Annotated in this window: 104 protein-coding genes and 2 pseudogenes (1 of these 106 running past the window's edge); 65 read left to right on the top strand and 41 right to left on the bottom strand. The window is 69.3% G+C overall.

Translation table 11 applies throughout. The annotated features are described in order from the left end of the window. A protein-coding gene (locus IG08_RS0116765; RefSeq protein ID WP_052424730.1) for a WcaF family extracellular polysaccharide biosynthesis acetyltransferase crosses the window boundary here: on the top strand, window positions 1–493 show its 3' portion. The gene continues 80 nt to the left of window position 1, outside the view; the window shows 493 of its 573 coding nt (coding positions 81–573); its start codon lies beyond the left edge, outside the window; its stop codon occupies window positions 491–493. After that, window positions 490–1611: a glycosyltransferase gene (locus tag IG08_RS0116760; RefSeq protein WP_030602230.1), complete on the top strand. Its 1122-nt coding sequence runs from the start codon at window positions 490–492 to the stop codon at window positions 1609–1611. Before IG08_RS0116765 ends, IG08_RS0116760 begins: the two co-directional genes overlap by 4 nt. On the opposite strand, the gene IG08_RS0116755 is transcribed toward IG08_RS0116760, so the two are convergent. The 4 genes from IG08_RS0116755 to gmd form a co-directional block, all read right to left on the bottom strand. Next, a complete protein-coding gene (locus IG08_RS0116755; protein WP_030602228.1) occupies window positions 1587–2246 on the bottom strand; it encodes a hypothetical protein in 660 nt (219 codons plus the stop codon). The two genes, IG08_RS0116760 and IG08_RS0116755, sit on opposite strands and share 25 nt — an antisense overlap. Next, window positions 2243–4507 carry a LamG-like jellyroll fold domain-containing protein gene (locus IG08_RS0116750; RefSeq protein WP_030602226.1) on the bottom strand — a complete coding sequence of 755 codons (2265 nt, stop codon included), beginning with the start codon at window positions 4505–4507 and terminating at the stop codon, window positions 2243–2245. Before IG08_RS0116750 ends, IG08_RS0116755 begins: the two co-directional genes overlap by 4 nt. Before the next feature lie 108 nt (window positions 4508–4615). Next, window positions 4616–7387: a CBM96 family carbohydrate-binding protein gene (locus IG08_RS0116745; RefSeq protein WP_078655623.1), complete on the bottom strand. Its 2772-nt coding sequence runs from the start codon at window positions 7385–7387 to the stop codon at window positions 4616–4618. After that, the gene (gene gmd / locus IG08_RS0116740; RefSeq protein ID WP_030602219.1) at window positions 7384–8397 is read right to left on the bottom strand and encodes a GDP-mannose 4,6-dehydratase; all 1014 of its coding nucleotides are present in this window, start codon (window positions 8395–8397) and stop codon (window positions 7384–7386) included. Before gmd ends, IG08_RS0116745 begins: the two co-directional genes overlap by 4 nt. 106 nt (window positions 8398–8503) lie before the next feature. Here gmd and IG08_RS0116735 point away from each other — a divergent pair, with 106 nt between their 5' ends. Beyond that, entirely contained in the window at window positions 8504–9502 is a 999-nt protein-coding gene (locus IG08_RS0116735; protein ID WP_030602216.1) for a GDP-L-fucose synthase family protein, read from the top strand. Window positions 9503–9599: 97 nt separating this feature from the next. On the opposite strand, the gene IG08_RS0116730 is transcribed toward IG08_RS0116735, so the two are convergent. Continuing rightward, entirely contained in the window at window positions 9600–11135 is a 1536-nt protein-coding gene (locus IG08_RS0116730) for a sugar transferase (protein WP_078655622.1), read from the bottom strand. Window positions 11136–11476: 341 nt separating this feature from the next. Between IG08_RS0116730 and IG08_RS0116725 the strand changes: the two genes are divergently transcribed. The 8 genes and pseudogenes from IG08_RS0116725 to IG08_RS0116695 all read left to right on the top strand — a co-directional run bounded on the left by IG08_RS0116725 (window position 11477) and on the right by IG08_RS0116695 (window position 21572). After that, window positions 11477–13408, top strand: coding sequence for an acyl-CoA dehydrogenase family protein (locus IG08_RS0116725; RefSeq protein ID WP_030602211.1), 1932 nt, complete (start codon window positions 11477–11479; stop codon window positions 13406–13408). An 87-nt stretch (window positions 13409–13495) separates the two neighbouring features. Further along, window positions 13496–14752 carry a 1-deoxy-D-xylulose-5-phosphate reductoisomerase gene (dxr, locus tag IG08_RS0116720; protein ID WP_030602207.1) on the top strand — a complete coding sequence of 419 codons (1257 nt, stop codon included), beginning with the start codon at window positions 13496–13498 and terminating at the stop codon, window positions 14750–14752. 8 nt (window positions 14753–14760) lie between these two features. After that, complete coding sequence (locus IG08_RS0116715) at window positions 14761–16053, top strand: M50 family metallopeptidase (RefSeq protein ID WP_106980956.1); 1293 nt, start codon at window positions 14761–14763, stop codon at window positions 16051–16053. Window positions 16054–16222: 169 nt separating this feature from the next. Beyond that, a complete protein-coding gene (gene ispG, locus IG08_RS0116710) occupies window positions 16223–17380 on the top strand; it encodes a flavodoxin-dependent (E)-4-hydroxy-3-methylbut-2-enyl-diphosphate synthase (protein ID WP_030602201.1) in 1158 nt (385 codons plus the stop codon). A 289-nt stretch (window positions 17381–17669) separates the two neighbouring features. Further along, window positions 17670–17914, top strand: a pseudogene (locus IG08_RS61330) (GNAT family N-acetyltransferase); the annotation flags it as partial. A gap of 472 nt (window positions 17915–18386) precedes the next feature. Next, window positions 18387–19235, top strand: a complete 849-nt coding sequence (locus tag IG08_RS0116705; protein WP_030602198.1) for a GNAT family N-acetyltransferase — start codon at window positions 18387–18389, stop codon at window positions 19233–19235. 29 nt (window positions 19236–19264) lie between these two features. Continuing rightward, window positions 19265–19795 carry a GNAT family N-acetyltransferase gene (locus IG08_RS62810; protein ID WP_030602195.1) on the top strand — a complete coding sequence of 177 codons (531 nt, stop codon included), beginning with the start codon at window positions 19265–19267 and terminating at the stop codon, window positions 19793–19795. A gap of 73 nt (window positions 19796–19868) precedes the next feature. Next, a complete protein-coding gene (locus IG08_RS0116695) occupies window positions 19869–21572 on the top strand; it encodes a proline--tRNA ligase (protein WP_030602193.1) in 1704 nt (567 codons plus the stop codon). A 45-nt stretch (window positions 21573–21617) separates the two neighbouring features. Here IG08_RS0116695 and IG08_RS0116690 read toward each other — a convergent pair whose 3' ends face one another. Further along, the gene (locus IG08_RS0116690) at window positions 21618–22046 is read right to left on the bottom strand and encodes a hypothetical protein (RefSeq protein ID WP_234342896.1); all 429 of its coding nucleotides are present in this window, start codon (window positions 22044–22046) and stop codon (window positions 21618–21620) included. A gap of 24 nt (window positions 22047–22070) precedes the next feature. Here IG08_RS0116690 and IG08_RS0116685 point away from each other — a divergent pair, with 24 nt between their 5' ends. Genes IG08_RS0116685 through IG08_RS0116670 form a run of 4 tightly spaced genes read left to right on the top strand, consistent with a single transcriptional unit; the run spans window position 22071 to window position 25096 of the window. Next, entirely contained in the window at window positions 22071–23096 is a 1026-nt protein-coding gene (locus tag IG08_RS0116685) for an FAD:protein FMN transferase (RefSeq protein WP_078655621.1), read from the top strand. Then, window positions 23093–23674 carry a ferric reductase-like transmembrane domain-containing protein gene (locus IG08_RS0116680; protein WP_030602184.1) on the top strand — a complete coding sequence of 194 codons (582 nt, stop codon included), beginning with the start codon at window positions 23093–23095 and terminating at the stop codon, window positions 23672–23674. The genes IG08_RS0116685 and IG08_RS0116680 overlap by 4 nt, the downstream gene beginning before the upstream one ends. Before the next feature lie 2 nt (window positions 23675–23676). After that, on the top strand, window positions 23677–24885 hold the full coding sequence (locus IG08_RS0116675; RefSeq protein WP_078655620.1) for an NADH-ubiquinone oxidoreductase-F iron-sulfur binding region domain-containing protein: 1209 nt from the start codon (window positions 23677–23679) through the stop codon (window positions 24883–24885). 1 nt (window position 24886) lies between these two features. Beyond that, window positions 24887–25096, top strand: a complete 210-nt coding sequence (locus IG08_RS0116670) for a ferredoxin (RefSeq protein ID WP_030602179.1) — start codon at window positions 24887–24889, stop codon at window positions 25094–25096. Between the two features lie 77 nt (window positions 25097–25173). On the opposite strand, the gene IG08_RS0116665 is transcribed toward IG08_RS0116670, so the two are convergent. The 3 genes from IG08_RS0116665 to IG08_RS0116655 are packed head-to-tail and all read right to left on the bottom strand — an operon-like array spanning window position 25174 to window position 27083. Further along, window positions 25174–26064, bottom strand: coding sequence for an aminoglycoside phosphotransferase family protein (locus IG08_RS0116665; RefSeq protein ID WP_030602175.1), 891 nt, complete (start codon window positions 26062–26064; stop codon window positions 25174–25176). A gap of 27 nt (window positions 26065–26091) precedes the next feature. Further along, complete coding sequence (locus tag IG08_RS0116660) at window positions 26092–26562, bottom strand: ferritin-like domain-containing protein (protein ID WP_030602173.1); 471 nt, start codon at window positions 26560–26562, stop codon at window positions 26092–26094. Then, window positions 26559–27083, bottom strand: coding sequence for a hypothetical protein (locus IG08_RS0116655; RefSeq protein ID WP_030602170.1), 525 nt, complete (start codon window positions 27081–27083; stop codon window positions 26559–26561). Before IG08_RS0116655 ends, IG08_RS0116660 begins: the two co-directional genes overlap by 4 nt. A 320-nt stretch (window positions 27084–27403) precedes the next feature. Here IG08_RS0116655 and rimP point away from each other — a divergent pair, with 320 nt between their 5' ends. From rimP to truB, 7 genes are all read left to right on the top strand, one after another. Next, the gene (gene rimP / locus IG08_RS0116650; protein ID WP_030602168.1) at window positions 27404–27928 is read left to right on the top strand and encodes a ribosome maturation factor RimP; all 525 of its coding nucleotides are present in this window, start codon (window positions 27404–27406) and stop codon (window positions 27926–27928) included. Between the two features lie 2 nt (window positions 27929–27930). Continuing rightward, on the top strand, window positions 27931–28929 hold the full coding sequence (nusA, locus tag IG08_RS0116645) for a transcription termination factor NusA (RefSeq protein ID WP_030602165.1): 999 nt from the start codon (window positions 27931–27933) through the stop codon (window positions 28927–28929). Between the two features lie 90 nt (window positions 28930–29019). Beyond that, window positions 29020–29316, top strand: coding sequence for a YlxR family protein (locus IG08_RS57150; RefSeq protein WP_078655619.1), 297 nt, complete (start codon window positions 29020–29022; stop codon window positions 29314–29316). 145 nt (window positions 29317–29461) lie between these two features. Further along, entirely contained in the window at window positions 29462–32617 is a 3156-nt protein-coding gene (gene infB / locus IG08_RS57145; protein WP_078655618.1) for a translation initiation factor IF-2, read from the top strand. A 138-nt stretch (window positions 32618–32755) separates the two neighbouring features. Next, complete coding sequence (locus IG08_RS0116630) at window positions 32756–33049, top strand: DUF503 domain-containing protein (RefSeq protein ID WP_030602156.1); 294 nt, start codon at window positions 32756–32758, stop codon at window positions 33047–33049. Window positions 33050–33082: 33 nt separating this feature from the next. Next, a complete protein-coding gene (gene rbfA / locus IG08_RS0116625; protein ID WP_030602153.1) occupies window positions 33083–33535 on the top strand; it encodes a 30S ribosome-binding factor RbfA in 453 nt (150 codons plus the stop codon). After that, window positions 33532–34437, top strand: a complete 906-nt coding sequence (gene truB, locus IG08_RS0116620) for a tRNA pseudouridine(55) synthase TruB (protein ID WP_030602150.1) — start codon at window positions 33532–33534, stop codon at window positions 34435–34437. The genes rbfA and truB overlap by 4 nt, the downstream gene beginning before the upstream one ends. Before the next feature lie 191 nt (window positions 34438–34628). Here truB and IG08_RS60145 read toward each other — a convergent pair whose 3' ends face one another. Further along, the gene (locus tag IG08_RS60145) at window positions 34629–35438 is read right to left on the bottom strand and encodes a hypothetical protein (protein WP_158812254.1); all 810 of its coding nucleotides are present in this window, start codon (window positions 35436–35438) and stop codon (window positions 34629–34631) included. Between IG08_RS60145 and IG08_RS0116610 the strand changes: the two genes are divergently transcribed. Then, window positions 35382–38816: a trypsin-like peptidase domain-containing protein gene (locus IG08_RS0116610; protein WP_030602143.1), complete on the top strand. Its 3435-nt coding sequence runs from the start codon at window positions 35382–35384 to the stop codon at window positions 38814–38816. The genes IG08_RS60145 and IG08_RS0116610 overlap by 57 nt on opposite strands. Window positions 38817–38946: 130 nt before the next feature. Further along, a complete protein-coding gene (locus tag IG08_RS0116605; protein ID WP_030602138.1) occupies window positions 38947–39891 on the top strand; it encodes a bifunctional riboflavin kinase/FAD synthetase in 945 nt (314 codons plus the stop codon). 63 nt (window positions 39892–39954) lie between these two features. Here the strand turns inward: IG08_RS0116605 and IG08_RS0116600 are convergent, their stop codons facing one another. From IG08_RS0116600 to eccE, 3 genes are all read right to left on the bottom strand, one after another. Then, window positions 39955–42642 carry an SCO5717 family growth-regulating ATPase gene (locus tag IG08_RS0116600; RefSeq protein ID WP_052424728.1) on the bottom strand — a complete coding sequence of 896 codons (2688 nt, stop codon included), beginning with the start codon at window positions 42640–42642 and terminating at the stop codon, window positions 39955–39957. A 223-nt stretch (window positions 42643–42865) separates the two neighbouring features. Further along, complete coding sequence (locus IG08_RS0116595) at window positions 42866–43711, bottom strand: hypothetical protein (protein WP_030602133.1); 846 nt, start codon at window positions 43709–43711, stop codon at window positions 42866–42868. Further along, window positions 43711–45033 (bottom strand): type VII secretion protein EccE, encoded by a 1323-nt coding sequence (gene eccE / locus IG08_RS0116590; RefSeq protein ID WP_030602130.1) that lies wholly within the window; start codon window positions 45031–45033, stop codon window positions 43711–43713. The genes IG08_RS0116595 and eccE overlap by 1 nt, the downstream gene beginning before the upstream one ends. 360 nt (window positions 45034–45393) lie before the next feature. Between eccE and eccB the strand changes: the two genes are divergently transcribed. From eccB to IG08_RS0116525, 15 genes are all read left to right on the top strand, one after another. Next, the gene (gene eccB / locus IG08_RS0116585; RefSeq protein WP_030602127.1) at window positions 45394–46977 is read left to right on the top strand and encodes a type VII secretion protein EccB; all 1584 of its coding nucleotides are present in this window, start codon (window positions 45394–45396) and stop codon (window positions 46975–46977) included. Between the two features lie 228 nt (window positions 46978–47205). Further along, entirely contained in the window at window positions 47206–47517 is a 312-nt protein-coding gene (locus IG08_RS0116580) for a WXG100 family type VII secretion target (RefSeq protein ID WP_030602125.1), read from the top strand. Window positions 47518–47643: 126 nt separating this feature from the next. Continuing rightward, window positions 47644–47928: a WXG100 family type VII secretion target gene (locus IG08_RS0116575; RefSeq protein WP_030602122.1), complete on the top strand. Its 285-nt coding sequence runs from the start codon at window positions 47644–47646 to the stop codon at window positions 47926–47928. A 264-nt stretch (window positions 47929–48192) separates the two neighbouring features. After that, window positions 48193–49440, top strand: coding sequence for a type VII secretion-associated serine protease mycosin (mycP, locus tag IG08_RS0116570; protein ID WP_043454444.1), 1248 nt, complete (start codon window positions 48193–48195; stop codon window positions 49438–49440). Between the two features lie 64 nt (window positions 49441–49504). Beyond that, complete coding sequence (locus IG08_RS0116565; protein WP_158812253.1) at window positions 49505–49855, top strand: hypothetical protein; 351 nt, start codon at window positions 49505–49507, stop codon at window positions 49853–49855. 42 nt (window positions 49856–49897) lie between these two features. Then, the gene (locus tag IG08_RS60140; protein WP_158812252.1) at window positions 49898–51424 is read left to right on the top strand and encodes a WXG100 family type VII secretion target; all 1527 of its coding nucleotides are present in this window, start codon (window positions 49898–49900) and stop codon (window positions 51422–51424) included. An 87-nt stretch (window positions 51425–51511) separates the two neighbouring features. After that, window positions 51512–52861, top strand: coding sequence for a S8 family serine peptidase (locus IG08_RS0116555; protein ID WP_030602113.1), 1350 nt, complete (start codon window positions 51512–51514; stop codon window positions 52859–52861). 494 nt (window positions 52862–53355) lie between these two features. Beyond that, window positions 53356–53646 carry a hypothetical protein gene (locus IG08_RS60135; protein WP_158812251.1) on the top strand — a complete coding sequence of 97 codons (291 nt, stop codon included), beginning with the start codon at window positions 53356–53358 and terminating at the stop codon, window positions 53644–53646. Window positions 53647–53901: 255 nt separating this feature from the next. Next, the gene (locus IG08_RS0116545) at window positions 53902–54207 is read left to right on the top strand and encodes a hypothetical protein (protein WP_030602109.1); all 306 of its coding nucleotides are present in this window, start codon (window positions 53902–53904) and stop codon (window positions 54205–54207) included. Window positions 54208–54251: 44 nt separating this feature from the next. Beyond that, the gene (locus IG08_RS54225; protein ID WP_158812250.1) at window positions 54252–55514 is read left to right on the top strand and encodes a PspA/IM30 family protein; all 1263 of its coding nucleotides are present in this window, start codon (window positions 54252–54254) and stop codon (window positions 55512–55514) included. Further along, complete coding sequence (locus tag IG08_RS0116535; protein ID WP_030602103.1) at window positions 55511–56284, top strand: hypothetical protein; 774 nt, start codon at window positions 55511–55513, stop codon at window positions 56282–56284. The genes IG08_RS54225 and IG08_RS0116535 overlap by 4 nt, the downstream gene beginning before the upstream one ends. A gap of 16 nt (window positions 56285–56300) precedes the next feature. Further along, window positions 56301–56924: a hypothetical protein gene (locus IG08_RS0116530; RefSeq protein WP_158812249.1), complete on the top strand. Its 624-nt coding sequence runs from the start codon at window positions 56301–56303 to the stop codon at window positions 56922–56924. A 103-nt stretch (window positions 56925–57027) separates the two neighbouring features. Beyond that, a complete protein-coding gene (locus IG08_RS57140; protein WP_390898581.1) occupies window positions 57028–57159 on the top strand; it encodes a DUF397 domain-containing protein in 132 nt (43 codons plus the stop codon). Then, window positions 57137–57229: a DUF397 domain-containing protein gene (locus tag IG08_RS63020; protein ID WP_390898582.1), complete on the top strand. Its 93-nt coding sequence runs from the start codon at window positions 57137–57139 to the stop codon at window positions 57227–57229. Before IG08_RS57140 ends, IG08_RS63020 begins: the two co-directional genes overlap by 23 nt. A gap of 99 nt (window positions 57230–57328) precedes the next feature. Then, entirely contained in the window at window positions 57329–57610 is a 282-nt protein-coding gene (locus IG08_RS0116525) for a ribosomal protein L7/L12 (RefSeq protein WP_030602097.1), read from the top strand. Between the two features lie 194 nt (window positions 57611–57804). On the opposite strand, the gene IG08_RS0116520 is transcribed toward IG08_RS0116525, so the two are convergent. From IG08_RS0116520 to IG08_RS0116500, 5 genes are read right to left on the bottom strand one after another with little or no spacing between them, the layout of a single operon-like run. Next, on the bottom strand, window positions 57805–58338 hold the full coding sequence (locus tag IG08_RS0116520; RefSeq protein WP_030602094.1) for a hypothetical protein: 534 nt from the start codon (window positions 58336–58338) through the stop codon (window positions 57805–57807). Then, window positions 58338–58949: a hypothetical protein gene (locus IG08_RS0116515; protein WP_158812248.1), complete on the bottom strand. Its 612-nt coding sequence runs from the start codon at window positions 58947–58949 to the stop codon at window positions 58338–58340. The genes IG08_RS0116520 and IG08_RS0116515 overlap by 1 nt, the downstream gene beginning before the upstream one ends. A gap of 30 nt (window positions 58950–58979) precedes the next feature. Beyond that, window positions 58980–59693: a hypothetical protein gene (locus tag IG08_RS0116510; RefSeq protein WP_052424723.1), complete on the bottom strand. Its 714-nt coding sequence runs from the start codon at window positions 59691–59693 to the stop codon at window positions 58980–58982. A gap of 23 nt (window positions 59694–59716) precedes the next feature. Continuing rightward, window positions 59717–60979 carry a coiled-coil domain-containing protein gene (locus tag IG08_RS0116505; RefSeq protein WP_030602085.1) on the bottom strand — a complete coding sequence of 421 codons (1263 nt, stop codon included), beginning with the start codon at window positions 60977–60979 and terminating at the stop codon, window positions 59717–59719. Continuing rightward, a complete protein-coding gene (locus IG08_RS0116500; RefSeq protein ID WP_030602082.1) occupies window positions 60979–61308 on the bottom strand; it encodes a hypothetical protein in 330 nt (109 codons plus the stop codon). The genes IG08_RS0116505 and IG08_RS0116500 overlap by 1 nt, the downstream gene beginning before the upstream one ends. Before the next feature lie 434 nt (window positions 61309–61742). Between IG08_RS0116500 and IG08_RS57135 the strand changes: the two genes are divergently transcribed. Further along, window positions 61743–62542, top strand: a protein-coding gene (locus IG08_RS57135; RefSeq protein WP_199820873.1) for an IS5 family transposase whose coding sequence is annotated in 2 segments (ribosomal slippage) — window positions 61743–62082 and window positions 62082–62542 — 801 coding nt in all. Because the reading frame shifts where the segments join, the coding sequence is not laid out codon by codon here. On the opposite strand, the gene IG08_RS0116490 is transcribed toward IG08_RS57135, so the two are convergent. Continuing rightward, entirely contained in the window at window positions 62514–62849 is a 336-nt protein-coding gene (locus tag IG08_RS0116490; protein ID WP_030602077.1) for an ankyrin repeat domain-containing protein, read from the bottom strand. The genes IG08_RS57135 and IG08_RS0116490 overlap by 29 nt on opposite strands. A gap of 225 nt (window positions 62850–63074) precedes the next feature. On the opposite strand from IG08_RS0116490, the gene IG08_RS0116485 reads away from it, so the two are divergent. The 6 genes and pseudogenes from IG08_RS0116485 (at window position 63075) to IG08_RS0116460 (ending at window position 68432) form a co-directional block, all read left to right on the top strand. Then, entirely contained in the window at window positions 63075–64559 is a 1485-nt protein-coding gene (locus IG08_RS0116485; RefSeq protein WP_158812247.1) for a hypothetical protein, read from the top strand. Further along, entirely contained in the window at window positions 64559–66109 is a 1551-nt protein-coding gene (locus IG08_RS0116480) for an outer membrane protein assembly factor BamB family protein (protein ID WP_158812246.1), read from the top strand. Before IG08_RS0116485 ends, IG08_RS0116480 begins: the two co-directional genes overlap by 1 nt. A gap of 383 nt (window positions 66110–66492) precedes the next feature. Further along, entirely contained in the window at window positions 66493–66957 is a 465-nt protein-coding gene (locus IG08_RS55840; RefSeq protein ID WP_030602070.1) for a hypothetical protein, read from the top strand. Next, window positions 66953–67039, top strand: a pseudogene (locus IG08_RS61315) (carboxymuconolactone decarboxylase family protein); the annotation flags it as partial. The gene IG08_RS55840 and the pseudogene IG08_RS61315, both read left to right, overlap by 5 nt. 206 nt (window positions 67040–67245) lie before the next feature. Further along, window positions 67246–67758, top strand: a complete 513-nt coding sequence (locus IG08_RS0116465; RefSeq protein WP_030602064.1) for a hypothetical protein — start codon at window positions 67246–67248, stop codon at window positions 67756–67758. A 320-nt stretch (window positions 67759–68078) separates the two neighbouring features. Next, window positions 68079–68432 (top strand): DUF4333 domain-containing protein, encoded by a 354-nt coding sequence (locus IG08_RS0116460; protein ID WP_030602060.1) that lies wholly within the window; start codon window positions 68079–68081, stop codon window positions 68430–68432. A gap of 81 nt (window positions 68433–68513) precedes the next feature. Here IG08_RS0116460 and IG08_RS0116455 read toward each other — a convergent pair whose 3' ends face one another. Both IG08_RS0116455 and IG08_RS0116450 read right to left on the bottom strand, forming a co-directional pair. Next, window positions 68514–69101, bottom strand: a complete 588-nt coding sequence (locus IG08_RS0116455) for a hypothetical protein (RefSeq protein WP_030602057.1) — start codon at window positions 69099–69101, stop codon at window positions 68514–68516. A gap of 66 nt (window positions 69102–69167) precedes the next feature. After that, a complete protein-coding gene (locus tag IG08_RS0116450) occupies window positions 69168–69671 on the bottom strand; it encodes a hypothetical protein (protein WP_158812245.1) in 504 nt (167 codons plus the stop codon). Window positions 69672–69886: 215 nt separating this feature from the next. Between IG08_RS0116450 and IG08_RS0116445 the strand changes: the two genes are divergently transcribed. From IG08_RS0116445 to IG08_RS0116435, 3 genes are all read left to right on the top strand, one after another. Beyond that, window positions 69887–70213: a WXG100 family type VII secretion target gene (locus IG08_RS0116445; RefSeq protein ID WP_030602052.1), complete on the top strand. Its 327-nt coding sequence runs from the start codon at window positions 69887–69889 to the stop codon at window positions 70211–70213. Between the two features lie 31 nt (window positions 70214–70244). After that, window positions 70245–71387, top strand: coding sequence for a WXG100-like domain-containing protein (locus IG08_RS0116440; protein WP_158812244.1), 1143 nt, complete (start codon window positions 70245–70247; stop codon window positions 71385–71387). Between the two features lie 121 nt (window positions 71388–71508). Further along, the gene (locus IG08_RS0116435) at window positions 71509–71898 is read left to right on the top strand and encodes a hypothetical protein (RefSeq protein ID WP_052424722.1); all 390 of its coding nucleotides are present in this window, start codon (window positions 71509–71511) and stop codon (window positions 71896–71898) included. Window positions 71899–71964: 66 nt separating this feature from the next. Here the strand turns inward: IG08_RS0116435 and IG08_RS0116430 are convergent, their stop codons facing one another. From IG08_RS0116430 to IG08_RS60130, 3 genes are read right to left on the bottom strand one after another with little or no spacing between them, the layout of a single operon-like run. After that, on the bottom strand, window positions 71965–72405 hold the full coding sequence (locus IG08_RS0116430) for a hypothetical protein (protein ID WP_158812243.1): 441 nt from the start codon (window positions 72403–72405) through the stop codon (window positions 71965–71967). Then, window positions 72405–73667 carry an amidase domain-containing protein gene (locus tag IG08_RS0116425; RefSeq protein WP_030602039.1) on the bottom strand — a complete coding sequence of 421 codons (1263 nt, stop codon included), beginning with the start codon at window positions 73665–73667 and terminating at the stop codon, window positions 72405–72407. The genes IG08_RS0116430 and IG08_RS0116425 overlap by 1 nt, the downstream gene beginning before the upstream one ends. Before the next feature lie 2 nt (window positions 73668–73669). Then, window positions 73670–73993, bottom strand: coding sequence for a type VII secretion target (locus tag IG08_RS60130; protein WP_030602036.1), 324 nt, complete (start codon window positions 73991–73993; stop codon window positions 73670–73672). A 361-nt stretch (window positions 73994–74354) separates the two neighbouring features. On the opposite strand from IG08_RS60130, the gene IG08_RS0116415 reads away from it, so the two are divergent. From IG08_RS0116415 to IG08_RS0116390, 6 genes are all read left to right on the top strand, one after another. Next, window positions 74355–76007 carry an alpha/beta hydrolase gene (locus tag IG08_RS0116415; protein WP_052424721.1) on the top strand — a complete coding sequence of 551 codons (1653 nt, stop codon included), beginning with the start codon at window positions 74355–74357 and terminating at the stop codon, window positions 76005–76007. 58 nt (window positions 76008–76065) lie between these two features. Then, the gene (locus IG08_RS0116410; protein WP_030602030.1) at window positions 76066–76539 is read left to right on the top strand and encodes a hypothetical protein; all 474 of its coding nucleotides are present in this window, start codon (window positions 76066–76068) and stop codon (window positions 76537–76539) included. Window positions 76540–76567: 28 nt separating this feature from the next. Next, window positions 76568–77101: a WXG100 family type VII secretion target gene (locus tag IG08_RS55835; protein WP_052424720.1), complete on the top strand. Its 534-nt coding sequence runs from the start codon at window positions 76568–76570 to the stop codon at window positions 77099–77101. Window positions 77102–77317: 216 nt separating this feature from the next. Continuing rightward, window positions 77318–77743: a hypothetical protein gene (locus tag IG08_RS0116400; RefSeq protein WP_234342895.1), complete on the top strand. Its 426-nt coding sequence runs from the start codon at window positions 77318–77320 to the stop codon at window positions 77741–77743. 43 nt (window positions 77744–77786) lie between these two features. Beyond that, window positions 77787–78920: a hypothetical protein gene (locus tag IG08_RS0116395; RefSeq protein WP_030602023.1), complete on the top strand. Its 1134-nt coding sequence runs from the start codon at window positions 77787–77789 to the stop codon at window positions 78918–78920. Between the two features lie 20 nt (window positions 78921–78940). Continuing rightward, window positions 78941–79225, top strand: a complete 285-nt coding sequence (locus IG08_RS0116390; protein ID WP_030602020.1) for a hypothetical protein — start codon at window positions 78941–78943, stop codon at window positions 79223–79225. A 42-nt stretch (window positions 79226–79267) separates the two neighbouring features. Here the strand turns inward: IG08_RS0116390 and IG08_RS60125 are convergent, their stop codons facing one another. From IG08_RS60125 to IG08_RS0116345, 9 genes are all read right to left on the bottom strand, one after another. Continuing rightward, the gene (locus IG08_RS60125) at window positions 79268–79573 is read right to left on the bottom strand and encodes a hypothetical protein (RefSeq protein ID WP_158812242.1); all 306 of its coding nucleotides are present in this window, start codon (window positions 79571–79573) and stop codon (window positions 79268–79270) included. A 67-nt stretch (window positions 79574–79640) separates the two neighbouring features. Next, complete coding sequence (locus IG08_RS0116380; protein WP_030602014.1) at window positions 79641–80366, bottom strand: hypothetical protein; 726 nt, start codon at window positions 80364–80366, stop codon at window positions 79641–79643. 113 nt (window positions 80367–80479) lie between these two features. Further along, window positions 80480–81409, bottom strand: a complete 930-nt coding sequence (locus IG08_RS0116375) for a hypothetical protein (protein WP_234342894.1) — start codon at window positions 81407–81409, stop codon at window positions 80480–80482. A 241-nt stretch (window positions 81410–81650) separates the two neighbouring features. Beyond that, on the bottom strand, window positions 81651–81830 hold the full coding sequence (locus tag IG08_RS60120) for a hypothetical protein (protein ID WP_158812241.1): 180 nt from the start codon (window positions 81828–81830) through the stop codon (window positions 81651–81653). A 26-nt stretch (window positions 81831–81856) separates the two neighbouring features. Then, a complete protein-coding gene (locus IG08_RS59030; protein ID WP_158812240.1) occupies window positions 81857–83923 on the bottom strand; it encodes an SUKH-4 family immunity protein in 2067 nt (688 codons plus the stop codon). A 438-nt stretch (window positions 83924–84361) separates the two neighbouring features. After that, window positions 84362–86557 (bottom strand): SUKH-4 family immunity protein, encoded by a 2196-nt coding sequence (locus tag IG08_RS0116360; protein ID WP_030602007.1) that lies wholly within the window; start codon window positions 86555–86557, stop codon window positions 84362–84364. A 29-nt stretch (window positions 86558–86586) separates the two neighbouring features. Continuing rightward, a complete protein-coding gene (locus IG08_RS55830) occupies window positions 86587–91875 on the bottom strand; it encodes a toxin glutamine deamidase domain-containing protein (protein ID WP_158812239.1) in 5289 nt (1762 codons plus the stop codon). A 182-nt stretch (window positions 91876–92057) separates the two neighbouring features. Continuing rightward, complete coding sequence (locus IG08_RS0116350) at window positions 92058–92714, bottom strand: hypothetical protein (protein WP_030602001.1); 657 nt, start codon at window positions 92712–92714, stop codon at window positions 92058–92060. Window positions 92715–92748: 34 nt separating this feature from the next. After that, complete coding sequence (locus IG08_RS0116345; RefSeq protein ID WP_158812238.1) at window positions 92749–93393, bottom strand: hypothetical protein; 645 nt, start codon at window positions 93391–93393, stop codon at window positions 92749–92751. Between the two features lie 141 nt (window positions 93394–93534). On the opposite strand from IG08_RS0116345, the gene IG08_RS0116340 reads away from it, so the two are divergent. Next, window positions 93535–93951, top strand: a complete 417-nt coding sequence (locus IG08_RS0116340) for a hypothetical protein (protein ID WP_030601994.1) — start codon at window positions 93535–93537, stop codon at window positions 93949–93951. 26 nt (window positions 93952–93977) lie between these two features. Here the strand turns inward: IG08_RS0116340 and IG08_RS0116335 are convergent, their stop codons facing one another. From IG08_RS0116335 to IG08_RS0116310, 6 genes are all read right to left on the bottom strand, one after another. Beyond that, window positions 93978–94283, bottom strand: a complete 306-nt coding sequence (locus IG08_RS0116335; protein WP_030601990.1) for a hypothetical protein — start codon at window positions 94281–94283, stop codon at window positions 93978–93980. A gap of 55 nt (window positions 94284–94338) precedes the next feature. Next, a complete protein-coding gene (locus tag IG08_RS0116330; RefSeq protein ID WP_030601987.1) occupies window positions 94339–95655 on the bottom strand; it encodes an SUKH-4 family immunity protein in 1317 nt (438 codons plus the stop codon). Window positions 95656–95705: 50 nt separating this feature from the next. After that, window positions 95706–97709 (bottom strand): hypothetical protein, encoded by a 2004-nt coding sequence (locus IG08_RS0116325; RefSeq protein WP_043454438.1) that lies wholly within the window; start codon window positions 97707–97709, stop codon window positions 95706–95708. A gap of 80 nt (window positions 97710–97789) precedes the next feature. Beyond that, window positions 97790–98083: a DUF397 domain-containing protein gene (locus tag IG08_RS0116320; protein WP_030601984.1), complete on the bottom strand. Its 294-nt coding sequence runs from the start codon at window positions 98081–98083 to the stop codon at window positions 97790–97792. Window positions 98084–98169: 86 nt separating this feature from the next. Further along, window positions 98170–98544 (bottom strand): hypothetical protein, encoded by a 375-nt coding sequence (locus tag IG08_RS0116315; protein ID WP_052424735.1) that lies wholly within the window; start codon window positions 98542–98544, stop codon window positions 98170–98172. Window positions 98545–98685: 141 nt separating this feature from the next. Continuing rightward, on the bottom strand, window positions 98686–102630 hold the full coding sequence (locus IG08_RS0116310) for a type VII secretion protein EccC (RefSeq protein ID WP_030601980.1): 3945 nt from the start codon (window positions 102628–102630) through the stop codon (window positions 98686–98688). A gap of 278 nt (window positions 102631–102908) precedes the next feature. Between IG08_RS0116310 and eccD the strand changes: the two genes are divergently transcribed. From eccD to IG08_RS0116280, 6 genes are all read left to right on the top strand, one after another. Continuing rightward, window positions 102909–104366, top strand: coding sequence for a type VII secretion integral membrane protein EccD (gene eccD, locus IG08_RS0116305; protein ID WP_030601978.1), 1458 nt, complete (start codon window positions 102909–102911; stop codon window positions 104364–104366). 365 nt (window positions 104367–104731) lie between these two features. Further along, window positions 104732–105019 carry a 30S ribosomal protein S15 gene (gene rpsO / locus IG08_RS0116300; protein ID WP_019064787.1) on the top strand — a complete coding sequence of 96 codons (288 nt, stop codon included), beginning with the start codon at window positions 104732–104734 and terminating at the stop codon, window positions 105017–105019. A 303-nt stretch (window positions 105020–105322) separates the two neighbouring features. After that, a complete protein-coding gene (locus tag IG08_RS0116295) occupies window positions 105323–107539 on the top strand; it encodes a polyribonucleotide nucleotidyltransferase (RefSeq protein ID WP_030601972.1) in 2217 nt (738 codons plus the stop codon). Next, window positions 107536–108915 (top strand): M16 family metallopeptidase, encoded by a 1380-nt coding sequence (locus IG08_RS0116290; RefSeq protein WP_030601970.1) that lies wholly within the window; start codon window positions 107536–107538, stop codon window positions 108913–108915. Before IG08_RS0116295 ends, IG08_RS0116290 begins: the two co-directional genes overlap by 4 nt. Window positions 108916–108955: 40 nt before the next feature. After that, entirely contained in the window at window positions 108956–109708 is a 753-nt protein-coding gene (dapB, locus tag IG08_RS0116285; protein ID WP_030601968.1) for a 4-hydroxy-tetrahydrodipicolinate reductase, read from the top strand. Next, complete coding sequence (locus IG08_RS0116280) at window positions 109708–110160, top strand: tetratricopeptide repeat protein (RefSeq protein WP_030601965.1); 453 nt, start codon at window positions 109708–109710, stop codon at window positions 110158–110160. Before dapB ends, IG08_RS0116280 begins: the two co-directional genes overlap by 1 nt. 65 nt (window positions 110161–110225) lie before the next feature. Here IG08_RS0116280 and IG08_RS0116275 read toward each other — a convergent pair whose 3' ends face one another. Continuing rightward, on the bottom strand, window positions 110226–110780 hold the full coding sequence (locus tag IG08_RS0116275) for a hypothetical protein (protein ID WP_030601962.1): 555 nt from the start codon (window positions 110778–110780) through the stop codon (window positions 110226–110228). Window positions 110781–110870: 90 nt separating this feature from the next. After that, complete coding sequence (locus tag IG08_RS0116270; RefSeq protein WP_030601959.1) at window positions 110871–111110, bottom strand: hypothetical protein; 240 nt, start codon at window positions 111108–111110, stop codon at window positions 110871–110873. Window positions 111111–111334: 224 nt separating this feature from the next. Here IG08_RS0116270 and thyX point away from each other — a divergent pair, with 224 nt between their 5' ends. The 3 genes from thyX (at window position 111335) to IG08_RS0116255 (ending at window position 115025) form a co-directional block, all read left to right on the top strand. Beyond that, a complete protein-coding gene (thyX, locus tag IG08_RS0116265) occupies window positions 111335–112075 on the top strand; it encodes an FAD-dependent thymidylate synthase (protein ID WP_030601955.1) in 741 nt (246 codons plus the stop codon). A gap of 211 nt (window positions 112076–112286) precedes the next feature. Then, window positions 112287–113186 carry a 4-hydroxy-tetrahydrodipicolinate synthase gene (dapA, locus tag IG08_RS0116260; RefSeq protein ID WP_030601952.1) on the top strand — a complete coding sequence of 300 codons (900 nt, stop codon included), beginning with the start codon at window positions 112287–112289 and terminating at the stop codon, window positions 113184–113186. Window positions 113187–113339: 153 nt separating this feature from the next. Next, window positions 113340–115025: a ribonuclease J gene (locus IG08_RS0116255; RefSeq protein WP_030601949.1), complete on the top strand. Its 1686-nt coding sequence runs from the start codon at window positions 113340–113342 to the stop codon at window positions 115023–115025. The last annotated feature ends 318 nt before the right edge of the window (window positions 115026–115343 follow it).

Raw genomic sequence — 115343 nt, 5'->3', positions numbered from 1 at the left:
GATGAACACGCTGTTCATGGCGTGGTTCTGCCCGGCACGCGTGCGTGTGGCGCTGCTGCGGGCCTTCGGGGCGCACATAGGGGAGGGCGTGCTCATACGCCACCGCGTCCGTGTCCTGTGGCCCTGGAAACTGACCATCGGCGACCACACCTGGATCGGCGAGGGCGCCTGGCTGCTCAACCTCGAACCGCTCACCATCGGCTCCCACGTCTGCGTCTCCCAGGAGGCGCTCCTGTGCACCGGCAGCCACGACCACCGCAGCACCGACTTCCGGTACCGCAACGCGCCCATCCGCGTCGAGGACGGCGCCTGGATCGCGACCCGCGCGACCGTGCTGGCGGGAGTGACCGTCGGGCGGCACGCCGTGGTGGCCGCGGGCACCGTACTCAAGCACGACCTGCCGGAACTCACCCTGCACACGGCCGTGGGCACCCGTGCGCTGAAGGAGCCCACGACGGAGTCGACGGAGCCCACGAAGGAGCCCACCCCGTGAGAGCCCTGCACGCCGTCACCCTGCACACGCCCACCCAGGCCTTCGGCGGCCCGGTCCGCGTGGCCGTCAACCTCACCGGAGGCCTCGCCGCGCGGGGCGTGGAGAGCCGTATCGTCGCCCTCGGCTCCGGCTTCGACGGCCCGCTCCCGGACGACGTCGACGGCCGGCCCGCCCGGCTCTACCCGGCCCGCCGTGTCGTGCCCGGTGCCGGCTTCAGCGGCATCACCTCGCCCGCCCTGCTCGCCGGCGCCCGCCGCCTGGTCAAGGGCGCCGACGTGGTCCACGTCCACCTCGCCCGCGACCTGGTCACCCTGCCGATCGCGCTGGCCGCCCTGAGCGCGCGCCGCCCGCTGGTCGTCCAGACGCACGGCATGGTCGACCCCAGCGACAAGGTCCTCGCCAAGGTGCTGGACGCCGTCGCCGTACGCCGGGTGCTGCGGCGCGCGGACGCCGTCCTGCACCTCACCTCGTACGAACGCAAGGGCCTGGACGCGGTGTTGGGGGGCAAGGACCCCGGAAACGGAGTCCGGCTCGTCAACGGCGTGCCCGCACAAGAGAAGCGGCCGCGTCCCGAGGGGCCGCCCCGGGTGCTCTACCTGGCCCGGATGCAGGCCCGCAAACGCCCCGCGGACTTCGTGGCCGCCGTACCCGAGGTGCTGCGCCGGCATCCCGACGCCCGCTTCGTGATGGCCGGGGCCGACGAGGGCGAGCTCGGGGCCGCGCTGAAGCTGGCCGACGCCCTGGGGGTGTCCGACTCCGTCGACTACCTGGGCAGCCTCGCCCCCGGTGCCGTACTCGGCGAGCTGCGCCGTACGCATGTGCATGTCCTGCCCTCCGTGGACGAGCCGTTCCCGATGTCCGTCCTGGAGGCTCTGTCGGTGGGCGTCCCGTCGGTGGTCACTCCCACCAACGGTCTCGCCGAGGACCTCGCCCGCTCCGGCGCGGGGCGGGTGGCGAGGACCCCGGAGGCGCTGGCCGCCGAGATCCTCGCTCTCCTGGAACCCGCCGCCCATGACACCGCCTCCGAGGCGGCCTGGCAGCTGTCCCGTACGTCCTTCTCGCTGGAGGCGGTCACCGACCGCCTCCACACGATCTACGAGTCCTTCGCCCAGGCGTAACAGCCGTTGGACGTAAAGGACTTGGTGCCCTTCTTGATGGTGATCCGGTGCTTGCCGCCCGAGGTCCCGTCGAGGGACCACGAGCAGTCCTTCGTCGGGGTGAGCGCGCGGTAGGTACCGGGGACGGGATCGTCGTGGGAGCCGTCGGCGTACCCGCCCTCGGCGTCCTCGATCAGGGACTTCAGCTCGGGGCACAGGCCCTTCACCGCGTCCTTCGCCCCCTTGATCTCGCCCGCGATGATCGCCCCGACGACCGCGTCCCGGTCGATCTTCGCGGTGGACGCGAGCTTGTCGCAGGTCTCCTGACCGGCCTGCAGGATCGCCGCCGGGTCGGTCCCCTCGGGGACGCGCCCGGACAGGTACTTCTTCTCCTTCTTGGTGAACGACCCGGTGACCGGGGTGAGTTCGTCGTCCGGGACGGTGTTCTCGGGACCCTGGGACGACGCGGGTGCCTTGCTGGAAGGCGTACTCGAAGGCGTGCTCGAAGGGGTGTCCGACGGCGCCGCCGAAGAAGCCGGACGGGAAGTGCTCCCCGGACTCCCGGCCGCCTCGGTCCGCTGCTCCCCACCCCCACCCCCGCCGCACGCGGCGAGCAGGGGCAGGAGCAGCAGTGCCGCAAGGGTGGAGCGCCTCATGAACCCGTCCCGGTCGAGTAGTGCGAGGCGATCTGACTTGACGTCAGCACACCGCCGTACACGGCGACTTCGTCGATCTGTCCGGTGAAGTACCGGCTCGACGGCCGGCTCGTCCAGTTGTCCAGGTTGTCGCCGCCGACCCGCCAGAACCCGCTGGACTGCTGGCTGGTGGTGACGGTGAAGTTGGACGCGCGCAGCGTTCCGTCGACGTACAGCTTGATGCCGTCACTGCCCTGTGTGGCGACCACGTGGTGCCAGTTGCCGTCGTTGAAGGCCTGGAGCGTGGTGATGGTACGGATCGACCCCGGGTAGACGCCGAAGATCAGCCGCCCGGCGTTGGTCATGTAGATCTGCTTGTCGTAGGTCGTGGACGCCAGCTGCACCTTGTTGGCGAAGCCGATGAGCTTGCCGCCGGTGCTCGTGGTGGTCTTGAACCACAGTTCCAGGGAATACGCCGACGGCGTCGAGCGCCGCTTGTCGGTGTACGTCCACTCGCTCTGTGATCCCGTGTAGCCGACCGACGAGCCGGAACCGGCGGCCCCGTCCGCGACGGCCTGCGTCGGCGCGTTCCAGTGGACGCCGCTGTCGTCGCCGCTGGAGCTGTCCGCCGCGTACGGGTTAGAGGTCTCGCCGAACCGCCAGTACAGGTTGGCCCCGTCGGACCGCACCTTCGCGGCGTAGGCGTCCGCCGCGCTCGCCACGGTCACCGACTGAGCGGTGGACTTGGAGGTGGTGTTCGTGCCGTCCGAGGCGCTGATCCGGTACGAGTGCGACTCGCCCGCCGCCACGGCCGTGTCCGTCCAGGTGAGCTGGGGCCGCGACCAGGGCAGCGAGTCGGCCGCCACCTCGTACACGGGTGTGCTCGCCCCGTCCTTGTAGACCCGGTAGGTGAGGTGGCTGTCGTCGGTGTCGTAGCTGGAGCGCCAGTGCACGGCGACCTTGCCGGCCTCGACGCTCTCCACCTTCACCTGCGGCACGGTCGGCGCGGCGGTGTCGGGGCCGGAGGCGACCCGGGTCAGGGCCTGCTGGGCGGTGCCGTCGACGGCGGTGAACTCGCCGCCGATCCACAGGTAGTCGGTGCCGTCCTTGGGCGCGAGGGCGAAGACGCGCGGGCCGATGCCCTCGCCGATGCCGTCGTTGGTGTCGGGGGCCCAGCCCAGCAGCGCCGGGTCGGCCGTGGTCTGGGCAAGGAGGTGGCGGCGCTGTCCGTCGGGGAACTCGCCCATCGAGGAACAGTCGTGGGCGTGCGAGGCGCTGTACACCACGCCCTGGTACAGCTGCAGGGCCTGGGTCGCGCCGAGGCAGGTGTCCCGCCAGCGCTGCGCGAAGGTGTCCGGCTCGAAGGCCGCACGACCGTCGAAGACCCCGCCGCCGCTGCCCTCGCTGGCCGTGTAGACGCCCGAGGCGTCGGCGGTGATGTCCTTGACGACGGAGGTGTCCGGGAAGAATCCGCGCGGGTACGCCCTCGTCACCGCGCCGGTCGTGGCGTCGGTGACGGCCAGTGCGTGCGAGTCGCTGCCGTTGACGGAGAAGAAGTCCCCGCCGATCGCCACGTGCTGCCCGTCCGCGGTGACCGCGACGGCCCGCCCCGGCTCGTCGGCGTTCGCCGTCCAGGACGTCAGCGCCCCGGCCGTGTCCACGGCGGCGAACCGCTGCCGCGTCTCGCCGTTGACCGTGCCGAAGTCCCCTCCCAGGTACACGGTCGAGTCCGTCACGTCCAGCGCCCGTACGGTGGCCGCGACCGCCGGATGGAAGTCGGGGCTCGGGGTGCAGGTGGCGATGTCGATGGCGGCCAGGCTGTTCACGCCGACGCCGTTCACGGCCCCGAAGTAGCCGCCCGCGTACAGGGTTTGGCCGTCCGGCGAGACGGCGAGCGCGCGGACCGTCGCGGTGCCGTCCCCGACCGTGAACGACAGGGTGCAGCCGGTGGGTGCGCCGGTCGCGGCGTCGAACGCGGCGAAGTTCACGGCCGGTTGCTCGGTGGCGTCCCCGGCGGCCGCTCCGGCCGGGCGGATCGCCGAGAAGGTGCCGCCGGCGAAGACGACACCGTCGGCCTGGGCGAGGGCGTACACGACGCCGTTGGTCTGCCAGGTCGACAGGTCGTCGGCGGTCAGGGCCACCGGGCTGGTGAGCGCGGCGGCGTCGGTGGCGGTGAGCGGGACGGTGAGCAGGGGAGCGGTGAGGGCGAGCGCCAGCGCCGTGATGCTTCTTCGGGAACCAGGTCGTCCGGTTCTGCGACTCTGCGGTGATCTGTCGTGCATGTCGTTCTCCTTGTGCGACGAGCGGTGCTGCGAGCGGTGGTGGTGCGAGAGAGGCCGGGCGGCCCGGGGGAGGGGTGATCCGGACCGCCCGGCTGTCTGTGACCGGCGTCAGGACGGGCTGAAGGTGAGCACCAGCTCGGGCCGGTAGTCCTCGGTGCCGACCTCGCTGGACCACAGCCACAGCGCGTCGGTACCGGTACTGGTCAGCGCCACGGACGACGTCGACCCCAGCAGGCTGCTCAACCCGCTTGTACTCAGGGCCACTTCGTAGTCCGTGGACACCGCGTTCGGCGCGGCCAGCGTGCCCAGCACGGTTGAGGACAGAGCGGGACGGTTCGCGTACGTGACACCCGTCTCGGTCCAGTCCCCGGTCACGGGCACCACGTCGTACGAGTCCGCCGAACCCGCCGACGCCAGCGACGTCGTCCGCAGCCGCAGCGTCGCGCCCGTCAGCTCCGTACCGCTGGGTGCGGCGGGCAGCTCGAAGCGCAGATAGCTGAGGTACGCGGCGCTGCCGCGCACCGCGAGCGAGGTCGAGGTGCCGTAGTTCGTCGTGGTCGCCGAGCCGTTGACGTACGAGTCCTCGGCGGCGGCGACCGTCACCGACGACTCCTCGCCGCCGCCGGACCCCGTACCGAGGGTGTGGTGCTCGGCGACCTGTGCGGCGCTCAGTGCGCTCGGATATACGGCCGTCTCGTCCACCGTGCCCGAGAAGAACGCGCTCGTCGGGTTGGACGGCCACCCGGTGAGGGTGTCCGCGCCGACCCGCCAGAACCCGGTGGTGTTCAGCGCGGTGGTCACCGTGTTGGAGCCGACCAGTGCCCCGTCCACGTACAGCGCCATGCCGTCCGCGCCCTGCGTCGCGGCCACATGGTGCCAGGCACCGTCGTTGTACGCCGCCTCGGTGAGCAGCGTCGCCTGGGTCCCGGCCCGCACACTGCCCGTGCCGAAGCCGAGCAGACCCGCGTCCGTCATGTAGACGAGCCGGTCGGAGTTGCGGCTGAAGTACCCCTGCCCGGAACCGAAGTTGTCGCCGAACCCGACGAGCCGCCCGCCCGTCGTGGTCGTCGTCCGGAACCAGGTCTCCACGGTGTACGTGTCCGGCCTGGCGTGCCGGTTCTCGCTGTACACGTACTCCGAGGTGCCGTTGAGCCCGAGCGCCGTACTCGACCCGGGCACCGCGGCCGGGGTCTGCCGGTACGACGGCGTGCTCACATAGGCGCCGCCGTCGTCGGCCCCGCTGCTGTCGGAGGCGAAGGTGCCGGAGGACTCGTCGTAGCGCCAGTAGAGGGAGGCGCCATCGTCTCGCACGGCAGACGCGTACGCGTCCGACGAGCTTGCCGCCGTAGCAGTGCGCGCGGTCGACAGCGCGCTGGTGTTCGTCCCGTCGCTCGCCGTGATCCGGTACGAGTACGTCGTCCCGGCGGTCACCGAGGTGTCCGTCCACGACAGCTGCGGCCGCTCCCACGGCAGCGAGTACGCGGTCGTGGTGTGGATCGGCGTGCTCGACCCGTTGCGGTAGATGCTGTAGGTGATGTCGCCGTCATCGAGGTCCTGGCTCGCCTGCCAGCGCACGCTCACGCTGCCCGGGGTGTCACTGGAGGCCCAGGCGGCCGGGGTGCTGGGCGCACCCGTGTCGGGGCCGGTGCCGAACCGGCTCAGGCTCTGCTGGGCCGACCCGTTGACGGTCGTGAACTCGCCCGCGAGCCACAGGAATTCGGAGCCACCGCTGTTCGCCAGGGTCAGCGCCCGCGGGCCGAGCTGCTCACCGGTGCCCTCGTTGGTGTCCGGCGCCCAGGCCAGCAGCGCCGGGTCGTCCACGCTCTGCGCCAGCAGGTGCTTGCGCTCGACGTTCGGGAACTCGCCCATGGAGGAGCAGTCGTGCGAGTGGTGCCCGCTGTAGAGCACCTCCTGGTACACGGCGAGGGCCTGGTTGGCGCCCTGGCAGGTGTCCCGCCACCGTTGTTCCCAGTCACTGGTGTTGATCGCGATGCGCCCGTCGAAGGACGCGCCGCCCATGCCCTCGCCGGCCGCGTACATACCGGTGCCGTCGGTCACCAGGTCCTTGATGACGGCGCTGGCGGGGATGAACCCGGTCGGATACGCGTGCTCCAGTGCGCCCGTGGAGCTGTCCACGACGGCCAGGGAGTGCGAGTCCGTGCCCGCGACGGTGGTGAAGTCACCGGCGAGCATGACGTGTTCGCCGTCCTCGGTGACCTCGACCGCGCGCCCCGACAGGTCCGCGTCCGCGGTCCACGAGGTGAGCGCCCCGGCCGGGGTGAGCGCGGCGAACCGTGCCCGTGCGGTTCCCCGTACGGTGGTGAAGTCGCCGCCCGCGTAGACCGTGCCGTCGGGCGCCACGTCCAGGGCGCGCACGGTCGAGTTGAAGGCCGGGTTGAACGCGGAGCGGGCCGCGCAGGTGTCGATGTCGATGGCCGCGAGCCCGTTGACCGCGACCCCGCTCACCGCGGTGAAGTAGCCGCCCGCGTACAGGGTTTCACCGTCGGGGGAGACCGCCAGGGCCCGTACGGTCGCCGTTCCGGAGGTCCGGGTGAAGGACAGGGAGCAGCTCGTCGGCGCCCCGGTCGCCGCGTTGAAGGCGGCGAAGTTCACGGCCGACTGCGTGCCGGTGCCGCCGGAGGCGACCCCGGGCGGCCGGATCGTGGAGAAGGTGCCGCCCGCGAAGACCGTGCCGCCGCTCTCCGCGAGCGCCCACACGATCCCGTTGGTCTGCCAGGTGTCCAGGTCCTCCGCGGTGAACGCGACCGGTGCGGTGACCGCGGCGGACGGGGGAGCGGTGACGACGGTGCCACCCAACAGCCCTGCGGTGAGGGCCAGTACGGAGATGAGCGTGCGTCTGGCACGTCCGGGGCGTCTCATCTGTCCACCCTGACCGTGGTGCCGGCGAGCTCCTGCTCCAGGCGGGCCACATCGGCGTCCACCATGATCCGGGCCAGCTCGTGGACCCTCACCGAGGGCTTCCAGTCCAGGAGTTCCTCCGCCTTGGAGGCGTCCCCGATCAGCGCGTCGACCTCGCTGGGCCGCTCGTACTTGGGGTCGTAGCGCACGAACTCCCCCCACTCCAGGCCGGCATGGGCGAAGGCGACCTCCAGGAACTGCCGTACGCTCGCGGCCTCGCCCGTGGCCACCACGTAGTCGTCCGGCACGTCCCGCTGGAGCATCCGCCACATCGCCTCGACGTACTCCGGCGCGTATCCCCAGTCGCGCACCGCGTCGAGGTTGCCGAGATAGAGGCGGTCCTGCAGACCGGCCCTGATCCGGGCCACCGCCCGGGTGATCTTGCGGGTCACGAAGGTCTCGCCGCGGCGCGGGGACTCGTGGTTGAAGAGGATGCCGTTGACCGCGAACATGTCGTACGCCTCGCGGTAGTTGACGGTCGTCCAGTAGCCGAAGACCTTGGCGCAGCCGTAGGGGCTGCGCGGGTGGAACGGCGTCCCCTCGTTCTGCGGCGGCGGTGTCGAGCCGTACATCTCCGAGGACGAGGCCTGGTACAGCCGCGTCTCGATACCGCTCGCCCGCACCGCCTCCAGCAGCCTGATCGCGCTCAGGCCGGTCACGTCGCCCGTGTACAGCGGCGCGTCGAAGGAGACCCGGACATGGGACTGCGCGCCCAGGTTGTAGACCTCGTCGGGTCTGATGTCCCGCAGCAGGTTCACCAGCGCCACCCCGTCCGAGAGGTCGGCGTGGTGCAGGATGAAGGACCGCTCCGGCTGGTCCGGGCCCTGGTAGATGTGGTCGATCCGCTCGGTGTTGAAGCTCGACGAGCGGCGTATCAGGCCGTGCACGGTGTAGCCCTTGCCCAGCAACAGCTCCGCCAGATACGAGCCGTCCTGACCGGTCACCCCGGTGATGAGTGCCGACTTGCCCATCCGTACCCCCCTCATATACGGCCGAACTGGCCGCGTTTTTCTATGAATTGACCGTAATTCTGGTGGAACGTCCCCCAGGTGGGCCCGTCGCTGGCACAATCCGCGCATGACAGCTGACGCTTCGCCCAAGCCCAAGCCCAAGCCCACACCCGAGCCCGAGCTCGCGCCGGGGCCCTCCCTGCTTCCGCGCCCGGCCCGGGTCTTCGTCGCGGGCCACCGCGGTCTGGTCGGCTCCGCGGTGGCCCGCCGGCTCACGGCCGACGGACACGAGGTGCTCACCCGCGGCAGGGACCAGCTCGATCTGCGCGACGCCGCGCGGACCGAATCCTTTCTGCGCGACGTCCGCCCGGACGCCGTCGTGCTGGCCGCCGCCAAGGTGGGCGGGATCATGGCCAACAGCACCTATCCGGTGCAGTTCCTGGAGGACAACCTCCGGATACAGCTGAGCGTCATCGCCGGCGCGCACACCGCCGACGTCCCGCGTCTGCTGTTCCTCGGCTCCTCCTGCATCTACCCGAAGCTCGCCGAGCAGCCGATCCGCGAGGACTCCCTGCTCACCGGCCCGCTGGAGCCGACCAACGAGGCGTACGCCATCGCCAAGATCGCCGGCATCACCCAGGTCAACGCGTACCGCCACCAGTACGGCGCCGCGTACATCAGCGCCATGCCGACCAACCTCTACGGCCCCGGCGACAACTTCGACCTGGCCACCTCGCACGTGCTGCCCGCCCTGATCCGCCGCTTCCACGAGGCCCGCGAGACCGGCGCCCCCGAGGTCGCCCTCTGGGGCACCGGAACCCCGCGCCGCGAGTTCCTCCACGTCGACGACGTCGCCGCCGCCTGCGCCCTCCTCCTGGACCGCTACGACGACGAGGGCCCCGTCAACATCGGCTGCGGCGAGGACCTCCCGATCAGCGAACTGGCCGGAATCATCAAGGAGGTGACGGACTATCAGGGCGAAATCGTCTGGGACAGGACCAAGCCCGACGGCACCCCCCGCAAACTCCTGGACGTCTCGAGGCTCACAGCACTCGGCTTCAAGCCGTCGGTCAACCTGAGCGACGGCATAGCGAAGACGTACGAGTGGTGGCTCGCCCAGCACTGAATGAGAAACGGTTCGGCCGCGCCCCTCAGGGGCGCGGGGAACTGCGCGACCAGCCACAACGAACCCGCAGACAAAACACGACCTCATCCGCGGGCCCTCAATACGCCCCGCGCCCGTCAACGACGGCACGCAGCGTCCGAGTCATGATCTCCATGTCGGCAGACACCGACCAGTTGTCCACGTACCAGAGATCCAACGCCACCGTCTCGTCCCACGACAGATCAGACCGCCCACTCACCTGCCACAACCCGGTCATCCCCGGCTTGACGGCAAGCCGCCGATGCTCGGTACGGCTGTACCGAGCGACCTCGTCCGGCAACGGCGGACGCGGACCAATCAGGGACATGTCACCCCGAATGACATTGAAGAGCTGCGGCAACTCGTCCAGGGACAGCCGACGCAACACGGACCCGAGCCGCGTCACACGCGGATCCCGCCGCATCTTGAACATGTGCCCGTCGTGCTGGTTCGCCCCGGCCCGCGCGAGCTCCGCCCGGCGCGCCTCCGCGTCGACGACCATCGTGCGGAACTTCCACATCGTGAACGGCCGTCCGCCCCGCCCGCAGCGCGTCTGCCGGTGGAAGACCGGCCCCGGTGAGGAGAAGCGCACGGCCAGCGCGAGCCCTCCGAACAGCGGTGCCAGCGCGAGGAGTCCGAGCGCGGCGCCCGTCCGGTCGAGCAGCGACTTCAGCCACGGCTGCCCGAACTCCTGGGCGGGCGGCGCCACTTGAAGCACCGTCAGCCCGGCCGCCGAACTGGGCCGCACCCGCGCCTGCGCGACCTCCGTGAGGCCCGGCACCACGCCCAGCTGCAGTCCCGCGCCGTGCAGCGCCCAGGAGACGTGTCGCAGCCGTTCGCCGGCCATTCGCAGCCCAGGCGCCACCAGGGTGACGTCCGCCCCCGAGTCCTCCACGGCCCGCAGGACGACATCGGCGTCCTGGTGCGGGTCCGAGGCCAGCAGCGACAGCCGGTCCAGCACCGGCATCCCGCACCCCAGGACCTGGGCCCCGACAGGTACGACCCCCACCACCACGTACGGATGGTCCGTACGGGAGGCCAGCCGCCCCACCACATGGTCCACGGCGGTCGGCTCACCGACCACCAGCGCCCGCCGCACCGCCCGCGCCTGCCGCCGCTGCCGGTTGAGATGCAGCCGGGTCAGCGGAGTGACCGCGGCCGTTAACAGCAGCCCCGGTGTCAACGCGGCCAGCGCCACCGTCGGCCGGGGCCCGTTCTCCACGTCGGACAGGACCAGCGCCAGCGCCAGGATCCCGGCCAGCAGCACCCAGTCCCGGGTGGCCGCCAGCACGCCCCACGACTCGCCGATGCGCTGGGCCGCGTACCGGCGCCGTATCGCCCGGATCCCGGCCCACACGCCCGCGCCGACCAGCCCGCCGAGGACGGGCAGGTCCTGCCCCTCCGCCTCCAGGGCCGCCGCCAGCGGAAAACCGATTCCGCAGGTGTCGGTCACGACCGCGAGCGGTCGGTACCAGCGCGCCTTTCCGTCTCCTGTCCGGCTCTTCGTCCCCCTCGGCCTCGGCCTCCCCGGTCGTGGTCTGGCCGGACCGTCCTCCTCGACGACCGCCCGGCCCCCCGGTTCCCCGGCCGATTCCGACACGCCGACATCCGCCATGTGCTGCCCCCCAGCCACACGTCGCCACCGCAGGCCTCATCCGTCCCTTCGGTTCCCCACCGAACGGATGTGCCCAAGTGATCGATGAACCTAGAACACAACTGTGTTGGTTGGTTGGAGTTTTCGAGGAATTCACAGAAATCTGGTGAAGATGTTGCCGAAGGGCCTTCACGTCACCGGCACGTGATGTGACAGGAAATCGTACGGAAACCGAGTGCGGCTCACAGGCGAACGGCGCACGAGGGGTGGTGGGGTCGCCCGGCATCGGGTACATACGATCCAGTAGCACCGGTCAGTAACGAAACAGCCCCAAGATCCCGATTCGCGGCGAGGTGAGCCTCATGTCCGCAGCACCCTCGAAACCCACTGTCACCGAACGCGAGGCCCGTCAGGTGGCGGAGGCCGCCCGGGAACAGGAGTGGCGCAAGCCCAGTTTCGCCAAGGAACTCTTCCTCGGCCGCTTCCGCCTCGATCTCATCCACCCCCACCCGCTTCCCGCCGACGAGGACGCCCAGCGCGGCGAGGAGTTCCTCGCCAAGCTCCGCGACTTCTGCGAGACCAAGGTCGACGGCGCGCTCATCGAGCGCGAGGCCCGGATCCCCGACGAGGTCATCAACGGGCTCAAGGAGCTCGGCGCCCTCGGTATGAAGATCGACACCAAGTACGGCGGCCTCGGTCTCACCCAGGTGTACTACAACAAGGCGCTGGCCCTCGCGGGCTCGGCCTGCCCGGCGATCGGTGTGCTCCTGTCGGCGCACCAGTCGATCGGCGTACCGCAGCCGCTGAAGCTGTTCGGCACCGCGGAACAGAAGGAGGCGTTCCTCCCGCGCTGCGCCCGCACCGACATCAGCGCCTTCCTCCTGACGGAACCGGACGTGGGCTCCGACCCGGCGCGCCTGGCCACGAGTGCCGTTCCCGACGGGGACGACTACGTCCTCGACGGGGTCAAGCTGTGGACCACCAACGGCGTGGTCGCCGACCTGCTCGTCGTGATGGCCCGGGTGCCCAGGAGCGAGGGCCACAAGGGCGGCATCACCGCCTTCGTCGTGGAGACCAACTCGCCCGGCGTCACCGTCGAGAACCGCAACGCCTTCATGGGCCTGCGCGGCATCGAGAACGGCGTCACCCGCTTCCACCAGGTCCGGGTCCCCGCCGCGAACCGGATCGGCCCGGAGGGCTCGGGCCTGAAGATCGCACTGACCACGCTGAACACCGGCCGGCTGTCCCTCCCCGCCTCCTGTGTCGCGGCCGGAAAGTGGTGCCTGAAGATCGCCCGCGAGTGGTCGGTGGTCCGTGAGCAGTGGGGCAAGCCCATCGCCCACCACGAGGCGGTCGGTTCGAAGATCAGCTTCATCGCGGCGACGACCTTCGCTCTGGAGGCCGTACTGGACCTTTCGAGCCAGATGGCCGACGAGGACCGCAACGACATCCGCATCGAGGGCGCCCTGGCCAAGCTCTTCGCCTCCGAGATGGGCTGGCTGATCGCCGACGAACTGGTCCAGATCCGCGGCGGCCGGGGCTTCGAGACCGCGGAGTCCCTGGCGGCCCGCGGCGAACGCGCGGTCCCCGCCGAACAGGTCCTGAGGGACCTCCGCATCAACCGCATCTTCGAGGGCTCGACGGAGATCATGCATCTCCTCATCGCCCGCGAGGCGGTGGACGCCCACCTGTCGGTGGCGGGCGACCTGATCGACCCGGAGAAGTCCCTGCCGGACAAGGCGAAGGCGGGCGCGAGCGCGGGCGTCTTCTACGCCAAGTGGCTGCCGAAGCTGGTCGCGGGCCAGGGGCAACTCCCGTACTCGTACGGCGAGTTCAAGCGCGAGGTAGACCTCTCCGCGCACCTCCGCTACGTCGAACGAACGGCCCGCAAGCTCGCCCGCTCCACCTTCTACGCCATGTCCCGCTGGCAGGGCCGGATGGAGACCAAGCAGGGCTTCCTCGGCCGGATCGTCGACATCGGCGCGGAACTGTTCGCGATGAGTGCGGTCTGCGTACGCGCCGAACTCCTGCGCACCACCGAGGACCACGGCCGCGAGGCCTACCAGCTCGCCGACGTCTTCTGCCGCCAGTCCCGCATCCGCGTCGAGGAACTCTTCGGCCGCCTGTGGACCAACACCGACGACCTCGACCGCAAGGTCGTCAAGGGAGTCCTGTCCGGCACCTACGAGTGGCTGGAGGAAGGCATCGTCGACCCGTCGGGCGAGGGCCCCTGGATCGCGGATGCGACCCCCGGTCCGAGCGAACGGGAGAACGTCCACCGCCCGATCCGCTGACCGGCCCATGACAGCGCGTCCCCCTCCTCACCCCCGAGAAGGGGACGCGCTGTCCTCACACACCGTCCTTACGGCAACAATGGAAGGATGAGTGACAGTCCAGCCCCTCTCGCCGACCCGCACCTCGTCTACGACCCGGTCGCGGGCGACGGGCCGAAGGACGTGGTGATCCTCGGCTCCACCGGGTCGATCGGCACCCAGGCCATCGACCTCGTGCTGCGCAACCCCGACCGGTTCAAGGTCAGCGCGCTCTCCGCCAACGGCGGCCGGGTCGCCCTCCTCGCCGAGCAGGCGTACCAGCTCAAGGCACGGACCGTCGCGGTCGCCCGTGAGGACGCGGTACCGGCCCTGCGCGAGGCGCTGAGCAGCCTCTACGGCCCTGGCGAACCGCTCCCCGAGATCCTCGCGGGGCCGAGCGCGGCCACCCAGGTAGCCGCCTCCGACTGCCACACCGTCCTCAACGGCATCACCGGCTCCATCGGCCTCGCCCCGACCCTCGCCGCCCTGGAGGCGGGCCGCACCCTCGCGCTCGCCAACAAGGAGTCGCTCATCGTGGGCGGCCCGCTGGTCAAGTCCCTCGCCAAGCCCGGGCAGATCATTCCGGTCGACTCCGAGCACGCGGCGCTGTTCCAGGCGCTGGCCTCCGGCACGCGGGCGGACGTACGCAAGCTCGTCGTCACCGCCTCCGGCGGTCCGTTCCGGGGCCGTACGAAGGCCGACCTGGCTCAGGTGAGCGTCGAGGAAGCCCTCGCGCACCCCACCTGGGCCATGGGCCCGGTGATCACGATCAACTCCGCGACCCTGGTCAACAAGGGACTGGAGGTGATCGAGGCTCACCTCCTCTACGACATTCCCTTCGACCGCATTGAGGTGGTCGTACACCCGCAGTCGTATGTCCACTCGATGGTTGAGTTCACGGACGGATCCACGATCGCCCAGGCGACGCCCCCCGACATGCGGGGGCCGATCGCCATCGGCCTGGGCTGGCCCGAACGCGTCCCCGACGCGGCCCCCGCCTTCGACTGGAGCGAGGCGTCGACGTGGGAGTTCTTCCCGCTGGACAATGACGCGTTCCCTTCGGTCAACCTTGCGAGGCACGTCGGACAGCTCGCGGGCACGGCCCCGGCAGTGTTCAATGCGGCCAACGAGGAGTGCGTGGAGGCCTTCCGGGCCGGCGCGCTGCCGTTCAACGGGATCATGGAGACCGTGACCAGGGTGGTGGACGAGCACGGCACCCCGCGCACGGGAACCTCACTCACCGTCGCGGACGTCCTCGAAGCGGAGACCTGGGCGCGGACCCGGGCCCGGGAACTGACGGCACAGACGGCGGAGGCCCGTGCATGATGACCCTGATGTTCATCCTCGGCATAGTGCTCTTCGCCGTCGGCCTGCTGGTGTCGATCGCGTGGCACGAGCTGGGCCACCTGTCCTTCGCCAAGATCTTCGGCATCCGCGTGCCGCAGTACATGGTCGGCTTCGGCCCTACGATCTTCTCGCGCAAGAAGGGCGACACCGAGTACGGCATCAAGGCCATCCCGTTCGGCGGCTACATCCGCATGATCGGCATGTTCCCGCCCGGCCCGGACGGCCGCCTGGAGGCCCGCTCCACCTCGCCCTGGCGCGGCATGATCGAGGACGCCCGCTCGGCCGCCTTCGAGGAACTGAAGCCCGGCGACGAGAACCGCCTCTTCTACACGCGCAAGCCGTGGAAGAGGGTCATCGTGATGTTCGCGGGGCCTTTCGCGAACCTCATCCTCGCCGTCGCCCTGTTCCTCACCGTCCTCATGGGCTTCGGCATCTCCCAGCAGACCACCACCGTCAGCTCGGTCTCCAAGTGCGTCATCGCCCAGAGCGAGAACCGCGACGACTGCAAGGCGAGTGACAAGGCCTCCCCGGCCGCGGCCGCCGGCCTCAAGGCGGGCGACAAGATCGTCTCCTTCGACGGCGTCAGCACCGGCGACTGGAACGCCCTCTCCGACCTCATCCGCGCCAACCCCGACAAGACGGTGCCGATCGTCGTCGAGCGGGACGGCAAGGACGTCACCCTGAGCGCGAAGATCGCCAGCAACCAGGTCGCCAAGAAGGACTCCAGCGGCCAGTACGTCCAGGGTGAGTACGTCACCGCCGGCTTCCTGGGCTTCAGCGCCGCCACCGGCATCGTCAAGCAGGACTTCGGCGACTCCGTGGTGTGGATGGGCGACCGCGTCGGCGACGCCGTCGACTCCCTCGCCGCCCTGCCCGGCAAGATCCCGGCCCTGTGGGACGCGGCCTTCGGTGACGGCCCGCGCGAGCCGGACTCCCCGATGGGCGTGGTCGGCGCGGCCCGCGTCGGCGGCGAGATCTTCACCCTGGACATCCCGCCGACCCAACAGCTGGCCATGGCGTTGATGCTGGTGGCGGGCTTCAACCTCTCCCTGTTCCTGTTCAACATGCTCCCGCTGCTGCCGTTGGACGGCGGCCACGTGGCGGGTGCCCTGTGGGAGTCGTTGCGACGGAACGTGGCGAAGGTGCTGAAGCGCCCGGACCCGGGCCCGTTCGACGTGGCGAAGCTGATGCCGGTCGCCTATGTGGTGGCAGGGATCTTCATCTGCTTCACGATCCTCGTCCTGATCGCCGACGTGGTTAACCCGGTGAGAATCTCCTAGTCATACGGCGTTCGCGGCGGCCTGGAATGCTCGGTTCCAGGCCGCCTTCCTTTGAGTGTGTTCACGGCCGTGATGTGCTCGCGCCGCCGCACGTGCCGTAATCTCGAAGCCTGGAGCCCGCCGCTGACGGGACCTGGGCCTTGATCCACGACTTGGGGTTGCACAGCAGATGACTGCGATTTCTCTCGGCATGCCGTCCGTTCCGACCAGGGTTGCCGAGCGCCGGCAGAGCCGGCAGATCCAGGTCGGGTCCGTGGCGGTCGGTGGCGACGCCCCCGTGTCCGTGCAGTCGATGACCACGACCCGTACGTCCGACATCGGCGCGACCCTGCAGCAGATCGCCGAGCTGACGGCCACCGGCTGCCAGATCGTGCGTGTGGCGTGCCCCACGCAGGACGACGCGGACGCCCTCGCGACCATCGCGCGCAAGTCGCAGCTCCCGGTGATCGCGGACATCCACTTCCAGCCCAAGTACGTCTTCTCGGCCATCGAGGCCGGCTGCGCCGCGGTCCGCGTGAACCCGGGCAACATCAAGCAGTTCGACGACAAGGTCAAGGAGATCGCGCGGGCCGCCAAGGACCACGGCACCCCGATCCGGATCGGCGTCAACGCGGGCTCGCTGGACCGCCGCCTGCTGCAGAAGTACGGCAAGGCGACCCCCGAGGCCCTCGTCGAGTCCGCCCTCTGGGAGGCGTCCCTCTTCGAGGAGCACGACTTCCGGGACATCAAGATCTCCGTGAAGCACAACGACCCGGTCGTGATGATCGAGGCCTACAAGCAGCTCGCCGCCCAGTGCGACTACCCGCTGCACCTCGGCGTCACGGAGGCGGGCCCCGCCTTCCAGGGCACGATCAAGTCGGCGGTGGCCTTCGGCGCGCTCCTCTCCCAGGGCATCGGCGACACGATCCGGGTGTCGTTGAGCGCTCCTCCGGTCGAGGAGGTCAAGGTCGGCAACCAGATCCTGGAGTCCCTGAACCTCAAGCAGCGCGGCCTGGAGATCGTCTCCTGCCCGTCCTGCGGCCGCGCCCAGGTCGACGTCTACAAGCTGGCCGAAGAGGTCACGGCGGGCCTGACCGGCATGGAGGTCCCGCTGCGGGTAGCCGTCATGGGCTGCGTGGTGAACGGCCCCGGCGAGGCCCGCGAGGCCGACCTCGGCGTCGCCTCCGGCAACGGCAAGGGCCAGATCTTCGTCAAGGGCGAGGTCATCAAGACCGTCCCCGAGTCGAAGATCGTGGAGACCCTCATCGAGGAGGCCATGAAGCTCGCCGAGCAGATGGAGGCGGAGGGCATCGCCTCCGGCGAGCCGTCGGTGTCGGTCGCGGGCTGACGGCCTAGTCCCCACCAGGGGGCACCGCCCCCTGGACCCCCGTCGGCCCTGAAGGGGCCGCAGGCCCCACGAAAGGGCGCGGGGCTGTGTCGATTTGCGGCTCCGCCGCGTGGGCGCGACCAGCCACGACGAACCCGCAGTCGCCAACTCCTCACACCCCCGAGCTCGTAGGCACCCAGCCCCGACACCGCGGCTGGGGCCGGCGGGCGGTGGAAGCGACGGCACCGGTGTCGAGGCCCACCGGCGCTTGGCCCATCGGCGCCTGGCTCATCGGCGCCTGGCCCACCAGCGCTTGGCCCGCCGGGCCTGGGGCCACGGCCACGCAACGGAAGCCGCTCGCGCCGCCCTGGCTTCGGTTTCGAGAACCTCGCTCTCCCGGAGATCCTCGCGATCACGACCACCGCCAACCTCCGCCCCCAGGGCGTGATGCGCCGCCTCGGCATGCCATACAACCCGGCCGACGACTTCGACGACCCGAGCGTGTCCGAGGGGCCCCTGCGCCGGAACGTGCTGTACCGGCTGAGCGCCGGTAGCCGAACCGGTCAGGGGAGGGGCGGCCCTTCTGCTCGAACACGACTCTCACCGTCCCGAGCCCCCCACCCGCCGGCGCGGCACTCCTCGGCGTCGGTCGGCAATCCAGCCTGTCCGGCGTTTGAGGAGTCTCGCCGTCCCTGATACCCACCCGCCCGCTGGGGCGCTGCGTCCCGGCGTCGGTCGGCACAATTCCAGCCTGTCCGGCGTTTGAGGACGAGGCGGCGACCATCCCGAACCCCCACCCACCCGGTGGGGGCTTGGCCTCCAGGTGCCGGCCGGTGTATTTCAGCCCGTCCGGCGTTTGAGGACGAGGCCCCTTCAGGGCCGAAGCGGGGCTGGGGGCGGCAGCCCCCAGGGACGGGACGCCGAGCCGACGGTCGCTGACCAGCGAGCGGTGCCACAGGGGGCGGCACGGCCCAGCTTCCGCAGGTACAGTGCGGAGATCAGCAGACCTTAGTGTGAGGCCCCGCCCGTGTTGACCCAGACGACCTCCCGGGTCCTCGAACCGAGCGACCTGGACGCCGCGCTCGCCGTTCTCGACCGCGAGCCGGTCGCCAACGCCTTCGTGACGTCACGGGTGCAGGTCGCCGGTCTCGACCCGTGGCGGCTGGGCGGCGAGATGTGGGGCTGGTACGAGGGCGGCATGCTGACGTCCCTCTGCTACGCCGGTGCCAACCTGGTCCCGATCTGCGCCACCCCGCGAGCCGTCCGCGCCTTCGCCGACCGGGCGCGCAGGGCCGGCCGCCGCTGCTCCTCCATCGTCGGCCCCGCCGAACCCACCTCCCTGCTCTGGCAGTTGCTGGAACCCAGCTGGGGTCCGGCCCGCGAGGTCCGCTCCCGCCAGCCCCTCATGGTCACCGACCGCATGCCCACCGACATCGCCGCCGATCCGTACGTCCGCCGCATCCGCAAGGACGAGATGGAATCGATCATGCCGGCCTGCGTGGCGATGTTCACCGAGGAGGTGGGTGTCTCCCCGCTGGCCGGCGACGGCGGCCTCCTCTACCAGGCCCGCGTCGCCGAACTCGTCGGCTCCGGCCGCTCCTTCGCCCGCCTCGACGACCAGGGCAAGGTCGCCTTCAAGGCCGAGATCGGCGCCGCGACCGACCGGGCCTGCCAGATCCAGGGCGTGTGGGTGGCCCCGGAGTACCGGGGGAGGGGCTTGGCGGCCCCCGGCATGGCAGCGGTCCTGCGCTACGCCCTGGCGGACGTGGCCCCGGTCGTGAGCCTCTACGTGAACGACTTCAACACCCCGGCGAGAAGGACGTACAGGCGAGTGGGCTTCCAGGAGGTCGGCGCCTTCATGAGTGTGCTGTTCTGAAGCCACCCACCCCCCTGTACGCTCCCGCCATGGACCTCGTCATCGGCCCCCTGGACCTGTCTGCGCACGTCGACGAGGCCCTAGCCGTCCAGGCCGTCGCTTTCGGACTGGGCTCGGACGAGGTGGCCGTACGGCGCCAGATCGTCCTGCGCCACATGACCCACCCCGGTGCGAGAGCGCTCGGCGCGACCGCCGGAGGCCGCCTCGTCGGCTTCGTCTACGGCATGCCGAACGACCGCGCCCACTGGTGGTCCACCGTCGTGGAGCCCTACCTCCGCGCCCGGGGCCACGACGCCTGGCTCGACGACTCCTTCGTGATCACCGAGCTGCACGTCCACCCCGGCTACCAGAACCGCGGTATCGGCCGCGCTTTGATCACCACCATCACCGACGGCGCCGCCGAACCCCGCTCGATCCTGTCCGCGATCGACACCGACAGCCCGGCCCGCGGCCTGTACCACTCCCTCGGCTACGAGGACCTGGCCCGCCAGGTCCTCTTCCCCAGCGCCCCGAAGCCGTACGCCGTGATGGGCGCCCTCCTCCCGCTCCGCCGCCGATAACGGATTTCCACCGGCGCAGCACGCACGGCTAACCTCCTAGCCATCACCCTTTCCCGGCAGGAGTACGAGAACCATGGCGAACGCACCGGTCCAGCGCATGTCCCAGTTGATGGCGAAGACGCTGCGCGACGACCCGGCGGACGCCGAGGTCCTCAGCCACAAGCTCCTCGTCCGCGCGGGCTACGTCCGCCGCACCGCCGCCGGCATCTGGTCCTGGCTGCCCCTCGGCAAGAAGGTCCTCTCCAACGTGGAGCGGATCGTCCGTGAGGAGATGGACGCGATCGGCGCCCAGGAAGTCAGCCTCCCCGCCCTGCTGCCCCGCGAGCCCTACGAGGCGACCGGCCGCTGGGACGAGTACGGCCCCGAGCTGTTCCGCCTCCAGGACCGCAAGGGCGGCGACTACCTCCTCGGCCCGACCCACGAGGAGATCTTCACGCTGATCGTGAAGGACCAGACGTCCTCCTACAAGGACCTGCCGGTCATCCTCTACCAGATCCAGACGAAGTTCCGTGACGAGGCCCGTCCCCGCGCGGGCATCCTGCGCGGCCGCGAGTTCCTGATGAAGGACTCGTACTCCTTCGACACCGAGGACGAGGGCCTCGCCCAGTCCTACGCCCTGCACCGCCAGGCGTACCAGAAGGTGTTCGAGCGCCTGGGCCTCGACTACCGCATCTGCGCCGCCACCGCCGGCGCGATGGGCGGCTCCAAGTCGGAGGAGTTCCTCGCTCCCGCCGAGGCCGGCGAGGACACCTTCGCCGACTGCCCGAACTGCGACTTCGCGGCCAACACCGAGGCGATCACGTACGAGCTGAAGTCGGTGGACGCCGAGGGCGTGCCCGCTCTCGAGGAGATCCCCACCCCCGACACCCCGACCATCGAGACCCTCGCCGCCCACCTCGGCGTCCAGGGCTCCGACACGCTGAAGAACCTCCTCGTGAAGGTCGACGGCGAGATCGTCGCGGTGGGCGTGCCCGGTGACCGTGAGGTCGACCTGGGCAAGGTCGAGGCGCACTTCGCCCCGGCCGTCGTCGAGATGGTCACCGAGGCGGACTTCGCGGGCCGCCCGGACCTGGTCCGCGGCTACGTCGGCCCGCAGGGCCGGGGCGAGAAGGTGAAGTACATCGCCGACCCGCGCGTGGCCCCCGGCACCTCGTGGATCACCGGCGCCAACAAGGAGCACACGCACGCGAAGAACGTCGTCGCGGGCCGTGACTTCGAGGTCGACGAGTACGTCGACGTCGTGGTCGTCCAGGAGGGCGACCCCTGCCCGAAGTGCGGCACCGGCCTCAAGCTGGACCGCGCCATCGAGATCGGCCACATCTTCCAGTTGGGCCGCAAGTACGCCGACGCCCTCAAGCTCGACGTCCTCGGCCAGAACGGCAAGCCGGTCCGCGTGACCATGGGCTCCTACGGCATCGGCGTCTCCCGCGCGGTCGCCGCCCTCGCCGAGCAGTCCGCCGACGACAAGGGCCTGTGCTGGCCCAAGGAGGTCGCCCCGGCCGACGTGCACGTCGTCGCCGCGGGCAAGGCCCTGCAGACCGAGCTCGCCCTCGACATCTCCGGGAAGCTGGCGGCGGCCGGTGTCCGCGTCCTGGTGGACGACCGGGCGGGCGTGTCCCCGGGCGTGAAGTTCACGGACTCCGAGCTGATGGGCGTACCGCAGATCCTGGTGGCGGGCCGTCGCGCGGGCGAGGGCGTGGTCGAGCTCAAGGACCGCAGGACCGGCGAGCGCGAGGAGCTGACGGTGGACGAGGCGATCGCCCGCCTGACGGCGTGATTTAGAGGCACCTCTCAGGGAGTTCTGTGGAGGCGTACAAACGCCTCACAGACTTCTCTCAGGGCCGTACCCGACCGTAGTGCGTGACACAGCGTCACTACGGCTACGGAGGGGTACGGCCATGGAGAGCAGGGGCAGAGGCAGGGAGCGGGGCGCCGCCGCGTTGGTCCGCAGAGGAACACGGCGCACGGCGGCGGCCGCGGCGGCGATCACGCTCGCTGCGGCGGCGGGGGTGTTCGCGCTCGTCGGCACGATGCAGGCGGACGCGGAGACGACGGCGAGCAGCAGCACGTCGTCGAGTTCCAGCAGCTCCACGAGCTCCACGAGTTCCACCGACAAGAGCAGCAGCACGGACTCCTCGGACAGCTCGGACTCCTCGTCCTCCTCGGGCAGCTCGTCGTCGAGCAGCAGCTCGACCGACAGCTCCTCCACGGACTCCTCCTCCGGCCTCACCTCCTCCTCCGGCGGTTCCACCGACTCCACCTCGGGGGCGTCGTGATGACCACCGCCACCACACCCCCGCGCACGACGGCCGCCGCCGACTGGCGTGCCCTCGGCACGACCGTCCGGCTGGTCGTCACCGACCCGGCCCTGCTGGACTCCTGCAATCTGCTCCTGGCCCGGCACCTGGCCGAGGTCGACGCGGCCTGCAGCCGCTTCCGCACGGACTCCGAACTCGTCGCACTCGACGCGGCGGAGGGCCGCCCGGTCCGCGTCAGCCCGCTCCTCGCGGAAGCGCTCGCCGTGGCGCTGCACGCCGCCGAGGCCACGGACGGCACGGTCGACCCGACGGTCGGCTCGGCGATGGAGGCGATCGGCTACGACCGCGACTTCACCCTCGTCCGGGAGGACGACCGCCCGGTACGGCTGACGGTGAAACGCGCCCCGGGCTGGCGGCGCGTCCGGCTGGACCGCGAGACCGGCACGGTCACCGTCCCGGTCGGCGTCCGCCTCGACCTCGGCGCCACCGCCAAGGCCTGGGCCGCCGACAGGGTCGCGACCATGCTGGCCCGGGCCGCGGGCTGCGGCGTCCTGGTGAGCCTCGGCGGCGACACGGCCGTCGCGGGCGAGCCCCCGGCGGGCGGCTGGCAGATCCGCGTCCAGGACGTCACCGGTTCGGTCGGGGAGACGCCCGCGCAGGGCCCGTACGCCACGGTCGGCCTGTACAGCGGAGGCCTCGCCACATCCGGTACGGCCGCCCGCAACTGGCGCCGCGGCGGCCACGACCTCCACCACATCGTCGACCCCCGCACCGGCCTGCCCGTCCGTTCCCCGTGGCGCACGGTCTCGGTCGCGGCCAGTAGCTGCGCGGAAGCCAACGCGGCGACCACGGCGGCCCTGGTGAAGGGCGCGGGAGCGGAACGCTGGCTGACGAGGCAGGGGCTGCCGGCACGCTTGGTGAGCCAGGAAGGCCTGATCGTCACAACGCCGGGCTGGCCGACCGACCTGAGAGGCGCGGGGCTGTGTCGATCAGCGGCTCCGCCGCGGGGCGCGCCCAGCCCCCACCGGGGGACCGCCGAATGACCTCCGAAACCCTTTGGTACGCCAACCGGGCAACGGGTGCCGTCTGCCTCGTCCTCTTCACCGTTGTGGTCCTGCTCGGCACAGCCGTAAGGCTCCGCGGCAAGATCCCGGGCCTGCCCCGTTTCGGCACCGTCTCCCTCCACCGCACCCTCTCCCTCTCCGCCACCGCCTTCCTGGCCCTCCACATCACCACGGCGATCGTCGACGGCTACGTCAACATCACCGTCCTCGACGCGATCGTCCCCTTCGCCTCCGACTATCAGCCCCTGTGGCTCGGCCTCGGCACGGTCGCCTTCGACCTGATGCTCGCGGTCGTGATCACCAGCCTCCTGCGGGAACGCATCGGTCACCGCGCCTGGCGAGCCGTGCACTGGCTGGCGTACGCCTCCTGGCCGGTCGCCCTGGTCCACGGCATCGGCATCGGCACGGACACCGGCACCGACTGGATGACCTGGCTGACTGTCGCCTGCGTGGCCGCGGTGGTCGCCGCCTTCGGCATCCGGATCGCGCACTCCGCCCGCGCCGCCCGCCACACCCCCGCCGCCCTCCTCCGCACGGCCGAAGGAGCCCGACCGTGACCATGACCTTCCCGGACGTCTACATGTCCCCCCGGCTGCTCGCCCCCGGCGGCGCCCCGGCCGACCTCCCCACCCACGAGCAGCGCTACGGCGCTCTGCCGTACGGCGATCCGGACGCCCTGCTCCGTACGGTCGCCGAATCCGGCCTCACCGGCCGCGGCGGGGCCGCGTTCCCCGTCTACCGCAAGCTGGTCTCGGTCGCCGAGGCGGGCCGCCGTACCGGCCGCAGTCCCGTCGTCGTCGCCAACGGCGCCGAGGGCGAGCCCGCGAGCCGCAAGGACAGGACGCTGCTGCAACTGTCGCCCCACCTCGTCCTGGACGGCATCCAGGTGGCCGCCGCGGTGACCGGCGCGAAGGAGGCGCACCTGGCCGTGGAGGACGGCGCGTCCTACCTGGAGTCGGCCCTCGCCCACCGTCGCGACCCCGTCCCCGTGAAGGTCCTACGGCTGTCGAAGCGGTTCCTGTCCGGCCAGTCCTCGGCCCTCGTGCAGTACGTCGGCGGAGGCGCCGCGCTCCCGACGTACAAGAGCCCTCCCGTGCGCGAACGCGGAGTGAACCGGGCCCCGACCCTCGTCCAGAACGTCGAGACCCTCGCCCACCTCGCGCTGGTCGCCCGCTACGGCGCCGACTGGTTCCGCAGCGCCGGCACCCCGGCCCAGCCCGGCAGCGCGCTGTGCACGGTGCATGTGCCGGGGCGTGAAGTCCGGGTCGTGGAAGCCCCGTTCGGCATGCCGCTCGCGCGGCTGGTGCCGCTGCACGGCATGTCGGCCGTCCTGGTCGGCGGCTACCACGGCACCTGGGTCCCGGTCGCGGAGGCGGCTCAACTCGGCCTGGATGCCGCGAACATGGGCGCCGGTGTACTCGCCGCACTCCCCGCCGACCGCTGTGGCCTCGCCGAAACCGCCCGCGTGCTGCGCTACTTGGCCCTCCAGTCGGCCGGCCAGTGCGGCCCCTGCCTCAACGGTCTGCCCCGTATCGCCGCCGCCTTCCGGACGCTCGCCGCACCCGGCCCCCAGGGCACCACCCGCGACGACGTCGCCCGCTGGGCCGGCCTCGTCGAGGGCCGCGGCGCCTGCCACCACCCCGACGGCACGGTCCGCCTGGTCCGCTCCGCCCTGACGACCTTCGCCACCGAACTCGACATTCACGCAAGCGGGTTGTGCACCGCGACCGACGCCGCACCCCTGCTGCCCATACCGGAGGAGAACTGACGTGGAGCAGCGCATCGACATCGACTGGACCGCCTGCGAGGGCCACGGCCTGTGCGCGGAACTCCTCCCGGAGCGCATCACGCTGGACGAGTGGGGCTACCCGCTGGTCGAGGGCACCCCAGTTCCCACCGGAACGATCAAACGAGCCCGCAGAGCAGCGTCCGACTGCCCGGCCCTCGCTCTCAAACTCAGGGTGAGGCAGCCAACCTAAGGGGCGGGGCTGTATCGATGTGCGGCTCCGCCGCGTGGGCGCGACCAGCCACAACGGACCCGCACCCGACAACGAACTCAAAGCCACCCGGCGAATTCGAGCAACAGCTCCGCATCCCGAGGCCGCCCCACCCGAAGCGCCCGAACCCCCGACTCCACGGCCCGGAACAACGTCCACCCCCGCAACCGCTCCTGATCCACCTCCAGCGACTCCGCAAGCCGCTTCACCCGCCGCCGGGTAGTCGCCGCCCCCGACGCCGTGGCGATCAGATCCTCCACCCGATCCCGCACCAGCCGCGCGAGATCGAACGCACACTCCCCGACCACGGGATCCGGCCCCACGGCCAGCCAGGGAGACCGCTCACCCGCCAGCACCTTGCTCTGCCGAAACGTCCCGTGCAGCAACCGCCGCTCAGGCGGCGCGGCCAACAGCTCCTCACGCGCGTCGAGAGCCGCGCTCACCAGTGCCGCAGCCTCCGCGGCCGCGCCCCGCATCAGCTCGGCCTGCCGCCCGGTCCGCTCTGCCACGGTCTCGAAAACATGCTCTCCGGGCGGCTCCACCCACAGCCGCCGCAACGTCCCCGCCGCCTCCAGCAGCGCCTTCGCCTCGGGCAGCGACCGCACGGACACATCCGGATGCAGCCGCTCCAACAGCAGCACGCCCTCAACGGGCGGCTCCTCGAGCAGCTGTACGGCACCCAGACCGCCCCAGTGCGCGAGCGCGGCCCGCTCGCTCTCCGGGCGGGCCCGGGACGGGGCCAGCTTGAGCACGGCGGGCGTCCCGTCCGGCCGCCGCACCAGCACGACCAGGCTGCTGCGCCCGCCGGGCACCTGCACCCGCTCCACGGTCAACTCGCGTAGCGCGACGGCCTGTTGAGCTGCCTCGGGCAGCTTCTCCAACCAGTCGTCACCGTCCGGTGCCGTCTCACCGAGCGCCCTGACCAGACGCTGCGGCGGTGCGAAAACCATGCGCGAGTTGTTCCCTTCCAGTACGCGTTACGCCGTGGGTGCCGGCGAGGCCGAGGCGGTGGCCGCCCGCTCGGCAAGCCCAGGGAAGGCTACGCTCTCGCCGCTCCAGCGCACCGCCCGCACCGCGGCCTCCCGCAGTGCCGCGGCGGCCAGGCCCCGCCGCTCGCCCTCGGCTGCCCGCACCAGGTCGGAGTACACCCCGGCCACCCGGTCCTCCAGCTCGGCGGCCAGCCGGACGGCCGCGGCCGAGTCCAGCACCGGGAAGGGCAGCGCGTACCCCGCCGCCGCGGCCACCGGCGTCCCACCCAGGTCCCGCGCCTCGCGCACCAGGGCGTCCCGCCGTGCCCGATGGGCGTCGTACGCGGCCTTCGCCTCCGTGCGCCGGTCCTCGCGGATCCGGCCACCGACGACGCCGTAGCCGTACACCGCCGCGTGCTCGGCGGCCAGCGCCGCCTGGAGGGCCTTCAGTTCCTGATCCCTGAGCTCCTGGTCCTTCACTTCGCCCCCTCCGTCAGCAGATACGCGTGCGCCGCACCGGCCGCCGTCACCGAGGCCAGCAGCCGGGCCAGCTCGCCCGGAACGTCGAGCAGCGCCTTCGCACGCCGGTCCGCGAGGGCCCGCTCGGCGGCGGCGAGCTCGGCGAGCGCGTCCTTCTCGGTCGCCGGCACGACGGCCGACGGGGAAGCGGAGGGCGAGGGCGAGGGCCCGGACGCCGTGGCCGAGGGCTTGCCGGCCCCGCCGAACGCCTCCGCGTGCCGTACGACCTCCGCCCGCAGCGGCAGCAGCCGCTCCGCCAGCGTCGGATACGCGGCGAGAACGGCGTCGTACCGCTCGGCCAGCCCCTGGCTGTCGCGGGCCGCACGCGCGCGTGCCCGTTCGGCGGCCGACGGGCTGCCGCCGGCGGAGGTGGGGCCGGACCCGTCGGAGCAGCCCGTCAGCAGGGCGGCCCCGGCGGCCGAGGCGAGGAGAGATCTTCTGCGCGGCCCCGAGGGGGTGCGCGGCGGCGGGGGGTACGGCACGGCGGACGTCCTCGGGGAGCTCGTACGAACACACGGGCGGGAAGACGGCCCCGCTGGTGATCACGGTACCCGCGCATCCCGTCGCCCTCGCGGCAACCCACCCAGGGGCGCGGGGCCGTATCGATATGCGGCTCCGCCGCGTGGGCGCGACCAGCCCCACACAACCCGCACCCGCCCACGAACCACAGCCCCCGAGCTCGAGGGCGCCCGGCCCCACCGCCGGAGGCGCACGTGGACGGCAACACCCCCCGGGAGCGGATACCCTTTGACCAGACACGCGACCTACCCACAACAGCACACGCGGCCGAGGAGTCACCCGGATGAGCACCACCCAGAGCGAGAGGCTGCGAGAACTTCTGGAACCGCTCGTCACCTCCCAGGGACTGGATCTCGAAGAGATCGCCGTGGACTCCGTCGGACGCAAGCGGGTGCTGCGCGTCGTCGTCGACTCGGACACCGGTGCGGACCTGGACCAGGTCGCCGATGTGAGCCGCGCGCTCTCGGCGAAGCTCGACGAGACGGACGCGATGGGTGCGGGTGAGTACACCCTCGAGGTCGGGACCCCGGGCGCCGAGCGCTCCCTCACGGAGCGCCGCCACTACGTACGCGCCACGGACCGGCTGGTGAAGTTCCAGCTGCACGAGGGCGGCGAACTGGTCGCCCGCATCCTCGCCGTGGACGACGATGGCCTCGATCTGGAAGTGCCGGGAGTGAAGGGCCGTAAGGCAACCGCCCGCCGCATCGCCTTCGGCGACATCGACAAGGCGCGCGTCCAGGTCGAGTTCAACCGCAAGGCCAACGACAACAGCGACAACACAGACATGAAGGAAGAGGAGGAGGCGTAGCCGTGGACATCGACATGAGTGCCCTGCGGGGCTTGGTACGGGAGAAGGAGATCTCCTTCCCCCTGCTGGTCGAGGCGATCGAGTCGGCCCTCCTCATCGCCTATCACCGCACCGAGGGAAGCCGCCGCCACGCGCGCGTGGAGCTCAACCGGGAAACCGGCCACGTGACGGTGTGGGCGAAGGAGGACCCCGAGGACCTCGAAGAGGGCCAGGAGGCCCGCGAGTTCGACGACACCCCGTCCGGCTTCGGCCGTATCGCCGCCACCACGGCCAAGCAGGTCATCCTGCAGCGCCTGCGCGACGCCGAGGACGACGCGACGCTCGGCGAGTACGCGGGGCGTGAGGGCGACATCGTCATGGGCATGGTCCAGCAGGGCCGCGACCCGAAGAACGTGCTCGTCGACATCGGCAAGCTGGAGGCCATCCTGCCGGTGCAGGAGCAGGTCCCCGGTGAGACGTATCAGCACGGGATGCGGCTTCGGTCGTACGTCGTACGAGTGGCGAGGGGTGTCCGCGGTCCGTCCGTGACCCTGTCCCGCACGCACCCCAACCTGGTGAAGAAGCTCTTCGCGCTCGAGGTGCCGGAGATCGCCGACGGTTCCGTCGAGATCGCCGCCATCGCCCGCGAGGCCGGTCACCGCACGAAGATCGCCGTCCGCTCCACCCGCAGCGGCCTGAACGCCAAGGGCGCCTGCATCGGCCCCATGGGCGGCCGGGTGCGCAATGTCATGGGTGAGCTGAACGGCGAGAAGATCGACATCGTCGACTGGTCGGACGACCCGGCCGAGATGGTGGCGAACGCCCTCTCGCCGGCCCGGGTCTCCAAGGTGGAGGTCGTGGACCTCGCGGCCCGCTCCGCGCGCGTGACGGTGCCGGACTACCAGCTGTCGCTGGCGATCGGCAAGGAAGGGCAGAACGCCCGCCTCGCGGCCCGGCTGACCGGCTGGCGGATCGACATCCGTCCGGACACCGAACAGCCGTCCGACCAGCCCGGGGAATAGATCTCGGCCGCAGGTGGCTTAGATCACGACAACAGCCGTTCGATTTTTCCCCCAAAGGGGTGAGGTCGGTGCGGGGAGGTAGACTTAAGAGTGTCTGGCCGGACGCGAGCCCGCGCATGCCCTGAGCGCACCTGTGTGGGGTGCCGGGAGCGAGCGGCCAAGAAGGACTTGCTGCGCATCGTGGCGGTCGAGGGCGAATGCGTCCCCGATGATCGCGGTACGCTGCCCGGCCGGGGTGCGTATGTGCACCCCGCCCTGGTCTGTCTCGACCTGGCGGTACGCCGTCGGGCGTTCACACGGGCGCTGCGCGCCCCGGGAGCGCTCGACACAAAGACGTTGCGCCGATACGTCGAGCAGGCAACCGTTGCTGAGCAGGCAACACAGTAAGGAGCGTCGCACGGAACCCCGTGCGGCCCTGGTACCCCGCGAGTTGGAAGTAGGTCGAGATTGCGATGAGCACTCGATGAGCACGCGATGAGTACGCCCATGAAGTAGCGACGGTCCGGATGCACCCGGACCTAAAAGGAGCGAAGTGGCTAAGGTCCGGGTATACGAACTCGCCAAGGAGTTCGGGGTGGAGAGCAAGGTCGTCATGGCCAAGCTCCAAGAACTCGGTGAATTCGTCCGTTCGGCGTCTTCGACCATCGAAGCGCCCGTCGTCCGTAAGTTGACGGACGCCCTCCAGCAGGGCAACGGAGGCGGCAAGCCCGCTTCCGCACGCAAGGCTGCCCCGGCACGTCCGGCAGCCCCCTCTCCCGCGCAGGCAGCCCGTCCGGCCGCCCCGCGCCCGCCGGCCCCCAAGCCGGCCGCCGCCGAGAAGCCCGCGGCTCCCGCCGCGCCGGCCTCCTCCGGCTCCCGTCCCACCCCGGGCCCGAGGCCCGCGCCGCGGCCCGCCCCGGTGTCCCCGGCGCCGACCGCGCCCGAGTTCACGGCACCCCCGGCGGCTCCCGCCGCACCGGCAGCCCCGGCCGCCTCTGGTGGTTCCGGTGGCTCCGGCGCCCGTCCGGGCGCTCCGCGTCCGGCCGGCCAGGCTCCGCGTCCGGGCTCCCGTCCGGCCGGTCCCGGCCAGGGCGGCCAGGGTCGCGGTGACCGTGGCGACCGTCCCGGCGCTCCGCGTCCGGGTGGTCAGGCCGCGCGTCCGGGCTCCCGTCCGGCCGGTCCCCGTCCGGGCAACAACCCCTTCACCTCTGGTGGCTCCACCGGCATGGCGCGCCCGCAGGCGCCCCGTCCGGGCGGCGCCCCGCGTCCCGGCGGCCAGGGTGGCCCCGGTGCTCCCGGCGGCGCTCCGCGTCCGCAGGGCGCAGGCCAGGGCGGTCCCCGTCCCCAGGGCGCGTCGGGCGGTCCCCGTCCGCAGGCTCCGGGCGGCTCCCGTCCGACCCCGGGCGGCATGCCCCGCCCGCAGGGTGGCGGCCCGCGTCCCGGCGGCGGCCCCGGCGGTAACCGTCCGAACCCCGGCATGATGCCGCAGCGTCCGGCTGCCGGTCCGCGTCCCGGTGGCGGTGGCCCCGGCGGCCGCGGTCCCGGCGGTGGCGGTGGCGGTCGTCCCGGTGGCGGTGGCGGCGGTCGTCCCGGTGGCGGCGGTGGCGGCTTCGCCGGTCGTCCCGGTGGTCCCGGTGGCGGTGGCGGCGGTTTCGCCGGTCGTCCCGGTGGTCCCGGTGGCGGTGGCGGCGGTTTCGCCGGTCGTCCCGGTGGTCCCGGTGGTGGCGGCGGCGGTCGTCCCGGCTTCGGCGGTCGTCCCGGTGGTCCGGGTGGCCGTGGTGGCACGCAGGGCGCCTTCGGTCGTCCCGGCGGTCCCGCACGTCGTGGTCGCAAGTCGAAGCGGCAGAGGCGCCAGGAGTACGAGGCCATGCAGGCCCCGTCGGTCGGCGGCGTGATGCTGCCGCGCGGCAACGGACAGTCCGTCCGCCTGTCGCGTGGTGCGTCCCTCACCGACTTCGCCGAGAAGATCGGCGCCAACCCGGCGTCGCTCGTCGGCGTGATGATGAACCTCGGCGAGATGGTCACTGCCACGCAGTCCGTCTCCGACGAGACGCTGAAGCTCCTCGCGGACGAGATGAACTTCATCCTCGAGATCGTCAGCCCCGAGGAGGAGGACCGCGAGCTGCTCGAGTCCTTCGACATCGAGTTCGGCGAGGACGAGGGTGGCGAGGAGTTCCTCGTCGCGCGTCCGCCGGTCGTGACCGTCATGGGTCACGTCGACCACGGTAAGACCCGCCTCCTCGACACCATCCGCAAGACGAACGTCGTCGCGGGCGAGGCCGGCGGTATCACGCAGCACATCGGTGCGTACCAGGTCACGACTCAGGTCAACGACGAAGAGCGCAAGATCACCTTCATCGACACCCCGGGTCACGAGGCGTTCACCGCCATGCGTGCCCGTGGTGCCAAGTCGACCGACATCGCGATCCTCGTGGTGGCGGCCAACGACGGTGTGATGCCCCAGACGATCGAGGCGCTGAACCACGCCAAGGCGGCCGACGTGCCGATCGTGGTCGCGGTCAACAAGATCGACGTCGAGGGTGCCGACCCGACCAAGGTGCGCGGTCAGCTCACCGAGTTCGGTTTGGTGGCCGAGGAGTACGGCGGCGACACGATGTTCGTCGACATCTCCGCCAAGCAGGGCCTCAACATCGAGAGCCTGCTGGAGGCCGTGGTCCTCACCGCGGACGCCTCGCTCGACCTGCGGGCCAACCCGGAGCAGGACGCGCAGGGTATTGCGATCGAGTCCCACCTGGACCGTGGCCGCGGCGCCGTCGCGACCGTCCTGGTCCAGCGAGGCACCCTGCGGGTCGGCGACACCATGGTGGTCGGCGACGCGTACGGCCGTGTCCGCGCGATGCTCGACGACAAGGGCGACAACGTGGAAGAGGCGGGTCCCTCGACCCCGGTCCTCGTCCTCGGTCTCACCAACGTCCCGGGCGCCGGCGACAACTTCCTGGTTGTCGACGAGGACCGCACGGCACGTCAGATCGCCGAGAAGCGGGCGGCGCGCGAGCGCAACGCCAACTTCGCCCGCCGGGGTGTCCGGTTCTCCCTGGAGAACCTGGACGAGGCCCTCAAGGCCGGTCTGGTGCAGGAACTCAACCTCATCATCAAGGGCGACGCGTCCGGTTCGGTGGAGGCTCTCGAGTCCTCGCTGCTCCAGCTCGACGTCGGCGAAGAGGTCGACATCCGCGTCCTGCACCGCGGTGTGGGTGCGGTCACCGAGTCGGACATCGACCTGGCGACCGGCTCCGACGCCATCGTCATCGGTTTCAACGTCCGCGCTGCGGGCCGCGCGGCGCAGATGGCGGAGCGCGAGGGCGTCGACGTCCGGTACTACTCGGTGATCTACCAGGCCATCGAGGAGATCGAGGCGGCCCTCAAGGGCATGCTCAAGCCGGAGTACGAGGAGGTCGAGCTCGGCACGGCGGAGATCCGCGAGGTCTTCAAGTCGTCCAAGCTGGGCAACATCGCCGGTGTCCTGGTCCGTTCGGGAGAGGTCAAGCGCAACACCAAGGCGCGCCTCGTCCGCGACGGCAAGGTCATCGCGGAGAGCCTCAACATCTCCGGTCTGCGTCGCTTCAAGGACGACGTCACCGAGATCCGCGAAGGGTTCGAGGGCGGTATCAACCTCGGCAACTTCAACGACATCAAGGTCGACGACGTCATCGCGACGTACGAGATGCGCGAGAAGCCGCGCGGCTGATTGTCGTAGCACGCGATCGGGGCCGATCGGCGGAGTGAATATCCGTCGATCGGCCCCGGCCGTTGCGTGTACGGTTCCCGTATCGGCGTCGAAGCGTGGCGCCCATACCCCGAACCGGCGGGACATCCGGATACACACATGTATGTGGGGACTCTGTCCTTCGATCTCCTCCTCGGCGACGTCCACTCGCTCAAGGAGAAACGCTCTCTCGTCCGTCCGATCGTGGCCGAGCTCCAGCGCAGGTACGCGGTGAGCGCGGCGGAGACGGGCAGCCAGGACCTCCACCGCAGGGCCGAGATCGGGCTCGCGATGGTTTCCGGGGACACGGGACACCTCGCCGACGTACTGGACCGCTGCGAGCGGCTGGTCGCCGGGCGACCCGAGGTGGAACTGCTCTCGGTTCGACGCAGACTCCACAGCGACGAAGACTGAAGCAAGAAGCAAGACACTTAAGGAGACGGACCAGTGGCCGACAACGCGCGTGCCAAGAGGCTGGCGGACCTCATCCGAGAGGTGGTGGCCCAGAAGCTGCAGCGCGGGATCAAGGACCCGCGGCTCGGCTCGCACGTCACCATCACGGACACCCGGGTCACCGGGGACCTGAGGGAGGCGACCGTCTTCTACACGGTGTACGGCGACGACGAGGAGCGGGCGGCTGTGGCCGCCGGGCTGGAGAGCGCCAAGGGCGTGCTCCGCTCCGCGGTCGGTCAGGCCGCGGGCGTGAAGTTCACGCCGACGCTGACCTTCGTGGCCGACGCGCTGCCGGACACCGCCAAGACCATCGAGGACCTCCTCGACAAGGCGCACCAGTCCGACGAGAAGGTGCGCGAGGTCTCGGCCGGTGCCGCCTACGCCGGTGAGGCGGACCCGTACAAGAAGCCGGGCGAGGACGACGAGACGGACGACGCCGCCGAATGACCCAGAAGAACCAGACGCCCGACGGGCTTGTCATCGTCGACAAGCCGTCGGGCTTCACTTCGCACGACGTGGTCGCCAAGATGCGCGGGATCGCCAGGACCCGCCGCGTCGGCCACGCCGGCACGCTCGACCCCATGGCGACGGGCGTGCTCGTCCTCGGCGTCGAGAAGGCGACCAAGCTCCTCGGGCACCTCGCGCTGACCGAGAAGGAGTACCTGGGCACGATCCGGCTCGGCCAGACGACCCTGACCGACGACGCAGAGGGCGAGATCACGGGGTCGGTGGACGCCTCGAAGGTCACCCGCGAGGCCGTCGACGCCGGGATCGCCAAGCTGAGCGGCGACATCATGCAGGTGCCGTCCAAGGTCAGCGCCATCAAGATCGACGGGGTCAGGTCCTACAAGCGGGCGCGGGAGGGCGAGGAGTTCGAGATTCCCGCGCGGCCCGTCACGGTCTCCTCCTTCGCGGTGTACGACGTCCGGAACGCCGTGGCCGAGGACGGCACCCCGGTCCTCGACCTGGTCGTATCGGTGGTCTGCTCCTCCGGCACCTACATCCGGGCCCTGGCCCGCGACCTCGGCGCCGACCTGGGCGTGGGCGGTCACTTGACTGCGCTGCGCCGCACCCGCGTTGGCCCGTACAAGCTGGACTCCGCCAGGACCTTGGACCAGCTCCAGCAGGAGCTGACGGTGATGCCGATCGCCGACGCCGCCGCGGCCGCGTTCCCGCGCTGGAACGTGGATGCCAGGCGGGCCAAGCTGCTGCTGAACGGCGTACGCCTGGAGATGCCCGAGGAGTACGCGGGCCGTGGCACCGTGGCCGTTTTCGACCCCGAGGGCCGCTTCCTCGCGCTCGTCGAGGAACACAAGGGCAAGGCGAAGAGCCTGGCCGTCTTCGGCTGACACACGCGCTGCATCCGCCCGTGGAGCGGCGATCACGGGGTCGTCGCTGCCGCCGCTCCACGGTCCCCCTCGGTTCCCCCACCCTTAGGGTGTATCCACCCGCCCCCCTCCCTTCACCCGTCCGGGCAGGCGCTCGGAGTGAACCGGGGGAGCGGAAGGGGGCGCTTTCACCACACGATCTGTCCCGCCGATCACCACGCACCTACCGTCGAAGACACGGCAGGTGCACGGCGGGAGGTTCGACCATGGCGGGACGGGGCCCGCGGAGCGGAGACGACCGTCGCACACCGGACGACGCCGCGCGGATGCCGCGGGGGCGGGCCGGCGATGAGGCCGCGCAGGACGCCGGTTCCGGGGATGTGCGGGGCCGGTGGGATGCTGACAGCGACGGTGCACGCGACGACCGCTTCCGGGATGTGCGGGGGCCGTGGGACTCCGGCGAGGACCCTGGCGGCGAGGCTCGGCGCGATGACCGGTCTCGGCGGGGTCGGGGGCAGTCCGGTGAAGGACAGGGTTCGGTCCGCCATGACGGTTCTCGGCGTGCCCGGGGCTGGCGGAACCCCGGCGAGGACCCTGGCGGTGATGGCCCGCGCGATGACCGGTCTCGGTGTGGTCAGGCGCGGTCCGGTGAGGGACTGGGTTCGGGCCGCGATGATGCTGCGCGCGATGACGGTTCTCGGCGTGTCCGGGGTCGGTGGAGCCCGGGTGAGGAGCCTGGCGGTGATGGGCCGCGCGATGACCGGTCTCGGCGAGGTCTGGGGCAGTCCGGTGAGGGACCGGGTTCGGGCCGCGATGATGCTGCGCGCGATGACGGTTCCGGGCGTGTCCGGGGTCGGCGGAGCCCCGGTGATGGGCCGCGCGACGACCGTTCCCGGCATGCCCGTGGTCGGCAGCGTCCCGGTGAGGAGAGGCCGCGGCAGGAACCCGGTCGGGACGAGGATCTCGTGCGGATCCATGATCTGGCCGGGCGGCCCCGTGGGACGGGGTTCGTGGCCGATCATCGCGGGACCGTGATCACGAGCCACGAGACCGTCGACGGTCTGCCCCGGCTCGTCCTGCACGCCGCGGGCGACCGGAGTTGTGTCGTGACCGCCGACGCGGTGACCCCGTTGCCCGATCTGGACCTGGCTCTCGTACGGACGGAGGGCCTCGGGGTGGATCCGCTGCCCGTCACCGCGCGGGACGGGGCCGAGAGCGGCACGTACGTCCGGATCGCCGCGGGCTGCTGGCGCGAGGCGCGGGTGCTGGGCGCGGCGTCCGTCACCTACACCGCCACGGACCGCTTCCATCTCCTCGACGACGCCCTGGAGTTGGCGATCGGCACGGCAGGCCGGGACGCGCTGCGGCTGGGCGGCGGGGCGGCCGGCGGACCGGTGCTCGACGCCACGACCGGTGCCGTGGTCGCCGTACTCGGCACCGCGCTGCAGAGCGGTCGGCGCGACGCCGGTTTCGCGGTCCCGCTCCGCCCGGCCGCCGCCGGTCCGCTCGCCGACCTGCTCGCCGAGAACGCGGCGACGGTGCCCGCGTACGGCGCCGACCTCAACCTCGCCGGTGTACTGGAACTGACCGCCACCTCGGTGGGCCAGGACGGTCCGCCGGGCATCCTCGCGGGTTACGTGGGCCGGGCTGACGCCGTGGAGCCGGTCGAACGGGCCGCCACGGCAAGGGAGTTCGCCGCGTTCGTCGAAGGCCCCGCCTCCGTCCTCGGCCTCGTCGGCCCGCCGGGCAGCGGCCGTACGACGGAACTCGCGGCCCTCGCCGCCCGCCGCAACCGGAGCCCCGAACCGGCCCCCACCCTCTGGCTGCGCGGCGCCGACCTCAAGGACGACGACAGCTCGGTCGCGGACGCGGCGAGCCGTGCGCTGACCCGGGCCGCCCGCATCGTAGCCGCCTCCGAATCCGCCGTCCCCGCGGACCTCGGCGACATCACCCCGGACTGCCTGGCCCGGCTCGCCCACACCACCGGCCGCCCCCTCCTGCTCCTCCTCGACGGCCCCGAGGAGATGCCACCGGTCCTGGCCCACCGCCTCGCGGAGTGGACGGCCGGGACGGCGAAGTGGCTGGGGGAGACGGGGGCGCGGCTGGTGGTGGCGTGCAGGGAGGAGCACTGGGAGGGCGCCGGGTACGGTACTTCAGCCCGTCCGGCGCTTGAGGACGAGGCCGTCCAGGCCGAAAGCGGGGGTCTGGGGGCGGCAGCCCCCAGGGACGGGACGGGTAGGGGCGGCGGGGGCGAAGAAACGCCTTGCGTGCACCTAGGCGACCTCAGCGAGGACGAGGCCCGCCAAGCCCGCGGACGCTACCGCATCCCCGAGGGCGCCCTCACCGATACCGACGCCCGCCACCCCCTCACCCTCCGCCTGCTCTCCGAGATCCGCGCCGCCCTCCCCGACACCCCGGATGCCCAGGTCGACCGCCATGAGATCTTCGAGGCCCACCTCGACCTGATGTGCCTCCGCATCGCCGTACGCCTGGCCGCCGACAACGGTCTGCGCGGCACCGCCGTACGCCGCCTCGCCGCCAAGGTCTCCGGCCAGGTCCACGAGGCCGCCCGCCGCAGCCTCGGCCCCGGCCAGGGCGAGCTGGACCGGGCGTCGTTCGAGGCGGTGTTCCCCTGGGGACAGGCCCCCGCGCGGCTCGGCGGCACCGGCTGGGCGTCCGCCGTCCTCACCGAGGGCCTTCTCGTCCCCGCCGGCAACGGCTACCGCTTCGCCCACGAGGAACTCGCCGACTGGATCCAGGGCATGCACCTGGACCTGGACGAGGCCCTCCGCGCCCTGGTCCATCGCCACCGCACCGACCCGCCCGCGAAGCGGCACGCCCTCCCCGTCCCCCACCACCGCATCGGCCCCGTCGTCCAGGCCCTGCTGCTCGTCGCCCGCCAGCACGGCACGCTCCAACTCGCCCACCGCCTGGAGGAGTTGGTCGACGCGCTCGACGCCGACCCGCACTCCTGGTGGGCGGCCCGCCTGCTCGCCGAGGTCCTGCGGCGCGTCCCCGACGCGATGCCGTACACGGCCGTCCTACGCCTGCTCACCGACCGGATCGTGGCCCGGCGGCACCAGGACCGCCCCGCACCCACGGAATTCGGCCCCGACTTCTGGACCGCCCTGCCGCTCCCGCAGGACCTCCGCTTCGACCTGCTCCGCCGGCTCGTCCTCGCCGACGGCCCCCCGCAGGAGCCCGGCCCGCGTTACCTGGACGCCGCCGCCGGACTGCTCGCCGCCGACCCCACCGTCGTACAACGACACCTCACCCACTGGTTCGACGACGAACGACCGCTGCCCGCCACCCCGCACGCGACCGTCGCGAAGGCCGCCCAGGCGCTGCTGCACACCCACCGGCACCGGGCCCTGGACGACCTCGCCGAGGTCCTCGTCGGCAGCGCGCACCGGCGGGCCGACGAGCTGCTCGCGGTGCTGGCCGAGGACGAGCCGTCGGCCGTGTGCCGGGCCGTCGACCGGTGGGCGCACGACGAGCGGCCGGCGCGGCGGGTGGCGGCGGTGGCATACGGCCTGCGCGCCGCCCCGCACGTGCGCACCGAGGCCGACCACGAACTGCTGCGCTACGCCGCCCTGGCCCTGCTCGCCCGCCCCGCCGACTGCACCCTGCACGGCGGCGCGCTCGCCCTGCTCGTACGGGATCCACGCACGCGTGCCCGCCATCTCCCGCAGGCGCTACGGCACTTCGCGGCCGGCGACCCCCAGTTCCCGCCCAGTGCGCTGGTCCCCGCGCTCACGACCGCCCCCGACCGGGTCCTGGAGGCCTTCCGCGCCCGGCTGCAGCGCCCGGACGCCGGGGAGGCCCTGCGCACGCTCACCGACGTCACCACGCCCGCGCTGGCCCGCCGGGTCGCCGGGCTCGTCCGGGAGGCGGTGGAGCGGCACCCGGAGACGGCCGCCGACGTGGCCGCGTACGTGGACCGGCGCCTGGACCAGGGCCCAGCCGCCCGGGCCGTACTGTTCCCGCTGGTCACCGGCCTGCTGGACGGCGGTCCCGAGCAGGTGCGGGCCGCGTTGGCCACCGTACTGGCCACTCCCGGCGCCCCCGCCTCCCGCGCCCTCCGTCGTGAGCTGCTCGAATCCCTCCTGATCCACGAGCAGGAACCGGCCGTACTGGCGGCGGTGCTGCACACCGCCGCCGAGCGCGGCGGTGACGACCTCCGTGAACTCGTCCACCGCACCGGCCTCCTCCTCGTCCGCACCCCGGACGGCGCGACCCGCTTCGACCGCGGTCTCGTCGACCTGGGCCGCCATGTCCCCGGCTTCGCCGCGCTGGTCGCCGGGTGGCTGGCCGAAGCCCCGCAGGAGTGGGCGGCGGTGGTGGGGCCCAGCGCGCGCAGGATGATCGAGAACCTGGCGGGCGTACGGGTGCCCGCCTGACGTTCGTCCGGTTTGCGTGGGTCGGGTCACAGGCCCCATGCCGATGCGGGGCCCGGGCACGCGGCATGGCACTCTTAGACCTGCGTAACAGGCAAAGAGACGAACCCGGGTTCGACAAGGAGCGGTCACAGTGCAGCGCTGGCGTGGCTTGGAGGACATCCCCGAGGACTGGGGGCGCAGCGTCGTCACCATCGGTTCCTACGACGGAGTCCACCGCGGGCACCAGCTGATCATCCGGCATGCCGTGGAACGCGCCCGTGAGCTGGGCGTTCCCTCCGTCGTCGTCACCTTCGACCCGCACCCCAGCGAGGTCGTCCGCCCCGGCAGCCACCCGCCGCTGCTCGCCCCGCACCACCGGCGCGCCGAACTCATGGCCGAACTGGGCGTGGACGCGGTCCTGATCCTCCCGTTCACCAAGGAGTTCTCGAAGCTCTCGCCCGCCGACTTCGTCGTCAAGGTCCTCGTCGACAAGCTGCACGCGAAGGCGGTCGTCGAGGGCCCCAACTTCCGCTTCGGCCACAAGGCCGCGGGAAATGTCGACTTCCTCGTCGCGCAGGGAAAGGTCTACGACTTCGAGGTCGAGGTCGTCGACCTGTACGTGTCCGGCACGGCGGGCGGCGGCGAGCCGTTCTCCTCGACCCTGACCCGCCGCCTGGTCGCCGAGGGCGACGTCGAGGGCGCCGGCGAGATCCTGGGCCGCCCGCACCGGGTGGAGGGCGTGGTCGTACGAGGGGCGCAGCGGGGGCGCGAGATGGGCTTCCCCACCGCCAACGTCGAGACCCTGCCCCACACCGCGATCCCGGCCGACGGCGTCTACGCGGGCTGGCTGCACGCGAACGGCGAGGCGATGCCGGCCGCGATCTCCGTCGGCACGAACCCGCAGTTCGACGGCACCGAGCGCACGGTGGAGGCGTACGCCATCGATCGGGTGGGGCTGGATCTGTACGGCCTGCACGTGGCCGTCGACTTCCTCGCTTTCGTGCGCGGCCAGGCGAAGTTCGACTCGCTGGAGGCACTGCTGAAGGCGATCGCGGAGGACGTGCAGCGCTGCCGTGAGTTGATCGAGGGCGCCTGATTCCGCGCCTGAACTCATGCCAGAGGGCCGGCACCGTGATGGTGCCGGCCCTCTGGCTTTGCCTTACTGCTGTGTCCAGCCGGGCGGTACGGCGCCCTGCTGCGGATCCTGCGGCGGGGGCGCCTGCTGCTGCCAGCCCTGGCCCGGTGCGGGCTGCTGCGGGGGCTGCTGCTGCCATTCCTGCCCCGGCGGCGGGGCGCCGCCGGGCTGGGCGTAGGGCTGCTGCTGGGGCGCGTACCCCTGCTGGGGCTGCTGCTGCGGGTACTGCATGTTCGGGTTGCCGAAGCCCTGCTGCGTACGGGCGAAGTCCTCGGCGACGATGGCGGCGAGATCGAAGTAGGCCTCGCGGGTCTTGGGCCGCATCATGTCGAGGTCCACCTCGGCGCCCGCCGCGAGGTGTTCGTCGAAGGGGATCACGACGACGGAGCGGCACCGGGTCTCGAAGTGCGCGACGATGTCCTCCACCTTGATCATCTTGCCCGTCTCGCGGACACCGGAGATCACAGTGATCGACCGCTGGACGAGGTCGGCGAAGCCGTTCGACGACAGCCAGTCGAGCGTCGTCGAGGCGCTGCTCGCGCCGTCCACCGAGGGGGTGGAGATGATGATCAACTGGTCGGCGAGGTCGAGGACTCCGCGCATCGCGCTGTAGAGCAGACCGGTGCCCGAGTCCGTGAGGATGATCGGGTACTGCCTGCCCAGCACGTCGAGCGCGCTGCGGTAGTCCTGGTCGTTGAAGGTGGTGGAGACCGCCGGGTCCACGTCGTTGGCGATGATCTCGAGGCCCGACGGCGCCTGCGAGGTGAAGCGGCGGATGTCCATGTAGCTGTGCAGCTGCGGGATCGCCTGGACCAGGTCGCGGATGGTCGCGCCCGTCTCGCGCCGGACCCGTCGGCCGAGGGTGCCGGCGTCCGGGTTGGCGTCGATCGCCAGGATCTTGTCCTGACGCTCGCTGGCGAGCGTGGCACCGAGCGACATGGTCGTCGTGGTCTTGCCGACGCCGCCCTTGAGGCTGATCACCGCGATCCGGTAGCAGGACATCACCGGCGTACGGATCACACCGATCTTCCGCTGCCGCGCCTCCTCCTCCTTCTTCGCGCCGAGCTTGAAGCGCGACGGGCCCTGGTTGTTCTTGCGGGCCTTGGGCTGGTTGCGCAGCAGCCGGTCGGAGGAGAGCTCGACGGCCGCGTTGTAGCCGAGCGGGGTGCCGGGCGCGGCCTGCTGCTGGGGGGCACCGGGCCCGCCGGGCTGCGGACCGGCCGGGGCACCCCAGCCCTGGTCGCCGTAGGCGGCGGGCGGGGCGGCGGGGTACTGCTGGGGCTGGGCCGGGGGCTGTTGCTGGGGCTGCGAGGGCTGCTGCGGCGGCGCGGGCTGGGCCGGCTGCTGCGGCTGGGCGGGCTGCGGGTAGCCGTAGCCAGGCTGCTGGGGCGGGTAGCCGTAACCGGGCTGTGCGGGCGGGGGTGCCTGCTGCGGGTAGCCGTAACCGGGGGCCGGCGGCTGCGGCTGTGCCGGGGGCATGGGCTGTGCGGGCTGGGGCGCCTGCCGCGGGTCGACCGGTGCGGGCTGTCCGCCCTGCGGCGCCTGGTACTCCGGCTGCTGCGGCGGGTAGCCGGGCTGCTGGGCCGGGCCGAACGCCCCCTGCGGAGGGGCCTGGTGTCCGGGCTGTCCGGGCTGCGGCTGGGCAGGAGGCTGGGGGTAGCCGTAACCGGCGGCCTGGGCGGCGGCCGCGGCCTGCTGGTCCGGGTGCCCTGCCTGCTGCGGTGCTCCCTGGCCGGGGTGGGCGGGCGGGAAGCCCTGCGGCAGCGGGGGGAGTCCGGGGGCGGCCTGGGGCGGCACGGGGGTCTGTCCGGTGGGCTGGGGCTGAGCCGCGGGCGGCTGCGGGGGAGCTGCGGGTGCCGGCGCGGCCGGTGCCTCTGCTTCCGCCGTCGCCGGCTCGGCCTCGGGGTCGGAGTGCGCGGGGGAGTCCGCGTCGGCACCGGACACCGGTGCGGTGGAGTCACCCGACTCCGCCTCGGCGCTCGGCTCCTCCGCCGGCTCCACGTCGTCGGCACCGCCGAACAGCATGGCCGCCTCGGCGTCGGCGGCGGCATGGTTGAGCTCGACCTCCGGCTGCGCGGGGGCGGGCTGTTCGGGGACGGCCGCCGCGGGAACGCCCGCCGCCGGGGTGGCGGTCGGGGCCGGGCCGCCCTGAGTGTCCTCGCCGACCGGGCGCAGCACGGGGAATCCGGGCGCGGCGACGGAGGGCTGGGCAGGGGTCGGCGGCTGGGGTGCGGCGGGCGGCTGGGCCGGAGGCTGCTGTTGGGGCGCACCGGCACCGGCCTGCTGGGGGTAGCCGTAACCGCCGGGGGCGGGGGCGGTGCCCGGCGCGGCCTGCTGCTGCGGATATCCGTAGCCACTCGTGGCAGGGCCCTGCTGGGGCGCGCCGGGCGTGCCCTGAGGCTGTGCGGGCTGCTGCGGTGCGGCCTGGGCCTGCTGCTGCGCCGGTGCGGGCGGTGCAGGCTGTGCGGGACGCTGCTGTGCGGGAACTCCCGGCGGCCCGGCGGGCGACCCGACGGGCGCTCCGGTCGGCGGTGGTGGCGAGGTCCGCGCGGCGTCCTGCTGCCCGCCGGCGGTGGAGCCACCCTGGGTGCTTTGGGCGTACCAGGCGGGAGGTTCGTAGACGATTTCGAACTCGCCGGTGAGATCCACCTCGTGATCGTCGCCGTCCGAGGAAGGGCTGCCGCCGTTGTACTCGGACCGATCCCTGTTCACTGCTTGCCTCCTGGTCAGCCACTTCTGCTGAGCTGGTCGTCGTCGCGGCCGGCGGGCCGAGTGGCTGGTCCCACGCGACTGCGATCGTCACCGCACCACCAGAAGCCTAATCACTCACACGGCGGGACGGAAAAGCCCCCATGGGCAACCCCCATGGGTGCCGGCGGAAAAGCCCCTTGGAGGCGGCTTGTTCGCGCCCCGCCCTGCGAGACGGTGTGACGCGTCAGTCGACGCGGCGGGCCACGCCGAGCAGACCCGTCTCCGCATCGGTGGGCGCGGTCATCACGAACTTGTGGTGCTTGCGAGTGCACCACAGTGCGACGCCGTCGTGAAGGGTCGGCAGGTGCTGGAGATGTTCGTCCGGGACGCCCAGGGTGTCACGTACGACGTCCGTCTCATAGGGCGAGATGCGCTGGATCCCGACCAGATGCGCCTGTGCCAGCCAGCGTGGCGCGTGCTCGCTGACGAAGGGCAGCACCGTCACCACGGCCTGCCACGGCACGGAGGTCACCCGCCCGCGCGGCGGGCGGACGCCACAGTCCCGGATCAGCACCACCGGACTCGAGACGGACGGCCCCTGCGCGGGCACCCGGCCCACCGGATAGACCGTCACGCACTGCTGGCCGCCGCCCGCCGCCTGGGCCAACTGCTGCCAGGCCTGCGGGCGACCGGTCTCGACCCCCACGCGTGCTCCCGTCGCGGCGGCGCGCAACGCCAGCACCTGGGCGAGCCACAGACCACCCACAAGGACGACGTCGAACGCGGTCGGACGGGACAGTCCGAGCACGGCCGGCTGGGATTCCGGGTCGGTGCCGATGATCACGCCGTCGTCACCGATGGGCATGTCGATCGCCGCGAGCTCGTCGGCGGTGACGACATGGCGGTTGCGGCGCGGCCCGCGCAGCCCGAACCCCGGGCTGACGATGCGCCGTTGCTGCTGCGGAGTCTCCGGCTGCCGGATGATGGGGATCAACCCGGTGTCGGTGGGGGAGGCCACGTGCGCCGGTGTACGTCCGGCGGCGGGCCGGCCCTGCTGTCCCGGGGGCATGGTCGGGGAGGGGTGGGACATCAGTACGTACCTCCGAGCGGCAGAGTGGCGAGGGCGCCGGGGACCTGTTCGCGGTCGAGGCGTACCAGACCGACCTTCGCGGCACCGGCGGCCCGCTCCAACTCACGTCCCAGCTGGCCGAGTTCGCTGTCGCCACGCGCGGTGACGCGGATGTGCCCGGTGAGGGAGACACCCCGGTTGCCGGCCTTGCTCAGGGTCATGCTGAACGTCGTGGCGAGCACCGGCAGCGAGGTGAACCGCGTGACCAGTTCGGGCAGCGCCACACCGCCGCTTCCCAACTGCGGCCAACGGGAGACCCAGTACGTCGTGTGCCACCGGTCGTCGACCCGCCAGGTCTTCACCGACTCGACCGAACGGCGCTGGGAGGCTCGCCCGTCCTGGTTGCGCTGCGCGTTGGCCCGCGGGTTCAGACAGCTGGACGTCGCGAGCGCCTGCACCAGCTCGTTCTCGTCCAGGATGGTCGCCTTGAAGCCGGCTCCGGCCAGCCGGCTCGCCAGCTGGTCGGCCACCCGCAACAGTGCGCGCTGCGTCCCGGGAACGCCGTCCCCGCGCGCCTGCACCGCCTCCGGGCACAGCTCCGGGTCGAGCTTGAGGGCGACCCAGGTGAGCCGGAGCGCGGGAGCGCCGGACTGCGCCTGGAGGGGGCCGTACGACCGTGCGGCGAGCGCCTGCTGGGGCAGATGCGGCGCGGGCGCCGGCTGGGTGTGCTGCACGACCTGTGCGGAGGCGAGCCGGATCCCGTCGACCTCCAGGGCGTCCTGGATCAGTCGGAGCGGCAGCTGCCGTCCGGCGGACGCCGGGCGCAGGGGCTCGTCTCCCGGCTGTACGAAGAGCACGGCGGTCAGGAAGGACCCGTCGCCGATCATGCCGATCGAGCGGTCGTCACGGGACACGAAGTTGTACGTCCGCAGGGCCGGGTCGCACTCCACGACCGGGGCCAGCATCGCGTCCGTGCCGGGCGGCACGGGCAGCTTGGCGTCGCGCCGGCGCTGCCTCAGCGCGCGCGTGGTCTCGTACCACTCGGGGAGCGGACGGCGGCCCCGGCGCAGAACCGCCAGGAGCAGGAGCAGTGCCGCCACGGCGCCGGCCGGGGCCAGCAGCCAGGAGGTGTCGGCGGCCCAGGCGGCCACCATGACCGCTGCCGCGAGCTCCACCAGGATGAGCTGCTGCAGCCGCACCGGACCCAGACCACCGGGTCGGGGCAGTGTGCGCGGCGACGCGGCGGCGGGAGCGGCCGGAGCAACTGACGTACGTCTGCCGCCCGGACCTCCCTGTTGCTGCGGTGCGCGGCGTCCGCGCCGAGTGCTCGTAGCGCTGGTCATCCCCCGGGACATCCCTTTCGCGAAGTGGTGGCCGTTTCGTCGGGCGGGATGCTCTGTCCGAGATCCCGGTTCCCTGTGACGGGCCAGGGGCGTCGATGGCCCACATCTGCAATGCGAGTGGCTCACGGTACCCGCTGCGGAACACGAGGCGACACAGGGGACACCGAAACCCCAGGTGGCCAGCCTGTCACGGACCGGACCCGCAGGGTGGAGGGCTGTGGTGAAGCTCTGTGAAGATGCGGGGGCGGCCGTACACCTGGTGAACCGTGGTCCCGGGGCGCAGGGCATAGTAGGTGCCTGTGTGGCCGAAGTGGCCTTACGCACACGATCTAGCAGTACAAATCGGGAGATACGGGGACCATGGCCAAGCGTCAGGATGAGCTCGCCGCCTACACGTTCGCTCGCAAGCGCACCGTCGCGGCGTTCCTGGCACCGTCGCCGGGGGGCTCGGAGGAGGGCGCGCCGCGTCCCATCCGTACGGTGATGCCCAGCCTGGCGGTCGGCATCGTGCTGGTGATCGGCTTCATCGCCTGGGGTGTGATCAAGCCGGCGGCACCCGCGGGCTGGGACAAGCCCGGTGAGTACATCATCGTCGACAGCGACTCCACGACGCGCTACGTCGTCCTCGACGACGAGACGTCGGGCGGCAAGAAGACCGCGACGCTGCACCCCGTCCTCAACTACGCCTCCGCCAAGCTCCTCCTGGACAAGGGCAAGGGCAGCGTCCTCGAGGTCCCCGGCAAGGAGATCGACAAGAGCGGCCTCCCGCACGGCGCGACCCTCGGTATCCCGTACGCCCCCGACCGGCTGCCCTCCAAGGACGACGCGGAGAAGACGAAGACCTGGGCCGTGTGCGAGCGCCCGGCCCCGGGAACCGGCGACGCCATCGACCGTGCCGTCTTCGTCCTCGACGCCGACGACGCCAAGTCGCTCGGCGGCTCGGGCGCGGTCAGCCCCCGCGAGGCCCTGTACGTCGTCAACAGCAAGACCAAGCAGGAGTACCTGGTCGACGGCAAGGGCAACAAGTTCCTGCTGGGTGGCACGGGTCTCGACGACGTCACGATGGAGCAGCTGCGCGCGGCCGTCATCGGCAACAGCACCACGGCCGAGCCGCAGTCGGTGAGCCCGGAATGGCTGCAGACCCTGAACGACCGCGGGACCATCGCATTCCCGACAGTCCCGTCCTCCGGTGAACCGACCGACGTACAGGGGCTCCCCGCCCAGGCGCAGACGGTGGGCCAGGTGCTGAAGGCGGAGGACGCGCAGGGCAAGCAGCAGTACTACGTCGTCCTCAAGGACGAGGTCGCCTACATCACGCCCTTCGTCGCCAGCCTGCTCGAGGCCGCGTCCTCCGCGAACGGGACGGACGGGGTCAACGGCATCACGGTCTCGCCTTCGCTGGTCATCACGGTCAACGGCGGCAAGGTGAACGGCTTCTACGCGGACAAGGGCTGGCCCGAGACCGTTCCGGAGCAGGCCAACTCCGCGGCCACGGGGTCCCAGGAGGCTCGTACCACCTCGTGCAGCGTCTACAAGGGCGCCCTCGGCACGGACCAGAAGCCGCAGCTCGCCGCCTGGGCCGGAACGACGTATCCCAAGCGGATCGTCGCCGATTCGCTGAGCGCGTACGTCTCGTCCGGTTCGGGGCTCCTCTTCCAGGAGGTCACCGGTGCGGCGGGGGGCGGCGGGGCGACGTACCTGCTGACGGATACGGGGCTGCGGTACTCGCTGCCGGCGAACAACGACAGTGCGGCGGAGGGGTCTTCCTCTTCGTCCTCCTCGTCCTCGTCGGAAGGTGATGCGAGCGAGACGGACAAGGCGCGCACGCGGCTGGGTTACGAGGACCTCTCCAACCCCGCGATCGTGCCGCAGACCTGGGCGACATTCATCCCGAAGGGGCCCACTCTGGACACGGGTAGCGCGGCGCAGGAACAGAGCCAGTAGAGGCTGGCGATCGGTCAACGGGCTGGCGGGCAGGCGTACTTGAGGGTTTCGCCTGCCCGCGGGTCACAAGATGATCGCTCAAGTGTGTGAGCCGTGTAACTGATTGGTCTTGCCTGTGGATGTGGGACAGGCTGACGATAGAGTGTTTGCAGCGCTCAACGGTGCGAAGCTTCTCCGGGCACCAGTGCAGGTTTCCCGGATCAACGACGACATGGGGGAAGGTTCAACATGGCCGGCCAATTCCGGGTAACAGAGGACGAACTCACAAAGCTCTCCGGTGACATCAGCACTGTCAGCGGTCAGCTGCAGGGCGAGATCCGCCGTCTCAACGGAGTGATCGACCAGATCGCCGGTGGATGGCAGGGCCAGGCGGCCCAGTCCTACCGTCAGCTGCAGGACCGTTGGAACTCGGACGCGAAGCGGATGAGCGACATCCTCAACGACATCAAGGAAGCCGTGGACTCCACGCGGAGCAACTACTCCGCGTCGGAAGAGCAGCAGAACAGCGAGATCAGCAAGATCATGTCCGACTTCGGCTGATAGAGCCGCGGACTCCAGTAGATCTAGATCTCCATCGATCGCGACGGATCTCGACCGATCTCGGTCCGATCCTGATCGATCTCCACTGACTTCTCGTCTTACGACTCTTCCTGAAAGGGAACGACGATGTCGATCCTCGTCAATTACGCAACCATCACCAACGCGTCCTCGGACGTGCAGTCGACGGCCGGCCGCATCAAGCAGCAGCTCGACGACCTCGAGGCCGCGGTCAAGCGCGTCGCCAACTCCTGGGAAGGTGAAGCCCAGGAGGGTTACCAGCGCAAGCAGCGTGAGTGGGACCAGACCGCCGCTGACCTGCACGCGACCCTGCTGAAGATCTCCACCGCCCTGCAGAGCGCGGCCGACAACTACCAGGCCACGGAGAAGAGCAACGCCAACACCTGGGGCTGAGCCCGTCGGCGACCCGAGGGACTTGAGATGAAGAGAATCGGCCCAGCGGACGCCACGGCGTCCGCTGGGCCGACCTCTGCTTCGGGGTCGTACACGGTTTCCGCGGGACAGCGCACAGCAAATCCCGCAAATCTCACAAATCTTTACACTCGTCATCACGGAAGCCCTGGGGGCCTGGACATGAGGGGCCTGAACGTGAAGGGTCTGACAGCCCGTTCGCGTAGCCGCAACAGTGGAACCCGCGCACTGCAGCGGGTTTTTGGCGTGCTTGCGGCGACGGGGATCTGCTTCGCGTCGGCGTCGGCGCAGCCGGCTCTGGCGGACACGGCGGACACGGTGGTGCCCACCCGCCTCACGGACTCAGGCCCGGACTTCGGCCTGGCGGACAACACGGAATGCGTCTTCGGCGGCGACGTCATCAAGTCCACGCCGTGGTCCCTCCAGCGGATCCTCCTGGACCAGCTGTGGGCACAGGCGAAGGGCGAGGGCGTCACGGTCGCGGTGATCGACACGGGCGTCGACGACAACAACGTGCAATTGCGCAGCGCCATGGCCTCGGGCAGTAAGTCCTTCGTCGGCGGCTCCGGTACCCAGGACCTCGAAGGCCACGGCACCAGGGTCGCGGGCATCATCGCCGCGCGCCCGATCAAGGGCACGGGCTTCGTGGGCATCGCACCGGCCGCCAAGATCCTCTCCCTCCGCTACACGGGCGGAGACGGGGAGGACGGGCAGGGCGACTCCGGGACCATGTCGGCGGCGATCCGGGCCGCGGTTGCAGCGGGCGCGAAGATCATCAACATCTCCTCGGACACCGCGAGCAAGGAAGACAACGACGGACTGCGCAGCGCCGTGGCGTCCGCGGTGGCCCAGGACGTCCTGATCGTGGCGGCCGCCGGCAACGACGGAGCCGATGGCAAGTCCGCGAACACCTACCCCGCTTCGTACCCGGGCGTCCTGGCGGTGGCGGCGTCCGACCGCAACGACGAACGCGCCTACTTCTCGCAGGCGGGCGACTTCGTCGACGTAGCGGCACCCGGTGTGGGCATGGTCTCCACCGTCCCGAAGGCCGGCCAGTGCACCGCCGACGGCACGAGCTTCGCCGCCCCGTACGTGGCGGGCGTCGCAGCCCTCCTGAAGCAGAAGCACTCGGACTGGACCGCGGCCCAGATCGCCACCCGCATCGAGGAATCGGCCCAACGCCCGGGGCGCGGCCCCAACCGCTACATCGGCTGGGGCGTGGTCGACCCGGTCGCCGCGTTGTCGGACGACTCGACGCCGGGTTCGTCTCCGAAACCGGATCCGGTGGTGGCGGCCGGCGCGGGCAAGGTCGTCCCGATGGCCGTGACGATGGGCGAGAGCGAGGCGGAACGGGAAAGCCGGATCGCGATTTACGTGCTCGGCACGGGGCTGGCGCTGGCACTCGTGGTTGCGGGGAGTGGGGTTGCTGTGCGGGACTGGCGTAGTCGGCGGGTTGGGCGAGCGGGTCGGTCGGGTAACCGACCTGTGCGATGACTGGGCAACTTGGGCACCGAGCGGGTGCTGAAAACTTGAGGAACAGGGGAGAGGACAACGGGGTATGAGTAACGGTATGCGGGTTGATCTGAGCGAGCTGGATAACGTCATCCGCAAGCTCAACGGCCTTCTCTCAGACATGGACAAGGCCAACACCAAGGCCAAGTACGAGACGGACATCCCGAGCACTGCTTTCGGCAGCATGAAGTTCTTGGAGTCCAACCAGCTTCACACGGCGCACCAGGACGGGAAGACCCGGATCGAGGCCATGATCAGCGATCTGCATAAGCTGATCAATGACTTCGGAACGAGTGCCTCGAAGGTCAGGGACAAGTACAACGACCAGGAGCAGGCGAACAAGCAGGGCATGAGTGCTGCTCCCGACAGCGCGCCCAAGGGCGGTTCGGCCTACTAAGCGGTTCAGCGACCGGTCACTGACAGAGGGGACGTTTCAACGATGGCTTACGGCGGTTACTACAACGCTGAGTACTACGAGGCTCAGCAGCAGGCACAACAGCAGTACATCAAGGACAAGCACGACGAAAAGCTTGAGTCGACCAAGGACGGGGGTATGGGAGGCCCGGACCGCAGCAAGCTCGACACGCCTTTCATGCAGATGGGCATCCCTGAGCTGCGGTCCATGGTCCTGGACGCGGACCCTGGCCGGATCTACGACGTCAGCCAGCACTGGAAGTCGGTCCACAACATCCTGTCTGGTGGCGATGGCGACCCCAAGGTCGGCGGCGTGGACTCGGTATCCGCGAAGGACAGTGTCGCGGGCATGATGCAGAGCGCTGTTGAAAACGTTCTCGAGCACTGGGAGGGCGACGCGGCCGAGGCATTCCGCAAGAAGGCCAACGAGATCATGCAGAACGTCAGGAACGGAGCTGCATGGGCCAACTACTACGGCGAAACCATGCACTCCGTACAGAACGACCTGCGGACGTCCATGGACAAGATGCGGGACGTCGAAGAGCCCTCCGGCTGGGACAGGGCCTGGGACAAACTTACGGACGACAACCGCAGTGATGAGCAGTTGCTGGCGGACATCAACAAGGGCGTGAGTACGGACGCCGCCCGCCAGGCGAACGCCGACTCCCTTTCGGCCGGCAAGGAAAAGCAGCTGGAGGGGGTGGCGATCATGGAGCAGCTGGGAGTCAATTACAAGGCTTACGCGGGGATGGCACCCGTTGACGACCACAAGACAGATCCCTTCACGCCTCCAAACCCCAGTACGCCGATGCCTACCCCTATTTCCATGCCGTCTGGCGGTAGCGCAAGCCCAAGCACCGGAACCGGTACGACCAAGCCGTGGAGCGCAGGTTCGACAACGAGCATTAAGCCGTCGCCTACGACACCCCGTAACCCTGGCATCACGGGTGGTTCCCAGCTCCCGACAGTTGGAACAAAGGTGGACAGCATCTCACCAGGCCTGACAGGGACTGGTCCAAGCACGGGTGTTGGCGGACCCAGTGTTGGTGGCGGCAGCTTCGGCACCAGTGGAGCTCAGGGTTCCGGCATCGTGACTCCTGGCGGAACGTCCGGACTCGCGGGCGGTGCTGCTGCCGCACGCGGTGGCATCGGAGCCGCAGGCGGTCGGACTGGTGGTGGCGCGGCAGCCGGCCGCGGTGCCGGAGGCCGATCCGGTATGGGTGGCATGGGTGGCGGGGGCGCCGGTGCGGCTGGTCGAGGGGGTGCTGGCGCTGGCGGTCGTGGGGCCCTCGCGAGGTCCCGCGGCGGTGTGGTCGGCGCCGCCAAGGGCGTCACCGGCAAGGGGGCTGGCGGAGGTGCAGGCCTGCACGGCAGCCGTGGCGGATCACAACGTGGCGCCATGGCGGGCGGAGCCGGCGGTGCGGGTGGTCGCGGCCGACGGTCCGAGGAAGAGAACAGCCAGGGCGACCGTCCCGATTACTTGGTCGAGGACGAAGAGACCTGGATCTCAGAAGAGGACCGTAACCGCAACGTACCGCGGACCATCGAGTAAGCACGTAAGCGGGTTGGACGGAAAGTTGTCGTCTACCCATGTATGAAGGCTGGCGCACCCAGCCATCGCTGAGTGAGGAGCAGGGAATTGGGTTTCAAGCGAGTCTGGCCCACGACAGGTGTCGTGGCGTTGACGGGAGCCTTGCTCCTCACTTCGGCTCCAATTGCGTCGGCAGATGAAGTCAGAGATGCCCAGTGGCCGCTGACCGTGTACGCCGCAGACAAGGTTTGGGAGAACTCCGAGGGAGCAGGAGTTACCGTTGCTGTAATCGACTCCGGTGTAGATGCCAGCCACGCAGACCTCGTCGGACAGGTTCTGCCGGGTAAGGACTTTTCTGGCGCAGGCAACCCTCATAAGGATAATGACGGGCATGGCACGGGAATGGCCAGCCTTATTGCTGGCCATGGCCATGGGGTGAATGATTCTTCCGGAGTCATGGGTCTTGCACCAAAGGCCAAAATCCTGCCGGTGCGAATTTGGTCCACCAAGGAATCGCTAGAGCCAGGGAATTGGGCTGAGGCGGTTCGATACGCGGTAGAGCAGGGTGCGTCAGTAATCAATCTGTCGCTCAACGATGATGCCGCCTACCCTGGCTCAAAGGTCGCTAAGGCAATCGAATATGCGCAAGCAAACGATGTTGTTGTTGTGGCGGGTGCGGGCAACGATGCAGGAGCGGTCAACTATCCGGCTGCTCTCCCAGGCGTGGTGGCAGTATCCGCTGTGGACAAGGGCCTGAACTTCTGGCCTAAGTCGAACACTGGGAACGTCACTGTTGCAGCACCCGGTGTGGAAACCCCTCAGGCTGATCCGACCACCCGTAGCGGTTACGCTGTGGCAGACGGAACCTCTGGCTCCACCGCGTATGTCTCAGCCATCGTCGCACTCCTCCGCTCCAAGTATCCGGACCTATCCGCAGGCCAGATCATCAACCGCCTCGTCAAGTCGGCGTCCTTCCTGAACAACACGGGCAAGACGGCCCCGGACAAGGAACTCGGTTACGGGATCGCCCGTCCCGGTTCGGCGCTGACGATGGACATCCCCAAGGGTTCCAAGGAGGGCCCCTTGGCTCAGGCGTCGTCGTCCGCCTCTCCGAGTTCCGGCACTGCTTCCAACGACAACGACAGCACGAGTGCGGCCAAGAAAAAGAAGAAGTCCTCCTCGGGCAGCATTCTCCTTATCGCTGGCATCGCAGCCGGCGTGGTCGTTATCGCCATCCTCTTCGTGGTGATCCGCAGTCGTCGCAACCGTGGAGGCGGCGGCCCCGGCTCCGGCGGCGGAAACCCCTCGTACGGCACGGGCTACCCGCCCCAGCCCCCGACGGGCTACCAGCAGTACCCCAACACGGCTCCGCCCAACCAGGGGTACCCCACTCCTCCCGGACAGTCCCCGCAGCAGCCCAACCCCTATGCCCAACAGCCCCCGCACCAAGGGCAGTAGGAGTAGTTCCTCCTCGGAGAGGCTGTGAGCTCGGAGCTCCCGGAGCTGAACTCCCAAGCTGCTGCCGATGAGATGACGTCGCGTACTGCGAACTCTCTCAGCGGAGTCTTGCTCGGGATTGCAGTTGTCGCCCCTTGGCTGCTCTTCGCCATGTCGATCATGTCTGGCAAATTGTTGTGGCTGACAGTGCCGGACCTGATCGGTACGCACGTGGGTCTCTTAGCCATGCTGCGCGGGTACCGCGATGACAATCGCGCTTTGAAGAGGTGGGGAGCAGGGTCTCACGCGATGACCCTGCTGCACTGTCTCGTGGTACTCGCGCTTTTGCAGTGACCCGGCTACGGGATAGTCCGCCTCTACAAGGCCCTCACGATGGATACCCCCAAGCGGCTCAAGGACAGCCTCCGCTCGGTCGGGTCCAGCTGGCCACCGAGGCACCCGGAAACCGCGACACCACAGCGAATCATCCCGCGAACGAGAGGGGACTCTCCCCAATGGGCGCCATCGTCCTTATCGTCGGCATCATCGGCCTCGGAGCCGTGATTGCCGCCGTCGTCACCTTCGCCGTAACTCGCAATCGCCGCAACTCGGGCAACGTCGGCTCCGTCAGCGGAACTTACCCCCAGAACATGGGCTACCCGCCCCAGCAGACGACGTACCCGACCGCCCAACAGCCGTCCCCCTCCGCAGCTCCCCATCAGGGATACGGTCACCCCGCTCCTCCAGCACAGTCTCCGCAGCACCCCAACCCCTACGCCCAGCAACCTCCGTACGAGGGCCAGTAGGTGATGACGGAAAGCCGGCGACGAGCCCATCGGCGGCATCCGATGTCGAGCAGGCGCTGAAGCACGACAGGCGCGCATCCACTCCCGTCTGAGATCAACTCTTGTGGGTCCGAACCGGCCGGTCGGCTGAGGCCGGTTCAAGTGAAATCCGCGACGCCGGCGCGGCGTGCTTACCGCTGCGTGGCATGATCGGGCCATTCGACTGCCGGTTGTCGTTTGCCGATGCGACCGTCGATACGCGAACGGGAGGCCTGAGTGGGAGACCATTTCAAGACCGACATTGATCAGCTCTCCACTTTCACCAAGGACCTCAACAGCGCTAATGAGAGCCTTGATCAGGTGCGGACCGCCCTGCAGCACGTGCGGGCCGATCAGATCGGGACGCCGGAGCTGGATGAGGCGTGTGACGAGTTCCAGGAGCGCTGGAAGTACGGCAACGAGCAGATCAAGGAACGCATCGGCAAGCTCACCGACGGCCTCCAGAAGAATACGGACAACTACCGCGAAGTAGAGACCTCCCTGGATGAGAGCTTCAAGCGCGCCGCGGCTGCGGGGAAGTGATTCCGGTAGCACAGAATCCGTATGTGTACCTCGGCTGGAATCCCGTGCCAGGACAGCCGGGTGAAGTCGAGAATCTCCGCACCCAGCTCACCAGGTCGGCGAGCGCGCTGCAGACCGCGTGCCAGAAGATCGACAAGTTGCTCGGCGAGTCCAGCTTCTGGGAGGGCGACGCCGCCGTGGGCTTCCGCGAGGCCCTCGACGGCGACCTGCCGAAGTACATGAAGGACGCCCACACGTCCCTGACCCGGGCCGCCGGTCACCTCGGGACGTGGCACGGCGGACTGACCAGCCGCAGGGAGCTGGCGCACAAGTACGACGTCGAGGCGAGCGATCACAAGGGTGACCTGAAGACGGCCAACTCCCAGTACGAGACGGCCAAGCAGAACCCCGATCTGAAGCTCGAGGGCAAGACGTTCGCCGAAGGTCCCGAGCTGGAGGCCGCCCAGGCCCGCCTGAACGCGGCCAACGCCCGGGTCAACGACGCCGTCACCGCCATCAACAACGCGCAGGGCGCCCTCGATGAGGTGATGCGGAAGGCACAGGAGCTGGAGGGGACGCATGAGGCGGAGGGGCGGGACCTCGCGACGAAGCTGAAGGACGCCACGAAGGATCTGGCGCCCGAGGAACCGGGGTGGCTGAGCAAGGCGCTCAGCTGGATCGGGGACAACCTCACGAACATCCTGAGTGTGCTGGCTGCGGTGGCGGGGCTGCTGGCGCTGATCTGCACCGGGCCGGTCGGGATCGCGTTCCTGCTCGCCGCGGGCGCGCTCAGCCTGGCCACCATGGCGTCTCGGCTCTCCAACCCCCAGGTGCGCGCTTCGCTCGCTGACGGCTTCACCAAGGGTGAGTTTGACTCCGACTTCTGGGAGAACTCCATCGGACTCGTCGGCGACGCGCTGGGTGCGGTGCCGGCTGTGGGCGCCGTGACGCGCGGTCTCAACGGTGCGATTCAGTCGACCCGCTTCGCGAGCGAGTCGGTGAGCGTGGGCCAGTTCCTCGGCCGGTTCGGTGATGACACCGTCACGGCCGCCGGACGGCTGATGCCCAGCGCGACGGACGCCGGTCCCATCGGAAACCTGATCGTCCGGGGCGTGGGCGGAGGCGAAGGTCTCACCAAGGCATTGGCCTACGCCTCACCGGTCGCCGGTGTGGGTACGGCCGGGTTCGGGCTGGCGGCCGACCAGATCGACGCGCTCACGTCCGGCAAGGACGGAGCCACGGCTGTCGATGGCGGCCGTGCCGGCATCTTCGATGCGCCCGGGGCGATCGGCCCGATCCAGGCCACGCTGCGGGCGGTGCTGCGATGACGGAGGACGCGGCGAGCGCGGTGAACGCTCAGATGTCGGAGAACACCGAGAAGCCGCTGCGCCTGGTGATCGACGACTCGGCCCGGGACACGAGCGCCAAGCTCTGGTACGCGCTGCCCGACGGCTATGTCGACGTCCCCCTCGAAGCGCTCGACCCGGATCCGGGCACCGAGCACGAAGAGCAGTTCATGAACGTCATGTCGCTGATCCTGAGCTGCGTGCCCGAGGAGCAGCGCGACCGTTATGTGGGTGCGCTGCGGGACATGCGCTTCATGGTCGCGCAGATGCGCAGCGAGGGCGTCATCGGCTGCTCGCTCGGCATGCACTTCGCGGACGACGGCTCCTCGGCACTGTCCGTGGTCACGGTGGCGCTGCGGGACATCGAATGGGCGTCTCCGAAGCTCATTGCGGTACGCGCGGTCTCCCTGCGGGAAACCGCGACGAACGTGGAGCTCCTGACGTTGCCCGGAGGCCGTCCCGGGTCGTTCTGCGACACCCTCGTGACCGTGCCCGCAGTGGCGGGCATGTCCGCACAGGATCTCTACCAGTGCGATGTCTATATTCCGGCGCCGTCTGGGGCGCAGCTGGCGGTCCTCGCGCTGAGCACCACGGCCGTCTCCGCCCGTGGGCACTACCGGGACCTGATGAAAGGCATCGCGCACACCGTGGCTTTCCACAATCCGCTGCCGGACATCGAGCGGACCGTACGCGGGGACGAGCACGACGGAAGTTCCGGCATCAAGGACAGCATCACGGCCGACTTCGGCTGACCGAGGTGAGCGACGAGTGAGCATGAACCTGAACAACAAGAGCGGCTTCGATGGCCCGGTGGCCTGGGAAGGGCCCGGCACCGCCAGTGCTCTGTCCCGCTGGGCCGCAGGGCAACTGGCCAGGTTCTTCGGCTGGGTGGCGCTGTGGTGGGGCGCGGTGTTCGTCACGGTTGGACTGCTGCCCGTGGGGGCAGTGGTGCCCATGACGGTCGTGCTGGCCGTGCTTATGTACAACGCCGTCATGTCGCTTATCAAGCTGTGCAGATTCGGGCGGATGCGCAGGATCCTGACGGTCTACCCCTGGCGTCAGCAGCCCGGTGGCGTTCGGTACGACGCACGGGGGCGCAAGGCTTCTTTCGTTCTGCCTGATCCCGACCGGCCGGAGAAGACGATGTCGCCGAAGATCTCCGGATTCTTCTTCCGGCCCTGGGACCGCATCGCACGCAAGGGCTTCGACGGTGACCTGTGGTACGCGGGCGACCCCCGCTTCGCTTGCGTCATCGCCAAACCCGGCCTGAAGACGCTGACTTACGCTGCCCAGCCCACCGCGTTCAACCCCCGTACCTCCCCCCGCCGCAAAGGCCTCAGCCCTGAAGCCCGCCGCCGCGCCCGGGCCATCGGTGCGCGGGTCGCCGACTGACGCAGTCCGACAGCGGAGCCGCACTGACCATGTCGCCCTCCACTCCGCACGATCAGAGGCTCGGCGACGTCCAGGTGCACCGCAGGGTCAAGCAGCAGGGACCATGAAAGGCGCACGCCGCAGCACGCCGGATTTGTCGGGCGCGCGGTGGCGCAGCAGCACATACAGCGGCGGCAACAACGAGTGTGTCGAGGTCGCAGACGCCCCTCCACATGGCCCCCAGACGCGACAGTAAGCGCACGACCGGGCCCGTGCTCGCCTTCAGCCATCACGCTTGGAGCGCCTTCCTCGGCCTCCTGCGGTGAACGGCCGTATGGGACAGCGCCGGGCTCGGCGGACCAGGAAGCAGGGGCGGCGCCTGTGCGATCGCCGGTGCTGGGAGCAGGCGGCTAGGGTTGCTGCTTATGGACATGACCCTGCCATTGTTCTTCCTCGTTGCCGCTGCCGTGCTCTGGGGATCCACCGAGACCAGAGTCCGCCGCATCGACCGGAGAACTGCTCGGTTGGAGCGGAAGGTTGATCTCTTGCTTGAGCAGTTGGGCGTCCAGGATGTCGACCCGGCACAGGATCAGGTCAGTGCTCTCGTGAGGCAGGGGAAGAAGATCCAGGCGATCAAGCTCTACCGTGACATCACAGGGGCCGATCTGGTCGAGGCCAAGAACGCGGTTGAGCGTATGGAGATGTAGCCGCCCGGGCCCGCATCTGGGCCGCGATCCCTGGCCCGCCACCTCGGCCAGCGCGAGCACATGAGCGACATAGCGCAGGGCATCGCTGGCCGCTGTCTCATCAGCAGAGCGCGCCTCACGCCGAACTCAGCAGATGTGAAACCGGAGCCCAAGCGAACCCCTCGACGCCTCACGGCCAGCCACGCACGAGCTCGTTAGGGGGTCGGCTCTGCGGCCATGGCGATCAGGCTCAGGATGCCCACGGGGATGGCGACCATGACCGCGTAGCCCACCCGGTCGGCCACCTTCTGGCGCCGCGAGGGCTCCCGGCCGTGGGACTCCCGCCGAGGCTTGATCGCTTGGTACCCGAGACCCGCGAGGACGGCCACGCAGACCGCCACCTGCCAGAGCTCGCCCACGACGCCCCAGAACCCGACCCGCTGAATCGTCCCCGGCTCAATCCCCTGTTGCGCGTCGAACTCGGTGCCGTCCGGGTAGTCGTGCCCGGTGTCCTTGAGGTGCACGTAGACGGCGTCGCCGACGCTGCCGCCGTCAGGCGTGAAGTCCCCGTAGCAGTCGTAGTCGGAGTTCTTACGGGTGTTGCTGGTGTCGTTGCAGGTCTCCACCTTGTACGTGCCCGGGGTGCCGTAGACCCCTGCGGACAGGGCGAGGTCGGCGGTCGCGGTGACGCACCAGAAGGCGGCCACGAGGGCGAGGATGCCACCGCACACCCAGCCGAATACACGCATCAGCCGCCCACCAAGATGTTCGGCTCCTTCTCCAACAGCCGTGAGATACCGGCCTGCTCAGCAAGGGCCCTGCGCTGCGGGTCGGCCTGGTCGCGCTCCTGCTCGTACTTCTCCCAGTCCGCGGGCTGCACGAAGAGCATGTCGTTGCTCCCCGGCACGATCAAGACGCCGCCGAAGGCCTGGTCACCGGCGAACCAGGCGCCGCCCTCCTCGGCCTCCTTCGGCCAGCGGCGCACCGTCGAGGCGTTGACCGCACGGAGAGAAGGAGCGCCGTGCTGCCCGCGCACCGACAGCCGGACGGTGTGCACATCGCCGAGGTACTTCCACTCGGAGCCCTTCTTGGACACCCGGGTGCGGTACTCCAGAGGGTAGGTGTGGAGCACCTTCTCGCATACCCCGAGCCGCGCCCCGTGGCGCAGCCGGAGCACCAGGAAGATCAGCACGAACAGGCCGACCGGGATACAGAATGCGGGCAGGGCGGCGTCATAGCCGACTAGGTGCGTCACGAACGGCACCGCGAACAGGACCACGGCGAGCGCGAGGCGCGTGGTGATGTGCCGGTACAGCAGCGTTCGGTTGTGCTTGAGTACCTGCGCAACGTCGGGTGCCACGGGCGGATTGTTCATAAGGGGGTTCCGTCCTTATCCGAAGTCGCTGCGCATGGCCGCCTCGACTGAACCCGCCCGAGGCTCGCTGTCCGGTGTCGGCGCCGGCTCCGTCGGGTCGGTGAACGTCAACGTACGGGCAACCCCGAGAAGGATGTCCCGGTACACGTCCGAGAGATGGAGAGCGGGTGTCACCAGCTGGACCATGATGATGTCGGGCGTGCCCGAGCCGGTGGCGGCGACCGTGCCTTGCCACACGTCTCCGTGCAGAGGGCCTTCGGGGCTGTCGGGGTCCCTGCCTGGCGCGACGGTGCGCCTCTTTTCCTCCGCGAGGTAGCCGAGGCCGCAAGGCAGTTCAAGCGGGCGCATCCCGGAGTCAGGGTCGTCGGCGGCTGTCCCAGCGAGGCCGGCGATCACCAGCTTTGCGTTGTGGCCCGACGTCGGGACAGTAGAGATTGTGAGGGTGGACGTCACGATGGTGCCGTCGTCGTCCGGGTGGTATCCGACGGCCCACACGTGCACGTTCTGTGCTTTGAGCGTGGTGACCATGCCCGCATAGAACTGCAGGACCTGCGAGGCCTGCGCCCGCTGTTCTGCGGGCAGCGTGTTCAGCTCCCGGACCAGTTCCTCGATGCGCTCGCGCGGCGGATCGAGGTCCATCTTTGCGTAGCCGTGCGGAATGCCGTACCAGAAGACGGGTTTGACAGCGCTGCTCGCGGCGGAGCCCGAGGGGGCGGCAGTCGTAGTCATGCTTCGTTCACCTCTCGGTTCGTCTAGCTTGCCGCCAGGAGGGACCGTACGATGTCCTGCCCGGCCCAGGCTCCGGCTCCTGCCTTGGTGACCTCGGCTACGGTGCCCGCAGTGCCCTCGTCAGGCATGAGGTTCGCGGCGACATTGAGGCCGTTCACGCTGATGTCGGTCAAGAGTTTGGCCGAGCCTGTGGCGCTCTCCCCGGCTGCCTGCCACGCCTCGTCCACGGCGGTTCTCGGAGCCGTTCGCAACACGTGGCCGACTTCCCGTACGAACTCGGTGCCAACCTCGCGGCTCGTGACGCTGACGCCCATCTCCGCTGCCTCGGTGAGCCCGCCGCGGATGCCGCGGGCCGCTGAGCTCAGCGCCCTGCCGCCGGGCACCATGCCGACGGCGTCGCCGCCGACGGAGGCCCAGGCGGAGAAGGTTTCCATGTTCCAGCCGAACTTGTCGCCCCAGGGGAGGAACGCGTCCCGGAAATCCGGATCGGAGAAGTTACTGGCCATGGACACCGCGCTGGCGGCAATCGCGATACCGGCGAACAGCGGGGCAAGCGGCGTCGGAAAGAGGGCGAGCAGACCGGCGATGGCGCCGATGGTTCCTGCATGCTCCACCAGGAACTCGCCGACCGACTTGAGGATGTCGCCGACCTTGTCCCAGAAGCCCGGCTCGTCGGGAGCCCTCTTTGCCGAGCCCTCCAGGGCCTTGGCGACGGTTTCGGCCTCGCTGGTGTGCTCGGCCTCCAGCTCCTTGACCTTGCTGCTGAGCGACTCGTACTCGTTGTTGGCCTTGGTGAGGGCCGTGCTCGCCTCATTCATCTCCCGCTCGGCGGAGCGCAGCCGCGCGGTCGCGGCGTCGGCCTCCTCCTGCGAGGGGAAGGCCTGGTTGGCGAGCTTCAGGTCCGGGTGCTGGGCGGCCTGGTCGTATGTGTTCTTGGCCGTGTCGGCCGCGGCCTTCTTCTCGGCCGCCTCGGCGTCGTACTTCTTCGCCAGCTCCCGATTGGAGGTCAGGTGACCGTCCCAGTTGTGCAGTTGGGTCGCGGCGGTACGCAGGGAGGAGGCGGCGTCCTTGATGTACTTCGGCAGGTCGCCCTCGAGGGACTCTCGGAACTTCTCCGCCGCGTCGCCCTCCCAGTAGCTGCTCTCGCCGGTGAGCTTCGTCAGCTGCCGGTGCGTGTTCTCCAGAGCCGTCGCGGCCGCGGCCACTTTCTGCTGAAGCTTCGTGACCTCGGCGGGGATGCCCGGTACAGGGTTCCAGCCGATGTTGGGGTACGGGTTCGCGGCCATTACTTACCGCCCCCGTTGCCACCCGAAGTGCTCTGGTCCGCGATCTGCTTGAGGACCTTCTCCAAGGCGTGCTCGACCTCTTCGTAGCCCTTCTTGTTTGACTTCACGCCCTCTTTGACCGCGTCGATCATTTCCTTGGTCTTGTCGGCCCCGTACTTCCACTCTTCCTGGAACTTGTCACAGGCCTCGTCGAGCCGGGCGGTGCCGATCTGGTCGGCACGCACATGGTCGAGGGCGGACCGTGCCTCGTTCAGCTCGTCGACGCATCTCTCCAGACTCGTCAGGAACTGCTCGAGTTGCCCGATGTCCGTCTTGAAGTGGTCCCCCATGGGCCGTTTCTCCCCGCTCGGCTCTGGATGCAGCAGCGGGCCCAGGCGACTCAACTGATCACCCAGGCCTCCTTGGCACCATACATGCACTGACTTTGGGCGTTCATTGCCGAGTCCCTGAGGTCCGTGGCTCTGCGGAAAGCCGCCACAGGAGCGCTACGGGATCGTCGTCCGCGTGTGACACGGGCCCATACCCGGGAGGCCTTCGTCAGGGCGTCTTGTAATGACCCGGCAACTGGGTCGGCGGGCACCTGCCGTGGCGGCCGTAACCAGGTACGTATCGCCCTGGAGCTGCAGCGCTACTTCTCATCACAGTTTCTACACAGAAGCACCATGGATGCAGGTCCGGCGGCGTCAGCCAAGGTCATAGGGTGTTCTGCGACTTAGACGTCATCTCAATTGGCTGGCTTGTTAGGCTGTTGGCTGTGGTGGGGATCGTTGAGCGGCTGGTGCCGGACGAGTTGTGGGCGCTGTTTCAGCGGGTGGTTCCGGAGGCGCCCTCACGGCCTCAGGGCGGTGGTCGGCGGCGGCACGGTGACCGTGAAGTGCTGGCTGCCATCGTGTTCGTGGCAACGTCCGGTTGCACCTGGCAGCAGTTGCCGGCCGCGTCCTTCGGGCCGTCCGGCGCGACGGCTCACCGCCGCTTCACCGAGTGGACGAAGGCCAGGGTCTGGGCGAAGCTCCACCGCCTTGTCCTTGACGAACTCGGCTCCCGCGGTGACCTGGACTGGTCTCGGTGTGCGATCGACTCAGTGAACATGCGCGCCCTGAAAAGGGGGACCTGACAGGTCCGAATCCTGTCGACCGGGGCAAGTACGGCTCAAAGATCCACTTGATCACGGAGCGGACCGGTCTGCCCCTGTCCGTTGGAATATCGGGTGCCAACGTCCATGACAGCCAGGCCCTGATCCCGCTCGTGAAGGGCATACCGCCGGTCCGCTCCCGCCGGGGACCTAGACGTCGCAAGCCCGACAAGCTTCATGCAGACAAAGGCTACGACTATGCCCACCTGCGGCGATGGTTAAGCAGCCGAGGTATCCGGCACCGTATCGCCCGCAAGGGAGTTGAGAGCTCCCAGCGGTTGGGACGTCACCGTTGGACGATCGAACGCACCATGTCCTGGCTCGCCGGCTGCCGCCGTCTCCACCGTCGTTATGAGCGCAAGGCCGAGCATTTCCTCGCTTTCACGAGCATCGCCTGCACTCTCATCTGTTACCGGCGGCTCGGCCGCTGATGTGGGCCCGCAGCAGTTTCACTGCCAGGTCGTGGCCGTAGTGCTTGGCGATGTCCATGGGGGTGCGACCGTCTGGATCGGCGAGCTCCGGGTCAGCCCCGAAGGCCAGCAGCACAGCAGTGGTGTGCACGGTCAACGGTTGGCCGCTCTGCAGGGAGCCGTCGCCCTCGGCGTCGATCGCGTGCGTCAGCAGCGTCATGTTGCTGAAGGCCTCATCAGGATCGGTACCGTGGGCCAGCAACCGGGCCAGGGTCTCGGCATCCTCGTGCTCGACCGCGTGATGCGCGGGTGTCCAGTAGTCGCTCACCAAGGCATTCAACCGCCACCACAGCACGTCTGCCAGCGACTATCTACACAGTCATCCACCAATTGAGATGACGTCTTAAGGGGAGGGTGAGTCAGGCAGTGCGAGTGCCGTTCAATGAGCCTGCACGCGTTGCCCATTGAGGCCTGGGTGAGTCACCCAGGCCTCTGTCACGTGTGGCCGGACCGCATCGTGCCCCTCATCAGAATGACCGCGTGAGAGGTAGCCATGTCCTATTCGACGCCACCGGGAGGGCCGGGGAACGCCGGCCCGTACGGGGCACCGGTTCAGCAGCAAGGGTGGTATCCGCAATATCCGCCACCCCCGCCACCGCCTGACAACTCTGGCGAGGGCAAGGGGCTGAAGCGCGTCGTCATCGGTCTGCTGGTCCTGGCTGTGGTGGCCGTCTTCGGAGTCGGCGGGCTGGCTCTGTACAACGCTGTTGGCGGGGGCTCGCTGCCCGGTGCTCAGGACAGCGGCGACGACGAACAGCAGATCTTGAGCTCGGACGAGATCGACACACTGCTCAACGGACGCACGAATGCCCTGAAGAGCGGGGACGAAGACGAGTTCCTGGAACCCTTCGTCGGCGCGGCAAAGGAGAAGCAGCGCAAGATCTTCGAGAATCTGCGGAAGGTTCCCTTCGCGGAGAGCAAGTACATGGTTCTCAGTCAGACGGGCAGCGGATCGGACGAGTGGGGCTCCGATGTGAAGCTCGCGCTGGATGTCGCCTTCGTCCATCAGATCAAGGGCGTTGACGTTCGACCGGTCTCCGAGTGGTATCGATGGACAGTCGAGAAGCAGTCCGATTCGGCCACGCCGAGCATCAGCGAGGTGGGGGGATCTCCGGGCGCGAACGCCTTGGCCAACGCGGTTTACTATCCGGCCCCTTGGGACCTCTACGACGATATGTACGTCAAGCGTCAGGCGCACACCGTCACGATCTCGGCCAAGAAGAACGCTGCTGAAGCCAGCCGTTTCGCGCCCGTCGTCGAGGAAAGCGCCGAGAAGGATCTCGAACTGTGGGGGTCGAAGACGTCGTCGGTTCCCAACACCCCTGAGGGCTTCCTCGTCGTACTCGAGCCAGACCGTAAGACGTACACGAAGCTGTACAACAACAACGGTGATGACGTGGGGTGGGATGCTGGACAGAGCGTTCCCATGCCCGCCTTCAACGCCGGATACAGCGGAGACGACGATGAGCTCGAATACGGCGGCGCGCGCATCAAGATGGACACGTCGACGAGCCGATTCACTTCATCTGCGTGGCGGAGGGGCGTCGGAGATATCTCCCGGCACGAAATTGCGCACGCTCTTGTTCAGCCGCAGGACCCTGGCGCGTACGGCCGCAATGAGGAAACGAGCATTCGCGCGTGGGTTGTTGAGGGGTTTGCAGAGTACGTTGCCTACCGATTCGATCAGACCCTGGGCGGCGAGCGGGTGCGTAGTGGTATGGCGGGCGAGGACTTCGATGGCGGATTGCCTGGACAGGAATTCGACATGGAGTACAACTCGGTAAGCGCGAACTACTCCCTCAGCTATCTAGCCATGCGTTTCATCGCGGAGAAGGGTGGCGAGGAAGCGCTCTTCGAGTTTGTCGTAGACCACTACAGGAAGCCCACGAACCTCGATCAGCAGCTGCAGACGGCAGTAGGCATGAACGAGAGTGAATTCCAGACCGCGTGGGCCCAGTACGTCAGGAGCAACATCTGATGAGCGCCAACGGACCTGTGCCGGGTACCGGTCCCTATGGGCAGCAGCCCCCTCCGCCGCAGCAGCCTCCCATGCCACCCCAGCAGGGCTACCAACCGCCGCAGGGGTACGGCTATCCGCAGCAGCCACCCGCGACACCACCGGGACAGCCCGGCTACGGCTATCCCCAGCAGCCGGCGCCCCCGCAGTATCCGATGGCTCCCCAGCCGGGGTACGGCCATCCGCAGCACTTTCCCGGGGCGCCCGTTCCGCCTGCCCGGCCGCAGAAGAAGAAGACCGGGCTGATCGTGCTCCTCGTTGTCGCACTCGTCGTGCTCGGCGGGGCCGGAGGGGGCGCGTGGTACCTGATGGCGAACTCTGCCACTGAGCCGCTGTGGAGCGTGCCGTCGAATTCGGGGTGGTCCTTGAGCGACCAGGAGGTGGACGGGACATGGTTCACCGACAAGGCTGTGGTTCAGACCTTGGCCGGTGGTGTGAAGGCATACGACCGTGACACCGCAAAACAGTTGTGGGCCACACCGCTGCCTGGCGCGGGCAACCAAGCCTGTGTCGCCCCCTCCGTTTCTGATGGCGGGATCGGCATCGTTGCCTATGGCACCTCGGGTATGGGGGGATCCCACGGCAATTGCGACCACGTTGCTGCGTACGACCTCAACTCCGGCGAGGAGTTGTGGCACCGAGGATTCAAGGTGAAGGACGAGTTCAGCACCGGCACGAAACTGGCGGTGGCTCGTACCGGTGAGACAGCCGTGATCACCACCAATAGGGAGCAGGTGGCGCTGAACGCGGCTGACGGCACCAAGGCCTGGGACGTGAAGAAGGTAGTGCCGAGTGGCTGCAATGCCGGCACGTACACCGGCGGCAAGAATCTGATCCGTACGACATCGTGCCTCAAGGGAAACGAGTACACCGGGACGTGGTGGACCGAAGCATCGCTCGTCGACCCGGCTACCGGCAAAGCTGAGTGGACGAAGCGGTTTGGAGAGGGCGAAGCGGAGATCGCCCTCTCCACTTCACCGCTCGTCCTCAGCGGAGACTCGAAGGGAGTGTTCGCGTTGGATGAGAAGACCGGTGAGCGGCGCGGCAAGCTCTCGGGGATGACGAAGAAGTACTACCTCCTCCCGGGGGAGGACGGAAGCCCGATGCGTCAGGTCGCGGGTTTCGGGGACATCCTCCTCATGGGGACGTCCGAGCGAGCGGCCACTGATGGAGAGTCGAAGACGCTGGTTGCCTACGACCTGGACAGCGGCAAGGAACTGTGGAAGGCGCCGGCTTCAGGCACCATCGAGTACATTCCGCTGAGGGGCACGGGTAGCGAGCGTCTGTTGGCGTACGTCACTGACGGCGCGAAGAGGCCGAAGCTGGTGGAGTTCAACCCCAAGGATGGCGCGATGACGACAGTCGTCGAATATCCGGAAGAGGTGGACACGAGCATGGGTACCGGTGCACGGCCGTTCTGGCACAAGGGCGTGCTCTACGTGGCTTCAGTCGGCGGCAGCATGAGCAGCGATTCCCACGCCCTCGTGGCACTGCCCACGACCGCTTCCTAGGTACCGACTCGGTGGCGAGGCCGACCGCGATGGTTTGGTTCGCGGCCGTGGACCATGGCGCGATCAACGCTTTGTCTAGGACCCGGTCCGTAAGGGCAGGCATTGGAGCCTGCTGCTTGAGGACCGGGCCCTGACGGTTGCCGCGTATTCGTGAACCAACCGCACACTGCGCCGACTTGCCGCACAGTGAGGGACGATTTCGGGTGAGTAGAACGGATCGCAACCAGGAGACGCTCGTCGAGCGGGCGAGCGCGATGGTACCGGCAGGCGAGGTGCTGCGTGGTGAGCACGAGGTCGCATTGACTGACAGGGCATCGAGGCCCGGATATTTCCGCCGCCCACGCGCTTTGCGATCCGAGAGGCGAACGCTCTGGAGCTGGTGCATGCTCCCCGTACACGGGTTCGCGAGACTCTGTGCCATCACCTGGAACCCGTTCGAGGCATTCTTCGAGGCAGTCATGTGGCGTGAGGCGAAGAAACCGGGCAAACCGTTCCACGGCGGCTGGAACAGCATGGCCGGCCACCTGGCCCGCGCCATACTCCCTCGGACCAAGAACAGCACGGCCGTCATCATGCAGGTCACCGACCGCCGCCTCCAGCTTGCGTACGTGTCCTGCGCGGGATCCTTCACAGGCGGGCGCGGTCCGGTCGAGGTGGGTTGGGCCACGGATCTTCGCAACGTGACCTGGATCCGCGACCGAGGCGACGTGGCAGGCGGCGATCACGAAATCGGCTTTGTAGACGGTTCCTGGTGCTCGGTCCACTTCGCGGGCCACGGCTGGAGCCGTATGGCCTCGGCGTTCCCGGTCCGGTTGAGCCACCTCGACCCGGTCCCGAACCCGGGATGAGGTGTACGAACGAGCGGCCGCGCACTTTGCCGAGCCGGAACTGGCCCACCTGATTGCCGCGATCGCGACGATCAACGCCTGAAACCGCTTCTGCGTGACGTGCCGCATGTCCTCTGCGGACGATGATCCGCCTGATTCTCGCCTCCACCGCACTCCAACACCCCGCAGTCCTGGCCGACTTCCAGGACTACGTGCACGGTCCGTCCGGACACCAGCGCGACGTCGTACGACGTCCCGCAGAAGTAGCGTTACTGGTACCGACAACCCGCCCCCTCATAGGTTGACTTCATGGGACTCTTCGACAAGCTGGCCGGAACCAAGCACCCCGACGACGGTCTCGTGCCGCGCTCGGCCGAGGAAGTGCGGACGGCCCTTCTCGGCGTCAACCGGCCCGACGCCCCGTACGTCATCCGTGACGGCGCCGCCGAGGACGCCGACCTGGTGGCGGAGTGGCGGCTGGCGGAGCCCGTCTGGCAGGGCATCTTCGTCGACTCGCAGCTGAGCCGCGCCGTTCGCATCCGGATGCGCCTGGTTCCGGAGGACCGTGAGGTGCGCGTCCTTGAGGAGGGGCGGGAGGTCACCCGGGTCGGGAATCCGCCGCAGCTGAAGATCTCAGGGGCGTACTCGCGCGGGCCCGACAGGACCGTCTCCACCCGCTACACGGTCAAACGCGGGGAAAGCGGCGGCCTTGAAGCGACGGAGACCTTCCGCTTCGACAGCTCGGAGCTGCGCAACCCCCTGCAGAAGGCCGTCCTCAAGTCGGGCTGGACCTGGCGCGGAGTGATCTTCGGCAAGTTGTGAGGCCAGCGGGACCCGTAGCCGCTTTCTTGTGTGCAGTCGAATTCGCCGGCAGTGGAGAACCCAGAAATTCGCGGCATGGGGTTGCTCTACTGATTCGGCCAAGGCGCGTCGGCTTGTTCGGCATTTCCCATCCCCCCGCATGAGTGAAGAACTTTTGCAGGTGGGGCGGGGATTTCATGGAGTGTCGTTGGCTGCTTGGTTAGGGCGAAATTGGTGTTGCTCCGGCCCAGGTCAGGGAGCATCTCCGGCGATATGCCGGAGCGGTTCCGCCACGTATGCTTTCGGCTTCTTCTTGTCTTGATCACTCGGAAGGGCTTCGCATGACCAAAACCCGCTTGTCCACAGCAACTTGGAGCCTCTCGGTCGTCGCTGTCGGCGTGCTGCTCGCAGGCTGTTCGGCCTCGGTCAGCGTGGGGAATTCCGAACCGAAGCTGTCCGCGGACAAGTTGGCCACCACGGTCGCCGAGAAGCTCGCCGCCACGACGGGGCAGCCGAAGCCGGACATTGCCTGTCCCGAGGATCTGGCCGGGAAGGTCGGCACCACCACTCGTTGCACCCTCACGGCGGGCGACGGCAGCACCTTGGGTGTGACGGTCACAGTGTCCTCTGTTGACGGAAGCAACATCAACGTTGACATCAAGGCCGACGACACGGCTTCTCCGGCTGTCGGCTGACAACTGGACCTACAGGCAAGAGTTGGCGAACAAGTCGGCCTCGGCGCCCCCCGTCCAACCGAGGGCACGCCGAGGCCGCCCTCACGAGAAGAACACCACCAACAGGCTGATGATGAGCCCGACCACGCCCACCAGGACCGTCACGAGGCACGTACGGAACAGCCCCTGGCTCGGCTCCCGCGCGGAGAAGAAACCAGTCACGGTGCCGAAGATGCCGATGGCGAGGGCGATCAGTGCGCCGAAGAACCACACGCACCCGGTGGCGATGGCGCCGACCCAGCCGTGGTCCTGCTTGTACGTGGTGTCGCCCGTCTTGATGGCCTCGATCACGTAGCCGCGCACGTGCAGCGCATCGCTCTTGAGCTCGGCGTTGAGGTCCTTGACCTTGCCGTCGTTGGAGGTGAAGGTGCCGTAGCAGTACCGGGTCTTGGTCTTCTTCCGCGAGCTGGTCGACGAGCTCGATGAGCGGTACTTGTAGTCGACGGTGCAGGTCTCGACGGTGAGCTTGCCCGGGGTGGCCGTGGCGTAGGTGTAGGGGCCGAGGTAGGCGCCGAGGGCCAGGAGGACGAGGCCTACGAGGATCAGGCCCGCGCCGATGAGGCGGCCGAGGTTCGTCCGCTCTCCCGGTGTGGTGGCGTTCGGCGCGGCGTTCCCGTGTACTTGTGTCATTGAGGGGTCCTCAGAAGTCAGAAAGCTCAGAGTCGGAAAGCTCAGAAGTCAGCAGGGGATGCGGCGTCACAGGACGAGCCCACAGACCAGCGCCGCCAGGGCGCCGACCACGAAGAGGCCGCCAAGAACGGGTCCGGTGACCGTCCGCGCCGGCAGGCGCTGCCAGGAGGCCGAGAGTCCGGGGCCGTTGCGGGCGCCGAAGCCGGTGAGGAGGCAGTAGATGCCGAATGCCGCCAAGGAGAGGCAGAACGCGAGAATCGCGGCGTCTTTTCCGGGGTCACGGTCCTGCGGCGTTTCGAAGGTGTCGTCCACTTGCACGACGGGGATTTTCGCTCCCGTTTCGAAACGCGATGAAGTGGCCACCGCCACGTCTTCGTAGGTGGGGTCACCGTCTTGTGCCGTCCAGCTTCCGGTGCAGCTGAACTTGAGTTCCGTGGAACGCCTGTGCGTGCCGTAGTGGGTCTTCGTGTGCGTCTCGCATGAAGAAACGGTGAGGGTTCCGTCGGTGCCTTCGCCGGCGAGTTCGCTGCGCAGTTCCGGAATGGTCACCACGGCGACGACTGCGGCCACGAGGAGAAGTCCCAGGCCGACGAGTCTGCCCACCCACAGGCTCCCTGTACTGGTGTAACTCGGCTGTGTTGTCACCACTGTTGGCCATCCCCCTGGGTACTTGACGATCTCTTGACTTACGGGCTCGCTGGGTCGTGCGCGAGGAGTCTAAGCTATCGACCTGTCGTGCAAGTCCTGCAATATGAAGCGCAGCTCGGGGAGTTCGGGGGAGAACAATGGCGTACGACATCTTTAACGTGGAAACTGCTGTACTCCGGCAGCAGGGGCAGAACTTCGCCGATCTCGGCGGTGATTTCTCGAATGCCTCCAAGAGGCTTCAGAGCACCCTCGAAGGATTGGGGGAACCCTGGGCCGACGCGGACTTCGGGGAGATCTTCGGTCAGGTATACACGCCGATTCGCGACGGAATCTTCACGTCGATGGACAGTCTCGCGGAACGGCTTCAACAGATCGGGCACAACCTGCAGGACATGGCAGGTAACTACGACGATTCGGACGCGTCGAACAGTGGCCTCATGAATGGGCTCACCGGTCAGCTTTAATCAAATACGGCAAAATAACGGGGCTATTGGCATGTCGCTCACACTGCCTAGTGAACTTGTCTGGGTGCTCGACCTCCTCGGCTACAGCTGGCCCGAGGCAGACGAAGAAGTACTGCACGAAGTCGCCGAGGCCTGGCGGAGTTTCGGCGCGGAACTCGAACAGATCCAGGCGCAGGGCGAAGGACTCGCCCGCACCGTCGTCGCGTTCAACAGCGGTGAGGCCGTCGACGGCTTCAGCAAGGCCTGGGGCGCCTACACCGGCGCGAACGGCGAGGACAGTTACATCCCGGACGCGAAGACCGCGTGCGAGGTGATCGCCTTCGCCTTCGACGCGGCCGCGGTGGCGGTCCTCACGGCGAAGCTGGCCGTGATCGCCCAACTCGTCGCCCTGGCCGTGGAGATCATCGCCGCGCAGGCGGCGGCTCCCTTCACCTTCGGACTGTCCGAGGTCGGTGCGCTCGGCGCGACACAGGCCACGCGGCTGATCGTCCGGGAGCTGCTGGACCGGCTCAAGAAGGAGGTCGTGGAGGCGGTCACCAAGGGCATGGAACACGCCACCATGGACGCCCTCAAGAAGATCGCCAAGGAGCAGCTCGAGAAGGTCACCAAGGAGAAGGTCAAGCAGTACGCCAAGGAGAAGATCAAGGACGAGGCCAAGCAGTTCGTCCAGGAGAAGGTGGTCGACGCCGCCAAGGAGAAGGCCACCGAGGCCGCCGTAGGAATGGCGCAGAACCTCGGCCAGCAGGGCATCGAGACCTACTTCGACGCGCGCTCCGGCATCGACCTCGGCGAGACGGCGGACGTCGCCAAGACGGCGGCCGGCGAGTACGTGGACGGCCTCAAGAACGAGGTGACCGGGGGAGAGGGCTCGACCCTCGCCGGCTACACGGACGTGCAGGGGCACGTGGACGGTGCCGTGGACGCTGCGACGGAGAAGGTCACCGGGGCGGCCGGGGATCGCGTGCAGCAGGGTGTCGACGCGGTGACCGGACACGGCTCCCAGGCCACGCAGGCCTCCGACGGGTCTGCGGACACCACCACTTCTGGGGCCGGCACCACGCAGGCGTCCAACCGGGCCACGGCAACCGCCTCCTCCTCAGCGAACTCCGGCTCCTCAGGCTCCTCGGGCACCACAGGGGGCGCGCAGGAGTGGGCTCGGAGCGAGTTCGGATGACGTCGCCGCTGACCTTCACCGATCGAGCCGATCGAGCCGATCGAGCCGACCGAGTCGCCCCCTCCGCCCGCACTGACCGCTCCACCCCCCTCACCGCCGACAGGAAGGACGTACCGCACCCATGACCGCGGACCGGGAGATCCAGGACGAGGAACTCATGGGGATCGCCCAGGACCCCGAGCAGGCGCTACGGCTGCACCGTTCCCTGCGCACCATCGCCAACGCGACATCGCTCGACCCGGCCCTGCGCGACATGGCGCGCTCGGTGCTGAGCGGGGACGTCGACGTCAAGGACGCGTTCCAGGACCCGCGTTACACCGAGGCCGTCTTCCAGCGGATGCATGAGATCCACCGGGCGGCCGACGACCAGACGTACGCGGAACGCCAGCAGTCCAAGGCCCAGTTCACCGAATGGGACGCGCGGCAGCAGGCGGAACTGGACCGCGAACGTGCCGAGCGCGACGCGCCGGTACACGGCTCCGCCATCGGCGATCGGCCGGGCCGGCGCTGAGCCCCAGCGCTCAGGCCGCGCGTCCTGCAAGCCCGGCGCTTCAACTTCAGCGCCGGGCCTGGCAGTTCACCGATGTACGCCAGCCCGGTCATCCACCAGTGCCAACCCCGAGCAGTCCTGCCCCCCAGCGGGATCCGGCTCGTACACCCAGTACAGGGCCGCGAGCTGCGCCAGCAGCAGCACGGGTACGACGCACGCGGCACCCATCGCCACCCGCCCCTGCCACACCGCCCCCGGCCGCTGCCCCCGGCGGCGCGCCCCGCGGCGCAGCGCCAGCAGGAGGAGCAGGGCCGCCAGGGCGCATGCCGGGCCGGCCCAGGCGGTGACGTACATCCGCGTGGACGGCCCCAGGTACCGGCAGTTCTGGAAGGTGTCGCCGTCGAAGGCGAAGTGGGCCGCCAACAGCCCTGCCGAGGCGACCACCAGAACCGGCACCAGCAGGGACCTGAGGCGCCAGGACGGGGCGGGGACGGTGGTGGCCGTCCGGGGATACATGTGGGTGCTCATCAGTACCAGTCAGGGTTGGGGCGGACGATCCGTACGTTCTGCTGCCCCTCGTGCTTCTCGGTCGCGGGGAGCCGGCCTTCGAGGCTGACGTTCTGGTACGAGTCGCTGTGCTGGGTGTACTTGATCTCGCCGTCCGGCATCACCGCGGTGACGATCGCCGCGTGGTGCGTGTTGCCCTTCTCGATCGAGTCGTTGGGGCCGGACTGCTCGTAGTAGATGATGTCGCCCGGCTTCACGTCGGAGCGCGGGACCTCGCTGCCGCCGTGCTCCAGCATGAAGTTCTGGTTGTTCTCGGCGGCGGCCCAGCTGTCGGAGTAGGCGAGCCGCTTGTCGACCGAGTCGACACCCGTCCGGTTCCCGATCATCCAGGAGTCGTCGTCCGACGTGCCGCCCCAGAAGCTGGTCTTCTCCTTCATTCCCGCGTGCAGCAGGGCGTTGGAGACGAAGTTGGTGCAGTTGTTGCCGAAGTCGGTCGGGTCGTCCTTGTCCCAGTTGGCGAGGGCGTACTCGACGAGCTTCACGCGGTCGTACTTGCCGTTGCCGCGCAGTTCCTGCCGTACGTCGGCCGGTATGCCGTCCAGGTTCGCGATGGCGACCGGCTGGGCCAGCATCATGTCCTTGCGCTGCTGGGCGGTCAGGCCGTTCCACCACTGGCGGACCGTGGTCGGGTCCTCGCCCACCGGGATGTCGGCGGCGAGCATCTGCATCTGGACGTGCGAGGCGTGCGTCTGGAGGTCGTTCAGCGCCTTGGTGGGGTCGGTGACGCCCGTCGCGCCGGCCAGTCTGGCGAACTCGGCCGCGGCCAACTTGTCGGCGGCGGTGACCTGTTCGACGGCCTGGTCGATGAGGTCCTGCACCTCCGTTCGGTACGGACCCATCTCCTCCGCCTCCATACGGTTGCGCGGGGGCGGGCCGGTGACCGTCCCGTCGACGTCGACCTCCAGGCCGTAGCGGCCCGCGAGGTCCACTGCCGCGTGCAGGGTGCTGTGGGCCGTCTCGATGGTGGTCGTCATGCCGTCGGCGACCATGTTGACGGCGAGGAGGATGTCGTACGCCGCCTCCAACTCGTCGGCGAGCCGCTCGAACTCGGCAGCCGCCGATGCCCCGACCTCGTCCGTCCAGTTGTCCTTGAGGGGCTTGGCGCCGTACTCACGCAGGTCCTTCGCCGCGTCCAGGGAGTACTTGGCGAGGGCGTGCCACTCGTCGGCGGCGGTCGCCCACTTGCGGGGTTGGGCGTTGTTGACCCCTTCGTACGAGACCACGGTCAGGCCCTCCCCAGGTCGTTCAGGCCGGCACGCAGCCGCGACTCGGCCTCGGCGTCCGCGCGGTCGTAGCTGTCGGCGGAGTCCCGTAGTTTCTGGCTGAGTTCGCCCATCCTCTTGGCGAGGGAGACCATGTGCTCCTCCCACTTCAGGGCGCAGACCTTGAGCTGGACCGGGCTCTCCCAGCCGTTGCCGTAGTGGGTGCCGTACACCTCGTCGCTGGTGTCGAGCGAGTGGCTGAGGCGCTTCATCACCTGCTGGGACAGGGACTCGGTGTCATCGGCCGCGGCGCGTACCCGCGCGCCGTCGATGTCGATGTCTGTCATGGACAACTCCCCCGATACGAACTGCTGCTGTCGGCATCGACGACCTCGGAGACGGACCCGAAGGCGTTCGAATGCGGCGGTCATCGTAAGAGCGCTCTGCCCTCGGCGGCGGCCCAACCCCTGTCCTCCGGCGAAGCCTTGACCATCGATCACGCAGTTCTCCTCCCAACCTCCACACCCACGCCCTGCGTTCACGCACTCCATCCACGGCAGACCGGACTTGCCCCTGACAGGGACACGTCGGTTAATCTGTGCGCCTCGAACTCATGAGTGAGCAGGAGCAACGGGGGTTGCCATATGTCCGCTTGCGTGGACTCGCCATGCCCTGAAGGGCGCTTGGGCCGGTCGAGCGGGAGCCGACATGGCTTCTGACTTCTCCCGGCTGATGAAGCAGGACTTCTCCGACCTGGAAGCCGCGGCCAAGGCCTGGCGTGAGCTGTCGACGACCATGGACTCCCTGACGGACCGCCACCGTCGGCAGGTCACCGGACCACTGCACCAGTCCTGGAAGGGCGACGACGCCGACGCGGCCCTCTACTACCTGGAGGACGTCGAGTCGCGGATCGGTGTGGTCGAGACGGAGGCCATGGCCATGGCCGAGGTCATGGACACCACGAAGTTCTGGATGGAGCAGGCCCAGACGGACCTCCGCAACGCCGTGCGGCGTGCGGAGGAGGACGGCCTGGCGGTCGACGGCGACGGCGAGATCAGCGACCCCGTGCTCGCGGACCTGCCCCGCAGCAACCAGGTGGTCGCCGAGGAGCGCGGCATCCTGCGCGCGGAGCACCGCGCGGCCATCGACGCGGCCCTGATCGCCGCGCACAAGGCCAGCGACGACGGGGCGAAGGCCCTGGCGGAGCTGAACGGCGACATCCTCACCGACCCGTTCAGCCATGACGCGGCAGCGGAATCCGCCCAGGACGTCAAGAACGCGATGAAGGCCGTGGGCGTCCAGCCCGCACAGATCCCCGAGGACGATCCGAAGGCCGCCGCCGAGTGGTGGAAGGCCCTCAGTCCCGAGGAGCGGCAGGCCTACACCACGCTCTATCCCAAGGAGATCGGCGCGACGGACGGTCTGCCGACGGACGTACGCGACGACGCCAACCGCACGGCCGTCGCCCAGGAACTCAACGCGCTCCAGGAGGGCAACTACGACGAGGAGTTCCCCGGCGAGAGCGACGAGACGGTCAACAGGCGCCTGAACAACCTCCAGTTGCTCAACGACAAGCTCGAAGCCCGGGACAGCGCGCCCAAGGGCAAGGAGCTGTACCTCCTCGGCTACGACTCCAAGGACGACGGACGGGCCATCATCGCCATGGGCAACCCGGACACCGCCGCGCACACCGGCATCCTGGTGCCTGGCACCAACACGAACATGGACGCCGTACCCGGTCAGATCGAGCGCATCGGCAAGCTGCAGAACTCGGCGGAGCGGCAGTCCGACGGCGAGAGCGTGGCGATGATCACCTGGCTCGGCTACGACGCTCCCGAGGCTTCCATGACCGACTTCAACAGCGTCGGCGGGACCGGACGGGCCGAGGACGCCGCACCGGACCTGCGTCAGTTCGTCGCGGGCACGCACGCCTCGCACGACGGGTCGCCCAGCCACACCACCGTCATGGGGCACAGCTACGGATCCACGGTGGTCGGGGCCGCCGCCTCCGGAGGCTCCGGTCTGGGGGCGGACGACGTCGTGGTGGTCGGCAGTCCGGGAATGACCGTGGACAGAGCGCAGGATCTGCAGATGGATCCGGAACACGTGTGGATCGGCGGGGCGCAGGACGACGCTGTCATCAACCACGCCTCCGACATGACCCTCGGCCGCGACCCGATGCTTGGAGAATTCGGTGGCAACAACTTCGAGGTCGACACCCACGGTCACAGCGGCTATTGGGACACGGGCAGCGATTCCCTCAAGAACCAGGGAGCGGTCATCGCGGGCGGGCAGCCGACCGAGGTTCCGAAGGAGGACGGCGACCTCCCGCCGGAGGGTTACATCGTCCCCGGCCTGTAGCCCCCTTCTCCGCACGGTACTGGCTGTCTCCGCCGCCCTGCTCTCGACTGGAGGATGTATGTCGTCTGAAAGCGCCGACCGCAACGCCCCGCTGCCCCGCATGGACAAGGACGCCGCGGTGAAATGGGCCGAGGACTACACCGCGTACATGGCCCGGCTCGCCGACGTCGAGCTCATCCCCTCGACGGCCAAGGTGAACTTCGAGGCGTGCATCGGGGAGAACGACGAGGTTGCCGAGGACGGCCGGTACAGCCTCTTCTACTACGTCTACTCCCCGGCCCCCGCCACGGAGCACACCCGCATCGTGCGCAAGCTCCGCGGTGAACTCCCCAAGCAGGGCTACGAGGTGACGTCGTACCGGGAGTTCAAGAGCGCCCGTGCGTCGGCGGTCTTCGGGGCCCGTAACACGAAGAGCGGCTACAGCGTCGACGCCGACAGCGTCGGCTCCGGCAAGACGAAGCCCCAGCGCTTCTCCTTCGCCGTACGCACCCCCTGCATGCTCCCGCCCGGCGCCGAGCAGCAGCAGTTCTGACCGCCTGAACCTCTGAGAGGACCCGGACGTGTCCCAGCGCACCGACGTCGACCCGGCCGAGCTCCGCGCCTCCGCCGGAGCCTGCGACGACATCGCCCGCACCATGAAGGGCCCCGCCGACAAGGCCGTCAGGGAGGCCGGGACCGCGGGCGGCTCGCTCAGCGGCTGGTCGGTCGGGCCCGCCCTGACGGAGATCGCCACCAGCTGGAAGCCCGCGCTCGACGGTCTGCACGCCCGTGTCCAGGCCGGCGGGGACAACCTCAGGTCGTCCGCGGACGGCCATGAGTGGAACGACGACCGCGTCTCCCAGGACTTCGAGAAGACCGGTGCGGATACGGCGACGCAGGCCACCCCCGGTGCGATGCCCGCGGTGCTGCGCCCGAGCGGGGGAGAGCGCCACCCCGTAGGCCATCCCGGCAGCGCCCCGGGCTTCGACCCCGGCGGCCGTCCGTCCGGCGGCGACGGAGCACTGGACCCGCGCACCTCGTACGGCACCAACATGCCGACGTACGACGAGACCGTCGGCACCCGCCCCACGCCGGGCACGAACGACTTCGGCTGATCCCGGAGGAATCCGGAGAATCCAGTCATACGGGCGTCCAGCGACCCGAGGCGAACGATCAAGTTCGCGGAGTGAACGGCTTCTGGGAGGGCAACAAGCGGCACCCGCCGTTGAGTTGGTGCAACCTACGAGGTTTCTGCGGTGAGGGTGTGTTGAAGTGTTCGCAGATGCGTTGGTAGGTTCACGCCGGTCGAGACCCGCCGACCCTCCCTCCCGATGAGGTACCCCTTGGACAGCGCCCCCGACAGTTCCGGCAAGCGCGTGGACGACTCCGAGTTCCTGGAGATGACCCAGCAGGACCCCGCCCAGGCCAAGATCCTGCGGCAGTCCCTGGAGCATCTCGCCTCGGGGCTCGGCGGCGACGCGCTCAAGGAGATGGCCCAGGAGGTCCTCTCCGGGCGTATGGGGCTGCGGGATGCGGCCAATGTGTCGGCGTACGCCGAGCAGGCCGCCGAGCAGGCGACTCCGCTCGCCGAGAAGTGGGCCTCCATGTCTGACCGCGAGCGTGACGCGCTCGCCGCGGAGGGGGAACGCCGGCTCGCCGAGGAGCGGCAGAAGCTCGACGACGAGCGGCGGGCGGAGTCCGAGAACCGGTCGGGTACGAAGGGGCGTCACGATGGGCGCGGCTGGTCCTTGTACTGACTTGTACTGAGCGGCCGTACCTGATGCGAGTGATGGGGGAGATGTGGACTTTCGGGTGGAACCCGGCGCGATCGACGGCTTCTCGAAGCTGGTGGGGCGTGCCGCGGACGGCGGTGCGCAGGCCGTCTCCTATACGAGCACCAATGCGCGGATCGAGACGATGGGGGGCGGAGACCTCTGGGATCTCGTCGCGGGCGATCATGAGCAGTACGTGAGCGAGGCCAAGAAGGCTCTGGAGAAGGTCAAGAGCGTTCTGGAGGCGTCGCAGAAGGAACTGGCGGGCTCGGCCAAGTACTACAGGGAGACGGACCAGGGCGAGGCGGCAAAACTCGACGCCACCTATCCGGGTTCCAAGGTGTCGGCCGGTGGTTCCGTGGGCGACTCGCAGGACTTCTCCGACGCCGGCGACGCGATGGACGCGCTGAAGCCGCCGGCGGGGGACAGCGACAACCCCCTCGTCAAGTACGGCTCGGGCCATGTGGACGAGTACCAGATGAGCCCGGTGCAGAAGACGCTCGGCAGCGTCCTCGACCTGGGCAGCCCCTCCGCGATGGCGGTGGAGGCGTCCAAGCTGCTCTTCGACTTCGACCCCTTCGGCGTCGTGACGAACTGGGTGTTCGGGGACTGGAACTCGTACAACGACTGCTCCGACGCATGGGGCAGCCTCGCGTCGTTCTGCGACGTGGTGGCCGCCAATGTGCGCAAGGGCAACCAGAACGTCTCGCTCAGCTGGGACGGCAACGCCGCTGACGCCGCCAGCGTGTACTTCGACGAGTTCAGCAAGAAACTCGACGAGATCAAGGAGACTTTCAAGTCCCTGCAGAGCTGCTACGCGCAGGCGGCGCAGTTGGCGTTCCAGCTTGCCGAGCTTCTCAAGTCGTTCCTGGTGACGTTCTGCGACATGCTCGTCATCTGGCTGGTCAATCTGCTCGCGGCGCAGGCGGTCAACTTGATCCCCGTCGGAGGGCAGGCCGCGTCTGTGGCCATGTTCGCGCTGGCCGCGGCACAGGCCATCCGACTCATGGAGATGTGGGCCGAGGCGGCCCAGGCGTTCGACAAGGTCGCGATGGCGATGAGCGCGCTCGGACTGGCCATGTCCACGATCATCAACGGGTTCTCGGCGGCGGACGGTTTTCCCCAGGTGGGCACCGGTGGCTACGACCACCGGGCGGTGTAGCGGAGAAGGCGGTCCGGGTCATGGGTTTCTTCGGTGGAGTCGACGGGCTCGAGCTCTTCCTCACGCGTTGCTTGTATATGACCGTCGGGTCGGTGCCGGCCTGGTGGGGGGTCACCCTCTTCCTCATGAAGGAAGAGGGTTGGCACTTCAGCTTTCTCCTGTGTTTCGTCCTGCCACCGATCGCTGCTTACCTGGGGGTCCGGGGCAAGCGGGAGATCCGTGCAGGGCTGGCGGGGGCGGGGCTGGCCCTGGCCGTTGCGACACTGCCGCTGATGTTCGTGCTGGCATCCCTTGAGGGGGCGTAGCGCGATTGGTTCGTGGTAGGTCGGCTCCGGTACGCGCCGTGTTCAGGCCGCCATGCGGAGTACCACCAGCGCCGCGATGCTCCCCAGAGCGCACACCAGGGCGAGCGCCGAGAGCTTGCCGCTGCCGCTGCGGTGGCCGCGTACGGCCGCCCATACTCCGGCGGCGCCGACGACGGCCAGAGCTCCGCTCACTCCACGCGTGGCGGCACCGACGTTCGGCATGGTCGCCACCGCTATACAGCCAAGTACCGCTATCGCACTGAGGATTCCGCCGAGCATCGCTGCGTTCCACCGAGTGCGAGGTGCCAGTTGCTCCTGGCTGCTGTCAGCCGTGTCATTCGTCAACATGCGCGGCAGCCTACAAGATCATCCGGATCGGACTGACCGACGTGAGGATCGCCGACCGGCTGAGAAGTCATACCTGACGGCGCTTGCCGACGAAGTAGGCGAGAGTCCATGCGGCGGCTACGGCCATCACGAGGCCCAGCAGGGAGAACAAGGTGGAGTCGAGCTCGCTGCCCCACCAGCTCTTGGCGGGAAGGAAGGGGACCTCCTCCATCATGTCTCCGATGGCAGGCGTCCCTTGGCCGTCGGCGATGATGAGCGGGATGGAGTTGGTGTAGCCGAAGAACGCGCCGAGCGGGGCGATGATGACGGCACCGATCAGGGCACCGGTGCTACGGCGGCCCACCAGGCCGACCAGAGTGCCGACGACCACTCCGTTGAGGAGCGCGTGGGCCAGGTAGAAGCCGTGGGCCGCGGCGTACGTCTGGTCCTGGTACGTGGCCAAGTTGAGAAGGCTGTAGAGCAGCGAGACGACGACCGAGGCGAAGAACCCGAGGAAGACCGCGCCGACGGGGTGCCCGACCGCTGTGTTGGGCTGCTGTCCGAAGGGGGGCGCTTGGAAGTGCTGCTGTCCGGGCTGCATCGGGTACATCGGCTGCTGCCCGGGGTACATCGACGGCTGGCCGGGAAAGGGCGCCGGCGCGGCCTGCTGCGGGGGCTGCCCAGGGACCGGCGGCGGCCCGAAACCCGGTGGCTGCTGCGGTGGGGCGGGCTGGGCGTACGGGTTGTAGGAGTTCTGCGGCGGCTGCGGTGGCTGTGCGGGCGGCGGTGGCGGCTGGAACGGCGGCTGGCTCATTGATTCCCCACGGAGTGATCGGACAGAAGCAGCAAGTTATCAGTGAGATCAGGAGGGGGCCGTCGGGGCCGGAGCGGGCTGCGTGAAGGGTGTTGAGGGGCGGGCGGGGGGATTCAGACGGGCAAGGCGCCCTTGAAGCGGGAGTTGGGGACGTCGGGGTGGGTGGAGGCCAGCCAGCCGTGGCCGTGAGTACCGGACGCCGGCATGCGGCCGGGTTCGACGGACAGATTGTCGGCCGCCGTCAGCGCGTAGGGAACGCCCTCGGCGTACTCCTCGGCCTCGTCCTCGTCCGCGTCTTCCCTGTACTCCACCTCGAAGGGCAGTGGTTCTCCCCGGAACCGCGGGTGGTCGTAGCTGCCGAAGCTCCGCACCCTGCGGCCCTCGCGGGAGACGTACCAGTTCTCGGCGGAGTTGTAGGGGGCGATGACGTAGAAGTGAGCCTCACCGCATCGTTCGCTGAGCCTGTCGGCCCATGCGAATCCGTCGAGCTGGTCGATGAACGAATTCCCCCACAACAAGCACCAGTTCTGGATCGGCACCTCCGAGAGCCAGGTTTCGAACGCCGGCGTGATGAACACCCGATAGGCGGTCCGGGCCTTCCCCTGCGCATCCTGGAACTCGAGGGAGTCGGTGGCTCGGGTGGCGGCAGCCACGCCCATGACCGTGGTGGCCGGCCGAAGATCGTGCAGGCCAAGAGCGGCTACGGCGTCCTCGAGCCGGTCCGCGGGGAAAGCCAGCCAGCGTCCGGCCTCCGACGGGACCCGCACCGGCCACTCGTCCTTGAGCTTGATCTGCACGAGACGTTCCACGGCACGTCGATCGACCTCGTCGAACGTCTCGGCGCCGCCCAGGTCGGCCAGGACCTCAAGGGCCTGACCGCGAAGGTTCCCGGGGCCCTCGCGTCGGATTTCACGAAGGCGCCCCAACGCCTCGTCTCCCAGACGTTCGAAGATCGACTTGATGTCGAGTCTCAGATGCGCTCGTTCCCCGTCGTGCATGTAGGGCAGGAGCCGGTCGACGCCCTGTGCACCGAGCGCGACCAAGCCGTTCTCCGCGGCTTTCCGGACAGCGTGGTCCCTGGCCGACAGATCTCGTACGAGAGCGTCGACAGGTGTTGGCGTGGGCAAGGTTCTCACTTCACAAGGGTTACAGACAGGGGAAGTTGTCGAGCTCGATCCACCAGAGTGTGCGGACGGATCAGAGGTCGTCCAGCCGTCCGTCGAGCGCCCCCTGCCAACGTGACGATGCTGTCGCTTCGGGGTCGATCTCTCGCGCCCAGGCTTTTCAGTTCACGTAGACGGCGTCAGGCATGTGCGCGGACAGTTCCTGCAGCAGTTGCGTCTTCCCGACCCCTGGTACCCCTTGGATCGCCAAGGTCTCGTACAAGGGATGCGGCTCCGCCAGCCACGCCTCGACCCGCTCAAACGCCTGCCCGGGTGTCAGCTCCACTTGGTTCTCGTTCACTGGCGGCATCCGTTGAGTTTCACGCGTCAGACCCATTCGTCGCCGTATGTGGCGAGGTCCCAGGTGCTGTCCTCGAAGTCGTAACCCTCAAGAATGTGTGTCCAGACCTCGCCCTGGGCGGCGTCGGGATCAATTTGCCTGCACCAGGTCGCGAGGCTGATACGTGCGTCCTTGTGGTCCGGGGCGTCGGGATGGTGTGTTCTGCGGAACTCGTCGAAGAGCCGGACCATGGCGAAGAACTGGAGGAGGCTGCTGCCCGCCAGTGGCTCGGCCATGCCGCCCGTCGTGTCTCTGAGGAGTCGGCCGGTGGTGCCGTCCAGCAACAGCCTTGAGTACATCCACGAACCCAGCTCGTAGAACGGTCCGTTGCTGGGTGCCCCGTGCTGTGCGCGAAGGTGGCGAGGGATGTCCCTTCCTTGGCCGGGCCAGGGAACTTCATGCAAGGGTCGGTCGCCGCGCGGGGTGATGGAGAGGTGCAGGAAGTCGCGGACTTCGGGGAGGCCGGTTTCGGTGAGGAAGCGGCGGGTCTCCTCATGGCGCACACCCGGCGGTAGTTGGTCGGTGACGAGTCGGTGGCAGGCATCCGCGCCGAAGGTCGCTTCGAGCCATTCCCGCAGTACCTCTCCGCGTAGAGCGGCTGCCGCGCGGTCGGGTAGTGGCCAAGGTACGGCTCGGCAGTGAGCCGTTGTCAACGGCTTTCTCGGGAAGGACAGCGGGTCGGGTTGGTTCAGCTTGTGCATCTTCACCGCGAAGAGCCCTTCTCTGCCCGCCAGGACCCAGGTGCCGTCGAAGCGGATGCCCTGGGTGACAGCGGGAGGGCAGCGGGGCGGCAAGGAGGTTTCGCGGGAGTCGCTCTCCCAGCCGTCGTCGCGGTGATGTGCGATGGCGACCGGCTGGCTGTCGGGACAGTCGCGGACGCCGATCCAGTGCCGATCGCCCTCGGCGAGGACATGGCGCACGGTGGCCGGTGCGGTGGCCTGAGCGCCGGTTGCGGGGGCGTACTCCTGCCGGAGGTATCGGTACTTGGGGGTCGCGTGCTTCCCGGTGGTGGTGTCACGCGCGGTGATCACATGCAAGGCGTCGCCGGTCAGGGTGATTCCGAGTTCGTCGACTCGTCCCGCATCGCCTGGTCGCAGTCCGAAGGCTCCCACGGATCGCCATCTCGACCACACCGTTCGCCAGGGGAGTTCCACTCCTGCATTGACGAGTTGGTCGGCCAGTTCTGTGCGTCCCGCGGTGAGTGCCGCATGGTGCAGCCAGGCCACCCACTCCCCCTGTGACGAGGGGACAACGCCCTGGACCTCCAGATAGTGCACGAGCGCGGCGGTGCTCGCGTACGGGACCCCGTCGGGGTAGGCAACGGTGAGAGCCTCGTACAGCCCGGCCGGCGTGCAGCGCGCGAGCAGCCGGCCGTCGTCCAGTACGCGGGGCAGGGTGCCTGCCAGAGCGGCGTGCATGGGCAGAGCGTGACTGGCGTATCGGGCCGCAGGTCTGTTCGCCCATGCCTCTGGCGAGGCACCGATCGCGGTGAGCAGCGCCTCGGCCGCTTTCCCCTGCGCGACCGGTGCGCAGGGCCGGGCACGCCGCCGTACGTGCACAAGCGCATCGGACACAAAACCCACTGCCAGGACACCTGAGTCGTCCTCGGCCACCGAGAGGATCTCCGGTCTCCGGTGAGCCAGGTCGAGCAGTTCTTCAGGTGTGGCAGGCGTTTCGGCGGAGGCGCACAGCAACTGCCATACCGACAGGGGGACTTTCCGGATCTCGGCCGTTGCCAGTGCGTCCAACCAAGGCTCGTCCTGTGGCTGTTCAACCCCCGGATCAACCACTGGCCGTGCGGGCAGAGTGATCTCGTACTCATGGTCCGGCACCACCGGAATCAACTGGGGGTCGTGCTCGGCCATCACCCAGACCTGGCGGGTGCCGAACTGACTGAAGCCGGGGGCCAACGTGCCTGCCACGCGTGCGGGTTCGGAGGAAGTCAAGAGGCCGCCGGCGTACTGCACATTGGCGAGCAGGATCACCAGATCGTCCGGAGCCGCGCCGGTCCCGCACGCCTCACGCATGCGCAGGGCCACGGCGTCCGCTGTCAATCCCCGACAGTCGATCCAGACGGAATCCGAATCAGGAATCCTTCCTCGTACTTGAGCCAGGAACTCCGTCTTGCCGGCTGCTGCGGCACCGCTGACGGAGAAGACCCGCCGCTTCCGGGCGGGGAGGTCTCGCCAGGCTTCGATGCGTGCCCAGTGCTCATCGAGCGTCTCGGGCAAGAAGGCGTCCTTTCATGGGAAGCGGTCGTGCACGAGCAGAGAGGTCCCCGTTGCCGGCGCTGTTGGATCACCGCAGTGCGCTGATTCTGGTTGGCGCTGCGCCCGGCCGACGAACAGGCCTCGCTGCCCGCTCGAGTGCGCGGAGTGATGTGTTGCACCACGCCCATTCGTTTGCGAAATTGTGGCCGTAGGCGTCGAGCGGGTCACGCCGAAGGAATTCAGCAAGTTCGCGAGCGACCTCCTCGGGCGGGAGGAAACGAATCAGAGGTTGTCCAGACGTCCGTCGAGCACCCCCTGCCAATGGGACGATGCTGTCGCTTCGGGGTCGATCACTCGCGCCCAGGCCTTTACGCTGCGGCGCGCGTCCCATCCTTCGTCGCTCCGGAGAGGAAAGTCGCTCAGGCGGAGCAGGCGGTACAGGCCGACGAGGGTCATGAACAGGGACAGATCGCTGCCGAGGAGTTCGGTTCCGGTGACGGAGGCGAGAAGGACGCGGCCGGTGTGGCCCTCCAGGACGATGGGTTCCGTGAGCCAGTGTCCCAGGAGGTAGGAGGCCTCGGGGGAGTCCGGACCCCCGATGCGGGCGAGACCGGTCTGGTCGATGGCCACGGTCGTCAGGAACGCCGGTGCGGTTCCGTCGAGGGCGGGGAAGCCGGTGTCGGAGAGGATCGTGCGGGCCCGTGGCTCGGACAGGTCGGTGGGGAGGTCGGCGACGGGAAGGCGGCGCAACGCATGGCCGCCGAAGGCGGTGGTGAACCATGTGTTGAGGGCCTCGCCCTGCTCGGCGACGGGGGTGGGCATGGGCCACAGGGCGGTGGAGCGGAACGACGGCACGAGCGACCGCTGCCAGACCCCGGGCCCCGGCGTCAGCGCCTCAGGGTGCAGGACATCGAAGGCGTAGAGACCCCTTGAGCCGTACGCCACCCAGCGCCCTTCGTCTGCCGCCTCCGCCCCGCTGCGGGTAGTCAGCAGCCCCGGCCAGTCAGGGCGGTTCGCGGCGGACGGGCCGACGTATCGGCGGGAGGCGAGGGCGCTTCCGACGGTCCGTTCCACATCCCCTTCGTCGCTGATGAACTGGTGGACCACCCTGGGCTCCAGCAGCTCCTCGCCGTCGGACAACCGCCAAACACGTTCCCGCACTTGATCGTCGCCCCAGTCGTTCTGACCGTCGCCCAGGGCCCCCTCAAGCTCCTCCTGGCTGAAGACGCCGCTGTGCTCGCTGGCCACGACAGGCGTGCCCGTGTACGTGCCGATGGCCACGCCGCGCGCGGGTGCGGGCAGATCGGGCCGCACCTCCAGCACGCCGTAGGGGCGCCACTTCGACCAAGCGGTGCGCCATGCGAGCGGCACCGGGCTGGCGTTTTCGAGCCGGTCGGCCCATTCCCGGTGACCGCGGTTCACGGCTGCCCAGTGCAGCCAGGCCAGCCACTCGCTCTGCGAGCCGGGGGCGACACCGTCGCTGTCCAGGTAATGGGCGTCCGCGGCGGTACCCCCCACCGGAGTGCCGCCCGGCCAACTCAGTTTGATCGCTTGGAGCAGTGAGACACGATCGGCGATGGCCACCAGGACCGGCTCTTCGTCGATGAGTCGGGGCAGCGTCCCGGCGAGTGCGGCATGGACGGCGAGCGCGTGGCCGGCGTATGCGGTGATCCGCACGTCGGCTGTGCCTTCGGACGTTCTCGACACCTCGGACAGAAGAGCGTCTGTGATGGCCGACTGCTCTGCCTCGGTGATCGGATCAGCCTTGCGGAGCAGGCACTTGAGTCCGTCCGACGCCAGCCGCACGGTCGAGGTGCCGCTGCCGTCCACTTCCAGGCGGAGCGCGTCCGGCAGCTGCCGGACGACATGACGCAGGGCGTCCTCGGTGTGCTGCCCACCCAAGGTGCTGTCCATGAACTCCCAGACCCGCAGCGGTATTTCACGCAGCTCGGTCGCGGCCAGAGCTCGGAGGGCGGGATGCTCGTCCAGAAGTGCCGTAGAAGCAGGGCCTTCGGCTTCCAGCAGGATCTCGTGCGGGAGTTGGCCCTGGTCCTGGTCGCTCGGCTCGCCGAGCTCCAGGACCGGGAGCACACGGCCACGGCCCTGGCTGCTGAACTCCCCGACCACACGGTCGATGAGGTCTGGCTCGGCCGACGAATGGAGGGTGCCCGCCCACTGCACGTTGGCAAGAAAGAGGATCCCGCCCCTGCGCAGCCCTGCCAGGGTGTCCTTCAGCGGGTCGCCCAGGGGGCGACGCCTGACCTGGAGGCCGAAGTGGTCGAGAAGTCGCCCGAGTACCTGGTCAGCGGTCAGGCCACGGCAGTCCAGGAAGAATGAGCCGGGCAACTCCTCGTGCAGACCGGCCAGGAGAGCCGTCTTGCCCACCCCCGGCGAGCCGCGCAAGGTGAGCTTCGGCGCGTGTTTCGGCGGGTCGGCCAGCCAGCTGACGATCTCCTCATCCGCTTCGTCGGCAAACACTGTGCATCACTCCGATCAGACCCGGCCGATCAGGGTACGTCAGCGCTCGCGGCGAGCTTCATCCAGACCCTCGCGAGTTCCCCGCGGAAGCGGTGCATGTCGGCGTTCCGGGCGTCCACGGCCTGCTGCCGTGCCCTCTCGACCTCGGCCGCCTTCTGCTCGGGTGGCAGAGCATTGATCCTCGCCATCTCGTCGGCCGACAGTTCGCCGAGCCGGTATCCGGCGCCGTAGACGACTTTGGTGCTGTTCTTCTGCTCGGGGACCGCTGCTCGCTCTTCCGCGCTCTTCTCGTGGTACTTCTTCAGGTCCTGATCGGCCGGGCGCTCGAATTCATGCGCAAGATAGTCCGAGCAGTTGGCCGACGCCGGATAGGTCTGATTGCCGCACGGTTCGAACTCCGTGTACATGAGCGGCGCTTCGTACCGTCCGGGGTTCTCCTGGTCGAGTCTGCGGAAGGCTTCGCCGAGTACGGGCTCGGAGTGATCCAGCGGTGGGTTGGAGGAGTCGATGATGTAGTGGGTCTCCGTTGACCCGTCGGGCTTGTGCTCGATGACCTCCAGAGCCGCGAAGTTCTTGCCCGAGAAGTCCGGCCGCATCATGCTGCGATGCTCGCGCATGGCATCGATCTCGGCCTGCGGCCTGCCCTCGCTCTCGGCCTGTTTGATGGCCTTGGCGAGCTGTGCCTCGCCGACGTGCTGGTTCCAGAGCTTGTTGAACTTGAGCCGCTCTCGCGAGATCTCCTTCTCGGTCTTCGGCTGATTGCTGTCACCGAGAGCCTGGCTGTTCTCCGCGAGCTCTTGCGCTTCTTTGTCCGCGATGTCCTGGGTCGCGGCATATCGGCGGGCGAGGGGGGCGGGATCAAGGTTCTCACCGCGCGTGGGCTTGTGCCGTGAGTGGAGATCGGCGCCCCCTGAATCGTCGACGGCGTGCGTGTTGTGGAATCCGCTGCTGAGGCGTGCGATGGCGGCAACCGTCGCCGCCTTGTCCTCCCGCGACATCTCTGCGAAGCCGGGCTTCAGCAGCTCGTTGAGCCGGTCCTGGGTCAGCCTGCCGCTTTCGGAGGCCTCACGGATGGTCTGCTGCAGCGGCGAGGGGTTGCCTTCGGCCCAGTTGTGCAGGTGCTGGGCGATGGAGTGCAGGTCGGTCTGTACGACCTCGTTGGTGACGCGCAGCAGATCCTGGGACTCGTCGCCGAGCATGTCGTGGTGGACCGAGGATCCGTCGCCGTCCTGAACGACCCCATAACCGGGGTGCCCCTCGGGGCCGGAGCTGTCCAGCGGGGTGTTGGCGATCTCCCTGGCCCTGGCGATCTCGGCGGCCCGCTCGGCCGGGGTCTTCTTGGGCTTCTTCGGCTTGGGAGCGTCCGGCTCGTCGTCCAGCTTGTGCTTCTTGTTGCTGCCGTCGTTGGTGCCTGCGGGCGCCTCCGGCCCTCTGTGAGGCTGCGCAGGAGTTCCGGGTGTTTCCTGACCGGGGCGAGGGGAAGCGGCATTGGTGGAGGTGGCGGGTGCCTGGTTGGGCGTGGTGTGACCACCCGCATTGTCAGTCGACGTCGATGCCGATGCCGATGCCGATGCTGTATGCGAGTCGGGAGCAGGGGTCTGCTGGGGGGTACTGCGGTCGGTGGTCGGTTCGTTCGGCCCTGGCGGGGAGCTGGACGGGACCGCGTCGTCCGTGACCGTGTCTTTGTGGCTTCCGTTTCCGCTCTCGGGGGTTGCGGAACTCGAGTCCGCAGTAGGGGACGGTTCGGCGTGCGCGGGGTCTCCGGAGGCGGCGGCGTCAGGCGACTCGCCCGGTGAATCCGGCTGGTGCTGGCTCCCCTCGGTCGAGTCGCTCGTCTCCTGCTGGGAAGCGTCAGTTCCCTCCTGAGGCGTGTCCGTCTTCTCCTGAGGCGTGTCCGTCTTCGTCTCGGAGGTTTCGGTTCCGTCCTGGGGGGTGGTCGTGTCGTTCTGAGGGGTGTTGGTGTTCGTCTCGGAGGTTTCGGTTCCGTCCTGGGGGGTGGTCGTGCCGTTCTGAGGGGTGTTGGTGTTCGTCTCGGTCGACTCAGTCCCGTCCTGAGAGGTGGCCGTCCCCTCCTCGGAGTGGTTCGTGTCCTCGGTGTGGGGCTGGGAGGTGTCGATCGGATTCCGGTCCGCGTCCAGCGGGATGTGCCAGACGTGGTCCGCCTTGTCGAGGTGGAGCGGCTCGTTGCTGACCTCGCCGCTCTGCGTGTCGATCCAGACGATGTTGCCGTTGTGGTTGACGACGTTGAACGCGTGGCCGCCTCCGCCCGGCCAGCCGACCTGGACGATGGCCGCCGAGCCGGGGCCGGCCTGCCGGAGGGTGTTGGCGATGGTGTTCGCGGTGTCGGGGTCGCCGCCGGGGCCGACGTAGGTGTGGGCGGCGCCTGCCCAACGGATCTGGTTCTCGTTGGCGTTGCTCTCGGGAGCGAAGGGGTCGGGCTTGCCGTTTGCGTCGGTGTCGATGGTGCGGGGGGCGGAGACCTGGGGGTCGCCGTACCAGGTCTCCAGGAAGGAACGCGAGCAGTCGGCACAGTTGTTGCTGCGTCCGGGGACGGTGTTGCCGCCGTCGTTCTGGAGCTGCGACCAGGACCCGAAGGGGTCGGGGAAGCGTTCCGGGGTGCCGTCCTCGTTGTGCGGCACCGCGTCGACCAGCGCCTGCTGGTCGGCGGTGTCGGGTTCGGTCAGGCCGCCGGGGTGGTGGTCCAGGTCGGAACGGATGTCCGCCAGGCTGTCCTGCTGCGGGTGCTGTTGCCCGTTCTGGGGGGTGCCGGCGTCGTTCTGGGGCGAGCCCGGCGCGTGCGGTGTGGCCGGGGAGTGGTGCGCCGCCGCCGGCGTCGATGCTCCTGGCGTGCGGATGACGGTGTGTATCGGGACCGCGGTCACCTGCTGCTGATGCTGCGGTGCGCTCTGCGGAGGCGCGCTGGGCTGCGCGGCCGGCTGCGGCGGGGTGTTGGGGGTGCCACCGGGTGTGCCGGGGTTGCCGGGTGTGCTGCCGGCGTGCTGTTGCGGAGTCCTGGTGGGTGTGTTCTGGGCGCCGGGCGTGCCCGGCGTCGTGGGGTTGCCGGCGGGAGCGGGCGGGGCGGCGGAGTTCGGCGTACGACTGCTCGGTGCCGCGGAGTTCGAGGTGCTGTTGCCCGGTGTCGAGGTGCGGTCGGATCCGGTGCCGGTGCCCGTCCCTGTGTTGGTCGACGTGGACGGCGTCGTCGTCGGAGTACTCGTACTCGGGTTCTGGCTAGGGGTGTTGGTACGGGTGCCGTCACCCGGAGCCGTACCGCGGGGCGTGGTGCGGTCGCCGGGCGTCGTGTTCCCAGGCGTGTTGCGCGACGTCGTACCGTCACCGGGAGTCGTGTTGCCCGGGGTGGTACGGGACGTGGTGCCATCACCCGGGGTCGTGTGGCGAGGCGTCGTACCGTCACCCGGCGTCGTACCGCGAGGCGTGGTGCGATCACCCGGGGTCGTGCTCCCGGGCGTGCTCCGTGACGTCGTACCGTCACCGGGAGTTGTGGTGCGCGGCGTCGTTCCGTCCCCCGGTGTCGTGCTTCCGGGGGTGGTGCGCTGGGTGGTCGGTATTCGGTTGTCCGATGTGCCAGGCGTACGACCGTCCGCCGTGCCGGGGACACGAGCATCAGATGTCGGCGTGCTGCGCGGCGTCGAAGCCGGAGCAGTGGTGCTCGGCGTGGAGACGGGCCCCGTCCCCGCGGTGGACGGCGTACCCGGCACACTGGCCGAAGTCGTCCTCGTCGCCCCCGAGTTGGGCGTGGGGCTGCTCGGACTCGTAGCGGACGAGGCGCCGCCGGACGAACCAGACGTACCCCCACCCTGATGCGCGCCACCAGAGCCACCCGCGGCGGCCGACGCCACCGGCGACGACGGTATGCCCGACGAGCCCCCGTCCGCCCGGCCGGCCCCGGCACCCGCCGGGGACGGGTCACTCGTCGTCGGTGCGGCGGCCGCCGTGTTGGTCTGCGTGGGGACGCTGGCGGCGAGGCTGTCGATGTTGGTGCCGATCGCGCCGCCGCCCGACGGGGACGACGTACCGCCGGACGACGACTGGGCCGGTGCGGACTGCACGGTCGGCGACGAGAGACCGGAGACGGAGGAACCGCCGCCGGAGTGGGAAGGGCCGGACGAACCGCCGGACTCCGTGCCAGCGGGCGAACTGCCGCTGGGCGAGGGGTCGTCGAAGTCGGACAGCGTCGGACCGTTCAGCACCGGTGTCGGCCGCGGCGTGGACGTCTCCGAGGAGGACGAATCCTGCCCGGACCCGTTGTCCGACCCGGACCCCGAATCGGAGCCCGGCAACGAACCCACGTCCGGCCCGCCGACGCCATTGCCGCCGGTGTCGGCGGATATCCCGCCACCTATGTTCGTGCCGTTGCCCGACTGCGTCGACGACGAGGAGCCAGAGCCGTTGGAGGAGGAGTCGGACCCGGAAGAAGAGGAGTTGGAGCCGGAAGAGGACGAGTCGGAGCCGGAAGAAGACGAGTCCGACCCCCCGTCACCGTCCCCCGAGCCGCTCCCACCCTCGCTCCCCGAGGCCCCCGATGTCCCCGACGACCCACCGTTGTACCCGTCGATACGACTGTCGATCGCATGGTGAGCGCTGCTCCCCGCCTTGGCCCCCAGGCTGTCGCGCACACCCTCCAGGAAGGTCTGCGGGGACGACTTGACGGCCTCCCAGGCGCCGTCCGCCCCTGCTTTGGCGGTCGTGGAGAGGTCGTATCCCGACTGGGCGCCGAAGCCGACGTTCACCGACTGACGGATCAGGTCGGTGATGATCGCCTCGACCGCGGAGATGACGGGTTCCTTCATCGTCTCGACGATCGCGTCGAGGATGGCGTCCTTGAGCTCGTCGAGGAGGCGGCGCACGATCAGCCGGGTGATCTGGGTGGCACCCAGCCCGGCGACCTCGGACAGGCCGAAGGTGAAGGGCGCGGCGGCATGCGCGGCAAGGATCTCGATGGCCAGGGCGATCAGCTGGACGATCACCGCGTATTTGGCGACGACCACCAGGCCGGCGCAGGTTTCCAGCACGCCCGCGATGAGGTGGGCGGACTGAGCCGCGCTCGCGAGGTAGCCGTCCGAGCCGCCTCCGCCGTCGAACTTGGCGTAGGTCTTGGTGAACGCGTCGATCGACTCACCGGCGTTGTAGGCGGTGACCTGGCGGGCGCTGCCGTTCGCCCGCTCATGCAGGCCGGTGACGTCGTCGCCGAACTGCCGCCACAGGGCGGCGGACTCTCTGAGCTTGTCCTCGTCCGCGGTCGGCCAGTTGTAGCCGAGCATCTCGAGAACCCATTCGAGCTCGTCCGGCAGCATCATCGACACAGCAGAAAGCACCCCCGTCAGACAACACGGCCGTACAACTCCCTCACCGGTCAAGGGAATCCCGTAGGAGTACAGCCGTTCGCAAAGTTTACGGAATCACGCCCGGGTAACTTCAGGGGCTTGCTGTCACAAATCCGTTGCAGGTCCCCACGGTTGCCTCGGGGCGCGTGAACCGTTCATGGCGTACGGCCACGGGTGCGCTCCCGGTGTCCCCTGACGTCCGGCCGGCCGATGTGGCCGGTCGGACGCTCGGACTCTCCCAGCCAGAGCTGTGGGACCTGGCTGTGAACCGCCGTGACCACTTGCTGCTGTTGGGCGGAGGGGAAAGGCAGGCGGTAGCGCAGCCGGGAAAGCCCGGGCTGCGGCGGCTCCTCGTCGCGGACCAGGGTCCACAGGGCCGGATCGTCCCGGTCCACGGGGCCGTTGGGGAACATCTCCAGGGAGTAGACCTTCTGGCTGCGGCCGAACCTGCTCCAGTGGAGGGCGACTCCGGCGAGGCTCTGCCAGGGGATGACGTGCTGAAGCTTCCCGCTGTCGATCCACAGACCCGTGCCGTCGACGAGGATCCTGTTGCTTCGGTTGGCCCAGTGACCGACGAAGAGGAACACGCCGAGGACACCCAGCGCCACCATGAACGCCAGGCCCGCGAACCCCGCGACACCGGACTCCCCCTTCTGGTTCCCGGTAGCAACCACGACACCGCCCGAGACGCCGGCAGCACCGATCACGATCAGGAGCACGGAGCAGGGAAGCCCGGTCATGGCGCCGCGGCGGCCTGTGGGGACGACCGTGGCGTCCGGTGCGGGGGAGGAGGACGTATGCGCTGGCGACATGGTGCGTGAGCCTAGCGAATGCGCGCTCACACGCTCAGACGAAGTAGCTGACCAGGAACGACACCCCGGCCCCGAGCAGCCCCACCCCGAGCATCCCGAGCAGGACCGGCCGCGTCACTCCCCGCCCCGCCGCCTCCCACGCCGCGTCGTACGAGACCCGGCTCTGCCCGAACGGCGCGAAACCGGTGGCGAGGCAGAAGACGCCGAGGCCGGTGAGGACCCAGCCGCCGAAGAAAGCGGCGAAGAAGCGCCAGCCCCGGGGCTCGTCGGCCCGGACGTAGTCGCCGTCCGCGGAGGTGTCCGTCGTGGGCGCCTCGGCCTGCTGCACCGACAGTTCGGTGCCCTGCGTGTACCTGGAGCGCACCTGGACCGCCGCGCCGGCGTCCGTACTCTTGCCGTCCTCGGACACGAACGTGCCCGCGCAACGGACGTTGAGCCGCTTCTTACGGCTGTTGCGCGAGGCGTTGACCGCGGAGTTCACCTCGCACTGCTTCACCGTCAGAGTGCCGTGCGTGCCGGCCCATCCCACCGCGTACGCACCCTGGTACGCGCCCCATCCGCTCATGACGAGGCCGGCGAGAAGAAAGACCAGGCCACCCGCGCGTCCGAGGCGGCCGAAGGCTCGGCCGACGAGACCAGCGGCGGAACGGTCGGTTCCAGTGCCTTGCGCAGGGGCCATGACGATGGGGTCCTTGTCTACTTCGGCGACTTCTTCGGCGACTTCTTCGGACAGTCGGACAATGGGTGCCAGCATCGCATCCGTACGTGACGGGGGATACTGCGGGTGTCCGAGAGGCGAGGGGCAGCGAGGAGAGGCCACATGACCAGGCAACCCGAGAACTCACCGAACCCGGACGGCTCTTCACCGGACCGCGGCGTACTGGACGAAGCGCTCGAACCGGGACAGATACGTTCGCTGAACTCGGCCCTGCGCAAGCTGTCCGAGAACGACGCCGTCGGCAAGGGCATGGAGGACGCGGCGAAGCGGCTGCTCTCCGGCCGCCTGGCCCTCCGCGACGCACTGGACGACCCCGCGGTGGCACGCGCCCTGGGAAGCGGCGGCATGGCCTCCCTGCGGGGTCAGTGGGACGCGCTCCCCGAGGAGGAGCGCGACCGGATCAGGCACGAGGAGGAGGGGACCGGCGAAAACCCCGGCCAGAAGCGGCCGGAGGGCGGGACCCCGAGGTCCGGCACGCAGAGCCAAGGGCGGCACGGCGGAGGATTCTCGCTGTACTGAGTACGGCCCACGCCGCACTCGTCACGTCACGCCTGGCGCTGCTTCCGATACAGCGCGATCGCCGTCTCGGTCGGGTAGTTGGGGACGGTGACGGTCTCTCCCGTCTCCTTGGAGACCACGATCTTGCTGCCGCCCGGCGGAGCGGGCTGAGGCCGGCCGGCGGTATCGGTGACCGGCGGGAACACCGCGTACACCAGGTACCCGATGTCGAACTCCTCGACGCGCAGCTCCGCGGGGCTGCCGTCCGGCAACTTCGGCTGCGCGTACCGGTCGCGCACGATGTCGAGGGCCTGCTCCGAGGTGGTCGGCGGTGCCGGGTTCTCCGAAGTCACGGGTCAGCTCTCCCTGTTCTCTGTCTTCTCGGTGGGGATCTTCAGAGGGCCGGGGTCAGAACAACCCGTGCCACATCTGCTCGACGATCAGCGACCACCAGGTGTCCTCGTGCGCCAGCGCGGAGGCGTCCACAGCCACCAACTGCTCCTGCAACGCCGCCACTTCGGCACCCGCCGCGACCGGGTCGAGGCCCCGCGTCCGCCGCCGTGTCGTGGCGAGCAGCGCCAGCGAGCGGGCGAAGGCGGCCGCCGAGACGTTGACGTAGCGGGCCGCGGCGGTCACCGGGTCGACGGCCCAGACCGCGCCGAGGCCGTCCGGCTCCGTCGTACCGGGCAGGTACTGCACCGCGATGACCGCGACCCCGTCGAAGCCGATCCGGACCAGATGCGCCAGGACACCGATCTTCTCTTCACCGGCCGGGCTGCGGCGTTCGCGCAGATTCGTGGACACGTCGGTGAACAGGCCGCCGGCCGGAGGGGCGTCGGGCCGGTCGGCGGTGAAGAAGAGGGGAAGGTGGTCGGGGAGCCCCGCCCAGGTGAGCGTGGACCCGGTGGCCTCGGGCAGCGCGCTGCCGGCGATGTCGTCGGCGTCGTGGCGTCGTACGCCGTCCTCGCCGAAGACCTCGACGAGGTGGCGGCCGAGAGCCACGTCACGCATCGGCTCCGCGGGCGTCACGTGAGTGGGTACGGGGCTGCGGTGCGGGCGGGGCGGCGGCTCCTGGCCGGCGATCCGGTTCAGCATGTCGACCTGCTCGACCAGCGCCGCGATGCCTTCCGCGCGCTCCTCGGGACGGGCTCCGTAGGTCTGCGAGCAGGAGAGCCGGACGTTGGGGAAGGTGTTGAGAAGCTCGGCGGTGTACCCGCCGGGCAGCAGGCTGGGACGCAGGTCGGTGTGGACGGCGATGACATTGCCGACGGGTACGTTCATCCGCTGCAGCTCGGCCCACGCCTGGTACTCGGCGGGGGGCAGGCCCGGGCCGGAGTTGCGGAAGAGGGTGGTCTCCTCGCCATTGGCCGGGTCGGTGTAGGTGAAGACGGCGGTGTTGCCGGGCCCGGTGACCGGACGGCCACCGTCCGAAGAGTCCTCGCCGCCGTGCTTCTGCCGGTACATCCGTACGACCTCGTCGACCGGCACCGACGGCCAGACCGTCAGCTCGCCGGTACGGCGGTCCACGACCCCGCACGCGTCGCCGACCCCGGCAGGCGGCCGGCGCTCCCCGGTGACCGGGTCGCTCTCGGACGCCGAGGGCGCGGCCCACACGACCCAGCCCAGGTCGAACTCCTGCATCCGCACCTCGCGGCGCGGCTGCGCCGACCCTTCCGGGTTGAGCCAACGGTCGGCGAGAGCGAGCGCCTGCTCCTGGCTGGTCACGGGGAGGCTCCTTCGGGATGGCTGGTCGAACGGGTGGGAACGGGGTGGTGCTACGAGGCTATCGTCGGGTCCGTCGGGTCCGCCGGGCGGATCCGGAGGGCCTTCACCCCGCGCTCGGTGGCGAGGAGGAGGATGCCGTCGGGGGAGAGGTCGGCGGCGGTGAAGGGCGTGGCGGAGATCAGCGCGGCCACGACCTCCTCGCTTGCCCGGTCCCAGACACGCAGGTAGTCGGCGCCGCGGCTCAGGCCCAGCGGGGCGGCGGTCCGCTCCTCCTCGGAGGGGCGCAGGATCAGCGCGGGGTCGGCGTCGCCGAGATCATCCGTTCCTACGAGGCCGTGGACGAGCACCGCGGAACCGGACGCCTCGCCGACCGGGTGTGCGCCAGGCGTGTCCGCGGGCACGACGAGAACGGCGACCGGGACGGCCGGCCCCTCGGACCGGGGCAGGCTGCCGACGGTCACGTCACTGACCCCGGCAACGGGCAGGCTCCACAGGGTCTGCCAGGGCAGCTCGAGGCCCAGTCGGCGGTGCAGGGCGTCCGCGTGGTCGGGCAGGCCGTCCTCGACGAACGCGGTCTCCAGGAGGGCGGCGCGCAGCACGGCGGGTGCCTGGGTGCGGGTCAGCAGGGGGGCCGTACGCAGATAGGTACGGGCCGGTGCGCCGAGTTCCCCGGGCGGGACGGCCTCGATGGCGGCGCGCAGCGGCACCGGGTCGGCGTGTACGAACAGCCCCGGGTCCGTGAGGAGTTGGGGCAGCAGACCGGCTTCCAGGGTGTGGCCCGCGATGTGGTCGCGTACGTACGGGTCGGCCTTGCTCCAGTCCTGTTCCGGTACGGCCTCCAGCAGTGCCATCGCGATCTGGGTCTGGGCGGCGCGGACGCTGGGCAGCCCGGCGCGGATCTCCTCGGCGATGGCCGGGTGCAGCAGCCGCAGCAGCGTGCGCGCACCGCCCTCCGGCCCGGTCCTCTGCTCCTCGGCTTGTACCGAAAGCCCGCTCTCCCGCTCCTCGGCCTGTACCGAAGGCCCGCTCTCCTCCTCCACGGGCTGCACGAAAGGCCCGACGAGCAGCATTCCGCCCGCGAAGGCCTCGCCCATGTCCCGCCCGGCGACCGCGCTCGCCAGCCGCGCCCACAGCTGGACCGGTATGCCCTCGGCCTCGGCCAGGGCGAGCGGTGCGAGGAGCAGCCGTAGCGTCTGCGGCTCGAAGCCGAGCCGTCCGGCGTGCAGGTCGAGGGCCTCGCCCACGGACGTCGGCAACCGGCTCTCGTCGGCCGGGTCGAAGCCCTCCGGAGCCATCAGGACGCAGTTGACGGCGAGCTGGACCACCAGCGGGCTGGTCCCGGCCCGCCGGCCGATCGCCGCTCCCAGCGCGAGGCGGGTGGCCGGATCGACGGTGTACGGCAGCTCGGGCGCCCCGAACTCCGGGTCCAGCGCCGCCTGGGCGTGCAGCACCAGGCCCTCGGGGTCCGCCCACTCCGGTTCGTCGAGATCGATGATCTGCACGGTGCCGGCCGGCAGACCCGCGGCCAGCTCGGCGGCCAGGGGGCGCGGCAGCTCGGCGAGGAGCCGGACCGTCCCGGTGGCAGCCAGGGGAGCGAGTACCTCCCGTACGAGCCGCGCGGGCTCGCCCGCACCCCGCACCGGACCGGCGCGGTCGACGTCCGGTACCACGACGGTCACCGGCTCCTCGACCGCGGCCAGCTCGGCGTACACGCCCTCGACGCCGGTGGCGTTCAGCTCGTAGTGGTCGGCGAGAAGCCACAGCACCTGGGCCGCGGTCAATCCGGCGGGGGTCGGCACCGCCGGGGCCGGCAGCTCCGGCGGAACGGTCGAGGGATCCATCTCCTCCACCGGCAGCCGCTTGCGGAATTCGGGTTCGCACAGCATCAGGAACCCGGTGAGCAGCCGCGAACGCCCGCTGCCGGAAGCGCCGGTGAGCGCCACCACTCGCGGAACACCGGGCACGGCCCCGCGCCACGCGGCGAGCGCGCGCAGCGCGGCGGCCCGGCCGCCTATGTGGGGGTGCGGTGCGTAGTCCTCGGTCGAGCCGGTCATGGGTCCCCGTCCTCCGCCGTCGCGGACACCTTCGCGTACGACCCTGATCTTAGAGGGGGCGGACTCGGCCCCGTCCTGCCCTACTCGGCCGACACCCCACCATTGTGCGGCGCGGGCTCCAGGTCGAACTCCCCGTCCCGGGCCCCGAGTACGAACGCCCGCCACTCCGCCTCGGTGTACCGCAGTACGGTGCCGGGATCGAGGGACGAGCGCATGGCCACGGCGCCCTCGGGCAGGTACGCGATCTCGACCCGCTCCTCGTGCTCCTCGGTACCCGGCGCGCTGTGCCACTCGGCACCCGAGATGTCGAGGGCGTAGAGCTCGTCCCGCTCCCGCTCCTTGCGTGCCTTGATCTCATCCGGGGTCTCGGTCATACCGCGGGGCCTCTTCCTGACACGTGAACGAAGTACGCGGCTCACCCTACTTGCGGGCCGCCGCACTCCGCCGCGGATCAGGCGTTTTACGCCTTGCTGAAGCCCTGCGTCACTCCGGGCGGCAGCGTCACCTGGCCGTCGTACTCCGAGGTCGCCGCATTCCAGATGTCGAGTTCGTTGGCCTCGTTCTGCTCGTGGGCCACGCCCATCTTGGTGAAGGCGATCCCTATCCCCGCCAGCCGCTCCGCGAGGCTGCCCATCGACTGGTACATGCCGTCGCGCAGACCTTCGTAGGCGACGCCGAACTTCTCACCGATGTCGTCGTCACCCCACGGCGGGGTGTCGCCCTTCTCCAGCGCGGTCAGCCCGTTCTGCAAGGTGTTCACGGCCTTGGCGAAGTCCTGGCCGACCGTGAACATGTTGTAGCCCTCGTCCTTGAGGACCTTCGGATCGGAATCCATGTAGTCCGACGGCACAACTGCCCCCCGTTGCTCGTCTTTTCCCCTGCAACTCCACTGCAACGCCACCATAGCGGTGGCCACTGACAACGCAGAAGGGCGGCACCCACATGGGTACCGCCCCTCCACAGACTCCCGTGACCGCTAGAACCGCGAGGGAAGCCATCCGGTCTGGACGAGCTGCCCACCGCGCCGCCGGGTGTGGAAGTACCCACGCCCGGGCGGCAGTTGCGACGGAGTGATGTTGCCGAGCAGCGCACCCTCCGAGCGCTCGCCGGAGAGCACGATGCCCTGGGCACCGAGCTCGCGCATCCGCTGCATCACCGGCTCGTACAGCGACCGGCTCGCACCACCCGAGGCGCGCGCGATGATGACGCGCAGGCCGACGTCACGGGCGAAGGGCAGGTACTCCAGGAGCGGGGCCAGCGGGTTCATGCCGGTCGCCACCAGGTCGTAGTCGTCGATGATGACGAACGCGTCCGGGCTGTTGTACCAGCTGCGGTTGCGCAGCTGCTCGGGCGTGACGTCCGGGCCCGGCATCCGGCGGCTGAGCGAACCGGCGAGGCCCTCCAGCGTCTCCGACAGGGCGGGCGCCGAGGCGCAGTACCGCGACAGGTGCGTCTCGGGCACACCCTGCAGGTGGGCGCGCCGGTAGTCACCCATCACGATCTTCGCCTGGTCCGGCGTGTAGCGCTCGGTGATCTGCTTGACGAGCAGCCGCAGGATCGCGGACTTACCGGACTCGCTCTCACCGAACACGATGAAGTGCGGGTCCGTCTCGAAGTCGACGAAGACCGGCGCGAGCGACGACTCGTCGATACCGATGGCCACACCGCGGTCCGGGTGCTCGAAGCCCTTGGGCAGCCGGTCCGACTGGAGCATCTTGGGCAGCAGCCGCACGGCCGGGGCGTGGCCGCCCTGCCAGTTCTCGTTGATGCCGCCGACGAGGATCGACGTCGCCTCCGACAGGTCGTCCGTCTCCGAGGAGCCGTCGACCCGCGGCAGCGCGGTCATGAAGTGCAGCTTGTCCTGCGTCAGACCGCGACCCGGCACACTCGCCGGGACGTTCTGCGCGACCTTGCGGTCGATCTCCGACTCGGTCGGGTCACCGAGCCTGAGCTCGATGCGGTTCTGCAGCATGTCCTTGAGCGCGGGCCGCACTTCGGTGTAGCGGCTCGCGCTCAGGATCACGTGCACACCGAAGCCGAGGCCGCGCGTCGCGATCTCCGTGACGGTGGACTCGAGCAGTTCGTAGTCCGTCTTGAAGGTGGCCCAGCCGTCGATGACGAGGAAGACGTCGCCCCAGGCCTGGTCGGGCAGATGCCCGGCCGCCCTGCGCTGCCGGAACGTCTGGATCGAGTCGACGTTGTTGGTACGGAAGTACTCCTCGCGCGCGTTGAGGATCCCCTCGACCTCGCTGACCGTACGGCGCACCTTCTCGGCGTCGAGACGGTTGGCGACCCCGCCGACGTGCGCCAGGTCCTCCATCGAGATCAGCGAGCCGCCACCGAAGTCCAGGCAGTAGAACTGCACTTCGGAGGGGGTGTGGGTGAGGGCGAACGACGAGATGAGCGTGCGCAGCAGCGTCGACTTGCCGGACTGCGGACCACCGACGAACAGACCGTGGCCCGCACCGCCCGCGAAGTCCCGGTACAGCACGTCGCGCCGCTGCTCGAACGGCTTGTCCACCAGGCCGACCGGCACGTTGAGCCGGCCGAGCGCCGTGTAGTCGGGCGCGGTGAGGCCGCGCTCCGGGGTGACGGCGAGCTGGGGGAGGAGCTGCTCCAGCGAGGGCGCCTCCTCGAGCGGGGGCAGCCACACCTGGTGGGCGGGCGGTCCCTGGTTGACCATCCTGCCGACGATGACGTCGAGCACGGTGTCGGCCAGCGCGTCGTCCACCCGGTTGTCGGGCTCCGGCTCCTCGACCACGGGCTGCGGGGGCAGCGCCACGTGCTCCGCGGTGAAGAGCGCCGGCCGCAGCTGGGTCGAGCGGTGCACCCGGGACGGGCCCTCGCCGTGGTACGGCCCCGACACGTACGCGGCCTTGAAGCGGACCATGGTGTCGGTGTCGTACCGCAGATAACCCGAACCGGGGATCGACGGCAGGTGGTAGGCGTCCGGGACACCGATCGCCGTACGGGACTCGGCCGCGGAGAAGGTACGCAGACCGATCCGGTACGACAGGTACGTGTCCAGGCCGCGCAGCTTGCCCTCCTCCAGGCGCTGCGACGCCAGCAGCAGGTGCACACCCAGCGAACGGCCGATACGGCCGATCTGGATGAACATGTCGATGAAGTCCGGCTTGGCGGTGAGGAGTTCGGAGAACTCGTCGAGCACGATGACCAGCGAGGCCATCGGCTCGAGCGCGGCGCCCGCCGCCCGGGCCTTCTCGTAGTCGTGCAGGTTGGCGTAGTTGCCGGCCGTGCGCAGCAGCTCCTGACGGCGCTGCGTCTCACCCATGATCGAGTCACGCATGCGGTCGACGAGGGTGAGGTCGTCCGCGAGGTTGGTGATCACGGCCGCGGTGTGCGGCATGTCCGCCATACCGGCGAAGGTCGCACCGCCCTTGAAGTCCGCGAGGATGAAGTTCAGCGTCTCCGAGGAGTGCGTCACCGCGAGACCGAGCACCAGCGTGCGCAGCACCTCGGACTTGCCGGAGCCGGTCGCGCCGACGCACAGGCCGTGCGGGCCCATGCCCTCCTGCGAGGCCTCCTTGAGGTCGAGCATGACCGGCTCGCCGCTCTCGCCGACACCGATCGGCACCCGCAGCCGCTCGTGCAGCGTGCGCGGACGCCAGGTGCGGGAGACGTCGACCGTGCCCGCGTCGCCGATGCCCATGAGATCCGTGAAGTCCAGGTTGGACAGGAGGGGTTCGCCCTCCTCCGCGGTGCCGACCCGGAAGGGGGCGAGCTGCCGCGCCAGGGACTCGGCCTGCGCCGTGTTCAGTACGTCGGGCCTGCCGGTGTACGCCGACTCGTGGCCGACGAACAGCCGCATCCGGTCCGGCTTCACATAGGCCGTCAGACCCGCGCGCAGGTCCTCCTCCAGCTCACCGGGGGCGATCTCCAGGAAGGTCACGCCCTGGAGCCCGTCGGAGCTGGCGAGCTCGGAGTCCGGCGGCACGGTGCCGCCGTCGAGCACCACGATCAGATGCGGCTGGTCGTAGACGGGGTTCGCGTCCCGGTTCCAGCGGGGCCTGTCGTCCAGCTGGTCCGCCAGCGCCTCCTCCAGCTCCCCGAGGTCGTCGAACAGGAGCCGGGTCGAACCCGCTCCGTCCTTGGCCTTCGGGTGCTGGCTGTGCGGCAGCCACTTGATCCAGTCCCACTCCGCCGCCGCGGAGGGGTGCGCCACCACGGCGATCACCAGATCCTCGGGCGAATGCAGCGTCGCCAACTGGGACAGCGCCGCACGGGCGTTGCCGTAGACCGAGTCGGTCTCCCCACAGATCGTCATGTGGTAGAAGGCGCGCAGCGACACGGAGACCGGCAGGTCGCTCAGACTGCCGTGCGCGTCGAGGAAGGCCTTCATCGCCGCAGCGGTCAGCGGCTCCAGCTCCTCCTTGGGCGCCGTCTCCGGCGCGACGAGCGGGGTGTTCAGCTGCTGCACACCGCGACCGATCCGTACGGAGGCGAAGTCCGCGTCGGTCGGGCGCCGCTCCCACAGCCGCTTGCCGTCGGCCGCCACGGCCCACAGCTGCTCCGGGTCGGGATGCTGGAAGAGCTGGCTCTGCCGCTGCAGTTCAGCGGTCTTCTGTACGTCCTTGCGGACCTGTTCGAGGTAGCGGAAGTAGTCACGCCGGTCCTGCGCCATCCCCGCGCCGCCGCCCTGCCGGGCCTTGGCGAACTGGGCGATGGCCATGGCCAGGGTCGACGCCAGCATCAGCCCGCCGACCACCCTCATATAGGCGGGCAGGCTGGGCATGAAGAAGAAGCCGACCGAACCCAGCATGCCCATCATGGGCAGCAGGTTCATCAGCATGCTCTCGTCGCCCTCGCGGGGGATCTCGGGCGGCGTCTCGAGTTTGACCTCGCCGTCCGGGACAACCGGGGGCACTATCCGCGGTGGCCGTTTGATGATGACGACGCTCACCGAATGCACTCATCCTTCGCGATCGATACGTACTGGCACCGACGCCCCCGTGTACCGCTGTGCCGAGATGTGTTCTCGTTCGCGTAGGCGTCGTTCGCGTAGGCGTCGATCCTACTGATACGCGCGGGGCCCCAGGGAGCCAGGCGCATGGAGATGCGGAGCAGGTCCTGGGAGGAATGAGGGAGGCAGGGCCTACGCCGGGTGCAGCAACGGATATGGTGGCGCTCCGCGTCGTACGAGCGGCGCGAGGAAGCCTTGTCTAGCAGGGGGAACACCAGGTGAGCACGGGGACTTCGACAGGTTTCTGCCGAATCACCATCGCAGCGCCGGACAGCCGAGTCGATGTCGCGCTGCCCGAGGACCTGCCGATCCAGGACCTCTTTCCCGAGATCGTCAGACTCTCGGGTCTGGTCCAGTCGGACACCAGTCCCTCCGGCTACCACCTGGTGAGCCGCGAGGGCCAGGTGCTCGACGCGAGCCGTTCGCTGCTCGAGCACCGGGTCAGGGACGGCGAGGTGCTGCTGCTGCGCACCTTCGCCGACTCGCTGCCGCCGGCCGTGCACGACGACGTGGTGGACGCGATCGCCGCCGCGGTCAAGCAGGACGTCCGCAGCTGGAACGACAACCTGATGCGGGTGGCCGGTCTCGTCTCCGGCGCGCTGCTGCTGATCATGCTCGGCTTCGTCTTCTGGTTCGCCGACCCGGTACGACACGACATGAACGGCCTCCAGGGCATCCTCGCCGGAGTCACCGCGCTGGCCCTGACGGCACTCGCCGGTATCCGGGCCCGGGTGTACGACGACCGCGGTTCCGCCGTCGCGCTCGGCGTCTCGGCGCTGCCGCACGCGCTCATCGCGGGCTCCGGCGTCATCGCGCAGGACGCGGGTGAGGGCCCCGGCAGGATCCAGTTCCTCGTCGGCTGCGTGGCCGTACTGCTCTGCTCCGTCGTGCTGATCATGCTGCTGCCGCAGGGAGACGCCCCGTTCGTGGCCGCCGCGCTGGCCGCCGGGATCGGCACGCTCGCCGTGTTCTGCGGTGTGCTCACCGAGGCGGCGCCGCGGGAGATCGCCGCAGGCACCTCGGTCGTCGCCCTGGCGGTCGTCGGCTTCCTGCCCGGCTGGTCGGCCCGCTTCGCCAAGCTGCCGATCGGTTTCCGCAACCCGGAGGACCTGGCCAGGGCACGTCGTGACGGTCAGGACGGCGACCTCGAGGCCGTCGACGTCCAGCGCATCGTCGCCCAGACGAGCCGGGGCCACGAACTGCTGCTCGGCCTGGTGGGCGGCTGTGCCGTCGTCATCGTCGGCGCGGGCGGCGCGGTGCTCGGCTTCAGCGACAGCGGCTGGGCCCAGCTGCTGGCCCTCGCCACCGGCCTCGCCGCGATGCTGCGGGCGCGACTGTTCCGGTACACCGCCCAGGTCACCTGCCTGTTCGTGGCCGGTGTCGTCACCCTCGGTCTGCTGATCCTCGGCCTCGCGCTCTCGCCGCCGGTCGACATCGTCATGGAGCTGCTCCAGGGCAACTCCGGCCCCGTCGACGTACGCACCCTGTGGCTCGGCGCCTCGGTCGGCGCCGGCGTGCTGCTGCTGATCGCGATCGCCCTCATCGTGCCGCAGAAGGGACTGTCCCCCTTCTGGGGCCGCATGCTGGACCTCGCGGACTCGCTGGTACTGCTCTCCCTGATCCCGATCTGCCTGGCCGTCCTCGACGTCTACGGCAAGGTCCGCGGCGGCATCTAGGGCCTGTCCGGCGGGTCAGGCCGGCTGCAAGAAGCGGCGCCTGTCAGGCAAGCCGAGCGGGGTCTGGTGTGTGCCGCTGCAAGGCGGACACGTCTTTAACGTCTTTAAGGCAGTGGGGGAGTGCGTGCCAGGGCCCGCGACGCCGGCATGATCCGCCGGACAGGCGCTAGCGGCGACGGACCGCCTGTCAAGGGCGCGCTCGTGTGCTGGTACGCTGTGTGACGGCCGTTTGTGTACGCACCCCCGGAGCTCACCGCTCTGGAGGCCGCGCCCAGCGGATCCCCGCCTCCCGAGTAACGGAAGCTCCCCCGAGACACAGACCGGGGGCACTCGGTGGCCACTCATCAAGACTACGAGGAGTACGCGTGTCGCTCGACGCCGCTACGAAGAAGCAGCTCATCAGCGAGTTCGGCCAGAAGGAGGGCGACACCGGCTCCCCCGAGGTCCAGGTCGCCATGCTCTCGCGTCGGATCTCGGACCTGACCGAGCACCTCAAGACGCACAAGCACGACCACCACTCCCGCCGTGGTCTGCTGATCCTGGTCGGTCAGCGCCGTCGCCTGCTGCAGTACCTGGCGAAGAAGGACATCCAGCGCTTCCGTGCGCTGGTCGACCGCCTGGGCATCCGCCGCGGTGCGGCGGGCGCCAAGTAAGACGCCGTGAAGGGGAGCGGTTCCCGTGACGACATCGGGACCGCTCCCCTTTGCCGTGCGTGCGGAAACGTGCGGAGTGTCACTCACGCTTTGTAGTGTGGTAGCACAACGCAATACGCACGACACAGCACGACAAAGAAAAGGAGAGGCGCGCCTCGCCGCCGCCGGTCCTCGGTAGTGGCCCCCGGGGAATGAAGCCCCGGGTGCTTCGATCGAAGACCGGCCCGCACCAGACGGAGCGCTTCTCCGCAAGCGTCCCCCTGCCACACGGGCAGGAGGGACGAAGACGAGGAGAAAACGCTAGTGGAGAACGAGACCCACTACGCCGAGGCCGTTATCGACAACGGTTCCTTCGGCACCCGCACCATCCGCTTCGAGACGGGCCGCCTGGCCAAGCAGGCCGCCGGCTCCGCCGTGGCGTACCTGGACGACGACACCATGGTGCTGTCGGCCACCACCGCCTCCAAGAACCCCAAGGACCAGCTCGACTTCTTCCCCCTCACGGTGGACGTCGAGGAGCGGATGTACGCCGCCGGCAAGATCCCCGGCAGCTTCTTCCGCCGTGAGGGCCGTCCCTCCGAGGACGCCATCCTCACCTGCCGTCTGATCGACCGCCCGCTGCGCCCGTCCTTCAAGAAGGGCCTGCGCAACGAGATCCAGGTCGTCGCCACGATCATGGCGCTCAACCCCGACCACCTGTACGACGTCGTGGCGATCAACGCCGCCTCCGCGTCCACGCAGCTGGCCGGTCTGCCCTTCTCCGGCCCGATCGGCGGCGTCCGCGTCGCGCTGATCAACGGCCAGTGGGTCGCGTTCCCGACGCACACCGAGCTCGAGGACGCCGTCTTCGACATGGTCGTCGCCGGTCGCGTCCTGGAGGACGGCGACGTCGCGATCATGATGGTCGAGGCCGAGGCCACCGACAAGACCATCCAGCTGGTCAAGGGCGGCGCCGAGGCGCCGACCGAGGAGGTCGTCGCCTCCGGTCTGGACGCCGCGAAGCCCTTCATCAAGGTGCTCTGCAAGGCCCAGGCCGACCTCGCCTCGAAGGCCGCGAAGCCGACCGGCGAGTTCCCGGTCTTCCTCGACTACCAGGACGACGTCCTGGAGGCGCTGGCCGCCGCGGTCAAGCCGGAGCTCGCCTCCGCGCTGACCATCGCGGGCAAGCAGGAGCGCGAGGCCGAGCTGGACCGCGTCAAGGGTCTGGCCGCCGAGAAGCTCCTGCCGGAGTTCGAGGGCCGCGAGAAGGAGATCTCCGCCGCGTACCGCTCGCTGACCAAGTCCCTGGTCCGCGAGCGCGTCATCAAGGAGAAGAAGCGGATCGACGGCCGCGGGCTGACGGACATCCGTACGCTCGCCGCCGAGGTCGAGGCCATCCCGCGCGTGCACGGTTCGGCGCTGTTCGAGCGTGGCGAGACCCAGATCCTGGGCGTCACCACCCTGAACATGCTCCGGATGGAGCAGCAGCTGGACACCCTTTCCCCGGTGACCCGCAAGCGCTACATGCACAACTACAACTTCCCGCCGTACTCCGTCGGCGAGACCGGCCGCGTCGGCTCCCCGAAGCGCCGCGAGATCGGCCACGGCGCTCTCGCCGAGCGCGCCATCGTGCCGGTCCTGCCGACGCGCGAGGAGTTCCCCTACGCGATCCGTCAGGTGTCCGAGGCCCTCGGCTCCAACGGCTCGACGTCCATGGGCTCGGTCTGCGCCTCCACCATGTCGCTGCTGAACGCCGGTGTGCCCCTCAAGGCCCCCGTCGCCGGTATCGCCATGGGCCTGATCTCCCAGGAGATCAACGGCGAGACGCACTACGTCGCCCTCACCGACATCCTCGGTGCGGAGGACGCCTTCGGCGACATGGACTTCAAGGTCGCCGGCACCAAGGAGTTCGTGACCGCTCTCCAGCTCGACACCAAGCTGGACGGCATCCCGGCCTCCGTCCTGGCCGCGGCCCTCAAGCAGGCCCGTGACGCCCGCCTCCACATCCTCGACGTGATGATGGAAGCGATCGACACGCCGGACGAGATGTCCCCGAACGCCCCGCGGATCATCACGGTCAAGATCCCCGTGGACAAGATCGGTGAGGTCATCGGCCCGAAGGGCAAGATGATCAACCAGATCCAGGAGGACACCGGCGCCGAGATCACGATCGAGGACGACGGCACCATCTACATCGGTGCCCAGGTCGGCTCGCAGGCCGAGGCCGCCCGCGCCACGATCAACTCGATCGCCAACCCGACCATGCCGGAGGTCGGCGAGCGCTACCTGGGTACGGTCGTCAAGACCACCACCTTCGGTGCGTTCGTGTCGCTGCTCCCGGGCAAGGACGGTCTGCTGCACATCTCGCAGATCCGCAAGCTCGCCGGCGGCAAGCGCGTGGAGAACGTCGAGGACGTGGTGGCCGTCGGCGCCAAGGTCCAGGTCGAGATCGCCGAGATCGACTCCCGCGGCAAGCTCTCCCTGATCCCGGTCATCGAGGGCGAAGAGAACGATGAGAAGAAGGACGACACCGACAAGTGACGTCGAGTAGCTCCAAGGCGACGGCCCGCACCTCTTCGGAGGCGCGGGCCGTCGCCCGTACCCAAACCCTCATCAAGGGCACGAACGGCATCGGAGTCGTCCGCAAGACCACCCTCCCGGGCGGCCTGCGCATCGTCACCGAGACCCTGCCCTCGGTCCGCTCGGCGACCTTCGGCATCTGGGCCCACGTCGGCTCCCGCGACGAGACCCCGGCTCTGAACGGCGCCACGCACTACCTGGAGCACCTGCTCTTCAAGGGCACTTCGAGGCGCAGCGCGCTGGACATCTCCTCCGCCATCGACGCGGTCGGCGGCGAGATGAACGCGTTCACGGCCAAGGAGTACACGTGCTACTACGCGCGCGTGCTCGACACCGACCTCCCCCTTGCGATCGACGTCGTCTGCGACATGTTGACGGGCTCCCTCATCCTCGAAGAGGACGTCAACGTCGAGCGCGGCGCGATCCTCGAAGAGATCGCGATGACCGAGGACGACCCGGGCGACGGTGTGCACGACCTGTTCGCGCACACCATGTTCGGCGACAACCCCCTCGGCCGCCCGGTCCTCGGCACGGTCGACACCGTCAACGCCCTCACCGCCGACCGCATCCGCCGTTTCTACAAGAAGCACTACGACCCGACCCACCTCGTGGTCGCGGCCGCCGGCAACATCGACCACAACGCGGTCGTACGACAGGTTCGTGCCGCCTTCGAGAAGGCGGGCGCCTTCAAGAGCCCCGAGGCCACGCCCATCGCACCCCGCGACGGCCGACGCAGCCTCCGCACCTCGGGCCGCGTGGAGCTGATCGGCCGCAAGACCGAGCAGGCCCATGTCGTCCTCGGCATGCCGGGCCTGCCGCGCACGGACGAGCGCCGCTGGGCGCTGGGGGTCCTCAACACGGCCCTCGGCGGCGGCATGTCCTCCCGCCTCTTCCAGGAGGTCCGCGAGAAGCGCGGCCTGGCCTACAGCGTCTACTCCTACACCTCGGGCTTCGCCGACTGCGGCCTGTTCGGTGTGTACGCGGGCTGCAGGCCGTCGCAGGTGCACGATGTGCTGAAGATCTGCCGCGACGAACTCGACCAGGTCGCCGAACACGGCCTCTCGGACGACGAGATCGGCCGCGCCATCGGCCAGCTCCGTGGCTCCACGGTCCTGGGACTCGAGGACACGGGCGCGCTCATGAACCGCATCGGCAAGAGCGAGCTGTGCTGGGGCGAGCAGATGTCCGTGGACGACATGCTGACCACGATTGCGGCGGTCACCCCGGACGACGTCCGCTCGGTCGCCCGCGACATCCTGGGACAGCGGCCCTCGCTGTCGGTCATCGGCCCGCTCAAGGACAAGCAGGCTGCCCGTCTGCACGAGGCCGTCGCTTAGTTCCGTCCGTCTTCGGTAAGCGTCTGTAAGGAAGCAAGAGATGAGCAAGCTGCGTGTGGCGGTCCTCGGTGCCAAGGGCCGGATCGGTTCCGAGGCGGTACGAGCCGTGGAGGCCGCCGAGGACATGGAGCTGGTGGCCGCCCTGGGCCGGGGCGACAAGCTGGAGAAACTGGCCGAGACCGGCGCCCAGGTCGTCGTCGAACTGACCACGCCGGCCTCGGTGATGGACAACCTCGAGTACTGCGTCGGCCATGGCATCCACGCGGTCGTCGGCACGACCGGCTGGACCGACGAGCGCCTCGCGCAGCTGAACGGCTGGCTCGCCGCGTCCCCGGAGACGGGCGTCCTCATCGCGCCCAACTTCTCCATCGGCGCCGTCCTGACCATGAAGTTCGCGCAGATCGCCGCGCCCTACTTCGAGTCGGTCGAGGTCATCGAGCTGCACCACCCGAAGAAGGTGGACGCCCCCAGCGGTACGGCCACGCGCACGGCCCAACTCATCGCCGAGGCCCGGGCGAAGGCGGGCTCGGCCCCGGCTCCGGACGCCACGGAGACGGCCCTGGACGGCGCGCGCGGTGCCAGCGTCGACGGGATCCCGGTGCACGCGATCCGCCTGCGCGGCCTGCTGGCCCACCAGGAGGTCCTGCTGGGCGGCGAGGGCGAGACCCTCACGGTCCGCCACGACTCGCTGCACCACAGCAGCTTCATGCCGGGCATCCTGTTGGGCGCTCGCCGTGTGGTCACGACCCCGGGCCTGACCTTCGGCCTGGAACACTTCCTGGACCTGGGCTGATGCGCGCCAAGCTCACCTACGCCGTCACAGCTGCCGTCCTGGTCGTCTACTTCGTCCTGGTCGGCAGCCGCGGCGTCATGCTCATCCAGTCCGGCACGCTCCTGACCGTCACCTTCGGGGTCGCGGTGCTGATCCTGCCGGTCATCGGACTGTGGTTCCTCTGGAAGAACACCCAGTTCGTCCGCAGGGCCAACGCCCTCGCCGCCGAACTGGACGCCGAAGGCGGCCTGCCCGTCGACGAGTTGAAGCGCACCCCCGGCGGCCGCATCGACCGCGACTCGGCCGACGAGGTCTTCGCCAAGCGCAAGGCTGAGACGGAAGCGACCCCTGACGACTGGCGCAGCTGGTTCCGCCTCGCCGTCGCCTACCACGACGCCCGCGACACCCCACGCGCCCGCAAGGCGATGCAGCAGGCGATAGCCCTGCACGACGGCAGAACGATCGAAGCCTGAGACCCACGCCGAAGGGGCCGGCCCGCACGTGCTGCGGACCGGCCCCTTCGCGTCGTCTTCGGGCGTCAGCCCCCTCGGTACTCCTCCGCCCACGCCTCGACCGCGTCCGCCGCCCTGTCGAAGGAACCGGCACGCGCCAGGAAGTCCGCGTTGTGCGTGGTCAGCAGCGGCGTCACGTCCTGTGCCGGACGATCCCTGCGTACGAGGCTCAGCGCCTGCCCCTGGACAGTGCGCGGCAGCCCGAGCCAGCGCACCGGCTGCTGCACCGTCCGCACGGCGACGACCCGTTCCCAGGACACCGTGCGGGTGAAGAAGAAGCTCACCTGGCGCACTCCGTGGGCACTCACCCACACGCCCATGCGCAGCAGCCGCAGCGCGCCGACGATGACGGCCGCCGCGATGCCGAGAACGACACCGCCCTCGGACAGTGAGCCCGTCAGCGCGATGATGACCGCCGCGAACAGTACGTACGACGCGAGCAGCAGCAGGATCGCCGCCACACCCACCCGCCACGGACCGGGCCGGTAGGGGCGCCGCCAGTGGTCGCGGTCGTCGAACGGCAGCGCGACGTCGTCCGCCGCCTCGAATGCGCGGTCGGCCGTCAGGAAGGGCAGGGGCACGGCTGGTCCTCACTCAATCCATGCTTGGGCTGTGCCCGGTGAGGCTATCCGCCGGTGTCCCCGCGAGCCACCCTAGGGGGTCCGGATGAGTCAGTGTCCCTGGGAGGCCTGGGACTCCTGTGTCTGCGAGGGCGACTGATCCTGTGACAGCGCGGGCATCCCGATGACCAGGGAACCCACGAGCCCGGCGACGATGGTGAGGCCCAGGAGCCAGTTCCCGGCCATCTGGCCGACGGACGCACGCTCACGGGGCGGGGCAGTGACATTACTGCGGAACCTGTCGGCTTCGGCGACAAAGGCGAACGGTACGGGCTCGCGCCGACGCAACATAGGGGGTGCTTCTCCCTTCGGAGACCCGGAGATCCGGATCCCGGTATCGAACGAATCGCTGTTGTCTGTACAGACGAGCGAACGCCCCAAAAGGTGCCCGGTTTCCCCGAATTCGCAGAAGTTCGCCGAACTATGTCGCGTCCCGGTACCGAACGCCCCGTTGTCAGTGCCGGGCCGTAGAGTGGGCGCCGCCCGAGAGAAGTGATGGAAGGACCCTCCGAGCCGTGACCGACACCCCTGCCGACGACCTCAAGCCCAGTTTCCGCAGCGACGTCACCGTCGAACTGGTCAAGCACACCGCGTCCGACGCCGACGTGCTCTTCGCCGCCCGCGTCTCGACCGTCGGCGAGCAGTCCCTGGAGGAGCTGGGCAAGGACCCGGAGCGCTCCAAGGGACTGATCAACTACCTGATGCGGGACCGGCACGGCAGCCCCTTCGAACACAACTCGATGACCTTCTTCATCAGCGCCCCGATCTTCGTCTTCCGCGAGTTCATGCGACACCGCGTGGGCTGGTCGTACAACGAGGAGTCCGGCCGCTACCGGGAGCTCCAGCCCGTCTTCTACGTTCCCGGCGCCGACCGCAAGCTCGTCCAGCAGGGTCGCCCCGGCAAGTACGTCTTCGTCGAGGGCACCGAGGCCCAGCAGGAGCTGGTCAGCGGCACGATGGAGGACTCCTACCGCCGGGCGTACGAGGCCTACCAGGAGATGCTCGCCGCCGGCGTCGCCCGCGAGGTCGCCCGCGCCGTCCTCCCCGTCGGCCTGTTCTCCTCGATGTACGCCACGTGCAACGCCCGCTCGCTGATGCACTTCCTCGGCCTGCGCACCCAGCACGAGCTCGCGAAGGTCCCGTCCTTCCCGCAGCGGGAGATCGAGATGGTCGGCGAGAAGATGGAAGCCGAGTGGGCGGGGCTCATGCCGCTCACGTACGCGGCCTTCAATGCGAACGGCCGTGTGGCGCCGTAGCGCACTCGTTTTCCCCGACAGAGCACAGATGTACGGATCGGCCGCACGAAGTGTCCGTATTGCGGCATTTGGAGAAGTTCATCTAGCCTGATCAAACGGACCCGGCACTGCTTGAACCCCCGAGCAGGCAGTGCCGGGCTCCACCTTTGTCATGACTTTCCCCGCCCCCCGAGGGCAGACCCCGCCTTGAGCAGCGAGTAGCGTGTTACCCATGGCTCCGACCTCCACTCCGCAGACCCCCTTCGGGAGGGTCCTCACCGCCATGGTCACGCCCTTCACGGCGGACGGCGCACTCGACCTCGACGGCGCGCAGCGGCTCGCCACCCACCTGGTGGACGCAGGCAACGACGGCCTGGTCATCAACGGCACCACCGGCGAGTCGCCCACCACCAGTGACGCGGAGAAAACGGACCTGGTACGAGCCGTACTGGAGGCGGTCGACGACCGTGCCCACGTCGTCGCAGGCGTCGGCACGAACGACACCCACCACAGCATCGAGCTGGCCCGCGCGGCGGAGAAGGCCGGCGCGCACGGCCTCCTCATCGTCACGCCGTACTACAACAAGCCCCCGCAGGAGGGCCTGTACCGCCACTTCACGGCGATCGCCGACGCCGCCGAGCTGCCGGTCATGCTCTACGACATCCCCGGCCGCAGTGGCGTCCCGATCAACACCGAGACGCTCGTCCGCCTCGCCGAGCACCCGCGGATCGTCGCCAACAAGGACGCAAAGGGCGACCTCGGCCGCGCCAGCTGGGCCATCGCGCGCTCCGGCCTTGCCTGGTACTCCGGCGACGACATGCTGAACCTACCGCTGCTCTCCGTGGGCGCGGTCGGCTTCGTCTCGGTCGTCGGCCACGTGGTCACCCCGGAGCTGCGCGCCCTGGTCGAGGCGTACACGACCGGCGACGTGCAGAAGGCCACCGAGATCCACCAGAAGCTGCTCCCGGTCTACACGGGCATGTTCCGCACCCAGGGCGTCATGACGACGAAGGCCGCGCTCGCCCTCCAGGGCCTGCCCGCCGGCCCGCTGCGCGCCCCGATGGTCGAGCTCGCGCCCGAGGAGATCGAGCAGCTCAAGATCGATCTTGCCGCAGGCGGGGTACAGCTCTAGCACCAGACTTCGCGCGCCCCGACGCGCAGACGGACTTCACAACTGAATACGCAGGCCACCGGTGCCTGCATCCACAACGACAACTGCTTCTGCACGAACGTCATGCGCGCCACGTGCCCACCGGTACGTGGCGCGTGTGGTGAGGAGAGTCTTTTGAGTCATCCGCATCCTGAACTGGCCCCGCCCCCGCCGCTCCCCGAAGGTGGCCTACGGGTCACCCCACTCGGCGGTCTCGGTGAGATCGGCCGAAACATGACGGTCTTCGAATACGGCGGCCGCCTACTGATCGTCGACTGCGGCGTCCTCTTCCCCGAGGAGGAGCAGCCCGGAATCGACCTGATCCTGCCGGACTTCACGTCCATCCGGGACCGCCTCGACGACATCGAGGGCATCGTCCTCACGCACGGCCACGAGGACCACATCGGCGCCGTCCCCTACCTCCTGCGGGAGAAGCCGGACATCCCGCTGATCGGCTCCAAGCTGACCCTCGCCTTCATCGAGGCGAAGCTCCAGGAGCACCGCATCCGCCCGTACACCCTTGAGGTGGTGGAGGGGAACCGCGAGCGCATCGGTCCCTTCGACTGCGAGTTCGTCGCGGTCAACCACTCCATCCCGGACGCCCTCGCGGTCGCCATCCGCACCCCTGCGGGCATGGTGGTGCACACAGGCGACTTCAAGATGGACCAGCTCCCATTGGACGGCCGTCTCACGGATCTACACGCGTTCGCACGACTGAGCGAGGAGGGCATCGACCTCCTTCTCTCGGACTCCACGAACGCCGAGGTCCCGGGCTTCGTTGCGCCCGAACGCGACATCTCGAACGTGCTGCGCCAGGTCTTCGGCAGCGCCAACAAGCGGATCATCGTGGCCAGCTTCGCCAGCCACATCCATCGCATCCAGCAGATCCTGGACGCGGCGCACGAGTACGGCCGCAGGGTCGCCTTCGTCGGCCGCTCGATGGTCCGCAACATGGGCATCGCCCGGGACCTGGGCTATCTGAAGGTCCCGCCGGGCCTGGTGGTGGACGTCAAGACCCTCGACGACCTCCCGGACCACGAGATCGTGCTGGTCTGCACGGGCTCCCAGGGCGAACCGATGGCGGCCCTGTCCCGCATGGCCAACCGGGACCACCAGATCCGCATCGTCCAGGGCGACACGGTGATCCTGGCGTCGTCCCTGATCCCCGGCAACGAGAACGCGGTCTACCGGGTCATCAACGGTCTCACCCGCTGGGGCGCGAACGTCGTCCACAAGGGCAACGCCAAGGTGCACGTCTCGGGCCACGCGTCCGCGGGCGAGCTCCTGTACTTCTACAACATCTGCCGGCCCAAGAACCTGATGCCGGTGCACGGAGAGTGGCGCCACCTGCGGGCCAACGCCGAGCTGGGCGCGATGACGGGCGTCCCGCACGACCGCATCGTCATCGCCGAGGACGGCGTCGTCGTCGACCTCGTCGAGGGCAAGGCCAAGATCTCCGGCAAGGTCCAGGCGGGTTACGTGTACGTCGACGGCCTCTCGGTCGGCGATGTGGGCGAGCCGGCTCTGAAGGACCGCAAGATCCTCGGCGACGAGGGCATCATCTCGGTCTTCGTGGTCGTCGACTCGTCGACCGGGAAGATCACGGGTGGCCCGCACATCCAGGCCCGCGGCTCCGGCATCGAGGACTCGGCCTTCAGCGCTGTGATGCCGAAGATCGCGGAGGTGCTGGAGCGCTCGGCCCAGGACGGCGTCGTGGAGCCCCACCAGCTGCAGCAACTGATCCGCCGGACGCTGGGCAAGTGGGTCTCGGACACCTACCGCCGCAGGCCGATGATCCTCCCTGTCGTCGTGGAGGTTTGACGGTCCGTCGGACACTCGTCCGCGTGAACCAGGAGCGGGGCGCCTCGATTTGCATCGAGGCGCCCCGCTCCAGTAGGTTTACGGCTCCACCTGAACGGGAACCCGGCCCGCCTTGCGCGTCGGATCCAGTCCCCGAGGGGGTGGGAATTCCGACTCAGAACCTCTGATAAAGTCGGAACCGCCGGAAAGGGAAACGCGGAAGCGGGAACCTGGAAAGCACCGAGGAAATCGGATCGGAAAAGGATCTGATAGAGTCGGAAACGCAAGACCGAAGGGAAGCGCCCGGAGGAAAGCCACGAGAGATTCTCTCGGGTGAGT

Source organism: Streptomyces fulvoviolaceus (assembly GCF_000718165.1).
In the GTDB taxonomy this organism is placed as follows: domain Bacteria; phylum Actinomycetota; class Actinomycetes; order Streptomycetales; family Streptomycetaceae; genus Streptomyces; species Streptomyces fulvoviolaceus.
This window is presented reverse-complemented; position numbering and strand designations above follow the sequence as displayed.

Coding starts and splice junctions, on each gene's coding strand:
- IG08_RS0116520 (WP_030602094.1), bottom strand. CDS start 58,338: ATGCGTGTATTCGGCTGGGTGTGCGGTGGCATCCTCGCCCTCGTGGCC.
- IG08_RS0116480 (WP_158812246.1), top strand. CDS start 64,559: ATGAGCGCCAACGGACCTGTGCCGGGTACCGGTCCCTATGGGCAGCAG.
- IG08_RS0116665 (WP_030602175.1), bottom strand. CDS start 26,064: ATGGTTTTCGCACCGCCGCAGCGTCTGGTCAGGGCGCTCGGTGAGACG.
- IG08_RS60135 (WP_158812251.1), top strand. CDS start 53,356: ATGGGCGCCATCGTCCTTATCGTCGGCATCATCGGCCTCGGAGCCGTG.
- IG08_RS0116350 (WP_030602001.1), bottom strand. CDS start 92,714: ATGTCGCCAGCGCATACGTCCTCCTCCCCCGCACCGGACGCCACGGTC.
- IG08_RS0116730 (WP_078655622.1), bottom strand. CDS start 11,135: ATGGCGGATGTCGGCGTGTCGGAATCGGCCGGGGAACCGGGGGGCCGG.
- IG08_RS0116735 (WP_030602216.1), top strand. CDS start 8,504: ATGACAGCTGACGCTTCGCCCAAGCCCAAGCCCAAGCCCACACCCGAG.
- IG08_RS0116565 (WP_158812253.1), top strand. CDS start 49,505: ATGAGTAACGGTATGCGGGTTGATCTGAGCGAGCTGGATAACGTCATC.
- IG08_RS0116695 (WP_030602193.1), top strand. CDS start 19,869: ATGGCGAACGCACCGGTCCAGCGCATGTCCCAGTTGATGGCGAAGACG.
- IG08_RS63020 (WP_390898582.1), top strand. CDS start 57,137: ATGGCCCCCAGACGCGACAGTAAGCGCACGACCGGGCCCGTGCTCGCC.
- ispG (WP_030602201.1), top strand. CDS start 16,223: ATGACTGCGATTTCTCTCGGCATGCCGTCCGTTCCGACCAGGGTTGCC.
- IG08_RS0116630 (WP_030602156.1), top strand. CDS start 32,756: ATGTATGTGGGGACTCTGTCCTTCGATCTCCTCCTCGGCGACGTCCAC.
- IG08_RS60130 (WP_030602036.1), bottom strand. CDS start 73,993: ATGACAGACATCGACATCGACGGCGCGCGGGTACGCGCCGCGGCCGAT.
- IG08_RS0116715 (WP_106980956.1), top strand. CDS start 14,761: ATGTTCATCCTCGGCATAGTGCTCTTCGCCGTCGGCCTGCTGGTGTCG.
- eccB (WP_030602127.1), top strand. CDS start 45,394: ATGGCCAAGCGTCAGGATGAGCTCGCCGCCTACACGTTCGCTCGCAAG.
- IG08_RS55840 (WP_030602070.1), top strand. CDS start 66,493: ATGCTCCCCGTACACGGGTTCGCGAGACTCTGTGCCATCACCTGGAAC.
- dapB (WP_030601968.1), top strand. CDS start 108,956: ATGAGCAAGCTGCGTGTGGCGGTCCTCGGTGCCAAGGGCCGGATCGGT.
- IG08_RS0116575 (WP_030602122.1), top strand. CDS start 47,644: ATGTCGATCCTCGTCAATTACGCAACCATCACCAACGCGTCCTCGGAC.
- IG08_RS57140 (WP_390898581.1), top strand. CDS start 57,028: ATGAAAGGCGCACGCCGCAGCACGCCGGATTTGTCGGGCGCGCGGTGG.
- IG08_RS0116400 (WP_234342895.1), top strand. CDS start 77,318: ATGAGGTACCCCTTGGACAGCGCCCCCGACAGTTCCGGCAAGCGCGTG.
- IG08_RS0116380 (WP_030602014.1), bottom strand. CDS start 80,366: ATGAGCCAGCCGCCGTTCCAGCCGCCACCGCCGCCCGCACAGCCACCG.
- IG08_RS0116455 (WP_030602057.1), bottom strand. CDS start 69,101: ATGACACAAGTACACGGGAACGCCGCGCCGAACGCCACCACACCGGGA.
- dxr (WP_030602207.1), top strand. CDS start 13,496: ATGAGTGACAGTCCAGCCCCTCTCGCCGACCCGCACCTCGTCTACGAC.
- IG08_RS60125 (WP_158812242.1), bottom strand. CDS start 79,573: ATGTTGACGAATGACACGGCTGACAGCAGCCAGGAGCAACTGGCACCT.
- IG08_RS0116755 (WP_030602228.1), bottom strand. CDS start 2,246: ATGAGGCGCTCCACCCTTGCGGCACTGCTGCTCCTGCCCCTGCTCGCC.
- IG08_RS0116745 (WP_078655623.1), bottom strand. CDS start 7,387: ATGAGACGCCCCGGACGTGCCAGACGCACGCTCATCTCCGTACTGGCC.
- dapA (WP_030601952.1), top strand. CDS start 112,287: ATGGCTCCGACCTCCACTCCGCAGACCCCCTTCGGGAGGGTCCTCACC.
- IG08_RS0116460 (WP_030602060.1), top strand. CDS start 68,079: ATGACCAAAACCCGCTTGTCCACAGCAACTTGGAGCCTCTCGGTCGTC.
- IG08_RS0116485 (WP_158812247.1), top strand. CDS start 63,075: ATGTCCTATTCGACGCCACCGGGAGGGCCGGGGAACGCCGGCCCGTAC.
- IG08_RS0116345 (WP_158812238.1), bottom strand. CDS start 93,393: ATGGCCCCTGCGCAAGGCACTGGAACCGACCGTTCCGCCGCTGGTCTC.
- IG08_RS62810 (WP_030602195.1), top strand. CDS start 19,265: ATGGACCTCGTCATCGGCCCCCTGGACCTGTCTGCGCACGTCGACGAG.
- truB (WP_030602150.1), top strand. CDS start 33,532: ATGACCCAGAAGAACCAGACGCCCGACGGGCTTGTCATCGTCGACAAG.
- IG08_RS0116270 (WP_030601959.1), bottom strand. CDS start 111,110: ATGTTGCGTCGGCGCGAGCCCGTACCGTTCGCCTTTGTCGCCGAAGCC.
- IG08_RS0116725 (WP_030602211.1), top strand. CDS start 11,477: ATGTCCGCAGCACCCTCGAAACCCACTGTCACCGAACGCGAGGCCCGT.
- IG08_RS0116525 (WP_030602097.1), top strand. CDS start 57,329: ATGGACATGACCCTGCCATTGTTCTTCCTCGTTGCCGCTGCCGTGCTC.
- IG08_RS0116680 (WP_030602184.1), top strand. CDS start 23,093: ATGACCTCCGAAACCCTTTGGTACGCCAACCGGGCAACGGGTGCCGTC.
- IG08_RS0116535 (WP_030602103.1), top strand. CDS start 55,511: ATGACGGAGGACGCGGCGAGCGCGGTGAACGCTCAGATGTCGGAGAAC.
- IG08_RS0116750 (WP_030602226.1), bottom strand. CDS start 4,507: ATGCACGACAGATCACCGCAGAGTCGCAGAACCGGACGACCTGGTTCC.
- IG08_RS60140 (WP_158812252.1), top strand. CDS start 49,898: ATGGCTTACGGCGGTTACTACAACGCTGAGTACTACGAGGCTCAGCAG.
- IG08_RS0116435 (WP_052424722.1), top strand. CDS start 71,509: ATGACCGCGGACCGGGAGATCCAGGACGAGGAACTCATGGGGATCGCC.
- IG08_RS0116465 (WP_030602064.1), top strand. CDS start 67,246: ATGGGACTCTTCGACAAGCTGGCCGGAACCAAGCACCCCGACGACGGT.
- IG08_RS55830 (WP_158812239.1), bottom strand. CDS start 91,875: ATGATGCTGCCGGACGAGCTCGAATGGGTTCTCGAGATGCTCGGCTAC.
- eccE (WP_030602130.1), bottom strand. CDS start 45,033: ATGACCAGCGCTACGAGCACTCGGCGCGGACGCCGCGCACCGCAGCAA.
- IG08_RS0116675 (WP_078655620.1), top strand. CDS start 23,677: ATGACCTTCCCGGACGTCTACATGTCCCCCCGGCTGCTCGCCCCCGGC.
- IG08_RS0116685 (WP_078655621.1), top strand. CDS start 22,071: ATGACCACCGCCACCACACCCCCGCGCACGACGGCCGCCGCCGACTGG.
- IG08_RS0116340 (WP_030601994.1), top strand. CDS start 93,535: ATGACCAGGCAACCCGAGAACTCACCGAACCCGGACGGCTCTTCACCG.
- IG08_RS0116320 (WP_030601984.1), bottom strand. CDS start 98,083: ATGACCGAGACCCCGGATGAGATCAAGGCACGCAAGGAGCGGGAGCGG.
- IG08_RS0116410 (WP_030602030.1), top strand. CDS start 76,066: ATGTCGTCTGAAAGCGCCGACCGCAACGCCCCGCTGCCCCGCATGGAC.
- IG08_RS0116445 (WP_030602052.1), top strand. CDS start 69,887: ATGGCGTACGACATCTTTAACGTGGAAACTGCTGTACTCCGGCAGCAG.
- IG08_RS0116500 (WP_030602082.1), bottom strand. CDS start 61,308: ATGGGGGACCACTTCAAGACGGACATCGGGCAACTCGAGCAGTTCCTG.
- IG08_RS0116415 (WP_052424721.1), top strand. CDS start 74,355: ATGGCTTCTGACTTCTCCCGGCTGATGAAGCAGGACTTCTCCGACCTG.
- IG08_RS0116440 (WP_158812244.1), top strand. CDS start 70,245: ATGTCGCTCACACTGCCTAGTGAACTTGTCTGGGTGCTCGACCTCCTC.
- IG08_RS0116430 (WP_158812243.1), bottom strand. CDS start 72,405: ATGAGCACCCACATGTATCCCCGGACGGCCACCACCGTCCCCGCCCCG.
- IG08_RS60145 (WP_158812254.1), bottom strand. CDS start 35,438: ATGATCGGCCACGAACCCCGTCCCACGGGGCCGCCCGGCCAGATCATG.
- gmd (WP_030602219.1), bottom strand. CDS start 8,397: ATGGGCAAGTCGGCACTCATCACCGGGGTGACCGGTCAGGACGGCTCG.
- IG08_RS0116510 (WP_052424723.1), bottom strand. CDS start 59,693: ATGACTACGACTGCCGCCCCCTCGGGCTCCGCCGCGAGCAGCGCTGTC.
- IG08_RS0116505 (WP_030602085.1), bottom strand. CDS start 60,979: ATGGCCGCGAACCCGTACCCCAACATCGGCTGGAACCCTGTACCGGGC.
- IG08_RS0116580 (WP_030602125.1), top strand. CDS start 47,206: ATGGCCGGCCAATTCCGGGTAACAGAGGACGAACTCACAAAGCTCTCC.
- IG08_RS0116315 (WP_052424735.1), bottom strand. CDS start 98,544: ATGGATTCCGATCCGAAGGTCCTCAAGGACGAGGGCTACAACATGTTC.
- IG08_RS0116325 (WP_043454438.1), bottom strand. CDS start 97,709: ATGACCGGCTCGACCGAGGACTACGCACCGCACCCCCACATAGGCGGC.
- IG08_RS0116595 (WP_030602133.1), bottom strand. CDS start 43,711: ATGTCCCACCCCTCCCCGACCATGCCCCCGGGACAGCAGGGCCGGCCC.
- rimP (WP_030602168.1), top strand. CDS start 27,404: ATGAGCACCACCCAGAGCGAGAGGCTGCGAGAACTTCTGGAACCGCTC.
- IG08_RS0116280 (WP_030601965.1), top strand. CDS start 109,708: ATGCGCGCCAAGCTCACCTACGCCGTCACAGCTGCCGTCCTGGTCGTC.
- IG08_RS0116390 (WP_030602020.1), top strand. CDS start 78,941: ATGGGTTTCTTCGGTGGAGTCGACGGGCTCGAGCTCTTCCTCACGCGT.